Annotated in this window: 113 protein-coding genes, 3 tRNA genes, 3 pseudogenes and 1 riboswitch (2 of these 120 running past the window's edge); of the genes and pseudogenes, 58 read left to right on the top strand and 61 right to left on the bottom strand. The window is 70.7% G+C overall.

All coding sequences use genetic code 11. The features are described from left to right. Positions 1–1,255, top strand: the 3' portion of a protein-coding gene (locus tag ACIBQ8_RS24760; protein WP_352357559.1) for a GTP cyclohydrolase IIa. Its footprint begins 35 nt before the window's first position; 1,255 of the gene's 1,290 nt are visible here — the last part of the coding sequence; its start codon lies beyond the left edge, outside the window; the stop codon is at positions 1,253–1,255. A gap of 340 nt (positions 1,256–1,595) precedes the next feature. On the opposite strand, the gene ACIBQ8_RS24755 is transcribed toward ACIBQ8_RS24760, so the two are convergent. Further along, complete coding sequence (locus ACIBQ8_RS24755) at positions 1,596–2,054, bottom strand: rhodanese-like domain-containing protein (RefSeq protein WP_397172684.1); 459 nt, start codon at positions 2,052–2,054, stop codon at positions 1,596–1,598. Positions 2,055–2,209: 155 nt separating this feature from the next. Between ACIBQ8_RS24755 and ACIBQ8_RS24750 the strand changes: the two genes are divergently transcribed. Beyond that, positions 2,210–3,148: an EamA family transporter gene (locus ACIBQ8_RS24750; protein ID WP_397193065.1), complete on the top strand. Its 939-nt coding sequence runs from the start codon at positions 2,210–2,212 to the stop codon at positions 3,146–3,148. Here ACIBQ8_RS24750 and hisC read toward each other — a convergent pair. The 7 genes from hisC to ACIBQ8_RS24715 form a co-directional block, all read right to left on the bottom strand. Further along, positions 3,145–4,203: a histidinol-phosphate transaminase gene (gene hisC, locus ACIBQ8_RS24745; RefSeq protein WP_397172680.1), complete on the bottom strand. Its 1,059-nt coding sequence runs from the start codon at positions 4,201–4,203 to the stop codon at positions 3,145–3,147. The genes ACIBQ8_RS24750 and hisC overlap by 4 nt on opposite strands. Before the next feature lie 62 nt (positions 4,204–4,265). After that, on the bottom strand, positions 4,266–4,763 hold the full coding sequence (locus ACIBQ8_RS24740) for a GNAT family N-acetyltransferase (RefSeq protein ID WP_397172679.1): 498 nt from the start codon (positions 4,761–4,763) through the stop codon (positions 4,266–4,268). Between the two features lie 11 nt (positions 4,764–4,774). After that, entirely contained in the window at positions 4,775–5,431 is a 657-nt protein-coding gene (locus ACIBQ8_RS24735) for an NUDIX hydrolase (RefSeq protein WP_397172678.1), read from the bottom strand. A gap of 31 nt (positions 5,432–5,462) precedes the next feature. Beyond that, on the bottom strand, positions 5,463–7,259 hold the full coding sequence (locus tag ACIBQ8_RS24730; RefSeq protein ID WP_397193064.1) for a DUF4434 domain-containing protein: 1,797 nt from the start codon (positions 7,257–7,259) through the stop codon (positions 5,463–5,465). A gap of 43 nt (positions 7,260–7,302) precedes the next feature. After that, a complete protein-coding gene (locus ACIBQ8_RS24725; protein WP_397172674.1) occupies positions 7,303–8,391 on the bottom strand; it encodes a glycosyltransferase in 1,089 nt (362 codons plus the stop codon). 19 nt (positions 8,392–8,410) lie between these two features. Continuing rightward, the gene (locus ACIBQ8_RS24720; RefSeq protein WP_397172673.1) at positions 8,411–9,673 is read right to left on the bottom strand and encodes a nucleotide sugar dehydrogenase; all 1,263 of its coding nucleotides are present in this window, start codon (positions 9,671–9,673) and stop codon (positions 8,411–8,413) included. A gap of 115 nt (positions 9,674–9,788) precedes the next feature. Then, complete coding sequence (locus ACIBQ8_RS24715) at positions 9,789–11,462, bottom strand: glycosyltransferase family 4 protein (RefSeq protein ID WP_397172671.1); 1,674 nt, start codon at positions 11,460–11,462, stop codon at positions 9,789–9,791. A 56-nt stretch (positions 11,463–11,518) separates the two neighbouring features. Between ACIBQ8_RS24715 and wecB the strand changes: the two genes are divergently transcribed. Further along, the gene (wecB, locus tag ACIBQ8_RS24710) at positions 11,519–12,649 is read left to right on the top strand and encodes a non-hydrolyzing UDP-N-acetylglucosamine 2-epimerase (protein WP_358290661.1); all 1,131 of its coding nucleotides are present in this window, start codon (positions 11,519–11,521) and stop codon (positions 12,647–12,649) included. Between the two features lie 54 nt (positions 12,650–12,703). Next, entirely contained in the window at positions 12,704–14,740 is a 2,037-nt protein-coding gene (locus ACIBQ8_RS24705) for a glycosyltransferase (RefSeq protein ID WP_397193063.1), read from the top strand. Positions 14,741–14,743: 3 nt separating this feature from the next. On the opposite strand, the gene ACIBQ8_RS24700 is transcribed toward ACIBQ8_RS24705, so the two are convergent. The 4 genes from ACIBQ8_RS24700 to ACIBQ8_RS24685 form a co-directional block, all read right to left on the bottom strand. Beyond that, entirely contained in the window at positions 14,744–15,391 is a 648-nt protein-coding gene (locus tag ACIBQ8_RS24700; protein WP_397172667.1) for a hypothetical protein, read from the bottom strand. Positions 15,392–15,498: 107 nt separating this feature from the next. Next, the gene (locus ACIBQ8_RS24695; protein ID WP_397193220.1) at positions 15,499–15,840 is read right to left on the bottom strand and encodes a flotillin domain-containing protein; all 342 of its coding nucleotides are present in this window, start codon (positions 15,838–15,840) and stop codon (positions 15,499–15,501) included. Positions 15,841–16,029: 189 nt separating this feature from the next. After that, positions 16,030–16,986 carry an SPFH domain-containing protein gene (locus ACIBQ8_RS24690; RefSeq protein ID WP_397193062.1) on the bottom strand — a complete coding sequence of 319 codons (957 nt, stop codon included), beginning with the start codon at positions 16,984–16,986 and terminating at the stop codon, positions 16,030–16,032. Between the two features lie 10 nt (positions 16,987–16,996). Next, complete coding sequence (locus ACIBQ8_RS24685) at positions 16,997–17,197, bottom strand: hypothetical protein (RefSeq protein WP_397172665.1); 201 nt, start codon at positions 17,195–17,197, stop codon at positions 16,997–16,999. A 206-nt stretch (positions 17,198–17,403) separates the two neighbouring features. Between ACIBQ8_RS24685 and ACIBQ8_RS24680 the strand changes: the two genes are divergently transcribed. The 6 genes from ACIBQ8_RS24680 to ACIBQ8_RS24655 all read left to right on the top strand — a co-directional run bounded on the left by ACIBQ8_RS24680 (position 17,404) and on the right by ACIBQ8_RS24655 (position 23,238). Continuing rightward, on the top strand, positions 17,404–18,792 hold the full coding sequence (locus ACIBQ8_RS24680; protein ID WP_397193061.1) for a hypothetical protein: 1,389 nt from the start codon (positions 17,404–17,406) through the stop codon (positions 18,790–18,792). Next, positions 18,789–19,646 (top strand): PrsW family intramembrane metalloprotease, encoded by an 858-nt coding sequence (locus ACIBQ8_RS24675; RefSeq protein ID WP_397172662.1) that lies wholly within the window; start codon positions 18,789–18,791, stop codon positions 19,644–19,646. Before ACIBQ8_RS24680 ends, ACIBQ8_RS24675 begins: the two co-directional genes overlap by 4 nt. Before the next feature lie 164 nt (positions 19,647–19,810). After that, the gene (locus ACIBQ8_RS24670) at positions 19,811–21,922 is read left to right on the top strand and encodes a nitrate- and nitrite sensing domain-containing protein (RefSeq protein WP_397193060.1); all 2,112 of its coding nucleotides are present in this window, start codon (positions 19,811–19,813) and stop codon (positions 21,920–21,922) included. Next, a complete protein-coding gene (locus ACIBQ8_RS24665; protein WP_352318060.1) occupies positions 21,919–22,326 on the top strand; it encodes a roadblock/LC7 domain-containing protein in 408 nt (135 codons plus the stop codon). Before ACIBQ8_RS24670 ends, ACIBQ8_RS24665 begins: the two co-directional genes overlap by 4 nt. Continuing rightward, entirely contained in the window at positions 22,323–22,685 is a 363-nt protein-coding gene (locus tag ACIBQ8_RS24660; RefSeq protein WP_352357593.1) for a DUF742 domain-containing protein, read from the top strand. The genes ACIBQ8_RS24665 and ACIBQ8_RS24660 overlap by 4 nt, the downstream gene beginning before the upstream one ends. Then, complete coding sequence (locus tag ACIBQ8_RS24655; protein ID WP_352318064.1) at positions 22,666–23,238, top strand: ATP/GTP-binding protein; 573 nt, start codon at positions 22,666–22,668, stop codon at positions 23,236–23,238. Before ACIBQ8_RS24660 ends, ACIBQ8_RS24655 begins: the two co-directional genes overlap by 20 nt. A gap of 48 nt (positions 23,239–23,286) precedes the next feature. On the opposite strand, the gene ACIBQ8_RS24650 is transcribed toward ACIBQ8_RS24655, so the two are convergent. The 6 genes from ACIBQ8_RS24650 to ACIBQ8_RS24625 all read right to left on the bottom strand — a co-directional run bounded on the left by ACIBQ8_RS24650 (position 23,287) and on the right by ACIBQ8_RS24625 (position 29,253). Continuing rightward, positions 23,287–23,661 (bottom strand): DUF742 domain-containing protein, encoded by a 375-nt coding sequence (locus ACIBQ8_RS24650; RefSeq protein ID WP_358290686.1) that lies wholly within the window; start codon positions 23,659–23,661, stop codon positions 23,287–23,289. After that, positions 23,658–25,892, bottom strand: a complete 2,235-nt coding sequence (locus ACIBQ8_RS24645) for a nitrate- and nitrite sensing domain-containing protein (protein ID WP_397172659.1) — start codon at positions 25,890–25,892, stop codon at positions 23,658–23,660. Before ACIBQ8_RS24645 ends, ACIBQ8_RS24650 begins: the two co-directional genes overlap by 4 nt. A gap of 56 nt (positions 25,893–25,948) precedes the next feature. Further along, positions 25,949–26,632: a DUF998 domain-containing protein gene (locus ACIBQ8_RS24640; RefSeq protein ID WP_397172658.1), complete on the bottom strand. Its 684-nt coding sequence runs from the start codon at positions 26,630–26,632 to the stop codon at positions 25,949–25,951. A 365-nt stretch (positions 26,633–26,997) separates the two neighbouring features. Continuing rightward, positions 26,998–28,434 (bottom strand): xylulokinase, encoded by a 1,437-nt coding sequence (locus ACIBQ8_RS24635; RefSeq protein WP_397193059.1) that lies wholly within the window; start codon positions 28,432–28,434, stop codon positions 26,998–27,000. Positions 28,435–28,519: 85 nt separating this feature from the next. Continuing rightward, positions 28,520–28,708: a hypothetical protein gene (locus ACIBQ8_RS24630; protein WP_352318071.1), complete on the bottom strand. Its 189-nt coding sequence runs from the start codon at positions 28,706–28,708 to the stop codon at positions 28,520–28,522. A gap of 95 nt (positions 28,709–28,803) precedes the next feature. Beyond that, positions 28,804–29,253, bottom strand: coding sequence for a MarR family winged helix-turn-helix transcriptional regulator (locus tag ACIBQ8_RS24625; RefSeq protein ID WP_397172655.1), 450 nt, complete (start codon positions 29,251–29,253; stop codon positions 28,804–28,806). Between the two features lie 63 nt (positions 29,254–29,316). Between ACIBQ8_RS24625 and ACIBQ8_RS24620 the strand changes: the two genes are divergently transcribed. Together ACIBQ8_RS24620 and ACIBQ8_RS24615 are read left to right on the top strand one after the other, a co-directional pair. Continuing rightward, positions 29,317–29,826: a VOC family protein gene (locus ACIBQ8_RS24620; protein ID WP_397172654.1), complete on the top strand. Its 510-nt coding sequence runs from the start codon at positions 29,317–29,319 to the stop codon at positions 29,824–29,826. Between the two features lie 44 nt (positions 29,827–29,870). Further along, positions 29,871–30,101 carry a hypothetical protein gene (locus ACIBQ8_RS24615; RefSeq protein ID WP_397172653.1) on the top strand — a complete coding sequence of 77 codons (231 nt, stop codon included), beginning with the start codon at positions 29,871–29,873 and terminating at the stop codon, positions 30,099–30,101. 85 nt (positions 30,102–30,186) lie between these two features. On the opposite strand, the gene ACIBQ8_RS24610 is transcribed toward ACIBQ8_RS24615, so the two are convergent. Beyond that, positions 30,187–31,467, bottom strand: coding sequence for a TIGR04013 family B12-binding domain/radical SAM domain-containing protein (locus ACIBQ8_RS24610; RefSeq protein WP_397172652.1), 1,281 nt, complete (start codon positions 31,465–31,467; stop codon positions 30,187–30,189). 15 nt (positions 31,468–31,482) lie between these two features. Beyond that, the gene (locus ACIBQ8_RS24605; RefSeq protein ID WP_397172651.1) at positions 31,483–32,061 is read right to left on the bottom strand and encodes an NADPH-dependent FMN reductase; all 579 of its coding nucleotides are present in this window, start codon (positions 32,059–32,061) and stop codon (positions 31,483–31,485) included. A gap of 79 nt (positions 32,062–32,140) precedes the next feature. Here ACIBQ8_RS24605 and ACIBQ8_RS24600 point away from each other — a divergent pair, with 79 nt between their 5' ends. Continuing rightward, positions 32,141–32,479, top strand: a complete 339-nt coding sequence (locus ACIBQ8_RS24600) for a winged helix-turn-helix transcriptional regulator (protein WP_397193058.1) — start codon at positions 32,141–32,143, stop codon at positions 32,477–32,479. Positions 32,480–32,640: 161 nt separating this feature from the next. Further along, positions 32,641–33,849 (top strand): MFS transporter, encoded by a 1,209-nt coding sequence (locus ACIBQ8_RS24595; RefSeq protein WP_397193057.1) that lies wholly within the window; start codon positions 32,641–32,643, stop codon positions 33,847–33,849. On the opposite strand, the gene ACIBQ8_RS24590 is transcribed toward ACIBQ8_RS24595, so the two are convergent. Further along, positions 33,806–34,345, bottom strand: a complete 540-nt coding sequence (locus ACIBQ8_RS24590; RefSeq protein ID WP_397172647.1) for a hypothetical protein — start codon at positions 34,343–34,345, stop codon at positions 33,806–33,808. The genes ACIBQ8_RS24595 and ACIBQ8_RS24590 overlap by 44 nt on opposite strands. A 164-nt stretch (positions 34,346–34,509) precedes the next feature. Between ACIBQ8_RS24590 and ACIBQ8_RS24585 the strand changes: the two genes are divergently transcribed. The 5 genes and pseudogenes from ACIBQ8_RS24585 to ACIBQ8_RS24565 all read left to right on the top strand — a co-directional run. Next, on the top strand, positions 34,510–35,580 hold the full coding sequence (locus tag ACIBQ8_RS24585) for a S1 family peptidase (protein ID WP_397193056.1): 1,071 nt from the start codon (positions 34,510–34,512) through the stop codon (positions 35,578–35,580). A 130-nt stretch (positions 35,581–35,710) separates the two neighbouring features. Further along, positions 35,711–36,088: a VOC family protein gene (locus tag ACIBQ8_RS24580; RefSeq protein ID WP_358290716.1), complete on the top strand. Its 378-nt coding sequence runs from the start codon at positions 35,711–35,713 to the stop codon at positions 36,086–36,088. Between the two features lie 2 nt (positions 36,089–36,090). Continuing rightward, positions 36,091–36,459 carry a VOC family protein gene (locus tag ACIBQ8_RS24575; protein WP_397172644.1) on the top strand — a complete coding sequence of 123 codons (369 nt, stop codon included), beginning with the start codon at positions 36,091–36,093 and terminating at the stop codon, positions 36,457–36,459. 333 nt (positions 36,460–36,792) lie between these two features. Then, a complete protein-coding gene (locus ACIBQ8_RS24570; protein WP_397172642.1) occupies positions 36,793–37,353 on the top strand; it encodes a DoxX family protein in 561 nt (186 codons plus the stop codon). Positions 37,354–38,074: 721 nt separating this feature from the next. After that, positions 38,075–38,203 (top strand): annotated as a pseudogene (locus tag ACIBQ8_RS24565) (tyrosine-type recombinase/integrase); the annotation flags it as partial. Positions 38,204–38,345: 142 nt separating this feature from the next. Here the strand turns inward: ACIBQ8_RS24565 and ACIBQ8_RS24560 are convergent. Further along, a tRNA-Ser gene (locus tag ACIBQ8_RS24560) sits at positions 38,346–38,437 on the bottom strand. Between the two features lie 164 nt (positions 38,438–38,601). Next, positions 38,602–39,162: a YceI family protein gene (locus tag ACIBQ8_RS24555; protein WP_352318104.1), complete on the bottom strand. Its 561-nt coding sequence runs from the start codon at positions 39,160–39,162 to the stop codon at positions 38,602–38,604. A 94-nt stretch (positions 39,163–39,256) separates the two neighbouring features. Between ACIBQ8_RS24555 and ACIBQ8_RS24550 the strand changes: the two genes are divergently transcribed. Further along, positions 39,257–39,748 carry a MarR family winged helix-turn-helix transcriptional regulator gene (locus tag ACIBQ8_RS24550; RefSeq protein ID WP_397172641.1) on the top strand — a complete coding sequence of 164 codons (492 nt, stop codon included), beginning with the start codon at positions 39,257–39,259 and terminating at the stop codon, positions 39,746–39,748. Between the two features lie 14 nt (positions 39,749–39,762). On the opposite strand, the gene ACIBQ8_RS24545 is transcribed toward ACIBQ8_RS24550, so the two are convergent. Continuing rightward, a complete protein-coding gene (locus ACIBQ8_RS24545; RefSeq protein WP_397172639.1) occupies positions 39,763–40,293 on the bottom strand; it encodes a SigE family RNA polymerase sigma factor in 531 nt (176 codons plus the stop codon). Positions 40,294–40,508: 215 nt separating this feature from the next. Here ACIBQ8_RS24545 and ACIBQ8_RS24540 point away from each other — a divergent pair, with 215 nt between their 5' ends. Together ACIBQ8_RS24540 and ACIBQ8_RS24535 are read left to right on the top strand one after the other, a co-directional pair. Beyond that, on the top strand, positions 40,509–41,456 hold the full coding sequence (locus tag ACIBQ8_RS24540) for a hypothetical protein (protein WP_397172637.1): 948 nt from the start codon (positions 40,509–40,511) through the stop codon (positions 41,454–41,456). A gap of 5 nt (positions 41,457–41,461) precedes the next feature. Continuing rightward, on the top strand, positions 41,462–42,268 hold the full coding sequence (locus tag ACIBQ8_RS24535; protein ID WP_397193055.1) for a MauE/DoxX family redox-associated membrane protein: 807 nt from the start codon (positions 41,462–41,464) through the stop codon (positions 42,266–42,268). Positions 42,269–42,371: 103 nt separating this feature from the next. Here ACIBQ8_RS24535 and ACIBQ8_RS24530 read toward each other — a convergent pair whose 3' ends face one another. Beyond that, complete coding sequence (locus tag ACIBQ8_RS24530; protein ID WP_397172635.1) at positions 42,372–43,553, bottom strand: AAA family ATPase; 1,182 nt, start codon at positions 43,551–43,553, stop codon at positions 42,372–42,374. A gap of 169 nt (positions 43,554–43,722) precedes the next feature. Between ACIBQ8_RS24530 and ACIBQ8_RS24525 the strand changes: the two are divergent. The 3 genes and pseudogenes from ACIBQ8_RS24525 to ACIBQ8_RS24515 form a co-directional block, all read left to right on the top strand. After that, positions 43,723–44,157: pseudogene (locus ACIBQ8_RS24525) on the top strand (SigE family RNA polymerase sigma factor); the annotation flags it as partial. A gap of 52 nt (positions 44,158–44,209) precedes the next feature. After that, positions 44,210–45,268 (top strand): TolB family protein, encoded by a 1,059-nt coding sequence (locus ACIBQ8_RS24520; RefSeq protein ID WP_397193224.1) that lies wholly within the window; start codon positions 44,210–44,212, stop codon positions 45,266–45,268. Between the two features lie 11 nt (positions 45,269–45,279). Continuing rightward, complete coding sequence (locus ACIBQ8_RS24515) at positions 45,280–45,738, top strand: MaoC family dehydratase (RefSeq protein ID WP_397172633.1); 459 nt, start codon at positions 45,280–45,282, stop codon at positions 45,736–45,738. Here the strand turns inward: ACIBQ8_RS24515 and ACIBQ8_RS24510 are convergent, their stop codons facing one another. The 7 genes from ACIBQ8_RS24510 to ACIBQ8_RS24480 form a co-directional block, all read right to left on the bottom strand. Continuing rightward, entirely contained in the window at positions 45,739–45,948 is a 210-nt protein-coding gene (locus ACIBQ8_RS24510; RefSeq protein WP_397172632.1) for a hypothetical protein, read from the bottom strand. It abuts the gene before it with no gap. Positions 45,949–45,980: 32 nt separating this feature from the next. Next, a complete protein-coding gene (locus tag ACIBQ8_RS24505; RefSeq protein ID WP_397193054.1) occupies positions 45,981–47,438 on the bottom strand; it encodes a radical SAM protein in 1,458 nt (485 codons plus the stop codon). A gap of 77 nt (positions 47,439–47,515) precedes the next feature. Next, positions 47,516–48,247, bottom strand: coding sequence for a prolipoprotein diacylglyceryl transferase (locus ACIBQ8_RS24500; RefSeq protein WP_397193053.1), 732 nt, complete (start codon positions 48,245–48,247; stop codon positions 47,516–47,518). 3 nt (positions 48,248–48,250) lie between these two features. Continuing rightward, positions 48,251–48,472, bottom strand: coding sequence for a hypothetical protein (locus tag ACIBQ8_RS24495; protein ID WP_397193052.1), 222 nt, complete (start codon positions 48,470–48,472; stop codon positions 48,251–48,253). 409 nt (positions 48,473–48,881) lie between these two features. Beyond that, positions 48,882–49,112, bottom strand: a complete 231-nt coding sequence (locus ACIBQ8_RS24490) for a hypothetical protein (RefSeq protein WP_397193051.1) — start codon at positions 49,110–49,112, stop codon at positions 48,882–48,884. Positions 49,113–49,652: 540 nt separating this feature from the next. Then, entirely contained in the window at positions 49,653–50,279 is a 627-nt protein-coding gene (locus ACIBQ8_RS24485; protein WP_397172623.1) for a response regulator, read from the bottom strand. Next, positions 50,276–51,766 carry a histidine kinase gene (locus tag ACIBQ8_RS24480; protein ID WP_397193050.1) on the bottom strand — a complete coding sequence of 497 codons (1,491 nt, stop codon included), beginning with the start codon at positions 51,764–51,766 and terminating at the stop codon, positions 50,276–50,278. The genes ACIBQ8_RS24485 and ACIBQ8_RS24480 overlap by 4 nt, the downstream gene beginning before the upstream one ends. 458 nt (positions 51,767–52,224) lie before the next feature. Between ACIBQ8_RS24480 and ACIBQ8_RS24475 the strand changes: the two genes are divergently transcribed. The 3 genes from ACIBQ8_RS24475 (at position 52,225) to ACIBQ8_RS24465 (ending at position 52,899) form a co-directional block, all read left to right on the top strand. Then, positions 52,225–52,581 carry a hypothetical protein gene (locus tag ACIBQ8_RS24475; RefSeq protein WP_397193049.1) on the top strand — a complete coding sequence of 119 codons (357 nt, stop codon included), beginning with the start codon at positions 52,225–52,227 and terminating at the stop codon, positions 52,579–52,581. A 56-nt stretch (positions 52,582–52,637) separates the two neighbouring features. Further along, positions 52,638–52,769 (top strand): hypothetical protein, encoded by a 132-nt coding sequence (locus tag ACIBQ8_RS24470; RefSeq protein ID WP_397193048.1) that lies wholly within the window; start codon positions 52,638–52,640, stop codon positions 52,767–52,769. A gap of 57 nt (positions 52,770–52,826) precedes the next feature. Then, positions 52,827–52,899, top strand: a tRNA-Arg gene (locus tag ACIBQ8_RS24465). A gap of 291 nt (positions 52,900–53,190) precedes the next feature. Here ACIBQ8_RS24465 and ACIBQ8_RS24460 read toward each other — a convergent pair. Beyond that, on the bottom strand, positions 53,191–54,363 hold the full coding sequence (locus ACIBQ8_RS24460) for a WD40 repeat domain-containing protein (protein WP_397193047.1): 1,173 nt from the start codon (positions 54,361–54,363) through the stop codon (positions 53,191–53,193). Between the two features lie 175 nt (positions 54,364–54,538). On the opposite strand from ACIBQ8_RS24460, the gene ACIBQ8_RS24455 reads away from it, so the two are divergent. Together ACIBQ8_RS24455 and ACIBQ8_RS24450 are read left to right on the top strand one after the other, a co-directional pair. Beyond that, positions 54,539–54,946 (top strand): hypothetical protein, encoded by a 408-nt coding sequence (locus tag ACIBQ8_RS24455; RefSeq protein WP_397193046.1) that lies wholly within the window; start codon positions 54,539–54,541, stop codon positions 54,944–54,946. A gap of 746 nt (positions 54,947–55,692) precedes the next feature. Then, positions 55,693–56,199 carry a hypothetical protein gene (locus tag ACIBQ8_RS24450; RefSeq protein ID WP_397193045.1) on the top strand — a complete coding sequence of 169 codons (507 nt, stop codon included), beginning with the start codon at positions 55,693–55,695 and terminating at the stop codon, positions 56,197–56,199. A 773-nt stretch (positions 56,200–56,972) separates the two neighbouring features. Here the strand turns inward: ACIBQ8_RS24450 and ACIBQ8_RS24445 are convergent. Next, positions 56,973–57,662 carry a hypothetical protein gene (locus tag ACIBQ8_RS24445; protein WP_397193044.1) on the bottom strand — a complete coding sequence of 230 codons (690 nt, stop codon included), beginning with the start codon at positions 57,660–57,662 and terminating at the stop codon, positions 56,973–56,975. Positions 57,663–58,253: 591 nt separating this feature from the next. Here ACIBQ8_RS24445 and ACIBQ8_RS24440 point away from each other — a divergent pair. After that, positions 58,254–58,970 (top strand): hypothetical protein, encoded by a 717-nt coding sequence (locus ACIBQ8_RS24440; RefSeq protein ID WP_397193043.1) that lies wholly within the window; start codon positions 58,254–58,256, stop codon positions 58,968–58,970. A gap of 845 nt (positions 58,971–59,815) precedes the next feature. Here the strand turns inward: ACIBQ8_RS24440 and ACIBQ8_RS24435 are convergent. After that, positions 59,816–60,085: a hypothetical protein gene (locus tag ACIBQ8_RS24435; RefSeq protein WP_397193042.1), complete on the bottom strand. Its 270-nt coding sequence runs from the start codon at positions 60,083–60,085 to the stop codon at positions 59,816–59,818. A 172-nt stretch (positions 60,086–60,257) separates the two neighbouring features. Between ACIBQ8_RS24435 and ACIBQ8_RS24430 the strand changes: the two genes are divergently transcribed. Next, positions 60,258–60,662 carry a hypothetical protein gene (locus ACIBQ8_RS24430; protein WP_397193040.1) on the top strand — a complete coding sequence of 135 codons (405 nt, stop codon included), beginning with the start codon at positions 60,258–60,260 and terminating at the stop codon, positions 60,660–60,662. Between the two features lie 477 nt (positions 60,663–61,139). Continuing rightward, entirely contained in the window at positions 61,140–61,985 is an 846-nt protein-coding gene (locus ACIBQ8_RS24425) for a hypothetical protein (protein ID WP_397193039.1), read from the top strand. A 394-nt stretch (positions 61,986–62,379) separates the two neighbouring features. On the opposite strand, the gene ACIBQ8_RS24420 is transcribed toward ACIBQ8_RS24425, so the two are convergent. Next, positions 62,380–63,192, bottom strand: a complete 813-nt coding sequence (locus tag ACIBQ8_RS24420) for a TetR/AcrR family transcriptional regulator (protein WP_397193038.1) — start codon at positions 63,190–63,192, stop codon at positions 62,380–62,382. Between the two features lie 70 nt (positions 63,193–63,262). Here ACIBQ8_RS24420 and ACIBQ8_RS24415 point away from each other — a divergent pair, with 70 nt between their 5' ends. Continuing rightward, complete coding sequence (locus ACIBQ8_RS24415) at positions 63,263–63,973, top strand: hypothetical protein (protein WP_397179952.1); 711 nt, start codon at positions 63,263–63,265, stop codon at positions 63,971–63,973. 277 nt (positions 63,974–64,250) lie between these two features. Next, positions 64,251–64,871, top strand: a complete 621-nt coding sequence (locus ACIBQ8_RS24410) for a DedA family protein (RefSeq protein ID WP_397179953.1) — start codon at positions 64,251–64,253, stop codon at positions 64,869–64,871. Positions 64,872–64,904: 33 nt separating this feature from the next. On the opposite strand, the gene ACIBQ8_RS24405 is transcribed toward ACIBQ8_RS24410, so the two are convergent. Next, positions 64,905–66,590, bottom strand: a complete 1,686-nt coding sequence (locus tag ACIBQ8_RS24405; protein ID WP_397193037.1) for an FAD-dependent monooxygenase — start codon at positions 66,588–66,590, stop codon at positions 64,905–64,907. A gap of 65 nt (positions 66,591–66,655) precedes the next feature. Here ACIBQ8_RS24405 and ACIBQ8_RS24400 point away from each other — a divergent pair, with 65 nt between their 5' ends. Both ACIBQ8_RS24400 and ACIBQ8_RS24395 read left to right on the top strand, forming a co-directional pair. After that, positions 66,656–67,015 (top strand): bacterial transcriptional activator domain-containing protein, encoded by a 360-nt coding sequence (locus ACIBQ8_RS24400; protein ID WP_397193036.1) that lies wholly within the window; start codon positions 66,656–66,658, stop codon positions 67,013–67,015. 147 nt (positions 67,016–67,162) lie between these two features. After that, a pseudogene (locus ACIBQ8_RS24395) lies at positions 67,163–68,629 on the top strand (BTAD domain-containing putative transcriptional regulator); the annotation flags it as partial. A 1,680-nt stretch (positions 68,630–70,309) separates the two neighbouring features. Here the strand turns inward: ACIBQ8_RS24395 and ACIBQ8_RS24390 are convergent. Together ACIBQ8_RS24390 and ACIBQ8_RS24385 are read right to left on the bottom strand one after the other, a co-directional pair. Continuing rightward, on the bottom strand, positions 70,310–71,146 hold the full coding sequence (locus ACIBQ8_RS24390) for an ABC transporter permease (protein WP_397193035.1): 837 nt from the start codon (positions 71,144–71,146) through the stop codon (positions 70,310–70,312). Continuing rightward, complete coding sequence (locus tag ACIBQ8_RS24385; protein ID WP_397193034.1) at positions 71,143–72,168, bottom strand: ATP-binding cassette domain-containing protein; 1,026 nt, start codon at positions 72,166–72,168, stop codon at positions 71,143–71,145. The genes ACIBQ8_RS24390 and ACIBQ8_RS24385 overlap by 4 nt, the downstream gene beginning before the upstream one ends. Before the next feature lie 74 nt (positions 72,169–72,242). Here ACIBQ8_RS24385 and ACIBQ8_RS24380 point away from each other — a divergent pair, with 74 nt between their 5' ends. From ACIBQ8_RS24380 to ACIBQ8_RS24370, 3 genes are all read left to right on the top strand, one after another. Further along, complete coding sequence (locus ACIBQ8_RS24380; protein ID WP_397179959.1) at positions 72,243–72,821, top strand: shikimate kinase; 579 nt, start codon at positions 72,243–72,245, stop codon at positions 72,819–72,821. A 266-nt stretch (positions 72,822–73,087) separates the two neighbouring features. After that, positions 73,088–73,795, top strand: coding sequence for a PAS domain S-box protein (locus ACIBQ8_RS24375; RefSeq protein WP_397180044.1), 708 nt, complete (start codon positions 73,088–73,090; stop codon positions 73,793–73,795). Beyond that, the gene (locus ACIBQ8_RS24370) at positions 73,779–74,237 is read left to right on the top strand and encodes a hypothetical protein (protein ID WP_358290937.1); all 459 of its coding nucleotides are present in this window, start codon (positions 73,779–73,781) and stop codon (positions 74,235–74,237) included. Before ACIBQ8_RS24375 ends, ACIBQ8_RS24370 begins: the two co-directional genes overlap by 17 nt. Here ACIBQ8_RS24370 and ACIBQ8_RS24365 read toward each other — a convergent pair. The 3 genes from ACIBQ8_RS24365 to ACIBQ8_RS24355 all read right to left on the bottom strand — a co-directional run bounded on the left by ACIBQ8_RS24365 (position 74,234) and on the right by ACIBQ8_RS24355 (position 77,411). Next, a complete protein-coding gene (locus ACIBQ8_RS24365; RefSeq protein ID WP_397193033.1) occupies positions 74,234–75,229 on the bottom strand; it encodes an LLM class flavin-dependent oxidoreductase in 996 nt (331 codons plus the stop codon). The genes ACIBQ8_RS24370 and ACIBQ8_RS24365 overlap by 4 nt on opposite strands. Before the next feature lie 131 nt (positions 75,230–75,360). Next, a complete protein-coding gene (locus ACIBQ8_RS24360; protein ID WP_397193032.1) occupies positions 75,361–76,695 on the bottom strand; it encodes a glycoside hydrolase family 6 protein in 1,335 nt (444 codons plus the stop codon). 155 nt (positions 76,696–76,850) lie between these two features. After that, a complete protein-coding gene (locus ACIBQ8_RS24355) occupies positions 76,851–77,411 on the bottom strand; it encodes a TetR family transcriptional regulator (RefSeq protein WP_387672102.1) in 561 nt (186 codons plus the stop codon). A 99-nt stretch (positions 77,412–77,510) separates the two neighbouring features. Between ACIBQ8_RS24355 and ACIBQ8_RS24350 the strand changes: the two genes are divergently transcribed. The 6 genes from ACIBQ8_RS24350 to ACIBQ8_RS24325 are packed head-to-tail and all read left to right on the top strand — an operon-like array spanning position 77,511 to position 82,106. Then, complete coding sequence (locus tag ACIBQ8_RS24350) at positions 77,511–79,310, top strand: MDR family MFS transporter (protein ID WP_397179962.1); 1,800 nt, start codon at positions 77,511–77,513, stop codon at positions 79,308–79,310. Then, entirely contained in the window at positions 79,307–79,732 is a 426-nt protein-coding gene (locus tag ACIBQ8_RS24345; protein ID WP_397179963.1) for a hypothetical protein, read from the top strand. The genes ACIBQ8_RS24350 and ACIBQ8_RS24345 overlap by 4 nt, the downstream gene beginning before the upstream one ends. Continuing rightward, positions 79,729–79,965 carry a hypothetical protein gene (locus tag ACIBQ8_RS24340; RefSeq protein ID WP_397179964.1) on the top strand — a complete coding sequence of 79 codons (237 nt, stop codon included), beginning with the start codon at positions 79,729–79,731 and terminating at the stop codon, positions 79,963–79,965. Before ACIBQ8_RS24345 ends, ACIBQ8_RS24340 begins: the two co-directional genes overlap by 4 nt. A gap of 13 nt (positions 79,966–79,978) precedes the next feature. Continuing rightward, positions 79,979–80,464, top strand: coding sequence for a universal stress protein (locus ACIBQ8_RS24335; RefSeq protein WP_397179965.1), 486 nt, complete (start codon positions 79,979–79,981; stop codon positions 80,462–80,464). Between the two features lie 29 nt (positions 80,465–80,493). Next, a complete protein-coding gene (locus ACIBQ8_RS24330) occupies positions 80,494–81,240 on the top strand; it encodes a M15 family metallopeptidase (RefSeq protein ID WP_397193031.1) in 747 nt (248 codons plus the stop codon). Between the two features lie 11 nt (positions 81,241–81,251). Then, entirely contained in the window at positions 81,252–82,106 is an 855-nt protein-coding gene (locus tag ACIBQ8_RS24325) for an NUDIX hydrolase (RefSeq protein ID WP_397193030.1), read from the top strand. On the opposite strand, the gene ACIBQ8_RS24320 is transcribed toward ACIBQ8_RS24325, so the two are convergent. Then, positions 82,103–82,438, bottom strand: a complete 336-nt coding sequence (locus ACIBQ8_RS24320) for an STAS domain-containing protein (protein WP_397179968.1) — start codon at positions 82,436–82,438, stop codon at positions 82,103–82,105. The genes ACIBQ8_RS24325 and ACIBQ8_RS24320 overlap by 4 nt on opposite strands. A gap of 36 nt (positions 82,439–82,474) precedes the next feature. On the opposite strand from ACIBQ8_RS24320, the gene ACIBQ8_RS24315 reads away from it, so the two are divergent. Then, positions 82,475–82,561, top strand: a tRNA-Ser gene (locus ACIBQ8_RS24315). A 1-nt stretch (position 82,562) separates the two neighbouring features. Here the strand turns inward: ACIBQ8_RS24315 and ACIBQ8_RS24310 are convergent. Further along, the gene (locus ACIBQ8_RS24310; RefSeq protein WP_397193029.1) at positions 82,563–84,722 is read right to left on the bottom strand and encodes an AAA family ATPase; all 2,160 of its coding nucleotides are present in this window, start codon (positions 84,720–84,722) and stop codon (positions 82,563–82,565) included. 114 nt (positions 84,723–84,836) lie between these two features. Between ACIBQ8_RS24310 and ACIBQ8_RS24305 the strand changes: the two genes are divergently transcribed. Both ACIBQ8_RS24305 and ACIBQ8_RS24300 read left to right on the top strand, forming a co-directional pair. Further along, positions 84,837–85,793: an NAD(P)H-quinone oxidoreductase gene (locus ACIBQ8_RS24305; RefSeq protein ID WP_397179970.1), complete on the top strand. Its 957-nt coding sequence runs from the start codon at positions 84,837–84,839 to the stop codon at positions 85,791–85,793. A 5-nt stretch (positions 85,794–85,798) separates the two neighbouring features. Next, positions 85,799–86,311, top strand: coding sequence for a bacterial proteasome activator family protein (locus ACIBQ8_RS24300; protein WP_352318235.1), 513 nt, complete (start codon positions 85,799–85,801; stop codon positions 86,309–86,311). Here ACIBQ8_RS24300 and ACIBQ8_RS24295 read toward each other — a convergent pair. After that, positions 86,302–87,081 (bottom strand): HAD family hydrolase, encoded by a 780-nt coding sequence (locus ACIBQ8_RS24295; RefSeq protein ID WP_397179971.1) that lies wholly within the window; start codon positions 87,079–87,081, stop codon positions 86,302–86,304. The genes ACIBQ8_RS24300 and ACIBQ8_RS24295 overlap by 10 nt on opposite strands. A 250-nt stretch (positions 87,082–87,331) precedes the next feature. Here ACIBQ8_RS24295 and ACIBQ8_RS24290 point away from each other — a divergent pair, with 250 nt between their 5' ends. Continuing rightward, entirely contained in the window at positions 87,332–87,535 is a 204-nt protein-coding gene (locus ACIBQ8_RS24290) for a cold-shock protein (RefSeq protein WP_080043977.1), read from the top strand. A 377-nt stretch (positions 87,536–87,912) separates the two neighbouring features. After that, positions 87,913–89,280, top strand: a complete 1,368-nt coding sequence (locus ACIBQ8_RS24285; RefSeq protein ID WP_397193028.1) for a hypothetical protein — start codon at positions 87,913–87,915, stop codon at positions 89,278–89,280. Here ACIBQ8_RS24285 and serS read toward each other — a convergent pair. From serS to ACIBQ8_RS24265, 4 genes are all read right to left on the bottom strand, one after another. Then, positions 89,244–90,506, bottom strand: coding sequence for a serine--tRNA ligase (gene serS, locus ACIBQ8_RS24280; RefSeq protein ID WP_358290963.1), 1,263 nt, complete (start codon positions 90,504–90,506; stop codon positions 89,244–89,246). The genes ACIBQ8_RS24285 and serS overlap by 37 nt on opposite strands. A gap of 130 nt (positions 90,507–90,636) precedes the next feature. Further along, positions 90,637–91,557, bottom strand: coding sequence for a prephenate dehydratase (pheA, locus tag ACIBQ8_RS24275; RefSeq protein ID WP_397179973.1), 921 nt, complete (start codon positions 91,555–91,557; stop codon positions 90,637–90,639). Positions 91,558–91,630: 73 nt separating this feature from the next. Then, the gene (locus tag ACIBQ8_RS24270; RefSeq protein ID WP_364416540.1) at positions 91,631–92,053 is read right to left on the bottom strand and encodes a DUF4446 family protein; all 423 of its coding nucleotides are present in this window, start codon (positions 92,051–92,053) and stop codon (positions 91,631–91,633) included. A 22-nt stretch (positions 92,054–92,075) separates the two neighbouring features. Continuing rightward, positions 92,076–93,266 carry a glycosyltransferase 87 family protein gene (locus tag ACIBQ8_RS24265; protein WP_397179975.1) on the bottom strand — a complete coding sequence of 397 codons (1,191 nt, stop codon included), beginning with the start codon at positions 93,264–93,266 and terminating at the stop codon, positions 92,076–92,078. Between the two features lie 204 nt (positions 93,267–93,470). Here ACIBQ8_RS24265 and ACIBQ8_RS24260 point away from each other — a divergent pair, with 204 nt between their 5' ends. Beyond that, entirely contained in the window at positions 93,471–95,840 is a 2,370-nt protein-coding gene (locus tag ACIBQ8_RS24260; RefSeq protein ID WP_397193027.1) for a hypothetical protein, read from the top strand. Here ACIBQ8_RS24260 and mptB read toward each other — a convergent pair. The 3 genes from mptB to ACIBQ8_RS24245 form a co-directional block, all read right to left on the bottom strand. After that, positions 95,725–97,251, bottom strand: coding sequence for a polyprenol phosphomannose-dependent alpha 1,6 mannosyltransferase MptB (gene mptB / locus ACIBQ8_RS24255; RefSeq protein WP_397193026.1), 1,527 nt, complete (start codon positions 97,249–97,251; stop codon positions 95,725–95,727). The two genes, ACIBQ8_RS24260 and mptB, sit on opposite strands and share 116 nt — an antisense overlap. Positions 97,252–97,463: 212 nt before the next feature. After that, positions 97,464–98,195 (bottom strand): glycosyltransferase family 2 protein, encoded by a 732-nt coding sequence (locus tag ACIBQ8_RS24250; protein WP_397179978.1) that lies wholly within the window; start codon positions 98,193–98,195, stop codon positions 97,464–97,466. After that, positions 98,192–98,539, bottom strand: coding sequence for an STAS domain-containing protein (locus ACIBQ8_RS24245; RefSeq protein WP_352318253.1), 348 nt, complete (start codon positions 98,537–98,539; stop codon positions 98,192–98,194). Before ACIBQ8_RS24245 ends, ACIBQ8_RS24250 begins: the two co-directional genes overlap by 4 nt. Positions 98,540–98,699: 160 nt before the next feature. On the opposite strand from ACIBQ8_RS24245, the gene ACIBQ8_RS24240 reads away from it, so the two are divergent. Continuing rightward, the gene (locus ACIBQ8_RS24240; protein ID WP_352318255.1) at positions 98,700–99,125 is read left to right on the top strand and encodes a hypothetical protein; all 426 of its coding nucleotides are present in this window, start codon (positions 98,700–98,702) and stop codon (positions 99,123–99,125) included. An 83-nt stretch (positions 99,126–99,208) separates the two neighbouring features. On the opposite strand, the gene ACIBQ8_RS24235 is transcribed toward ACIBQ8_RS24240, so the two are convergent. Both ACIBQ8_RS24235 and ACIBQ8_RS24230 read right to left on the bottom strand, forming a co-directional pair. Then, a complete protein-coding gene (locus tag ACIBQ8_RS24235; RefSeq protein ID WP_397179979.1) occupies positions 99,209–100,333 on the bottom strand; it encodes a sensor histidine kinase in 1,125 nt (374 codons plus the stop codon). Further along, positions 100,330–101,028 (bottom strand): response regulator transcription factor, encoded by a 699-nt coding sequence (locus ACIBQ8_RS24230; RefSeq protein WP_397179980.1) that lies wholly within the window; start codon positions 101,026–101,028, stop codon positions 100,330–100,332. The genes ACIBQ8_RS24235 and ACIBQ8_RS24230 overlap by 4 nt, the downstream gene beginning before the upstream one ends. A gap of 106 nt (positions 101,029–101,134) precedes the next feature. Between ACIBQ8_RS24230 and ACIBQ8_RS24225 the strand changes: the two genes are divergently transcribed. From ACIBQ8_RS24225 to ACIBQ8_RS24215, 3 genes are all read left to right on the top strand, one after another. Beyond that, positions 101,135–101,308 (top strand): hypothetical protein, encoded by a 174-nt coding sequence (locus ACIBQ8_RS24225; RefSeq protein ID WP_352363275.1) that lies wholly within the window; start codon positions 101,135–101,137, stop codon positions 101,306–101,308. Beyond that, a complete protein-coding gene (locus tag ACIBQ8_RS24220; RefSeq protein WP_397179981.1) occupies positions 101,305–101,505 on the top strand; it encodes a DUF6412 domain-containing protein in 201 nt (66 codons plus the stop codon). Before ACIBQ8_RS24225 ends, ACIBQ8_RS24220 begins: the two co-directional genes overlap by 4 nt. Before the next feature lie 76 nt (positions 101,506–101,581). Then, complete coding sequence (locus ACIBQ8_RS24215) at positions 101,582–102,223, top strand: YidC/Oxa1 family membrane protein insertase (RefSeq protein WP_397193025.1); 642 nt, start codon at positions 101,582–101,584, stop codon at positions 102,221–102,223. Here ACIBQ8_RS24215 and ACIBQ8_RS24210 read toward each other — a convergent pair. After that, the gene (locus ACIBQ8_RS24210; RefSeq protein ID WP_397179983.1) at positions 102,220–102,645 is read right to left on the bottom strand and encodes an ATP-binding protein; all 426 of its coding nucleotides are present in this window, start codon (positions 102,643–102,645) and stop codon (positions 102,220–102,222) included. The two genes, ACIBQ8_RS24215 and ACIBQ8_RS24210, sit on opposite strands and share 4 nt — an antisense overlap. A 151-nt stretch (positions 102,646–102,796) precedes the next feature. Further along, complete coding sequence (locus tag ACIBQ8_RS24205; RefSeq protein WP_397193024.1) at positions 102,797–104,665, bottom strand: ATP-binding protein; 1,869 nt, start codon at positions 104,663–104,665, stop codon at positions 102,797–102,799. Between the two features lie 95 nt (positions 104,666–104,760). On the opposite strand from ACIBQ8_RS24205, the gene ACIBQ8_RS24200 reads away from it, so the two are divergent. Then, a complete protein-coding gene (locus tag ACIBQ8_RS24200; protein ID WP_397179985.1) occupies positions 104,761–105,333 on the top strand; it encodes a methylated-DNA--[protein]-cysteine S-methyltransferase in 573 nt (190 codons plus the stop codon). Here ACIBQ8_RS24200 and ACIBQ8_RS24195 read toward each other — a convergent pair. From ACIBQ8_RS24195 to ACIBQ8_RS24180, 4 genes are all read right to left on the bottom strand, one after another. Beyond that, the gene (locus tag ACIBQ8_RS24195; RefSeq protein WP_397193023.1) at positions 105,319–106,656 is read right to left on the bottom strand and encodes a purine-cytosine permease family protein; all 1,338 of its coding nucleotides are present in this window, start codon (positions 106,654–106,656) and stop codon (positions 105,319–105,321) included. The two genes, ACIBQ8_RS24200 and ACIBQ8_RS24195, sit on opposite strands and share 15 nt — an antisense overlap. Then, positions 106,647–106,760: riboswitch (TPP riboswitch) on the bottom strand. It overlaps the preceding gene by 10 nt. Before the next feature lie 86 nt (positions 106,761–106,846). Beyond that, positions 106,847–107,170, bottom strand: coding sequence for a rhodanese-like domain-containing protein (locus tag ACIBQ8_RS24190; RefSeq protein ID WP_352363287.1), 324 nt, complete (start codon positions 107,168–107,170; stop codon positions 106,847–106,849). Positions 107,171–107,196: 26 nt separating this feature from the next. Then, the gene (locus ACIBQ8_RS24185) at positions 107,197–108,075 is read right to left on the bottom strand and encodes an Fpg/Nei family DNA glycosylase (RefSeq protein ID WP_397179987.1); all 879 of its coding nucleotides are present in this window, start codon (positions 108,073–108,075) and stop codon (positions 107,197–107,199) included. Positions 108,076–108,112: 37 nt separating this feature from the next. Beyond that, entirely contained in the window at positions 108,113–108,718 is a 606-nt protein-coding gene (locus ACIBQ8_RS24180) for a TenA family protein (RefSeq protein ID WP_397179988.1), read from the bottom strand. Between the two features lie 22 nt (positions 108,719–108,740). On the opposite strand from ACIBQ8_RS24180, the gene ACIBQ8_RS24175 reads away from it, so the two are divergent. Then, positions 108,741–109,391 carry a GPP34 family phosphoprotein gene (locus ACIBQ8_RS24175; protein WP_397179989.1) on the top strand — a complete coding sequence of 217 codons (651 nt, stop codon included), beginning with the start codon at positions 108,741–108,743 and terminating at the stop codon, positions 109,389–109,391. Positions 109,392–109,438: 47 nt separating this feature from the next. Here the strand turns inward: ACIBQ8_RS24175 and ACIBQ8_RS24170 are convergent, their stop codons facing one another. After that, positions 109,439–109,710 carry the final stretch of an LCP family protein gene (locus tag ACIBQ8_RS24170; protein WP_397193022.1) on the bottom strand. It continues 991 nt past the right edge of the window, so the window shows 272 of its 1,263 coding nt (coding positions 992–1,263); the start codon falls outside the window, past its right edge; the stop codon is at positions 109,439–109,441.

The raw sequence follows: 109,710 nt of genomic DNA, 5'->3' as shown, positions 1-109,710 counted from the left end.
CCACGACCTGGTCGAGCGAGTCATGCTGATGGGTCACGCCGCGGCACCGCTGCCGTGTCGCCTGGTCGCGGCCGCTTACCGCGATGAGCAGGAGGCGCCCGACAAGGTGACGCGGCTCGGTCCCGGTGTCGACGCGTGCCTGTTCGCCAGCCCGGTCCCTTACGACCTGGCCCGGCGATCAGGCGTGCTGACGATGCCCGCGACCTACGTGCAACTCGGCGGAGCGGCATTGGTGGCGGCGCTGGCGAAGGCCGCACTTGACACTCGGATGGACCCGCAACGGGTCAGCGTGGACGTGGTCAGCAGGGCGGACGTCGAGGAGGCGTACACCGACCTCGGCATACCGGCCACGGACGTGCACAGCCGCGACGAGCCCGGAGCCACGGGCACGATCGCGGCCTACCACGAACGGCTGGCCCGCCAGGGCGCCACCTCGGGGGCACTGACGTGCCTGCCCGCGGTGGCCGAACGCCTGCACGCCGCGGGCGTGCCAGTCATCAGGATCAGGCCGACCTCGGCCGCGGTCCGGACGGCGCTGCACACCGCGGCGCTGCTCGGGGCGCATCACCGGCTGGAGGAGTCGCAGCTCACCGTGGTGCTGGTGGAGGTGCCGACGCTGCGCGAGCCCGTGCGGCGCGCGGCGCCGCGCTACTGGCGCGACGAGCTGCGGCTGTCGCTGCACCGGTTACTGGTCCAGGAGGCGAACCGGATCAACGCGACGGTCTGGCCGATCGACGATCACAGTTACCTGGTCACCGCGACCAGGGGCTCGATCGCCGCGGCCACCGACGGGTTCAGGGTGCTGCCCTTCGCGGCACGGATCCGGGACGAGCTGGGGCTGGCGGTCGAGGTGGGCGTCGGGATGGGACGGACGACGCACGACGCGGAGTCGCACGCGCGGGCCGCGCTGGCCCGTACCCAGGCGGGCAAGCAGGCGCAGGGGTTCGCGGTGGACCGCGAGGGCCGGGCCCTCATCCCGGCCCCCCGGATGCCACCCTCCGGGTCGACCGCGCTCAAGCCGAAGGGCGTGGAGGTGCTGGCCAGGCTGGCGGCCAAGCTCGAAGGCGGCGACACGGTGGTCGACGCCGAGGGCGCGGGCAAGATGCTCGGGGTGACGCCGCGCACGGCTCGGCGGTTGCTGCGCACGCTGGTTGACGAGGGACTCGCGTGGCCGCTTCCGCCGAACCGCACGCCGCAGCCGGGGCGTCCGCGCCAGCTCTACCGGCTCATCGTGGAGAAGCTCGGACCGCGGTGACCGTACGGGGCCCGTCGTCCCATTTCAGGGGCGACGGGTGCCCGGTTCTTGACCTGGGGAGTCAAAGGTACAGACAATCCGCTTGACTCTTGTGGTCTTATTGGTTGACCCGAGTAGATGCGGGTATGTTCTCCCACGCCCCCGATCGACGGGATTCGGACGGGGGCGCCAAACTTTCCCGCGCAGCCCCTTCGTCGCCGTCCTTTTTACGGAAGGCGTCCGGACGGGGCTGTGAGGCCGTTTGGGGGCACTGCCGGACCGGCGGGCATGTCCGGATATAGCCGGTCACCACAACCCGCCGGGGACGCTTCAGCAGGCGCACACGATTCCCGCACCGCGTTCAGCAGGCGCACGCGATCCCCGACACCGGCGCGGTCAGGGCGTCGACCGGTCGCCGGCTCACTCCCGAGGCGGTCTCGACCGGAAAGCCCTCCCTGGCCCAGTACTCGAAACCGCCTAGCATCTCCTTGACCGCGTAGCCGAGCCTGGCGAACTCCAGCGCGGCCCGCGTGGCGCCGTTGCAGCCGGGACCCCAGCAGTAGGTGACGACGGTGACGTCCCGGGGGATCAGCGCGGCGGCCCCGGCGGCGATCTCGGCCGTCGGCAGGTGCACCGCCCCCTGGACGTGCCCCTGCTCCCAGCTCTCCCGGCTGCGCGAGTCCACGACCACGACGCCCGGCGCGCCGGCGGCCAGGTCGGCGGCCACGTCGGAGACGTCGGTCTCGAAGGCCAGGCGGGCGGCGAAGTGGGCGAGGGCGGCGGCGTTGGAGGCGGCCGGGGTGGAGGTGACGGCTGACACGACATTTCCCTTCATCGCTGGTCAGTCCCGATCGTCTCAACCGGCCCGCCCGCTCAACAGTGGCACGAAAGCCGCCTGTCGCTAATATCGCGCCAAATTGCGAAGTCCGAGACCCGCAGGCGCTTTGTCGGAGTTGCCCGATACAGTCATGACCCATGAGTATGAACACCACTGACAGCCGGGCTCCCGTCCTCGTCTGGAGCGCCCTGGCGATCGTGTACGTGGTGTGGGGCTCGACCTACCTCGGCATCAGGATCGCCATCGAGACCATGCCCCCCATGCTGAGCGGCGCGCTGCGTTTCGTGACGGCCGCGCTGCTGCTCGGCGGCTTCCTGCTGGTCAGGAAGGGCCTGGAGCCGTTCCGGGTGTCATGGCGGCAGTTCTGCGGGGCCGGGCTGGTCGGCCTGCTCCTGCTGACCAGCGGCAACGGCATGGTCGCCGTGGCCGAGCAGCACATCTCCAGCGGCCTGGCCGCGCTGCTGGTGGCCTCGGTGCCGCTCTGGCTGGTCGTGTTCCGGATCCTGGTCAGGGACCGGCCCGCCGTGCTGACGCTGGCCGGCGTGCTCGTCGGGTTCGCCGGCGTCGCGGCGCTGTCGCTGACCGGCGGCCAGTCGGTGGACACCACCGGGATCGTGGTGATCCTGGTGGCCTCGTTCTCGTGGTCGGTCGGCTCGTTCCTGTCGGCGCGCATCCCCATGCCCGCCAACCCCTTCGCGGCCAGCTCGATCGAGATGCTGGTCGGCGGCGCCGGCCTGGCCGTGACCGGCACGATCCTCGGCGAACGGCTCGACCTCGCGGCCGTCTCCGGACGTTCCTGGGCGGCGCTGGCCTACCTGGTGCTGGTCGGCTCGCTGGTCGGCTTCACCGCCTACACCTGGCTGCTGGGGAACGCGCCGATCTCGCTGGTCTCCACGTACGCCTACGTCAACCCGGTCGTCGCGGTGATCCTCGGCGTGCTGGTCGTGAACGAGCACGTGACCCCGCAGATCATCGCCGGCGGGGCGGTGATCCTGGTGGGCGTCGCCCTGGTGGTCTCCACCGAACGACGCGCCAGGACCAGGACCGCGGCCCTCGCCGAAGAGGTCAGCGCCTAACCGCGGAACTGCTTGGCCGCGGCGAGGAAGGCGTCGTTGGCCTCGGGGTCGCCGATGGACACCCGGGCCCCCTCGCCCGCGAACGGCCGTACGGCCACGCCCTCCACCGCGCAGGCGGCGGCGAAGTCGAGGGTGCGCTCGCCGAGCCGCAGCCAGACGAAGTTCGCCTCGGTCGGCGGGACCGTCCAGCCCTGCTCGATCAGCGACTCGCGGACCCGGCCGCGCTCCTTGACCACCCGCTCGACCCGCTCCAGCAGCTCGTCCTCGGCCTTGAGCGAGGCGACGGCGGCGACCTGCGCGAGGTGGTTGACGGCGAACGGGATGATCGTCTTGCGGACGGCCGCCGCCACGGGCTCGTGCCCGATCAGGTAGCCGACCCGCAGGCCCGCCAGCCCGTACGCCTTGGAGAAGGTGCGCAGCACGCAGACGTTCGGCCGGTCGCGGTAGAGCGTCAGGCCGTCGGGGACGTCCTCGTCGCGGACGTACTCGCGGTAGGCCTCGTCCAGCACCACGAGCACGTTCTCCGGCACGCGGTCGAGGAAGGACACCAGGGCGTCGCGGCGGATCGCGGTGCCGGTGGGGTTGTTGGGGTTGCACACGAAGACCATGCGGGTGCGGTCGGTGATCGCCTCCGCCATGGCGTCCAGGTCGTGGTCCTCGCCCGCCAGCGGCACCTGGACGGACGTGACCCCCGACAGGTCCGCCAGCAACGGGTACGCCTCGAACGACCGCCACGCGTAGACGACCTCGACGCCGGGCTCGCCGACCGTCTCGAACAGCTGCTGGGCCACCGTGACCGAGCCCGCGCCCAGCGCGATGTGCTCGAACGGCACGTCGTACCGCTCGGCGATGGCCTCGGTCAGCCCGACGGCGCCGGGGTCGGGGTAGCGGTTGATCTGCCGGGCGCCCTCGGCGACGGCCTCGACCACGGAGGGCAGCGGGTCGTAGGGGGATTCGTTCGAGGAGAGCTTGTACGACCGGCCGTCGGCGGAGACCACGGCCTTGCCCGGCTTGTAGGGGGGCATGGTGTCCAGGATGTGGCGGAAACGAGGCATAGAACTACCTTAAAAGGCCACGCCCGATGAAGCATCCGCCAGCCCCCGCACGTCGAGAGGGCTCACGGCCGGACGCGTTCCCAGCGGATCTCGCCGTCGTGCACGAGATCGGTGGGGTGCAGGCCGGCGTGGGCGGCGACCGCGGCGGAGGCCGCGTGGCCGGGGTGGATGTGGGCGACGACCGTGCCGACGTCGCGGGCGTCGCACCAGGAGACCAGGGCGCGGGCGGCCTCGGCGGCCAGGCCGCGGCCCTGCCAGGGCACGCCGACCACCCAGGCGATCTCGGCCGTGCCCGCCTCGACGGTCGCCTGCACGTAGCCGGTCAGCCGGCCGTCGGCGCGCAGGCGGAGCACCCAGTTGCGCCAGCCGATCGGGCCGGCGACCAGGCGTTCGTAGCGGGCGCGCAGCTCCTCCCCCGTGGCGGGAGCGCCGCCGGTGAACTCGTGCAGGCGCGGGTCGGCGAGCACCGCGGCCATCTCCGCGGCGTGCTCGACCCGCAGGGGCACGAGCGACAGGCGAGGGGTCTCGATGACGTCCATGGAGTCGTTCGGCGTGTTCACGGGCGGGATGGTCACTCCTGGAGCATGGGCGGGTGGAGGAGCTCGGCGGGGCCGCGGCGGTAGAGCTTGGCGGGACGGCCGCCGTCCCGGGTGGTGGTGGCGCCCGTCTCCACCAGGAAGCCCTCCGCCTTGGTGACCTTCCGGTGGAAGTTCCGGGGATCGAGGGGACGCCCCCAGACGATCTCGTACACCCGGCGCAGATCGGCGACGGTGAACTCGGGCGGGCAGAAGGCCGCCCCCAGGGACGTGTACTCCAGCTTGGCCCGGGCGCGCTCGACGCCGTCGAGCATGATGCGGCGGTGGTCGAAGGCCATGACGGAGAGCGCCTCGACGGGCTGCCAGCTCATGTGCGCCTGCTCCGAGGCCGGCAGGTCGGGGGCCAGGCCCAGGTAGGCGACGCTCAGCACGCGCTGGCGCGGGTCGCGGTCGGGATATCCGTACGTCTGGAGCTGCTCCAGGTGCACCGGGGCGCCCGGGAGCCCGGCCCGCTCGGCCAGCACGCGGTGGGCGGCGGCCGGCAGGTCCTCGTCGAGCTGGATGAAGCCGCCCGGCAGCGACCAGCGGCGCAGGAACGGCGGGTTGTCGCGCCGCCACACCAGGGCGCTCAGGGCGTGGTTGCGCACGGTGAGCACGACCAGGTCGACGCTGACCGGGATGCTCGGGACCATGGACGGCACGTTACACGGAGTCCCGTCTGCCCTATGCGGATATGCGTACGTGGAGCGGCGTCGTGGCCTCCTTGCCGGACGCCCCCTTGATCCCTATCTTGACCCATTCCCCGGGCGGCACCTGGTTCCAGTCGAACGGCACCCAGGCCGTCGCCATCCGGGCCGGGTGCTCGTCCAGCGGGTCCTTGTCCAGCCAGCCGACGGCCGAGACCACCAGTTCCTTGGTGCCGCCGGACCATTCGACGAGCACGGTGCTGCCGTCGAGGTTGTAGCCGCGCACCTCGACGCCGTCCTGGGGGTCGCGGGCCCGCCTGATGGCGTCCACGGCGATCGGGCGCTGCCAGTCGCCGGCGATCTCGTCCTGGAGCGAGGGGTCGCCGCAGGTCATGAAGTCGCTCCACATGTAGGAGACGATCTTCTGGACGTACCGGCCGGCCATCGTGACGGCCTGGTCGAGGCGCTTCTTGTCCGTCTGGCCGCGGGTGCCCTGCGGGGCGCACGGCTGCTTGCCGGACGGCTCGAACGCCTCCACGTTCGCCCACAGCTCCACCTCGTGACCGGCCTGGAGCATCTCGTCGCGGGCCTTGGCCATCTCCCGGTAGTAGTCGCGGGTCGAGCCGTGGTACGCGGTGCCGTACGTGGCCTCGCCCACCACCGGACGCAGCCGGTCGTCCACCTCGGTGTCGCGCTCGTCCGGCCAGAACAGGCCGACCTTGCCGGTCCCCCGGCTGTCCTGCGGGGCGATGATGCCGACGCCGGTCCGGGCCAGCGCCTTGAACGCCTCGGCCACCTGCGCCGGCGTCTGGCCGAAGCCGACCCGCTTGCGCGCGTCCAGGTACGGGCTGATCAGGATCGGCTTGCCCAGTTCCTGTTCCACGATCCGGTGCTGGTCGGCGTACACCTCAAGGGTGGGGTTGGTGGCCAGCGTGGCCCCCATCTGGACCTCGAACGGCTGGTAGACCCCGCCCAGGGCCTGCCGGTCGGCGAAGCGCACGCCGTAGTCCTGCAGGATGCGCCGGGTCAGCGTAGTGAGAGTGCCGATGTGCCGCTTGTTCGCCCTGGTCGGCGTCTCGGAGTCGCGCGGGGCCAGCGGCAGCGCGGGGAAGACCCGCATGCTGAACTGGTCGGCCAGGTCGAGCAGCTCGTTCAGGCTGTCCTTGGCCGAGCCGGCCACCAGGATCAGGTCGTAGGACGTGGCCTTCTTGGTGAAGTCGCAGGTGGCGTCGTCGGAGCCGTCCGGAGGGGCGACCATGCGGTAGTAGATGCGGTCGCCGGCCTTGACGGCGTGTTCCATCTTGGGGCAGCGGAACAGGCCGCCGCCGAACGCCTCGTCGGTGCGGTAGACGTACGTGCGGCCGATCCGGTTGCCCGGGTTGGCCTTGCGCAGGTCCTGCTCGGCCGCGTCGTGGCAGCTCAGGCCGTCCTCTTCGCACGCCTTGTACAGCGGGTCGAGCGTCCCGTCCTTCGACAGGATCTCGCCGGCGTCGGAGACGCCGCGGAACTGCAGGCCGTACCCGATCCTGATGATCGTGTCGCCGCCGGCGCGGTGGATCTCCTGGAGCTGGTGACGCCAGGTGCACGGGTTCGACCTCGGCGTGATCCAGTAGCCGGTGACGGCGTAGAAGTTCTTGGTCGTGGTGTCGAACGTGCCACAGGGGTCGGTGAACTCCTTGACCTTCGGCGGCGGCGGCGTCGAGACGGTCCTGGACGGCTTCGGCGTGCTCGACGAGGACGCGACCGGCCGCCCGGACGACGACGGGAAGAGGATGATCGCCACCGCGACCACCGCCAGGACGGCTGCGCCCACGAGCAGGAAGAGCCATCGCACGTTCAGGAACCTACCGCTCTCGTGGTCTGCCGGAGATAAACCGCTATCGCGTGATCCCGGCCCATGCCTCAAGCTGGGTCACGAAGCGCTTGGCCGAGTTCGGCCAGTGGTGGTTCGCCCGGGCCGCGGCGTACCCGCGAGCGCCCTGCGCCCGCCGCTCGCGCACGTCGTCCCGCAGCGTCAGCACCGCCTGCGCGACGGCCTTCGGGTCCTCCCAGGGCACGACGACGCCGCTGTCGTACCGCTCCACCAGCTCGACCGCGCGCGGCGACGGCGTCGTGATGACCGGGATGCCGTGCGCCATGTACTCCACGATCTTGGTGGGCATCGAGTGCCGGTAGTTGGGCTCGTCGTGCAGCAGCGACAGCCCGGCCAGCGCCCCGTCGAGCCGCTTGAGCGCCTCGTCGTTGGGCATGAAGTCACGCCACTCCAGCAGGCCGTCGGCGACGGCCTGGTTGAGCATCGGACGGCTCTGCGGATCGGCGTACCCGATCAGCTCCACCGTCACCCGGTACGGCTGCAGCAGCTTGGCCACCTCGACGGCCTCGAACACCCCGCGCGCCCGCGACAGCCACCCGAGGTAGACCACGCGGTCCTCGCCAGGAGGCGTCACCGAGTCCGGCACCCAGGTCTCGTTCGGCACGATCAGATGGGCGTGCTTGAACCGGCCCGCGTAGGCGGTCTCGGCCAGCAGCAGGTGCATGTGCCGCTCGGCCGTGCCCTCCAGCATGCGGGCGAAGAAGCGCACCGGCGGGCGCAGGAACGAGGGCAGCCACGGCTTGAGCGACAACGTCGCCGGGGTGTCCTCGTGGACGTCCCAGACCACCGGCGGCCGGTTGCGCACGCCCCAGACCGCGAACAGCAGCTCAGGGTCGTGGATCAGGACCAGGTCGACCTTGTTCCGCATGCGCTTGAACAGCCGCCGGGCGGCCCAGACGGCCGCCACGCGTTTGCGCTGGGCGGCCCTGGGAAGATCGACGCCGTTGACCCATGGACGCGGTACGACCCCGTGCGCCGAGAAGGAGGCGGCATACGTGACCTCATGACCGGCATCCACGAGGGCACGGATCTGCCGATGCAGAATTCTCGCGTCCTCGGGGTTATGCACCACCGTCATGACGAGCACGTGCACTGCGCGCAGCCCTCCGTCGCTACAGCCGCTCGACGCGTTCACCCTCGGTGAGCACACCGCGGGTGTCCAGCACGAGCTTGGCCTTCGCCTCGACCATGGCCAGATCGAACGCGGCGTGCTGCTGAAGCAGCAGCGACACGTCGGCGTTGACCACGGCCTCGGTCAGATCCTCTTCCCGTGGCACCGGAGTGCCGTCGACCGACCACTCCTTGACGTACGGATCGGCGAACGAGAGGTCGGCCCCCAGCTCCAGCAGCGCACGCGCCACAGGCAGAGCCGGAGTTTCCCGTTCGTCGGCGATATCCGGTTTGTACGTGACGCCGAGCATAACCACTCGGGCGCCGTTCACGGGCTTCTTGTGCCGGTTCAGCAGTCGCTGGACGCGCGCCACCACGTAGGACGGCATGCGCTCGTTGATCTCCTGGGCCAGCTCCACGAACCTGAACGGGTACCCGAGCTTGCGCACGGTGTAGGACAGGTACGAGGGGTCCACGGGGATGCAGTGACCGCCGACGCCCGGCCCCGGCAGGAACTTCTGGAAGCCGAACGGCTTGGTGGCCGCGGCCTCGATCGACTCCCACAGGTTGATGCCGAGCTCGTCGCAGAAGATCGCCATCTCGTTGACGAGGGCGATGTTGACGTGCCGGTAGGTGTTCTCCAGCAGCTTGGCCATCTCGGCCTCGCGGGTGCCGCTGACCGGCACCACCTGCTCGATGAACTGCTTGTAGAACGCCGTCGCCCGGTCGCGGCAGACCGGCGTGTAGCCGCCCACGACCTTCGGGGTGTTCTTGAGCCCGAACTTCGGGTTGCCCGGGTCGATGCGCTCGGGCGAGAAGGCCAGGTGGAAGTCCACGCCGGCGGCCAGGCCCGACTGCTCCAGCAGCGGGCGGGCCACCTCGTCGGTGGTGCCGGGCCAGGTGGTGGATTCGAGCACGACGAGCGTGCCCTTGCTGAGGTTGCGGGCGACGGCCTTGGTCGCGCCCTCGACCGCTGACAGGTCGGGACGGTGGTCCTCGTCCAGCGGGGTGGGAACGCAGATGACGATCGTGTTGCTTCTGGCCAGCACGGACTCGTCCAGCGTCGCGCTGAATCCGTTCGCCAGCATGTGATCGAGGTCAGCGTCGGTCAGGTCATCGATGTAGGACTGCCCGGCGTTGAGCGCGTCGACCTTCCGGGGGTCGACGTCCACGCCGACGACCCGCAGCCCGGCGGCAACCGCTTCCTTCGCAAGCGGCATACCGACGTAGCCCAGGCCGATGACAGCCAAGTCGATTTCTGTCACAGCAGTGCCTTCGAGAGCCGGAAACAACACTTCATGGTCGCAAAGGTTATCTCAAGTCCACCTAGCTCACGCCTAATGCGACCGAACCCGTCACAACGTACAGGCAACGTGGAGGTCATCTTTCGGCAAGCGATCGGTATAGAGCTTGATAAGTCTCGGCAACGCGGCTCCAGGTCCGCTTCGCGGCGACTTCGGCGCGTCCGGCCTCACCCATCTCCGACCGCCTGGCCGGGTCCTCGCGCAGGCCGGCGATCGCCTTGGCCAGCTCGGCAGGGTCGCCGGGAGGCACCAGCAGGCCGGCCCCGTCGGAGCCGACGAGCTCGGAGAGCGCGGGCAGATCGCTGAGCACCACCGGCTTGCCGAGCGCCATCGCCTCGACCGGCTTCAACGGCGTGACGAGCCGGCAGACCCGCAGGTCCTCACGCGGGCAGGCGAAGATGTCGATGGCGTCCTGGGCCTGCAGCGCCTCGTCGGGGCCGACCCGGCCGGGCAGGACGGCGTCGCGCAGCCCCAGCTCCTCGACCAGGGCGAGCAGGTTCTCCCGCTCGGCGCCGTCGCCCACGATGAGCACCCGCACCGGCGTGCGGTCGTCGCGCAGCAGCGCGGCGGCGCGCAGCAGGGTCGCGAAGCCCTCGTAGGCCACGATGCTGGACACCGAGCCGACCACGATCTCGCCGGGGGCGATGCCGTACGCCTCGCGGAACGAGGCGCCGTCGTAGTGGGCCGACAGCAGGGTGTCGTCGACGGCGTTGGGCGCCAGGTGGATGCGTTCCCTGGGCACGCCGCGCTCGACGATCTCGGTGGCCATCGTCTCGGCCAGCGTGACGACCGCGTCGGCCTCCCGCATGAGGAACGCCTCGCGCTCGCGCTGGAGCACGTGCCGCTGGCTGCCGACCCGGATCGGGTCGCGGGAGGCCCACGTCTCCTCCAGGAAGCCGCGCACCTCGTAGACGAACGGGGTGCCCGTCCGGTCGCGCACGGCGTGGGCGACCGAGCCGTTGCGGTGGTCGGTGGCGGCGTGCAGGATCTGCGGGCGCAGCTGCTCGACCAGCCGGGTGACGCCCTCGGCGCCCTTGACCATGCGCCCGCGCATCTCGAACGGCACCTCGCCGTGCCCGTCGGGCAGCATGCGGTAGTAGGGGATGCCGTCGATCTCCTCCTGGGCGGGCGCGTCGGCGTGCCCCTGGAGCATGGGCCAGCCCCAGCTCGTCACGACGTGCGGGTCGAGCCCGGCCGCCTTCTGGGAGGTGACGATCCTGTGGGTGCGCACGGTGTAACCGGCCTGCGTGTACGGCAGCGCGTTGGTGACCAGGTGCAGCACGCGGCCCTCGACGCGCCCGGCGATGGCGACCTTCGGCGCCGGCGGGATCGGGTCGGGGCTGATGGCGGCCAGCTCACCGCGGTAGTAGGCGGCCCGGCGCTTGACGAAGGGGTATTTGGTGTGCGCGTCGAGCACTTCGGCGGCCTGCGAGACCCGCCCGGCGTCCCAGTGGGCCTTCGCCTCGTTCCACGGCGCCTTGATCACGCGCATGCCGATCTTGCGCACCATGCGGCGGGCGCGGCGGGCGGCGGGCCATGCCACGCTGCCGACGAGCGGGCGCAGCTTGGGCGGGAGCGCGTCGGCGGCGGCCTGCGCCACGCGGACGGGGTCGGACTTGACCTTGGTCACGACGACGCGGGAGACGATGACGGGGTGCTGGACGAAGCCTTTGAGAAGTCCCCCGACGCCGGCCCGGGCGGACTTCGCGGAAACCTTGGAGGAGTCTTGACGACTGGCGTCGGATGCCACGCTGGGACCGTACCATAGGCAGCGTTTTTTCCCTTCCGCTATGAAAGGCGAGGTCAATGAGGGAGAACCCCCTGGTCCTGCACGTTTTGGGTGCTCGTCCCAATTTCGTGAAAGCGGCCCCGGTGGTGCGTGCACTCGGTGAACTCGGCGTGCGGCAGGGCATCATCCACACCGGTCAGCACTACGACGCGCTGATGTCGGACGTCTTCTTCGCCGACCTCGGCCTGCCCGAGCCGGTGGCCAACCTGGCGGTGGGCTCCGGCACGCACGCCAGGCAGACCGCGGCCCTGCTCGTGGGCCTGGAGGACGTCTTCGTCGCCCAGGAGCCCGACCTCGTCGTGGTCTACGGCGACGTGAACTCGACGCTGGCCGCGATCCTGGTCGCCGCCAAGCTCGGCATCAGGACGGCGCACGTCGAGGCCGGGCTGCGCTCGTTCGACCGGGGCATGCCCGAGGAGGTCAACCGGGTCGTCACCGACGCGCTGGCCGACCTGCTGTTCGTCACCTCGCCCGAGGCCCTCGCCTATCTGGCCTCGGAGGGCGTGCCGCCCGCAAAGGTGCACCTGGTGGGCAACCCGATGATCGACAGCCTGTTCGCCGCGCTGCCCTCGCTGGACCCGGCGCCGGTGGTGGCGCGGCTCGGCCTGCCGGCCCGCTACGCCGTGGCGACCCTGCACCGCCCGGCCAACGTGGACACCGCCGAGGCCGCCAGGGAGCTGGTCGAGGCGGTGCTGGAGGTGTCGCGGCGGACGCCGGTCGTGGTGCCGGTGCACCCGCGCGGCAAGGCGCGGCTGGCCGAGGCGGGCCTGGTGGACGGCGACACGATCAAGGTCATCGAGCCGCTGGGTTATGTGGACTTCCTCTCACTCGTCCGGGGCGCGGCGCTGGTCGTCACCGACTCCGGCGGCGTGCAGGAGGAGACGACCATGCTGGGCGTCCCCTGCCTGACGCTGCGGCCCAACACCGAGCGGCCGATCACGATCACGCACGGCACGAACCGCCTGGTCACGCCCGCGCTGCTGCCCGCCGCGGCGGAGAAGGCGCTCGCCGACGGCGCCGCCACGCCGGCCGGCGAGCTGCCGGTGCTGTGGGACGGCAAGGCGGGTCCGCGCATCGCGACGGTGATCGCGGCGTGGCTGAAGGGCGACAACCTGGCCCCCGCTTCCCAGGCCAAACGCCCCGAATAGCGGCTGAATCCGCCGTACTATGACATACCTCCGCTGAGCGATAGGCGTATCACCATGGCCGAAACCCCTGAGCCCCCCGCGTTCCAGCGACTGGGACCCGTCAACTGGCTGCCCGAGGAGCGCAAGCTCGTCGAGCGGTACGAGGCAGAGGTCAGGGAGCTGCGGCGGCGGCTGGAGATCGCCGAGGCCAAGGCCGCGTACGCGGGCTGGAAGCTGGAGGCCACCCAGGCCAAGCGCACGTTCAAGCTGGGTGAGGCCCTGGGCTCGAAGAGCCCGGGGCGGATCGTCGAGGCGGTCAGGTCGAAGGACAAGGCGCCCAAGCCGCCCATGCCGGTCACCGAGGCGGTCGAGCTCGCCAACCACCGGCCCCCGCTGGTCGAGGTGCCGGCGGCGAAGTGGCCGCTCGGCCCGGTCAACCGGCCCGACCTCAAGGTGGCGGTCATCCTGGACGACTTCTCCAGGATGGCCTTCAGGTACGAGTGGGACCAGATCGAGTTCGGCCTCAAGGACTGGCCGGAGATCTTCGCCGACAAGCGCCCCGACCTGCTGTTCTGCGAGTCGGCCTGGCACGGCAACCAGGGCCGCTGGCGCTACCAGATGACCGGCACGAACGCCCCCAAGGAGCCGCTGCGCGACCTGGTCGCCTGGTGCCGCGCCGAGGGCATCCCCACGGTCTTCTGGAACAAGGAGGACCCGCCGAACTTCGACTTCTTCATCGACACGGCCAAGCTGTTCGACCACGTGTTCACCTGCGACGGCGACATGGTGCCGAAGTACCGCGAGGTGCTCGGCCACGACCGGGTAGACGTGCTGCAGTTCGCCGCCCAGCCGCGGGTGCACAACCCGATCCAGCAGAAGCAGGGCCGGCTGCACGACGTGGTGTTCGCCGGCATGTACTTCCGCGACAAGCACCCCGAGCGCCGCGAGCAGATGGAGGTCGTCCTCGACCCGGTGCGCGAGCTGGGCCTGCACATCTTCGCCCGCAACGGCGAGGTGGACGAGAAGTACGCCTGGCCGGAGAAGTACCGTCCGCACATCGTGGGCGAGCTGCCCTACGACCAGATGCTGGCCGCGTACCGGATGTACAAGGTCTTCCTCAACGTCAACTCGGTGCTCGACTCGCCGACCATGTGCGCCCGCCGCGTCTTCGAGCTGTCGGCGTGCGCGACCCCGGTGGTGTCGGGCTGGTCGCGGGCCATCGAGGAGACGTTCGGCGGGCTGGTGCCGATCGCGCGCGAGCCGGTCGAGTCGTACAACCAGGTGCTGCACCTGATCAACAGCCCCGAGCTGCGGGCCAGGATGGGCCACCTGGCGATGCGGGAGGTCTTCGACAAGCACCTGTTCTCGCACCGCGTGGACCAGATCCTGCAGAACCTCGGCCACGCCACCGCGCCCCGGTCCCGCTCGATCTCGGTCGTGCTGCCGACCAACCGGGCCGCGCAGATCGAGCACGCGATCTCGTCGGTGGCCCGGCAGCTCCACCGGCCGCTGCAGCTCGTCATGGTCCTGCACGGGCTGGACATCGACCCGGTGGTGGTCGCCGACAAGGCGCGGATGGCCGGCATCACGGACGTCGTCGTCCTGCCCGCCGCCCCGGAGCTGACGCTCGGCGCCTGCATGAACCTGGGCATCGCCGCCGCCGAGGGCGACCTGATCGCCAAGATGGACGACGACAACCTCTACGGCGAGCACTACCTGTCGGACCTGGTGCGCGCGTTCGACTACTCCGACGCCGAGCTGGTCGGCAAGGGGGCGCACTACGCGTACTTCGAGGGCAGCAACACCACCATGCTCCGGCTGCCCGGCCTGGAGCACCGGTACTCCTTCCTCGTCCAGGGCGGCACGTTCCTCGGCAAGGCGGACATGTTCCGCTCGTACGGCTTCGCCGACATCACGCGGGGGGAGGACACCCAGCTGGTACGCCGGCTGAAGGAGGACTCCGTCAAGATCTACTCGGCCGACCGGTTCAACTTCGTCTACTGGCGCAGCGCCGACGCCTCGATGCACACCTGGCAGGCCGACCACATCAAGCTGACCCGCAACGCGCAGTTCTCCTTCGTCGGCCGCCCGGACGACCACGTGCTCATCTGAGCCTCAGCGGGTGACGCGGGCCAGGTTCTGGTCGGCCAGGCGGGCCAGCTCGTACAGGCCGGCCGCCTTCACCTTCTCGCCGACGACGAGCATGCTCATGATCAGGTGGGCCCGCCTGATCACGACCGACCCGATCTGGGCCCGCTTGTCGCCGCCGGAGGCCGTCGTCAGGTAGGCCCGCGACTCGTCGCCCCTGGCCGGCATGGCCAGCGTGGCGGTGCGGTAGGTCACGTCCGCGCCCTCGACGGTGGCCTTGTACAGGGCGCACTGCGGCGGCAGCGGCGCGGGCATGGCCGCCGACGGCATCGACACGACGGCCTGCGTGATCGAGCCGCGCGCGGCGGAGAAGGCGATGACGGCGGCGGGCGCCTGAGCGACCTCCGGCTTGGCCGCGTCGAGCTGGGCGGCCCCGGCGCACTCCGGACGTTCCAGCTTGGCCTGCTGGATGGCGGCCAGCCCCTCCTGGGTGGACTTGAGCGAGCCGAACGCCCCCATCTCCGGCCCGTACGCGATGCGCATGCCCTTGGGCACGGGCAGCAGGGCGGCGCGCAGCCGGGCCGCCTCCACCGCGGAGGAGGACGCGGCGGGCTGCGCCGACCCGGCGGCCTGATCACCGGCCTCGCCGGCGGAACATCCGGCGACGACCATCATGCTCAGACATACCCCCGAAATAGCCTTAAGCACGAATTCTCCCCTTGCTCTAGCGGCTTTTTCGAAAACGCTAGAGGAAGGGCCTAGTAAGGAGCCGAGTAACGTCGCTATTCACGGAATTCGGCGGGTTCACGAGGAATTTGAGGTTCGCGAGAGGTTTTGGGTTCGCGCAGGACTTCAGGTTCGGCGCCGTTCCGGCTCCCGCCGTCGAGCAGCGCCCTGGCCAGGCCGATCCCGGTGCCGCCGAGCGTGAGCGCCTTGGCCAGCAGCTCCTCCACGCCCTGGGCGCCGTTCAGCACCACCATGTGGTCCACGTTCCCGAACGCCTTCGCGCCCGCCTCGACGACCTCCGGCCAGCGCTCGGCGAGCTGCTGGGCGATGACCGCCTCCTGGTTCTCCTTCAGCGCCTCGGCCCGCGCCCTGATCGCCTCGGCCTCGGCCAGGCCCAGCGCCCTGGCCGCCTGCGCCTCGGCCAGCCCGCGCGCCTGGGCGGCCTGGGCCTCCGCCTCACCCGCGATCTTGGTGGCCGCGCCGGCCGCCTCACCGCGCAGCCGTACGGACTCGGCCTCGGCGGCGGCGGCCAGCTTGACCTGGCTCGCCTGGGCCCCGGCGCGCAGCTCGGTCTCCTCGGCCTCGGCCTAGGCCTGGGCGATGCGGGCGTCCCGGTCGGCCTGCGCGAGCGTGACGGTCTCGTACGCCTTGGCGTCGGCGGGCTTGCGCACCTGCGACTGGAGCCGCTGCTCGGCGAGCTGGGCCTCCAGCTCGGCCGCCCTGGTCTCCTGGACGACGACCTCCTGCCGGGCGCTGGCCTCCGACAGCGGCCCCGCCTGCCGGGCCGTGGCCTGCGCCCGGTCGATCTCGGCCTGGTAGGCGGCCCGCTTGATCTGCGCGTCGCGCTGGGCGGCGGCCTTGTTGGCCTCGGCGATCTGCTCGGCCTCCGTGGCCTCCTGGTCGCGCTGGGCCTGGGCGATGCGGGCGACGGCGGCGATCCTGGCGGCGTGCGGCTTGCCGAGGTTGGCGATGTAGCCGGTCTCGTCGTCGATCTCCTGGATCTGCAGCGAGTCGACGATCAGCCCGAGCTTGCTCATCTCGTCGGCCGCCGAGGCCCTGGTCTCGCTGGTCAGGCGCTCGCGGTTGAGTATCAGGTCCTCGATGGTGAGGTTGCCGATGATCGAGCGCAGGTGCCCGGTGAACAGCTCGTGGATCGCGCTGGTCATGAAGTCCTGCTGGTCGAGGAAGCGGCGGGCGGCGTTGGCGATCGAGGACAGGTCGTCGCCGACCTTGTAGATGACCACGCCGCGGATGTGCACGGGGATGCCCTGCTGGGTGACGCAGGAGACCTGGAGATTGGCCGCCCTGGTGTCCAGGCGCAGCCGCCGGGCGGCCTGGAAGCCGGGCAGCACGGCCGTGCCCTTGCCTGTGATGATCTTGAAGCCCAGGCTGTCGACGCCCTCGCCCCGGCGGCGCGCCCCCAGGCCGGAGATGATCAGCGCCTCGTTGGGCTCGGCGACCCGCCAGACGGCTTTGAACAGCAGAATCACGATGACGACCGCGACGACCGCGGCTCCGGCGACGATGAAGACCTCGGGGGACATCCGGCCCTCCCTAGACGAGTGCTCTGGCCACGTAAACCGTCCGCGGGGGGAAGTAGTCCACCACGACCACGATGGTTCCGAGGCCGAACTCCTCGTCGGGCACGCTGGGGTGGGCGTAGAAGGCCTCCACCCCGCCCCTGACCGGGATCATGACCTCGCCGACGAGCCCTGGGCCGATCCTTCCGGTGACCCTGCCCTGCTTGCCGACCACCCTGCTCCCCCCGCTCGCATGCATTCCGGACGCTACTCCAAACGGGCATTCGCGGTAATAGGCCACGCAAAATGTTTCTCGAACCGCTGCGCGCCCCTGTGGGGCTTTTGGCGCAAGTGCTGATGATCGCCCTCATGAGCAGGAATCCGCGCGACCTCGGGATGGATGTGCCCATTTCCCGCCGTGACTTGTTCGACGGGATTGCGGTGAGCGCTCTGGGCTGCTCGGCGGCGAAGGCCGTTGTCAATGCCGCGGAACCGGCCGGAGGGCTGCGCGGGGACACCGCGCAGGCGGTCGCCGTGCCGCACGCGCTGCGCGACGGCCGCTTCTGGCGGCACGCGGGCCCGCCCGAGCCCACCGGCGAGAGCTACGACCTCGTGGTGGTGGGCGGCGGTCGCAGCGGCCTCAGCGCGGCGGCGGAGTGGCTGCGCCGGGAGCCGAGGGCCCGCGTGCTCGTGCTGGACAACCGCGACCCCGGCGAGCACGGCGGCCCGGCGGGGTTCGGCGCGGGCCAGGCCGTACGCGTGATGTGCGACAGGGAGAGCTTCGGCGCCGACACGCTGGTCACGGCCGGCCGGCTGGAGGGGCTGCCGCTCGCCGCGCGGGCCGTCGATGACCTGCGCATGCTGCGCGACGACCCGCCCGACTGGTTCCCCGGGCTGTCGCAGGAGGACAAGCAGGAGCGCCTGGCCGGGCTGACCTACTCCGGGTTCCTGCTGGAGGTCTGCGGCGTGCATCCCGACGCGGAACGCTTCTGCCGGACGCTGCCGTGCGCCGAACGGGCCTACGACGGCCGGGCGCTCGGCGCGGTGGACGCCTGGGCCGCGGGCTACCCGGGGTTCGGCGGCCTGGGCCTCGACAAGCCCTCGCGCTACGCCTCGGCGGCCGGGCCCGCGACCGCTGGCCCGCCCGGGGCCGCGCGGGCGGTGCTGCGGCCGTCCAGCCCGGTGGTCTCGGTGCGGCACGGGGACGCGTCCGTGGTGGTCGCGTACTTCGACGGGCATCGGGTCAGGAGGGTCGGCGCGGAGTCGGTGATCATGGCCTGCTGGAGCGCGGTCGTGCCGGACCTGGTGCCCGACCTGCCCGAGCAGCAGCGGCGGGCGCTGCGCCAGGCGGCCCGGCTGCCGGTCCTGGAGGCCGATGTGCGGCTGCGCGGGGGCCGGGCGCGGATCGGGCGCACCCGCTGGACGGGCGCGTTCTGGTGCCTGAGCGAGCCCGCGCCCGAGGGGTTGCGCCTGCTGGCCACGCCGTGCCGGTCGGAGCTGGGGCCCGTGGCGGGGGCGGCGGCGGGCCGGCGGGAGATGATGGCGACGCCGTACGACCGGCTGGCGGACGGCGTGCGCGACCAGGTGGCCCGGCTGCTGGGCCCCCGGGCCGGCGTCGAGGCGGTCACCGTCCACCGCTGGGGGCACGGGCTGCCGGTGGCGTACTGCAGGCCCTGGCACCCCTTCTACCCCGACGGCCCCTTCCCCGCCGACGTCGCCCGCAGGAGGTTCGGCCGCATCGCCATCGCCGGGTCGGACACCGAACCGGCGGCCGGCGGCGACGCGGCCGTGGTGGCCGCGCACCGGGCCGTGCGCGAGCTCACCGCATGAGGCCCTGGCTGCGGGTCTTCCTCGGCGGGCTGGTCCTGTGGCTGGCCACGGTCGCCGTCACGGCCTGGACGGCCAACTCCAACCTGGTGCCGACCGTCGTGCTGTTCGGCAGCTTCCTGATCCCGGTGACGTTCGTGGTGTGGGCGCACGGGCGCGACCGCTCGCCGGTGGTCACGGTCGAGCTGCAGTTCCGGGCGTTCGTGGTGGGCGGCGTGCTGGGGGTGCTCGGCGCGTCGCTGCTGGAGAGCTGGCTGATCCGGCCCTCGCTCCTCATGTACGCGCTGGTCGGCCTGATCGAGGAGGGCGTGAAGCTGGCCGCGCTGATGTACGTCACCCGGCACGCGGTCCGGCGCTCGTCCAGGGACGGCGTGGTGCTCGGCGCGACGGTCGGCTTCGGCTTCGCCGCCTTCGAGAGCTCCGGCTACGCCTTCAACGCCCTGTTCACCGCCGACGGCCTGTCGCTGGCGCAGCTCGTCGAGACCGAGATCCTGCGCGGCATCCTGGCGCCGGTGGGCCACGGCCTGTGGACCGCGATACTCGGCGGCGTGCTGTTCGCCGCCCACGGACGCCTCACCGGGCACGTCGTGTGGTGCTACCTCGGTGTCTCGCTGCTGCACGCGCTGTGGGACTCGATGAGCGCCATCGCCATCGCGATCACGCTGGTCCTGACCGGGCGGTCGTGGCAGTTCGAGCTGCTGCGGATCGGCCGGGTGCCGAACGTGACCGAAGGGCAGGTGCACGTGTACACGCTGGTGAACTGGGCCGGACTCATCGTGATCTCGCTGGTCGCGCTGGGGTGGCTCTGGCGGGTGCTGCGCGCGGCCCGCCGGGAGACCGAGATCATGCCCCAATAATCACGGTAATCATCCTGTTCCTCCCACTGCGCCGGAACCATAAACGATGCTAGTCTCCTGTGCGATCTTCCGGAGGTGTATTTACACAAGGTGTGGAAATGCCCCCGACTCGAGGTTGGGACATGGGCTCGCGAAACCGGTCAATTCGGTTCAAGATCTTTTTATTGCTGCTGCTACCCCTCCTGTCTCTCAGCGCGCTGTGGGGTTTCGTCCTCAACCTGACCATGGGCGACGCACAGTCACTCCTCCGGGCCGACACGCTCTACGAAACCCTCGGGGTCACCTCCACCGAGCTGGGCGTACAGCTCCAGGCCGAGCGGGTGCGCTCCGCCGAGGCGCTCACCACCCGTGAACTCACCGAGGTCCTGGGCGCGCAGCGGGCCCGTACGGACAAGGCGGCGGCCGACTTCGAGCACGCCGTCACCGAGGCGGGCGACGCGGTCGGCGACGACCTGCGGATGCCGCTCGACGCCCTCACCGCCCACCTCGACCGGCTCGGCTCCATCCGCGCCGACATCGACGGCGGCATCAGCTCCCGCCTGGCCGGCGTGGACGCCTACAACCAGGTGCTCGACGCCGTCTTCGCCCTCTACGACCACCTGATCTCCGTCTCCGACCTGACCGTCTTCCAGCAGGCCACCTCCCTGCACGCCATGGGCAGCGCCCGGGAGTACATCGCCAGGGAGCACGCCCTCATCGTCGGCGCGCTGGTGGACAAGCGGCTGACCGAGCCCGAGCGGGCCGCCTTCACCGAGTACGCGGCCTCCAGGAAGTTCCTGCACGCCCGCGGGCTGGCCGGGCTCGACGTGCCGCTGCGCAGACCGTTCGAGCAGGTTTTCGCGTCCCAGCCGTTCCTGACCTTCTCCGCGCTGGAGTCCAGGATCGTCAAGACCGGCTCGCCGCCCGCCGACGCCGAGGCGTGGAAGAGCGCGGTGGACCGGCTCACCACCGAACTGGACCGCGACAGCGCCGCCGCGGCCAAGGCGCTGGCCGGCCGGACCGCGCGGGCCGCGACCGGCACGGTCGTCGAGATCTCCGTCGCGGGCGGCCTCGGGTTGATAGCCGTGCTCACGTCGATCATCATCTCTGTACGCTTCGGTCGCCGTCTGGCGGGCGAGCTGTACGGGCTGCGTACCGCCGCGATCGAGCTGGCGGAGGTGCGCCTGCCCGACGTCGTGGACAGGCTGCGCAAGGGCGAGGACGTTGACGTGCGGAAGGAGGCCAGGGCCATCAGGGTGAGCGGATCGGCGGAGATCACCGACGTCGGCCGGGCCTTCGCGTCCGTGCAGCGCACGGCGGTGACGGCGGCCGTCGGCCAGGCCGCGCTGCGCCGCGGGGTCGGACAGGTCTTCCTCAACCTCGCCAGGCGCAAGCAGGGCCTGCTGCACCGGCAGCTCGGGCTGCTCGACGGCATGCAGCGCCGCACGCACGATCCCGACCGGCTGGAGGAGCTCTTCCGCCTCGACCACCTGACCACCCGCATGCGGCGGCACGCCGAGAGCCTGATGATCCTGTCGGGCGCGCCCCCGGCGCGGGCCTGGCGCAGGCCGGTGCCGGTGATCGACATCGTCCGGGCCGCGGTCGCCGAGGTCGAGGACTACACGCGGGTCAACGTCGAGGCCATGCCGGTCAGCGCGGTCGACGGCGGGTCCGCGGCCGACCTCACGCACCTCGTGGCCGAGCTGATCGAGAACGCCACCATCTATTCACCGCCGGACACCGTGGTCCAGATCCGCGGCGACGTGGTCAGCAACGGCTACGCCGTCGAGATCGAGGACAAGGGGCTCGGCCTGTCGGCCGTCGAGTACGCCGCGATCAACAAGCTGCTGGCCGCGCCGCCCGAGTTCGACCTGGCCGACAGCGACCGGCTGGGCCTGTTCGTGGTGGCCAGGCTGGCCGAGCGCCACGGCGTCAAGGTCCAGCTCCGCCGCTCGCCCTACGGCGGCACCGCGGCCATCGTGCTCGTGCCGCGCTCGCTGGTCGCCGACCAGGCCGCGCTGACCGCCGGCGACGACGACGGCCGGCCGGCGGAGCTGCCGAGCCGTACGAAGAAGGCCCTCGCGGTGGTCACCTCGGGCACCCACGCCGGACTGCCCAGGCGCGTGCGCCAGGCGAACCTGGCGCCGCAGCTCAAGGAAGAACCGCCGGAGCCGGAGCCGCAGGCCGAACGCTCTCCCGACGAGGTACGCGATCTGTTCTCCGCGTTCCAGCGGGGAACCCAACGTGCCCGAGAAGAAGCCTCCGAGGAGGAGCCCATGAGCAAGGGGGACGCATGACTGCGCAAACCACCAACACCGGTGAGCTGAACTGGCTGCTCGACGACCTGGCAGGCAGGGTCGCCGCCGTCCGCCAGGCGGTCATCCTTTCCACCGACGGCCTGGCCGTCGGGTACTCCAAGGGATTGACCCGCGAGGACGCCGAGCACCTGTCGGCCGTGGCCGCCGGCTTCCAGAGCCTGGCCCGCGGCACCGGGCGCCATTTCGGCGGCGGCGACGTGCGCCAGACCATCGTGGAGATGGAGAGCGCGTTCCTGTTCGTCACCGCGGCCGGCCAGGGCACCTGCCTGGCCGTGATCGCCGAGGCGAACGTCGACGTCGGGCACATCGCGTACGAGATGGCGATGCTGGTCAAGCGGGTGGGCCAGCACATCACCACCAACCCGCGCGCGGGAACGGCATGACCGACGCCCCCCGCTGGTACGACGAGGAGGCCGGGCCAGTCGTCCGGCCCTTCGCCCTCATCCGAGGCCGGACGCGCTCGTCGGGAGACGCCTTCGACCTCGTCGCGTCCGTGCGCGCGCTCGCCGACCAGGCGGACGACCTCGGTCCGGAACAGCAGCTCATCCTGCGGGCGGCGCGGAGCCCGATCTCGGTGGCCGACCTGGCCGTCGAGCTCGACCTGCCCGTAGGCGTCGTCCGGGTGCTGCTCGGCGACATGCGTGACCACGGCCTCATCTCGGTGACGTCGCCCTCGGCAACGGGGTCGCGTTCGAATGAGCGCATTCTCAAGGAAGTGATCAATGGACTCCGTGCTCTCTGAGGACCCCGTCGCGCTGAAGATCCTCATCGCGGGCGGGTTCGGCGTCGGCAAGACCACCCTGGTCGGGTCGATCAGCGAGATCAAACCGCTGCGCACGGAAGAGGTGCTCTCCGACCGCGGGATCGGGGTCGACGACCTCGACGGCGTGGAGGCCAAGACGACCACCACCGTGGCGATGGACTTCGGCCGCATCACGATCCGCGACGGACTGGTCGTCTACCTGTTCGGCACCCCCGGCCAGGAACGGTTCTGGTTCATGTGGGACGAGCTGTCCTACGGCGCGCTGGGCGCGGTCGTGATCGCCGACACCCGGCGGCTGACCGACTGCTTCCCGTCGGTGGACTACTTCGAGCAGCGCGGCACGCCGTTCGTGGTGGCCGTCAACTGCTTCGACGGCGCGTCCCAGCACAGCGTGGACGACGTGCGCATCGCGCTCGACCTCGACGACGACGTCCCCGTGATGCTGTGCGACGTGCGGCGCAGGGCCTCGGCCAAGGAAGTGATGATCACCCTGGTCGAGCACTCCCTGCGGACGCTCACCGCCGCCAACTAGGACGCGCGGCCCGCCGCCGCGAACCGGCGCGCGCGGCCCGCCGCCGGGCTAGAGCGCGCGCAGCCCGTTGATCACCTCGCGGAGCAGGCTCTCCGTCGGGGTGGCGGTCTTGTCGCGCGGCGGGCGCACGTCGATCAGGTCGTACTCCAGCAGGTCGCCGAGCAGCACCCGGATCACGCCCACGGGCAGCCCGAGCTCCGAGGCGACCTCGGCGACGGGCCTGGAGTGACCGGACAGGCAGCTCATCAGCCGCCGGTGCTGGCCGCTCAGCTCGGCCTTGGCCGGCGCGGGCCGTCCCGTCGAGACGACGGTCGCCAGCAGATCGAGGGCCGGGGACGAGGGCCTGGTGCGCCCCCGCGCCACGGCGTACGGCCGGACGACGGGCCCGGCCTCCTCGTCAACCCACTCGTGCTCGCCGCTCACGCTCGGGAACCCCCATCCTGGTCGCTTTCCTGCCGCCCCCGCTGCCATCCGGACTGGAGTGAGGAGAGCAGCGCCCTGGTCTCCTCAGGAGAACGCTCGTCGGCCACGGGCGTCACGGGCGCCGGTGGCGTCGGCGCGGCCAAGGGCGCCTGCCGGAGCCGCTGCCGCTGCGGCAGGCCCGTCGGCCGGTCGCGGCGCGGCAGATCCTGCCCCTCGCCCGGCGCGGGCCCCGCGCGCTTGCTCGTGCGCACCCGGCGCGGCAGCTCGCCCGGCCCGGTCGCCTCCCCCGCGTCGAGCGGCCGCTCGGACCGGACGACGGAGACGGACACGGGCTCGAACTCCATCGGCCGCACCGGCGTCGCCATGGGCTCGACCAGCGATCCCGGCACGAGCACGATGGCGGTCGTGCCGCCGTACGGGGACAGCTTCAGCGTCACCTTGATGCCGTGCCGGGCGGCCAGCATGCCGACCACCGCGAACCCCAGTCGCTCGGTCTGCGCGGGGTCGAACTCGGGCGGGCTGGCCAGGCGGTCGTTGATGGCCTTGCGGGTCTCCTCGTCCATGCCGAGGCCGCGGTCCTCGATCTCGACCGCGAAGCCCCTGCCGACCATCTCGCCGCGCACCGAGACCTCGTTGGCGGGCGAGGAGAACGACGTCGCGTTCTCGATCAGCTCGGCGAACAGGTGCATGAGGTCGGCCACGGCCGAGCCGGACACGCCGCACTCGGGCATCGGGTAGACCCGGACCCGGGTGTACTCCTCGACCTGGGCGGCGGCGCCGCTCAGCACGTCCTCGACCGGGATGACGCCGCGCCACCTGCGGCCCGCCGTGCCGCCCGAGAGCAGCACCAGGCCCTCGGCGTGGCGGCGCATGCGGGTGGTCAGGTGGTCGAGCCGGAACAGGCGCTCCAGGGCCTCGGGCTCCTCGGTCTGGCGCTGCATCTCGTCCAGCATCCTGAGCTGGCGCTGGAGCAGCGACTGGCTGCGCCTGGCCAGGTTCCGCAGCGCCTCTGACACGCCCTCGCGCAGCCTGGCCTGCTCGACGGCGGCGTCCACGGCGGTGCTCTGCACGCTGTCGAAGGCCGCGGCGAGGTCGGCGACCTCGCTGGTGGCGTTGTCACCGACCTTGATGGGCGGGGCCTCGGCCTCGATGTCCACCCGTTCGCCGGTACGCAGCTTCGACACCACGTCCGGCAGCCTGACCTCGGCCAGGTCCAGCGCCGTACGGCGGAGGGTGGCCAGCTCCCGGGTGATCCGGCGGCCCACCCGGACGGAGATGAAGATCGAGAAGGCCACCGCGATGAGCCCCAGCGCGCCCGCGATCGCGGCCCTGACCACGATGACGACGCCGGCCGGCTGCATCCGGCCCAGCAGCTTGTCCCCGGTGTCCCAGACGGCCTCGCTGTACTCCTTGAGCACCTGGTCGGCGATGCCGCGCCACAGGTCCATGTCGGCCGGCTGGCCGGCCACGAAGCTCCTCAGGAGGCTCTCCATGGTGATGTACCTGGAGGAGTAGAACAGCTTCTCGAACGGCGCCCGCAGCTCGGTGTCGAGGTTGGCCAGCGCCTTCGGGAACAGGAACGTGCGGGTGCCGTCGATGCCGGCCAGCAGGTGCACGTCGTGCATCGAGGGGCGGCCGTTGGAGGCGACGACCAGGGCGTTCTCGCGGCTGAGCAGCTCGCGCACCTCGTCGGCCGCGATCAGGCCGTGGGCCTGGAGGGACAGCTGGAGGTCGGTGCTGACGGTCAGCCTGGAGTACAGCAGGTGGACCTCGTCGGAGACCTTGGCGTACTCGGTGACCAGGGCGCCGGGGGTGAGCCTGCGGTCGTCGACCTTGCGCCTGACCTCAGGGAGCCGGTCCACGGTGTCCAGCACGACCTGGAACTGCTTCTTCATGTCGTCGGTCATCGCCGACTGGGCGTCCTCCGACAGGGCCTGCTCGCGCAGGTTCTTCCTGCTGGCGTCCACCTTGGCGCGGGCCTTGGCCAGGGCTCCGGCCTCGGTCGCCGTGCCGGCGAGGCGTTCGGCGGAGGCCAGGCGTTCGACCTGGAGGTTGGAGACCAGGCCGTCGGCGTTGTTGATCACTCCCGACCAGATGGCGTCGACCTTGAAGAGGTTCAGCGCCTCACCCGTGGTCGTGCTCGCGGCGAAGCCCCAGAGCGCGATCAGGGAGATCAAGGGGATGACGAGCAGCGTCGAGATCTTGAATCGGATGGATCTGCCCGATGCCATGACACCTGCTCCCGCATAGAAGATCGCGGGAGAGAATAGCATCGAAACAGACGAGATTAAGATCGACTAGCGATAAATCTGTGATATGTCGGGAAATTTGCGTCTACTGGGTGCTTCGAGGCGCGGAGCGGCGACCACGTCAGCCACAGCGCCCAGGCCGCCAGCAGGCCGAGCAACGACACCTCGGCGCCCAGCAGCAGCCGCTCGACCAGGCCGATCATGACCCGCTCCCCCGGCAGGGCCACGTACGTGATCGCCAGCAGCCCGAACCCGCCCGCCAGCGCCACCCACTCCACGGCCCGCGCGACGGGCTTCCAGAGGGCGTCCGCGGTCAGCCTGGGCACCAGCAGGGCCCCGGCGGCCGGCAGGCTCACGAACGCCGCGATCGAGACGTACCGGTGCACCTGGGCCGCGAGATCGAGATCGAGACCGAGGGGGACGGTCGGGATGACCGCCACCACGACCAGCGCCGCCGACCACAGCATGAGCAGCTTCTCCGGCAGCCCCCGGATCGGCGCCCCCATCCTCCTCAGCGCGGCCAGCAACGCCAGCGACCCGATCCCGAGCACCGCCATCGCGATCTCCGTGACGCCCCCGCGGTCGGTCACGGCGTACTCGCTGATGGTCACGTTCATGGGGTCGAGGTAGGGGTCGGGCCCGAAGTGGCCGACCAGGATCGCGACCACCGAGAACACGATCGACGCGCAGGCGATCAGGGGGTAGGTCCTCCCCGGGGTCATGAGGGCCCTCAGGTTCGCGCTCCAGGGCGCTCTCGCGACTCTCACTCTGCTGTTCGGCACTGCGGTCATGTGCCCAACTCTCGCGCTCCCAGGCGTGCCGGCACATCCGGTGGCAGCCCCGAGCCGTCCCTGAGTCCACCCCTGAGTCCCGCCGACGGAGGACCGGCCGGAGGGGGGCGCCGCTGTGACCGGATGCGGTGCGCGTCTCATCGCCGGTTTCCCTCTCGCAGGACAGACACCCGTGGTCGCGGATGTCACACTGATCGCAGCATCGCTCCGCACGGCCGCGATCAGTACGTCCGACACGCATCCGGACTTCTAAGGAATTGTCAACTGCGAGGCTTTTTCACCCGATACCAGAGCCCTCAGTCGAGCACGTGGGCCGTGGCCCTGGCGTAGCGGGCGCGGATCTCCGGGACGGCCGGGGCGTCGTAGGTCTCGGTGTCCTCGGTCCGCCAGTCGGGGGTCGTGAGGAGGGTGGCGGCCTGGCGGGCGGCGCCGTCGGCGACGTACTCGCCGGGCGGCGGCACCGCGATCGGCACGCCGAAGACGGTCGGCGCGACGCGGCGTACGGCCTCCGAGCGGGCCGCGCCGCCGATCAGCAGCACCCGCTCCGGACGGGGGCCGAGCGCGTCGAGGGCGTCGGCCAGACCGCACAGCATGCCCTCGACGGCCGCGCGGGCCAGGTGGGCCGGGGTCGAGGTGGCCAGCGTGAGCCCGAGGACCGAGCCGGTCGCGGTGGGCCGGTTGGGGGTGCGCTCGCCCTCCAGGTACGGCACCAGCGTCAGCCCGCCGGCCCCCGCCGGAGCCCGGAGCGCGAGGTCGCTCAACTCGTCGAGGCCCACCCCGGCCAGCCCGGCGGCGGCGTCGAGGACCCGGGCGGCGTTCAGCGTGCACACCAGCGGCAGGAAACGCCCGGTGGCGTCGGCGAACCCGGCGACCGCGCCGGTGGGGTCGGCGCTGGGCGTCTCCGCGACCGCGAACACCGTCCCGGACGTGCCGAGCGAGACCACCACGTCACCCGGGCCGGCCCCGACGCCGAGGGCTGCCGCCATGTTGTCGCCGGTGCCCGGCGCGAGCAGCGGCCCGGCCGACGCGGGGTCGCCCGCGCGGTCGGCGGGCCCCAGCACCCGGGGCAGCAGCGGGACGGCGCCGAAGGCGGCCTTGAGCAGGTCGGTGCGGTAGGCGCCGGTCGCCGGGGACCAGTAGCCGGTGCCCGAGGCGTCGCCCCGGTCGGTGGTGAGCAGGTCGAGCGACGGCGAGGGCGCGTCGTGCCAGGCCGCGAGATCGGACCCCGCCCCGGAGCCGCCGCCCAGGGCGAGCGCGCCCGCCAGTCGCCAGGTCAGCCAGTCGTGCGGCAGGCAGACCGCCGCCGTGCGGCGGGCGTTGTCCGGCTCGTGCTCGGCCAGCCACCGCAGCTTGGCCACGGTGAACGCGGCCACGGGCACCGAGCCGACCGCGTCGGCCCAGGCCCCCGGCCCGCCCAGCTCCGCCACCAGGTCGGCGGCGGCTCGGGCGGAACGGGTGTCGTTCCAGAGCAGGGCGTCGCGCACGACCTCGCCCGCCTCGTCGAGGCAGACCATGCCGTGCTGCTGCCCGGCCACGCTGACGGCGGCGACGTCGGCGAGCCCGCCGGCCTCCTCGACGGCCCGCAGCAGCGCGGTCCACCAGTGGGAGGGGTGGGTCTCGGTGCCGGCCGGATGGGCGGCGCGGCCCTGCCTGACCAGCGCGCCCGTCTCGGCCTCGCGAATGACGACCTTGCAGCTCTGCGTGGAGGAATCAACCCCAGCGACCAGCGTCACCCGAACTCCTAATGCGTGCTCCCGCGCGAGATGGTTGAGATGGTATCCCCGCTCGGGAGCGACGTTCAGGGGCAATTGGGGTGAATCACAACCCGGAGGGGTCGCGGCCGACGCTGATCTCCTCCGCGATCTTGCGGATCTCCGTCACCTCGAGACCTGGAGCCTTGGGCAGGTGGCGCAGCAACGCCTCCATCACGACGGGCACGGGCTGGCCCGCCATCAGCCCGGCGATGCCGTGGACCGTCCGGAACAGTGCCTCTTCGGTGTCGTGCATCGGCAATCCCCTCGTTCGGCTACCGGGAGAGGCTACGGCCTGGGCACGACAGTTCGCTCGCTACCGCTCCAGCGTGTCCCGCACGGCCCGGCGTTCTACCGTTCCAGCGTGTCCCGCACGGCCGAGCAGATCGCGCCGAGCTCGCGGACCTGCTCGGGGGTGAGGACGTCGAACAGGCTCCTGCGCACCTCCTCGACGTGGCCGGGGGCGGCGGCGGCCAGCGTGGCGAAGCCCTCGTCCGTCAGGACGGCGAGGCTGCCCCTGCCGTCGGCCGGGCAGCGCTCACGGCGCACCCAGCCGCGCTCCTCCAGGCGGGCGACGGCGTGCGACAGGCGGCTCTGGGAGCTCTGGGCCCTGGCGGCCAGCTCGCTCATGCGCATCGACCGGCCCGGCGCCTCCGACAGCGCCACCAGGATCATGTAGTACGTGTGCGGCATGCCCGCCTCGCGCTGGAGCTGCCGGTCCAGCGCCTCGTTGATGAGCTGACCGGCGGCCAGGAAGTCACGCCAGGTCTGCTGCTCGTCCGGATCCAGCCATCGCGTCACCCTCTCATTTTAGTTGAACTCTCATATACTCTGACCGGGAGAAACAGGTGAAAGGGGACGACCATGCCGGTCCACAGGCTCAATCACGCGGTCCTCTACGTCCGTGACGTGGAGCGCAGCGTGGCCTTCTACCGGGAGGCGCTCGGATTCGAGGTGGTCATGGGCATGCGCGGCGCCGCGTTCCTCCAGGCCCCGGGCTCCAGCAACGACCACGACCTCGGGCTGTTCGAGATCGGCGCGGGCGCCGGCCCCTCGCCCGCCGGGCGCACCGCCGTCGGGCTCTACCATCTGGCGTGGGAGGTCGACACGCTCGACGAGCTGGAGCGCATCGCGGTCACCCTGAGCGAGCTCGGCTCCCTCGTCGGCGCCTCCGACCACGGGACGACCAAGGCGCTGTACGCCAAGGACCCCGACGGGCTGGAGTTCGAGGTCTCCTGGCTCGTGCCCGCCTCGCTGATCACGGACGAGACCCTGGCCGCCCGGTCCGCCATCCGCCCGCTCGACCTGGCCGCCGACAAGGAGCGGTACGGGGCCCGGACGCGGGGCGGGGTAGGGGTGTCGATCCCGGCCTGAAGGTACCGTGGCAGGTATCCGACCGATTTGTTCCGGAGAGGGTCATGCCAAACGATCCGGATCACGTCCTCGACGCCATCGACGGCGTCGTGGACGAATGGGAGACGCTGAGCGCGGACGCCATGCGCTGGGCGCCTCCCGAGCACAAGTCGCCCGACCTGCTGGACGAGGCGACGGAGATCCTCAGACCGCTGGCCGAGGCGCTCTCCGAGGTTCTGCGGCCGCTCGGCGACTCCATCAACCGCGCGCTCGAACGACTCAGCGACGACGACTGACCGGCCCGTTCCGGCGCGCAGCAGCGTCTCGTGACTCTGGCCGCAGCAGCGTCTCGTGGCTCTGGCGCGCAGCGTCTCGTGGCCGTCAGTCCGTCCTGCGGCGGCGGGTGCGGCGCGGATAGGCCTTGGCCGTCTCCGCCAGCCGGGCCGAGTGCTCGGCCTGCCGGCGCCAGTGGCCGTACGCGTCGCCGCGCTGGGCCAGCCGGTCGAGCTCCCGCATGGTCGTGAGCGGGATGAACGCGGGCTCGGCGTCCCGCCAGGGCGTGCCGGGCAGCGGCATGAACGTGTGCGTGTGGATGCGGGCGCCCAGCTCGGCCAGGTCGCCGGCCAGCGCGAGCGACTGGCGCTGGTCCTCCTCCGACTCCCCCGGCATGCCGAAGATGAAGTCGACGTTCGGTCTGAAGCCGTGCTCGACGGCGATCCGGACGGCGTCGCGCACCGGCGAGGTGCCGTGCCCGCGGCCCGAGGCGGCCAGCACCCGGTCGGACCCCGACTGGGCGCCGATGATCAGGTTGTCGTTGGCGACGTACCGCTTGAGCAGCCGCATGGCCTCGGGCGTGACGTGCTCGGGCCGCACCTCCGAGGGGAAGCTGCCGAAGAACACCCGGCCGTGCGGCGGCAGCTCCTCCTTGACCCCCGCCAGCAGCTCCTCCACCGCGCCGAGGTCGGGGTCGGGCCCCGGCGAGCCGTAGGAGAGCGAGGTCGGCGTGATGAACCGCACGTCCCGCAGGCCCTGCTCGACCATGCCCTTGACGTGCTCGCGCACGCCGGCCACCGACCGGTGGCGGAACTGGCCGCCGAACATGAACGGCGTCTGGCAGAACCGGCACGTGTACCGGCATCCCCGGGTGATCTCGATCGGCCCCTTGCGCCCCAGGAACGACGGGAACGCGTCGAGCGGGAGCTGCGGGGCCGGGCGCGTCCTGAGCGCGACGCCGTCGCCGTCCTTGACCGCGAGGCCCGGGACGGTCGTCAGCGGCTCGTCCCGCCGCAGCGCCTCGACCAGGGCGATGATCGTGGACTCGCCCTCGCCGATCGCGGCCAGGTCCCAGCCGGCGTCGAGGACCTGCTGCGGCTCGGCGGTGGCGTGCACGCCGCCGGCGATGTGCAGCCCCCGGCCGTCGCTGAGCGACCTGACGGCGGCCAGCTCGGCGGCCATGGCCTCGGCGTCGGGCGAGTAGAACGACCAGAGCACGAGCACCCGGTCGGCCCGGCTCGCCGCGACGTGGGCCGCCGTCTCCTCCGGGGTGGCGCCCAGTAGCTGCCGGTGCTCCACGCCCGAGGTCTCCAGGGCGGCGAGCACCGCGTGCACGCCGTACGTCACGGCCTTGCGGTAACGGACCACCACATCCACTGCCAGCGCCACGACCGGCAGCGTAGCTCAGGCGGAGGCCAGCCGCATGGGACGCAGCGCGCCGGTGAGCTTGGCCAGCTCGGCGAGCATGGCGTCGGCGGCGGCGATCATGATGTCGTTGGCCGCCACGGTGCCGTCCTCGGCGATGAACTGCTGGTAGAAGGGGATGTTGACGGCCTCGACCACGGGGATCATCTTCAGCGTGCTGACGACCTGGCGCAGGCCGTTCACCGCCCGGGTGCCGCCGGAGATCCCGCCGTAGCTGACGAAGCCCGCCGCCTTGTGCTGCCACTCGTGGTGCAGGTAGTCCAGGGCGTTCTTCAGCACGGCCGTGAAGCTGTGGTTGTACTCGGGGGTCACGAACACGAAGGCGTCGCCCCGGTCGACGGTGGCGCTCCACTCCTTGGTGTGGGCGTTCACGTACTGCTTGAGCTTGGGGTGGTTCGGCTCGTCGAGGAACGGCAGGCCCACCTCGGCGAGGTCGACCAGCTCGACGTCGAAGTGGCCGGCGGCGACGGCCCGGCTCCTGAACCACTCGGCGACCTCGCGCCCGGCGCGGCCGGGGCGGGTGCTGGCGACGATGATCTGCAGGACCGGCTTGTCCATGGGGTTCCTCCTCAGGTAGTTGATACCTCAACATTATTGAGTAACTAAACATTTCTTAGCAAATGTTAGGATCATCCCCGTGAGCCCCCATTCCGTCTGCGTCCGGTTCCACGTCGCCCTCGAACTGATCGGCGCCCGGTGGTCGGGAGCCGTGATCCACATGATCTTCAAGGGCGCCCATCGTTACGCCGACCTCAAGGCGGCCATCCCGGGCATCAACGACACGATGCTGGCCCGCCGGCTGCGCGAGCTGGAGACGGCCGGGCTCGTCGAGCGGCGCGTGCTGGCCACGTCGCCGGTACGGGTCGAATACCACCTGACGGAGATGGGCCAGGAGCTGCGCCCGGTGCTCGACGAGCTGGTCACCTGGGCGCACAAGTGGATCCCGCGGCCCGAGGAGCCGGCCAGATCCGCCTAGCGCGTACGGGCGAGCGCGGGCAGGCGGGCCGGGGTTAGACTCCGGGCATGCACTGGCGACATTGATGAACCACCAGCGGCCGACGCGGCAGGAGCGCGCGCGGGCCTCCGAGGTGCCGAGCACCAGACGGAGTCCCTGTCCGCCCCTTCCGAGAGGGCCGCATGTTCGTCCCCAAGCTTTACGTCTACACGTTCCTCGGCGAGTTCGTCCTGCTCTACCCGGTGTACACGCTGCTGTTCACCGATTCCGGGCTCTCGGTGGCCGAGACGTCCTCGCTGTTCGTCATCTGGTCCGTGACCGGCATGGTGCTGGAGGTCCCCTCCGGCGCCTGGGCCGACGCGGTGTCCCGCCGTCTGCTGTTGTTCCTGGGCCCGCTGCTGGCCGGCGCCGGCTTCGCGTTGTGGGTGCTGTTCCCGTCCTACTGGGCCTTCGCGCTGGGCTTCGTGTTGTGGGGGGCCGAGGGCGCGCTCGTCTCGGGCGCCTTCGAGGCGCTCGCGTACGAGGAGCTCGAACGCCGGGGCCTCCAGAGCCGGTACGCCGCCATCATGGGCCGGGCCCACTCGATCGGCATCGCCGCCGCCGCGTCGGCGATCGCCCTCGCCACGCCCGTCTTCGCGGTCGGCGGCTATCCGGCGGTGGGGGTGGCCAGCGTGGCGGCCTGCCTGTTGTGCGCCGCCACCGCTCTGACGCTGCCCGAGCGGCGTCCCGGTGTCATCGGGTCGTCCACCGAGTCGTCCACCGAGTCGTCCGACGAGTCGTCCGACGAGTCGTCCGGTGATTCGGGTGGGCGGTATCTCGCGGTTCTGCGGGCCGGTGTGGCGGAGGCCCGTACGGATCGGAACGTGCTCGAAGCGATCGTGCTGATCTCCGTCGTGACGGCGATCTGGGGCGCTCTGGAGGAGTACGTGCCCTTCCTGGCCGCCGAGACCGGCGCGCCCAGGACGGCCGTTCCGCTGCTCGTGCTGGCCGTCTGGGTCGGGGCGGCGGCGGGCGGCCTGCTGGCGGGGCCTGCCCGCCGCCTGAGCGAGCGGTCGTTCGCGCTGGTCCTGGCGCTGGCCGCGCTGGCCATGGCGGCGGGCGCGCTGGTTCCGCATCCGGCCGGGTTCCTGCTGGTCGCCGGGTCCTTCGGGGCGTTCCAGATGGCCGGCGTGGTGGCCGACACGCGGCTGCAGGAACGGGTCTCGGGCGGTCAGCGGGCCACCGTGACGTCGATGGCCGGGCTCGGGACGAACGTGGTCACCCTGGCCGTCTACACGGCCTACGGCGCGGGATCGCCGTTCCTGTCCCACGGCACGACGTTCGCCCTCCTGGTCCTGCCCTACGTGGTCATCGCCCTGTGGCTGGCCCGGGAGCGGGTCGCGCCGATGTGATCCGCTTCGACGCGAACGGGACGCGCTTGGGCAGCGGCGGCGGCTCCTCCCCCTCCTTCTCCGGAGCCGGCCCCCCGCCCCGGCGCGCCCGCCAGCGGGACGGGAACACCGAAGCGGTGAGCAGAATGCCGCCGACCACCAATGACCAGGTATTCAGCAACGCCGCGTACGCGTCCAGATAATCGGCGGGAACCAGGTCGAATCCCATTCTCCGGTCGCCTCCCGCGGCGGCCCGCGCGACCGTCGCCCCGGCCAGGGCCGTGAAAGCCAGGCCGGGCAGCAGCGAGGCGACCGGAGAAATCCGGGAACCGGCCAGGATTCCGATGAGGACCGCGGTCCCGGCCAGCGCCGCCGTCGCCGTCCAGTCGGGGACGGACGTGGTCGCGCGGGGTCCGTACAGGAGACCGGCCGCGATCAACGGGATCGCGGCGACCCCCGCCGCGGCCCCGGCGAAATGACGAACACCATTACCCATAGGGAACACCTCCAGGCCCAATACGATACCGACATACCACTAGTTACAACTTTAGGTCGAAAAATCTCCATTTGTGGCCGGTGGCCGGAAAGACGGGCATATCGCCTTAATAGGAAATACTTGGTATCTCCTCATTTGTCTGTCAGCCGTTACCGTGACAGAACCCCCCATCGAGGAGCGGCGGCATGTTTCGCTGTGCAGTGGCAGGCGTCACCCTCGTGGCCGCCTGCCTGGCCACCCCCGCCCACGCGGCGTCCGACCCCGTGATCGAGGCGCTCTCGCGCGACCTCGGCCTCTCGGAACCCGCAGTGGTCGCCCGGCTGGCGGACGAGCGGCGTGCCGCCGCCCTGGAGGCCGAACTGGCCACCTCCCTGGGCGACTCCTACGGCGGGTCGTGGCTGACCGAGGACGCCTCCGCCCTCGTCGTCGCCACCACCGACCCCGCTCGGACCGCCGCGATCTCGGCCCGGGGGGCGCGCCCTGTCGTCGTGCGGCACTCGCTGGCGGAGCTGGACGCCGTCGTCCGCCGCCTGGACCGGGCCGCCCGCCGCATCCGGACGGGTCCCGCCCTCTGGTACGCCGACGTCCGCGCGAACCGGGTCGTCCTCCAGGCGCCCTCCCCGGCTGCGGCCCTGGTGGCGGCGGCGGGAAGTGCGGCCGTCGTGGTGGCGCCGGCCGCCGAGCTGCCCCGCACGTACGCCGACATCATCGGCGGCGACCCCTTCTACATCGGCTCGATGCGCTGCACGATCGGCTTCTCGGTCACCAAGGGCAGCATTCCGGGCTTCGTCACGGCGGGACACTGCGGGCACACCGGCGACCTGGTCAAGTCGCCGGCCGGGACCGTCCAGGGCTCGTCCTTCCCGGGCAACGACTACGCGTGGGTCGCCACCCCCGGGTACACCGCGCAGCCGTACGTCCGCGGTCCCGGCGGGACGCTGGTGACCGTACGCGGCTCGGTCCAGGCGACGGTGGGCGCGTCCGTCTGCCGCGCGGGCCCGACCACCGGCTGGCACTGCGGCACCGTCCGGCAGCACAACGCCACCGTCACCTACGCCCAGGGCACCGTGTACGGCCTCACCCGCACCAACGTGTGCGCCGAACCCGGCGACTCCGGCGGACCGTTCATCTCGGGCGGCCAGGCCCAGGGCGTCACCTCGGGCGGCTCCGGCAACTGCAGCACGGGCGGCACGACGTACTACCAGCCGGTCAACGAGATCCTGAGCGCGTACGGCCTGACCCTCCGCACCGCCTGACCCCCTCCTCCAGGACGCCCGCCCCCCTCTGGAAATCCGTTCGCGCGCCACCGATGAGTTCTCCGGCCCGGCCGAGTCTGCCCTCCCGACAGCGGATCCCCTCCGCCGCACCGACCATCGGGAGGCAACGATGACGCGCCCCAACCTGAACAGCCTGCTCCTGGCCAGCACCGACCCGGCCCGGCTACGCGCCTGGTACGCCGCCGTGCTCGACCCCGAGTCCGACACCGACGTCACCCATTACGGCGTGCTGACGTTCGGCGACTTCCACCTGATCATCGACACCCGGGCCGACGTTGCGGACAAGAATCCCGAGCCCGGACGGGTGATACTCAACTTCGACGTCCCCGACGCGCGCGCGATCGTCGCCCGGATGGAGGAGGCGGGCGTGTCCTGGCTGGCCGAGCTCGAAGACCGCGAGGGCAGCCTGTTCGCCACGGCGATCGACCCCGACGGCAACTATGTCCAGATCATCCAGCTCAGCGAGGACCACCGGAAGGCGATGTGACGATGTTCGGCAAGACGAAGGCGTTCAGCGGATTCTCCGTCGACGATCTGGCCGCCGCGAAGGCGTTCTACGGCGACACCCTGGGGTTGGAGGTGTCGGAGTCGAACGGCCTGCTCACCCTGCACATCGCCGGCGGCACCGACATCCTGGTCTACCCCAAACCCGACCACGTCCCCGCGACCTTCACCATCCTCAACTTCCCGGTCGAGGACATCGAGCAGGCCGTCGACGCCCTGACGGCCCGCGGCGTGCGCTTCCAGCGCTACGACCAACTGCAGACCGACGAGAAGGGCATCTTCCGCGGCGGCGGCCCGCTGATCGCCTGGTTCACCGACCCGGCGGGAAACGTCCTGTCGGTCCTCCAGGGCTGACGCCCGGGAGCAGCCGGGCCGCGGGTCGGCGCCGCAGGAACACCTTCCCCACCCTGCGGCGCCCGCCGAGCGGTGCATCCACAAGCTCGCTCCGCGACGCCGCGCTGCCCGGCCGCGCGGGCACCGTCCCATCCCGCGGTCACGACCCAATTCACGTTTCCGCAGGCAGAACGCCTACCACGTGTCCCACCCTGTCCCACGGACGATGCGCACGACCTCGCTCCCGTGCTCCTATAGGCCCCGTCAGCACGTACCGATCACCACGTACTGACGAAGGCCCGAAGCACCGGCGAGATCCCCCGCGAATCCGATCAGAAAAGGCAGTGACAGGACATGAGCCACCACGTCAGCATCACGGACATCGAGCAGCAGCCCCGGACGCGCAGTATGCGGTTCACCCTCAACGGCGCACTCTGGTCACTCCAGGCGCTGTGGGGCTTCTTCTTCGCCGGCAGCGGCTTCGGCAAGGTGCTGCTGTACGACGACGCCCTGTTCGCGACGGCGCCCCGGGCGGTGGCCTGGTACGCGGCGGTGCCGCAGTCCCTGATCGTCTTCATCGGGATCGTCGAGGTGCTCGGCGGCGTCGGCCTGATCCTGCCGGCGATGACCCGGTTCAAGCCGATGCTGACGCCGCTCGCCGCCGCCGGCCTGACGCTGACCATGATCCTCGCGGCCGGTTTCCACATCCTGCGCGGCGAGTACGAACTGGTCCCCGCCAACATCGTCCTGGGCGGTGTCGCCGCCTTCCTCACGGCCGGACGCTGGAAGCAACGCCCCCTCTCCCCCGCGCCCCTCACCACTTCCCGCGTACTGACCGCACTCGCCGTCCTGGTCGCCATGGTTTTGCTCACGTTCGCCCCGACCTGGTACACGATGACCAACGTCCAGTTCTGACCCCTACGCCGACGGACCGAGGACGCCGCCCACAAAACGCCACACCGACAGACGCAGAAGTCGCCGATGCACTTGAGGACATCGTTGAGCAAAGAGCCTCGGATGCACAACGCGGGGGACGCGCAGCCGCTGCAACACCATCCGAAAGACCGCAAGGCCCTCCCCCGGAGTCGGGAAGAGGGCCTTTCGCCTGCGGGGACCGGGGATTTGCCCCCCCCGGATGGTGTTGCCACCGAACCGCATCAGCAGCTCGGAGGCGCGTTCAACACCGACCGATGCGGTGGAACGAACGCCCCGAAACAAGGTGGCACGGTGCGGAGCTGCAACCCGAGATGATGCCGTCGGCGCCATTGCGGTAGGCGCGTCGGCGGCCGTACTTGGATCAGTTGGTGGCTTCAGAGGCATGCCGGAGCGGCTCGTCGGTCGGATCTTTGACGTGCTGCGCGATTGCCGCGATCCGCTCCGCTCCGGCTTGAGGAGTCGAGCCGCATCGTTCTGCGACGTGGCGGCTTCTGGGCGCCGGGCTTGTCGACGACCTTGGCGGTCATCTGTGCGGTCCACACCAGAGGGGTGCCCGCCTTGACTGTGCGAGTCGCGCCGCCCGGAAGGTCGAAGGTGCGCTCGGCGACGCTCTCGCATACGTCCCCAGGAACCGGTGATTCTGCGTGCTCATGATGATCCCGTGGCGCTCCCAGGCTCCCGTGTAGGCTAACGCGGCCCCGTGGCGGCCGGCTGCGTCGCTCGCGCTCACGATGCCCGCCACACCGCTGCGACGTTGTTGACAGAGCAGGGCGTCCACATCGGCGTCGCCCAAGAAATCCTCGGCCACACGCGGGTGACCACCACTGAGCGGTACACCCGTCGCCACCTCCCAAGGACGCGAGCGACCGCATGGGCTCGGCCCTCTGGGGCTGACGGGCCAACTGCAACCCACAGGGCCCCCAGAGATCGAAAAAGGCCCTCCCCCGAAGATCGGGGAAGGGCCTTCTACCTGGCGGAGGATCGGGGATTTGAACCCCGGATGGTGTTGCCACCAAACCGCATTAGCAGTGCGGCGCCATAGACCTGACTAGGCGAATCCTCCTGGAAGCCATCGCGGCTCAGCACAGCGTACCGGCCTTCTGCCGAGGCGGCAAAGCGGTTGCGCGTCGTGCCTTCACCAAGAGTTATCAACAGCCTGTGGGTAACCACCTGTGGATGAAGCCCGCCCCATGTCAGGGCGGGCTTCCGGGGTGTGGATAACCCAGGTCAGGCGGGGTTGGCCTCGCCCTCGATCTCGATCTTGACCTTCTTGCCCACGAGCACACCGCCGGCCTCCAGGGTCTGGTTCCAGGTCAGGCCGAACTCCTCGCGGTCGAACTCGGTGTTGATGGAGAAGCCCCAGACCGAGTTGCCCCAGGGGTTGGTGCCGGCGCCGCCGTACTCGACCGTGAGCTCGACCTCCTTGGTGACGTCGCGGATGGTCAGGTCGCCGACGACGGTGAACTCGTCGCCGGAGTGGCCGACCACGCGGGTGCTGCGGAAGGTGATCTCGGGGAACTTGTCCACGGCGAGGAAGTCGTCGCTGCGCAGGTGGCCGTCGCGGTCGCCGACGCCGGTGTCGATGCTGGCGGTCTTGATCGTCAGCTCGGCCGTGGACTCCAGCGGGTTCTCCGCGATCGTCACGGTGCCGCTGAAGTCGCCGAAGCGGCCGCGGACCTTGCTCACCATCATGTGCTTGACCACGAACCCGATGCGGGTGTGGGCCACGTCGAGGTTGTACGTGCCGGCGGCGGGGATGGTCAGGGACTCCCAGGTGCGGGTGCTCATCGGGTTCTCCTTGGGAACGTTGCTGTGCGGATGTCTGCGGCAACAAATGTCTACACGAGGAATATTCCGCAAGTCAACTAACGTCGGTTAAGGTATGGACGTGAAGCACATCGATGACCCCAGGCTGACGGCGATGGGCCTGCTCGCCGAGGTTCACGCAGGTCTGACGGCCCGGATGCAGCCCGTCTTCAGCACGGCGGGGCTGTCGGGCATCGACTTCGAGACCGTCATCCGCCTGGCGCGATCACCGCGGCAGGCGCTGCGGATGACCGACCTGGCCGCCCAGACGGGCCTGTCCACCAGCGGCGTGACCCGGGTCGTCGACCGGCTCGAACGCGAGGGCCTGGTCACCAGGCAGGCGTGCGCCACCGACCGCAGGGCCTCCTACGCCGCGCTCACGGACGAGGGGCGCGACCGGCTGGCGAGCGTCCTGCCCCAACACCTTCAGGACATCGAGGACACCTTCACCGGCCTCCTGAGCCCGGACGAGCTCGCCGCGTTCCTGCGGACGCTCCGCAAGATCAGAGACGTCGTACGCCCCTGCGCGACCGCCGGCGCCGAGGAGACCACCCCCTCGCTCAACTGATCCTTGGAGCGATCCTACGAGGACGTCTCCGGCATCCCCGGGCCGCCCGCCTCCGCGGAGATCCCCAGGGCGCTCCTGAGCTTGCCCATCGCCCGTGACACCGTGCTCTTGACCGTGCCGACGCTGATCCCGAGCGTCCTGGCGATCTCCGGCTCGGTCATGTCCTCGTAGTACCGCAGCACGATCGCGGCCCGCATGCGCTCGGGCAGCCCCTCCAGCGCCTGTTCCAGCAGCTCGTGCACCTCCCCGCAGGCCGGCGGGTCGGCCGTGGCCACCTCGGGCAGCTCGTCCGACGGGTACTCCTCCAGCTTGCGCCGCCGCCACTGCGAGATGTTGATGTTGACCATCGCCCGGCGGACGTACCCGTCCAGCGCCCCCCGGTCCTCGATCTTGTCCCACGCCAGGTACGTCTTGGCCAGGGCGCTCTGCAACAGGTCCTCCGCGTCCAGCGGATGCCCGGTGAGCTGACGGGCGGCGCGCAGCAGCGCGGGACCGCGGGCCATGACGTACTCGCGGAACTCCTCTTCCCACCCGGTGGTCTGCATCGTGGCCAGAATCGCAGCCTGATGCCCTTTTGCGACTGAGCCACAATTCAGGTTTCGGCCCGACGAAGACAAAGGTCAGTCAAGGTCGGTGGCAGATTGTTCGAAGGCGGGTGTCAGCTACCTTCCCCAGGGATGCGTATTTTGCTCCCATCTGTTCGCCGCGGCACGAGCCGCTCCCGAGTCATGTGAACCTAGTACCTGACGAGGGAGGGCGGATGGGCTATCCGAACGTCGAGCGCCGCAGACTGCTCGCGGCCGCCGCGCTGGGCCGCGCCCCGGGCATCGCCGGCCCCGACCCGGCCGGCGGCGCGCCTTTATGCGCCGTCACCGGCGAGATCCTTGACGTGAGCCCGCATCTCATCGCCATCGAGACCCCCGAAGGCGCCGAGGAGCGGCTGGTGATCGCCCCCTGGGCCACGGCCTGGCACGGCGCGGAGATCGCGCCCGCCGACCTCCCGGTGGGCTCCATGGTGCTCATGCGCACGTTGCGCGAAGGCCGCGTGGTCGAGCGGATCTGGGCCGACACCACCCGCCTCACCGGCACGATCGTCTCGATCGAGGGGCGCAGGGAGCTGACGGTCGAGCTCGACTGCGGCCCCCACCGCGGCCCCCGCACGATCGTCATCCCCTACCCGGCCACCGGACGGCTGCAGGTGCGGCATCCGAAGTTCGAGCCGGGCTACCTGTTCGACGCGATCGGGATCAGGCGCGACGGCTCCGCCCTGGCGCTGCTGCCGGCGACCTCGCAGCCCGCCCACCGGTCGGGCAGCGTCCCGGCCCCGCCGCCGGTCTACGCCGGGGCGCAGGCGCGCATCTCCGGCACCGCCACCTGGTCCGACGCGTTCGACGAGGAGGAGCGCGGCGCGGCGTACCCGATGCTGGAGCGCGTGGACACCGGCTGCCCCGACGCCGGGCTGTCCTGCGCCGGCCTGCCCTACCTGGCCATCGGCTCGCTGCTGCAGATCAGGAACACGTGCGCCGACCGCGCGGCCAACCTGCCGGTGGTCGCCTGCGGCTGCCTGGCCGGGCGGTTCTGCGACCGCTGCGTCGAGTGCGAGACCTCGCCGCGCGGCCGCGTGGCCGAGCTGTCGCCGGCCTCGTTCGTCGAGCTGGGCGGCGAGTTGATCAAGGGGTGCTTCAACGCTCAGATCGGATTGGGGTGACGGGCGTGCTGGAGACGGGCGTGCTGGAATCGCAGCTGCCGTTCCTGATCGTGCTGCTGGTCATGGGCACCGGCGCGAAGGTGATCACGGTCCGCGGGGGCGGGGAGCCGGGCGCCGTGTCCAGGCTAGGCCCGGCCGTGCTCATGCCCGGCCGGCTGCAGGCGCCCTCGCTGCTGGTCTGCGCGGCGGGCGAGTTGGTGCTCGCCGTAGGGCTGCTGGTCACCACCGCGCCGATCTTCAGGTGGGGGACGGTCTGCTTCTTCGCTCTGTCCACGTACGTGCTGATCGAGCTGCGCAGGCGTCGTCCGGACGCGGGCTGCGGCTGCTTCGGCGAGGTCAGCTCGGCGCCGGTCGGCATGCGCTCGATCGGCCGGACCGTCGCGCTGACCGGGATGTCGGCGTTGTCGGTCGCCTCCCCGGCGTCGGGCTGGGCGGCGATGACCCATCCGACCTGGTTTACGGCCGCGGGGGTGGCGGTGATCGCGCTGCTCTCCCCTGAGATCGAGGAGCTGATCGATCGCGTACGGTACCGCGCCCCCTGCGAGCAGCGCCCCGGCCCCGCCGAGCAGGTGATGCTCTCCAGGCTCAGGTCGAGCGGCGCGTGGCGGACGTACCGGGAGGCGCTGGCCTCGCCCGAACCGTACGACAGCTGGCGCGAGCTGTGCTGGCGCTTCTTCGTCTTCACCGGCCACGACCGCGACGACGTGGTCTTCGCGGTCTACCTGAGCGGACGGCGTCCGGCGGTGCGCGTGGCGGTCGTGAGCAGCGACGACAGCGACTCTCTGCCGGAATATACGTCAGTATCGGCGTGACGCTAGAGAGCCCTAGATTTCTCTATCCGGGCATGGCGATACAGCTCTATTGGGCTGTCTAGCTTCCCCACTAGACAGCCCAATAGAGGTCTAGGGGCGGCGCTCAAATGGGTTGAGACCGCAGGAACCTACCGAAGTGCGGCACCGTGAACGCGATCAGACCGCGTTCGGCGCTGTAGATGAGCCCTTTCTTGATCAGACTGTCGCGGGCGGGCGAGAGACTGGACGGCTTCCGCCCGAGGGCGTCGGCCACGTCGGCGGTGGCGACCGGCTCGTCGCCGATCTGGGCCATGGCGTGCATGTAGTCGCGCTCGGCGGGGGTGGCCCGCTCGTAGCGGCTGCCGAAGAAGCCCACGGCGAGCTCCTCCTCGGCCTCGGGCGCGGAGACCTTGACGTCGTCGAGCGTGATCGGGCTGCGCAGCGCGAGGTCCCAGGCGACCTTGCCGTACGCCTGGACGAAGTAGGGATAGCCGTCGGCGGCCTCGTAGAGCGCGTCGAGGGCCTCTTGGGTGAACTCGACCTTCTCCTCCCGCGCGGGCAGGATCAGCGCCAGGTCGGCCGCCTCACGGTCGAGCTTGTCGATGCGCGCGTAGCGGAAGAGCCGTTCGGAATAGCTCTTGCTGGCCGACAGCACGCTCGGCAGGTGCGGCAGCCCCGCGCCCACCACGATCAGCGGCCCGCCCGACTGGGACAGCTCGTGGCAGGCGGCGCAGAGCGCGGAGACGTCGGCGGGCTGCACGTCCTGCATCTCGTCGATGAACAGCGCGATGCCCACGCCGAGGTCGGTCGCCACGCCGGCGGCGTCGACGAACAGCTCGGTGAGGTCGATCTCCAGGTCGCCCGAGTCGGCGCGCCCGCGGCTGGCGGGCACCTCGATGCCGGGCGACCAGTGGGAGGTGCCCTTGGCCGCGGACGGGTCGCGCATCGCGAACGCCTTCAGCACGCCGAGGAACTCCTCGATGCGCTCGGGCGCGCGGTGGCGCGGAGCCAGCTCGCGGATGGCCATGTGCAGGGCGGCCGCCACGGGACGCCGGATCGACTGGTCGGGCCGGGCCTCGATCTTGCCCGTGCCCCACAGCCGCTGCATGGCCATGGACTTGAACGTGTTGAGCAGGACGGTCTTGCCGACGCCGCGCAGGCCGGTGACGACCATGCTGCGCTCGGGGCGGCCTCGGGCGACCCGCTCCAGCACCACTTCGAACTGCTGCAGCTCACGGTCGCGCCCGGCCAGCTCCGGCGGACGCTGCCCGGCGCCGGGGGCGTAGGGATTGCGCACAGGGTCCACGCTCTCGGACTTTATTGCCGGATATAGCGGCCGTCTTAGATTTGGGAAGAAAGTGCTACGGCGTGTCCGAGCAGGGGCCGTGGCGAGCATCGTCATCGGACACACCCCCTCTCACCAGGCCGAACCCTTGTTCGATTTCGATACCCAGAACTGTAGCGCGGACTCGAACATGCATGCGATGGTTTCGAGTAAAAGATCTTTGCAACAGTCCGGGACGCCCGTGCGTCTGGGTGTTGTGGAGTTCGAGGAGTTCGTGCAAGCGCGTGGCGCCGCCCTGCTCCGGTACGGATACGTGCTCACCGGCAACCCCGACGACGCCGCCGACCTCGTCCAGGAGGCGCTGCTCAAGCTCGGCGACACCTGGCGCAAGGTGCGCAACAAGGACGACCCGGAGTCCTGCGTACGCGCGATCATGACCCGGCAGCACGTGAGCTGGTGGCGCCGGCGGCGCAGGGAGCAGCTCACGGGCGAGGTGCCCGAGGGGGCGTACACCGACAGCCACTCCTCCGGCGAGCTGTGGCGGGAGCTGGCGACGCTGCCGCGCAGGCAGCGGGTGGTCCTGGTGCTGCGGTACTACGAGGACCTGTCGGACCAGGAGATCGCCGACATCCTCGGCGGGGCGGCGACGGCGCAGGCGGAGGCGGCGTACCCGAGGATTGGCCGTCGCGACGGCGGTGGCGGCCGTGCTCGCGGCCGGCACGGTCATGGCCGCGAACGGACGGCAGGCGGCCGCGCCGTCCCCGGCGGCGCGGCCCCTCCCGCGGGCGGTGGCCGTGCCCCTGGAGCGGGCGTGGCCGCAGGCCGTCGTCACGATGCCCGGCATGCGCGCAGACGGCCTGTTCCGCTTCCCGGTCACCGCGCTCGACGCCACCCGGATCCTGGTCGTCGCCGGGCCTGGGATGGCGACGATCCGCGCGATCGAGGTCTACGACACCACCACCCGGACGTTCCGCGAGATCACCGGCATCTCGGTGCCGCCCGGCATGCGGACCTACCGCCCCCAGCCGCCGGCGCTGGACGGGCCGAACCTCGCCTGGCACGTGAACGCCGTACGGAAGGACGGCACGCAGGTGCGCGAGATCTGGACGGTCCCGCTCGCCGGCGGCCCGCCCCGGCTGGTCGCCGCGATGACGGGAGAGCACCTGCGGATCGAGCGGATCGCCCTGGACGGTGACCGCATCATCTGGTCCGAACGGACCGGCGGCGTGTGGTGGATGCCGATCGCGGGCGGCGCCCCGACGCGCTTCCCGGGCAGCGACGGCCTGCACCTCGTCGCATGGCCGTGGGCGAGCGACGTCGCCGACGGCGAGGACCGGAACCAGACCAGGCTCGTGAACCTGGCGATCGGCCGCCCCTCCACCAAGGACGTCGTCGCGCCCCTGGACGTCCTGAGGCTGCGCTGCGGCCCGTCCTGGTGCCAGGGCGTGCGGGGCGGGCGCACGTACCTGCAGCGCCCGGACGGCGGCGGCGCGGCCGAACCCCGGGGGCTCGGCCTCGTCCCCAAGCTCGGCGACTACCCGGCCCTCGACCGCTTCGTGGTGACCGGCCGCGCGGTGTACGACGTCCGGACCGGCACACTGGCCGCGTCGGACCGGCCGGGCATCTGGTGGGGGAACGAATGGTCCGCCGAACCGGCCGCGATCGTGTATTGGTGCGAAAGCCTGCGCGACGGGTACCGGGTGCTCAACTTGGCAGCCGTCCCGCCCGCGCAATAGCGTTCGTGGCCATGCGGACCTTCGCGAACGTACAGGAACTCAAGGCGGCCGTGGGCGAGACGTTCGGCCCGACCGAGTGGCGCACCGTCACCCAGGAGCAGGTCGGCCTCTTCGCCGATGCCACCGACGACCACCAGTGGATCCACGTGGACGTGGAGCGCGCCAAGGAGGGGCCCTTCGGCGGCACGATCGCCCACGGCTTCCTGACCCTGTCGCTGCTGCCGACGTTCATGTTCGAGATGGTGCGCGTCGAGGGCATCGCGATGGGCGTCAACTACGGGCTGAACAAGGTCCGCTTCCCGCGGCCGGTGCCCGTGGGCGGGCGGGTCAGGGCCGTGGGCGAGCTCACCGACGTCAAGGGCACCCCGGCCGGTTACCTGGCCAACCTGAAGGTGACGATCGAGATCGAGGGCGAGCGCCGGCCCGCCTGCATCGCCGAGTCGCTCATCCTGTACGTCCCCGCGAGCTGATCACCGCAGCGACACGACGATTCCCACCACCGCGGCGATCCCGATCAGCCCGAGATAGGCCAGTACGAGCCGGGTGTCCCTGAGCAGGCATTTGCTCCGGGTCAACCCGGCCCGCCGCGCCTTCCAGTAGCCCGCGAACCCCAGCGCCGCGAAGCCGAGCACCGCCCAAGGCCCGAGCAGCCAGGCCAGCAGCGCCACGGTGGCGTACACGCACAACCGGAGCGGATCGTACGGCTGGCCTTTCAGAGGATCACCAGCCCCGGCTCGGCGGCCACCGCGGACAGCCGCTGCCGCGACAGCTGCGGCCAGGCCTGCACGGCGCAGAACGGCGCGCACTGGTCCTGCTCGGCACGCGTGCCGACGTGCACGCAGCACTGCGTGAGCCGCTCCTCGATCATGGTCGAGATGTCCATGAACGGCTTGATCGTGATCCGCACCACCCGCTCGCCCAGCATTCTGCGCAGCTTCTTCCGCCGGCCCGGCAGCGCCGAGGAGGCGAGGGTGAGCAGCGTGGCGACGCCGAGGTCGCAGTTCTCGCAGATGTCCCGCCACAGGTCGCCGATCTGCGGGTGGGACAGCGACGACTGCTCCGACAGCAGCCCGAGCAGCGACTCCTGGACGGCCATCCGCAGCTCGCGCGGCAGTTCGGTGTCGGCGATGCGGTTGGAGACCAGGCCCAGGTTCTCCTTGAGGCGGTCGTGGCCGATCAGGGCGACCAGCGAGCGCCACTGCTGGGCGTCGTCGCGGATCAGGTAGCCGACCGAGCAGCAGTGGGGGTGCGAGCAGGGCAGGGCGGTCAGGTCGCGCCAGGTCACCAGGCCGCCGGTCTGCGGGCCGAGCCGCTTGAGCACGCCGGTGTGGGTGAGCCGGTCGGACGGGTCGATGACGCCCGATCGGCCCGAGCCGAACTGCGGTTGCAGCGACACGCCGCCGACGAACGGCGTGTCGAGCGCGAGGCGCACGACGTCGCCGATCTCGCCGTCGTTGACGCCCAGGGCCGCGGTCATGACCAGGGTCGTGAAGATCTCCCGCTCCGACAGCCGCCGTACGGCCTCCGCCTTGATCCGGCGCAGGTCGCCGCCGCGGTGGTGCCTGGACGCCTCGGCCGACGAGCCGTCGTACTGGAGGTAGACCTCCACCCGGTCGCGGTGCTCGGTGAGCAGGTCGAGCAGGGCGTCGTCCCTGGCGACGAGCACGCCGTTGGTGTTGATCAGGATGCGGGTGACCGGCCGGCTCACCAGCTCGGCGAGGAGGGTCTTCAGCTCGGGGTGGAGCGTGGGCTCGCCGCCGCTCAGCATCAGGACGTCGAGCTTGCCGTTCTCCCTGGCCAGACGCTGGTCGACGTTCGCCAGCACGTCGGCCACCGGGACGACGCCGGTCAGGTCGGGCGAGCTGTCGGCGAAGCAGGTGGGGCAGCGCAGGTTGCACGCCTCGGCGATGTCCTCCAGCAGGATGCAGGTGTGCTGGGTCTGCATCTCGGGCAGGCCGTTGAGGTACGCGCCGGGGATCGGGGCGAAGTTTCCGGACACGTCGGGGATGTGCTGCTTGGTGGGAGCGGTCCACTCCTCCAGGTAGGAGAGGATCTCCGGGTCCTCGTCGTACAGCGTGCGGATCAGGCCGTGTTCCCGGCAGCCGCGTTCCAGCCACACCCTGCCGTCGCGTTCGGCCAGCCGGCCGCTCAGCCGTTCGACCTGGTCCAAGTCCTGACCGTGGCACTTCGGGCAGAACGCGTTGACGTACCGGAGGATGCGGTCTCCCCGTAGCCCCATCCCTGCACTCATGTCGTGACCTTCCGTCCGAAAAGGGCATCGTAGTGGCCTCGACGCCAGCCGTACGCGAGCCTGAGCGCGAGCAACGTCAGGCCGGGGACCAGGAACCATTGCGGCCCGGTGAGGTCGAGCCACAACGTCTCGTTCGCCCTGGTGAACTCGACCAGGAACCGGAAGACCGCGTATCCGGCGAGGTAGAGCGTGAACAGTTCCCCGGGCTCGGTCAGCCGCTTGCCCGCCCACCGCAGCGCGACGAACGCGGCGAGCTGAAAGATGACCTCGTACACGAACGACGGATGCATGGCCTGACCCGTCAGACATCCCGGACATTCCGGGGTGGACGGCGGCGCGTGCACCCCCCAGGGCAGGTCCGTGGGCCTGCCGGGGGCCTCGGTCAGGTGACAGCCGATGCGGCCGATCGCCATGCCGAGCGCCACCGCCGGGGCGAACAGGTCACCGGTACGCTCCTTGTAGCCGATGACCTTCTTGGCGACCAGCACGCCGACGTATGCGCCGGTCAGGCCGCCGAGTATGCTGCGGGAGCCGTAGAGCCAGAGGTCGGCGAGGTCGAGCGTGTCCAGCCAGCCCGCCAGCCGCATGCCGATCGCGCCTCCGACCAGGGCTCCGGTGACGGCGACCAGTGACTGCTCGTTGAGCGCGCCCCTGGCCCTGGCCTCACGGACGAAGACCACCGAGGCCACCAGGACGCCCAAGCCGACGAATATCTCGTGGTAGGGCATGGCTCAGCCGTACCGGCTGGGGTTGAGGGCGGTACGGCTTCCGGCCGTCAGCATCGACCACGGTGTCCAGCCGATCGCGCGCGTTGGCCCTGGCCCCCGCAACCCCGACTTACGGACCAGACCGGCCCCCAGGCCGGCGAGGGCCAGCAATTCCGCGGCGACGAGCATGCTTCCCTTGTACGTGCTGTTGACGGCGGTGTAGGTGACCACGCCCACGACCAGCATCGCGCCGAGAAGGCTCGTGGAGCCGCGACTGCTGCTGGATGGTGGTGACTGTGGATGCCTTGACGGCGACGGTCGTTGCGATGGCGGCGGCATCGATCCCGGCTGCCACGGGGGCAGTGACAACGTCCCCAGCTGAGATGACGGCAGAGGCAACGATCCCGCCTGCGACACGGGCAACGGCAACGCCCCCATCTGAGACCACTGCATAGGCAACGATCCCGGCTGTGACACGGGCAGTGGCAGCGGCTCCGGCTGTGACGACGGTGGCGACATCGATCCCAGCTGTGACGGCGACAGTGGCGGTGGCCAGTTCTGGTGCGGCCGCGGCGAACCCTGTGGCGGTGGTGTCGTCATCCCGCTACCTCTGGCCGGCTGGGGACGCTACGTGCTGAACGATCAATGCCGTCACCTATGCGTACAGGCTGGGGTTCAGCCCCGTGCAATATCCGGCCGAGACGATCGACGCCAACGACCACCCGATCATCAACCCGAGCCCCAGCCCGAACGACCACGGCTTGCGCAGGACGACCAGCACGATGCCCACCCCGAGCCCCAGGAGCAAGAGGAACCCCGCCGCGACACCGATCGCCGCCAAGGACTCCAAGCTCAACGCGAGCAGCCCCACCACCAGGTTGATCACCAGGTAAGCGAAACTCCCGGCGAACGCCAACGCCACGGTCAGCCCAGCCTGCCGCCTCGGCTGCGACGGCCCCACCGGAGGCCCGGTCGGCGGCCCGAACGGCGGCTGCCCGGGAGGAGGAGGCCCAGGCGGACGCTGCCCAGCCGAAAACTGCCCAGGCCCCCCGAACGAAGGCTGCCCATGAGGCGGCTGCCCAACTGGCCCGGACACAGGCTGCCCGAACGACGGCTGCCCAGACGCCCCAGAGGGACGCTGCCCAGACGGCGGCTGTCCCGGAACCCCGGACGAGGGCTGCCCAGACGACGGTTGCCCAGACGAGGGCTGCCCGGCGGAGGGCTGCCCAGAAGGCGGCTGTCCAGGCGAAGGCTGCCCGGACGCAGGCTGCCCGGACGCAGGCTGCCCGGACGCAGGCTGGCTGCCGGGCGGCCCGAGCGGACGCTGCCCGGACGGAGGCCGCTCGGAGGGCGACGGAGGCCGCTCGGAGGGCGGCTCCCCGGCTGGAGGGGGCGGCGGCATGGTCACGGCGTTCACCCTACGGGGCTAAAGCGACTCTGAGTAGTAAATCGCCGCCTGCACACGGCTCTTCAGCCCCAGTTTGTTCAGCAGCCGACTGACATGCGTCTTCGTGGTGGCCTCCGCCATGTCGAGCTCCTTGGCGATCTCGGCGTTGGACAGGCCCCGACCGATGCAGGCCAGCACCTCACGCTCGCGCGGGGTCAGGGCCTCCGGCTCGGGCGCCTCACGGCGGGGCGGCTGGTCGGCGAAGGCGGCGATCAACCGTCTGGTGACGCCCGGCGCGATCATCCCCTCACCACCCGCCACCAGCCTCACGGCCTCCACCAGGGCGTCGGCCTCGGTGTTCTTGAGCAGGAAACCGGCCGCCCCCGCCCGGAGAGCACCGAAGACGTACTCATCGACGTCGAACGTCGTGAGGATCAGGACGTCACTCACCCCCGCCAGCTCCCTGGTGGCGGAGATGCCGTCGAGACGAGGCATGCGGATGTCCATGAGGACGACGTCAGGGCGCAGATCGCGAGCCAACCGAACCGCCTGCTCACCATCGGCGGCCTCACCCACGACCTCGACGTCGTCGGCGCCGTCCAGAATCATCACGATCCCGGCCCGTACGGCCGCATGATCGTCAGCCACCAACACCCTGATGCTCATGCCACGCCCGTTCCGCCATCGCCATTCCTGGACCACTCCCCCTCCCCGGGACGTTCACCACCACCATCCCCGAGATGTTCACCGTCATCACCAGCGCACTCCTCCACCGGCGCCAACGCCGCCCCTCCAACCGCCCGCCACCGCACCCCCCGCCCATCCACAACCCCAGCCTCCGGCACCGACACCGGCACCGGCACCCCCGCACCCCGCCCGCTCGAAGCCCGCTCCCCAGAACCACGCCCCTCCCCGGGACGGTCACCCGAGACACGACCGCCCAAAGCGCCATCACCCGGGGCGCTCCCACCCACAGACCGGCCACCTGACGCGCGACCGTCCGACAGGCTGGCGTCAAGCGACTGTGTTCCCGGGTTGAGCGACGTCGGAAAGGCCGCCGCGATGCGCCACCCCTCCCCTGACCGCCCAGCCTCGAAGAACCCTCCGACCAGCGAAGCCCGTTCGCGCATGCCGATCAGCCCCGCCCCCGAACCTGGCAGCCGAGCCCCCCGCCGCCCGACCCGGTTCTCGACCGTCAGAAGAACCTCCCGAGGTTCGTACGTCAGCGAGACGACGACCGGCGCCTCACCATGCTTGAGCGCGTTCGTCAGCCCTTCCTGAAGGATGCGATATCCGGCCAGATCCACCGAAGCCGGAACCTCACGCACCTCCCCGTCGACCCGCAGCTCGACCTCCATCCCAACCCGCCGCGTACGCTCGACCAGGCTCTCCGCGTCGGCCAGCCGAGGCCGGGTGGCCTCAAGCTCCGGCCCGTCCCCCTCGCGCCCGCCGTTGGCGTCCCGCAGCAGCCCGATCATGTCCCGCATCTCGGCCATGCCCTTGACGCTGTTCTCCCGTACGGACTCCATGACCTTGCGAACCGTCTCCCGATCCAGGTCCTTACGGGACAGAGCAGCCGTCGACTGGATGGCGATGGCACTGAAATGGTTCGCGATCATGTCATGCAGCTCACGAGCCATCCGCGTACGCTCGGCCGCGATCGCGGCCTGCCGATCGAGCTCGGCCAGATGCGCGACCTGCTCGGCCCGCGCGCGTTCCGCGGCCGCCCGGTCGCGCTGCTCCCGCAGCACCCAGGCCGTGGTGACCGGCGTGACCAGCACCAGCCCCGCCTGGATCCCCATGACGGCCAGCAACCGCCAGTCCGCCGCGATGAACGCCGCCACCGCCCCGCCCACCACGGCCAGCACGGTCGTGATCCCGAGCAGCCACCGAGCGAGCCGCACCGGCCCGTAGAGCGCCGCGGCGTAAAGATTGTCGGTGAACACCAGCACGGTCGCCAGCGACGGCCCCACCAGCGCGTCGATCGTGACGGCCGCCACCCCCAGCGCCAGCGACCACAACGGGGCGCGCTGCCGCAGCAACACGGCCGAACAGGTGATCGCCAACGGCACCAGCAACACCCACACCGGCACGCCACGGCGCAGGTATCCACCGGCCAGAATCAGCAACGCCCCCAGGACGAAGGCTCCCACGGCCGCCACCCCAGGCGGCACCCTGCCCTTCTCCTGACCCCCACCCCCGGAGGCCCGTCGCGCCTCGAACCGCCTCAACCACCGCGAACCCACCGGCGCCCCGGCCCGCCACGGCAGCGGCACCGACCGCCACCAGGCCGACACCGACCGCGTCAAGGCCGGCGGCCGGTCAGCGCCCCTACGCACCCGGACCACCCGGCCTGCTCCGGCCCCGCCCACACCCAGAACCACCGAAGCCGGCCCCAAGCGGCGCCCCGGACAGTGTCGCCCGACCCGCCACCGCCCGCGCCCCGGCGCCACAGCCCCTCACCGCCGCTCGTGTCATGTCCTCATCTCACCACTCCCGGCCGCCGCCGCCGTCCTCCGAGGGTCAGCCTGTGGATACACCTTTCGATGTATCCACAGGCTCGTTTTCGCCGACGATGTGCCGGGCCGCGAATCGCCGCAAGCTGGTACACGTGATTGTCGCCATCCTCATCGGCTGCGAAATCGGCTTCTGGCTCCTCCTGGGCCTCGGCCTGGCCTGCCGCTACCTCTGGAAGCGCCGACGGCTGAGCACAGCCCTGCTGCTCTGCGTCCCGCTCCTCGACGTGGTCCTCCTGGCCGCGGCGGTCATCGACATGCGCGGCGGCGCCACAGCAGACCTGCGCCACGGCCTGGCTGCGGCCTACCTGGCCTACTCGATCGTCTTCGGCCACCGGACGATGCGCTGGGCCGACGCCCGCTTCCACCACCGCTTCGCCGGCGGCCCCCGCCCTGGAAGCCGCCAGCAGGCGGACCCGCCCGGACACGCTACGAGTGGGCGTTCTGGCTGAAAATGCTCCTGGCGTACGGAATCTCATGCCTGATCCTCTTCGGCCTCATCTGGCTCGTGAACGACCCCTCCCGCACAAAAGCCCTGGTGGACTTCATGCTCAACCTCCTCAAGGTCCCCCTGATCGCCCTGATCTGGCCGGTGAGTTACACGCTCTGGCCCAAGAAGGACGAGCCGGCTCGCCAGTGATCGCGGTATTCGGTTCGATGCACTGCACAGAACCCGCTATGCTTGCTTACGCAGCGAGCGGCCGTAGCTCAATGGATAGAGCATCTGACTACGGATCAGAAGGTTGGGGTTTCGAGTACCTCCGGCCGCACAGCAGGTCAAAGGCCCTCCGGGATGATCCCGGAGGGCCTTTTTCGTATCCGTCCAGTGGCTGCGTACAGCAACCTCGTCGACATCACGTTTGGGCTGTGTCGGGGGTCGTGCACACGGATGCGCGGGACGCCCGCTCGTCCACTGGGCTGCCATCGCCGGCGTGACCCGTCGCATCTCCCGCGGGGGACCCGTTCGACGTCAGCCAGTCTGTGACTGAGGCTGCTCGCCCATCTCAAGCACGCACTCAGAAACGGATCTTCCCAAGAAGTAGGCGTCAGTGATGGGTTGCTCAGGCGAGACTCCACAGCCGGATCGTGCTGTCGAAGCTGCCGGAGACGACTACGGGGGTGCCGTCCTCACGTGTGCCCACAGCCAGAGCGCTGATGTTGTCGGTGTGGCCGGTGAAGGGGCCGCCAAGCGGTAGGCCGGTGTCGAGGTCGCGCACCACCACGTTACGGTCGTCGCCACCTGAGACGATGACAGGGGTGCCGTCACCGTCCTTGATTGTCACGACGAAGGGGTGGTGGGCGTTTCCTTCATGCGTCAGGGGCTCCCCAAGAGGCCGGCCCGACTCCAGGCTCCAAATCCGCAGCGCCGCTGGCGGGCTTCCCTCGTCCAAAGGAAAGTTCGGGACCTCTGCCGAGATCACGACACGCTGTCCATCGCTGCGCTCCGCGATCGCCATCCCGTACACCATGCAGGTGACGCAGGTGTTGAGAGGCTTGCCGATGGGCTTACGCGTGTCGAGATTCCAGATTCGCATCCTTGAGTCGGTGCTGCCGGTCACAAAGACGGGCTTTCCATCGGCGCGCTTGGTGACCTCGATGTCCATGACGCCGGAATAGTGACCCCACCATGGCTTGCCGATGAGCTTGCCGGTGTTCAGGTTCCACATGTGGAGCGCGGCCATTTTGCGCCCCTCGCCGTTGGAGATGATGACCGGCGTGCCGTCACTGCGCTTCCCTATGGCGACCGCGTGGACGAGCGCGTGCCCGGTTCTGAGTGGTTTGCCCAAGGGCATGCCGGTGTCGAGGTTCCACATCCGTACGGTGCCGTCCTCACCGCCGGAGACGATGACAGGGGTGCCATCGCTGCGCTTCCCGATCGCCACGTCGTAGGCCGGCCGGGTGTGGCCGGTGATGGGCTTGCCGAGCGGCTTGCCCGTGTCGAGGCTCCACACCCGCAACGTCTTGTCGAAGCCGGCAGAGACAATGACCCGGGTGCCGTCACTGCGCTCGCCGATCGCGAGCGCGCTGATGCCGCGTGTGTGGCCCTTCAACGGTCCGCGCAGCTCACTTCCGAAGGGGGGAGCCCCGGCGGGGATGGCGGGCCAGGCACGATGGCCTGTGAGAGCGGCCGGCGTCGCCATCACCGCGGGCGTATACCAGCACGTGCCTGCCACCAGGAGACCCAGCGCGACCACCAGCGTTCCGGCACCCGTCCTTACTGCACGTAGCGCCATCTCCTTGTCCTTCCAGGCGTTCTGCCCCCGGGATCGTGATCGCGATCACGGCAGGCGTCACTGTAGCGACTGGGATCCTTGTCCCGGAAGAGCACGAATAGCTTGGAAGCCGGGCAAGTACGGAAGCGCTGACGACGTCTGGATTTCCGAACCCCCACTACGTGCCGAGGTGAACATGCGCGACCTCGAATTGGTCAGCTTGGCGGACGAATCCCTTCTGCCATGCCAGGTGACAACGCAGACCGATGGCGAGACGTACGAGCTCCGGCTGACTCGCGCAAGCGCTTCGCCGATCAGGGTTCGATCATCGATCGACTTCGAAGACGCCTTGCGACAGCTGAGAACAGAGCTGGAACAGCAGAACCTGCTGTTGCTCTGCAACAGGTACCGCCGCGATGCGTTCGTCTCCTCGATGTCACGTCAGATGAGTGAGGGCCTGTCGTGCTACGTAGTCGTCGCTGGGCAACCTGTATCGCCAGAATTGCTTGTCGACAGCCTCGCATCGGCCCCCAGGAGCGATGTCGTCACAGCCGAGGAGGCGTCGAAGTTCATCAATGAATGGATCGCCGGCTTCGACGACTGACGAGTCTCTTCGGACAGGCCCTCGGCTCCTGGATGCGCGGGCTGTACAGCAGCACGTACAGGAACGCTGTCTTACGCGATCACCCCGACCAGCGTCCATCCGCCGCGTGAGCAGGCCGAGCAGCCCCTGACGTGCGATCTGTCGTTCCCTACGGATCAGAAGGTAACGGGTTCAACTCCTGTCCGTCGCGCACAGCAGGAAGGCCCGCAGCCAGGGACGGACCTTTGTGTTTGTCAGGACCGGCTCGGTACCTTGCCAACGCGTGGCTCCCGCTACTCGCCCATCGCCTGAGCGCACCGGAGTAGCGCGGCGCTACGCCTTTCCGTGCTCCTACAACACCCGCCAAAGCACCTGGCCTCAGGCGTCGACATCGTCGGTGTCGCCCTCGTAGAAGCCCAGGCATCACAGCCAGGACACTCGGCCCTGACGCTGGTGGACTCATCGAGTCCGTCTGGGACATTTACGGTCCCCGTGCCCTCGCAGTTTTCGCACTCGAACTATTACTCGTCCGGATCGGCGACGTTGACGCGCTTGGCCACTGATTCTCCTCGGAATCTCGATCTGAGTCGAGCGCCTGACAGCGAAGGCGCACCTACCCGATCCCGCCATGACCCGATCTCGTTCGCTTTGGTCAAGCACCGCCATGCGCCCGCTCGAACAGGTGCAGAAGCGTGCGCCGTGACAACGGCCCGCTGGTTGAAACTGTTGGGTTTCTCTCCAGGATGGGAGCCTGCAATGATCAGCCGATGGAGTTCGTGCTCGACCCGCCGCACGGGATCGGTCCGCTGCGGCTCGGGATGACGCCAGACGAGGCACGAGCGGCGCTCGAAACGTTGGGTCCGCTGGAGCCGACCGCCTACGGCGAGCTGGCCGTGCACCTGACGAGCGGGCTTGGGTTCAGCGTGCATTTCGGGGCGGGGCCGACGCGGGACCGGGTCAATGCGATCGAGGTGTGGCGTCCGCACGAGCGCGACGTGGTGCGCTACCGCGACGTCGACATCTTTGGCCTGCCCGCGCTGGAGGTCGTGGAGCGGCTCCGAAGCCACATCGACCTCATGCCGAACGAAGACGATGACGGGTTCACCGCGCGAGCGTCATACCTCGCGTTGTGGCGACCGTTCGCAGCCGATGATGACCCAGATGAGGCGCAGGGGCACTTCTTCCAATCGGTGCTCGTGGCCCGGCCGGGCTACGACGACACTCCCGCCGAGGCAGCGGCCCGGCTGGCCTCCGGAGGCGAACCCGGCTACTGATCCCAGGACTGTGCGTTTGCCTCGCTCCGCCCTTCCGACGTCCTCGCCGCGGCCTATATGGCGCACGCTCATCGGCAGAAGAGGACGGCAGCGCGGGTCCGAACCCTGCCAGCATTGGGCTGCGAACACACAAATCCGTGAGACGAACGTCAAAGCGTACTTACGATCGTGTCGCTGGACCTCGCATTGTTTCGGTCCCCGACATGCTCAACTCCAGTGACGTCTCCTGCTCATGGCGAGCGATAGATCACACATTTGACGAGGTGAGCGTTGGCCGGCGTGGGATAGCGGTGAGATGGTGGCGGCCACCTTGGTGCAGTTCCCGAAGCCCCTACATTGCAGGTCCCCGACGATCGCCGGCATGAGAATGCGGCGTTCATCGCGCACGCACGGTCCGATGTCCTGCGTTTGCTGGAACGAGGTTCGTCGCCTGCACGCTCTACTGGGGAACCCTCATCACGATGACGCCGATGGTGGCCGGTCCAGTTAACAACGTTGCTCACAACGTCCCTGGATACCGATGGACGCTCGTTGCAGCGATCACAACGAGAGCGTCGGTGAGCAGGCATTTCTAGAACCGGTAGACGCTGGTGGACGGTCCCGAACTGGCTACGGATCAGAAGTTGGGGCTTAGAGTACCTCCGGCCGCACAGCAGGTAAAAGGCCCGCCGGGATCATCCCAGAGGGCCCTTTTCGTGGGCGTACAACAGCGCAGCCCGACACAGCCGGTCCCATGCGTACAACTCCTGCCGACGGGACGCTGGCCGCTCTACTCAGGCACCGCTGAGGCCCTCTCGTAGACGCTGGACCCAATCCGCGGGGAAGACCTGCTCAAGCCGCTCCCTGCTGGTCTCCAACAGCCCCTCCTTCGCCAGGGGAAGAAGGGCGCCGTCCTGGACGGCCTTGTGATCCTCGGGTGCCGGGCAGATCAGGACGGCGAGGATCCGGCATGATCGTTGCAGCTCCTCGATCCCCGTCGTGTGGATCACGCTTTTGATGGGTTCCCACGCCGTCCGTACGGCATGACGCACCAGCGCATCGTGGAGAACGCTGTGGCCCTGGGCCTTGCGGGACTGCAGGATGACCGTCGTCACGTACTCCGGGATTCGGTCCATGGCTTTCGAGAATTTTTCTATGGCCTCAGCCACCGTGACGAGAAGATCGCACCAGAAATGATCGGTGAGTTTCCTTCTGGCTTCTCGAGGCTTGCTCCCGCCGAACCTCTTGTCCAGCTCGTGGATGACGGGACCGGCCAGGATGTCTCCGATTTCCTGGATGCGGTCGATGGTGTCGGGGTTTTCGGATAGCCAGTCAACGAGATCGACCGTGGCGCTGTCGGTGGCTGCTGCCTGTCTGTCCTTGGATGGCTTTCGTCGCCCTACGGGAGGCCGAGTTGCGGTCCAGGCGACATCGCTGCGACCTCTTGCCTCTTGACGAGCAACGGGAGAGGGGTCTCGGGCCAACAAGAGAGCGTTGGTCCAGCCGTGCTGCGCCCCACCGCACGCGGAACATCCACAGTAATGCCCTTTTGCCCGCTCGCAGACCACAGGATGCGTCATTCGCCCTCCGCTACGTCCGAAAGGAAGTGGACTGGCGCCTCACTGGAAGCCCTATTCTTTTGAACCACAAGCAGCGGAAAGCGAAATGGCCACCGTAGCCAGTCCGACATATCCCTTCGGTTATGGCTAGATCCTCTGCACACACATAGGTCCTCTGGGATACCCCCAGAGGACCTATGTGTAGTACCGCGAGATTAGTTATGTCTCGCTTGAACGGTCGTGACTCTGATCCAGCCGGCCAAGCACCTTACGAGTTTTGAGGCTGGGATTTGAGCGCAAATGTCCATGGTCATCGAGATCTGCGAGTGGCGCAGGATGAGCATTGCCACGCGCGGGTTAACGTCGAGGCGAACCGAAGCGAGGCACAAGTATGACAAGGAGCCGGCAGCCGACTCTCGTGAGCTGGTGAGAGATTATGAGCGCTGTTCTGGTAATCCGCCGCAGCGACGAGGACAATTGCGCCTAACTGACCAGGGTTGAACGTTGGAGAGACCGTTGACGACAGGTGAGAATGGAACGGCCGCCAAGGACACAGTGGGTGCGAAGCAGATGTTCATGGCGCTGCCAGCGCGAACGGATGACGGCATGGCGTCGTTCCGACAATGCTTGGTGGCCGTGGTTGACCTGCTGGGGATCGAGGTGGTGCCCGAGCCGGATTCCGGCGATCAGCGGCGCTGGGTTCAGCGGGCGCGGGCGGCACTCCGGAAAGCCTGCCGTGATGGCCTGACATTGTCTGATGCGTCCTTCGATGTACTCATCCAGGCGGCCGTCCACGACCCGGATCCGAGCTTCAACCGTCAGTTCATCGAGCCAGCTTTGAACGCATTCGGACGTTGGCGCGTCCGAGCGGCGCTGCTCGACCGTCTGCTGACGGGCACCGACGAGGAGCGGGCCGGCGCTGCGCGAGCGTGGTACTGGTCGGCTCTACCGCTTCAGCTCCACCAAGTGCGAGCAGAGACTCCGACCGCTGAGGGGCAGACAGAGCCGGATGACCCATCGCTCCTGACTCAGGACTGGCACCAGGCAGCACTTAAAGAGTTCGTGAGTAATGAGCACTTGAACGTGCGGCGATGCCTCATCCCCGGACTACCACTCTGGCGATCCGCGTACCCACCGGAGCTGCATGACCTTGTGGACGCGGCGGTGTCGATCGCCCGCTCGCATCCAGACGAGTACATCCGTCATCGCGTGGAACACCAGGTGCGCGGTTGACCGATCCCGATGGTCTTCGAGACCTGATCTCCTGTATACCGCGGCTCGCGGAACCTGTACGCCAGCACGGTCCCAGCCCAATCGGCTGCGGAGAGCGGAGATCACGACGCCTGTGAGTATGCAGGCACCGCTACCTCCAAGCGGCCGGCCTGCACATCGGTTGAGGACCGAGACCATCGGCATGGTTTTGGCCCGGCACGATGGGCGATCCGACATGTCCGCAGATCAAGGCTGTGATCGCTGAGTGGATGAGGACTTTCTCCACGACTGCAAGGGCGGGGCGCCTGCGGCGACCCGCCGCCCGTGGGCGGTCGCCGGCCGCGCTGCGGATCTTCGGTCGGTCGGGCCCAGCGTCACCCACCCGCCTTCGATCATCCGACGACAGAACTTGTGACACAAGGAAGTCCTTTCCCGACGTCGTCGTGGTGGTGGCCCTGACGATCGCTCACTTCGGCGCTGGCGGTAGCCGGTTGTGGTGATCGGCACGGTGCCACGGGGGCGGGTGTCGTCACGCGAGAAATGGTGGCAGGCCGTACCGACAATCAGTCGAGATCGGCGGCCGCCCCGGCCACCGGTTTACAGGGTCACTCTCCGCCGACTCGCATTTGTCATTGGGGCTGGCAAGAGGCCGTTGATGAGGCGTCCGCGTTTGCCTATGGCTCAGGTGTCGTACAGGCCGTCCCAGGGTTCGTAGAAGCCGATGTTGTTCGGGTAGAACTCGGCGTGTTCTTCGCCTTCGAAGGTTTCGATGACGAGGCCGAACAGTACTCCGTCGAACGTGTGCTGGAAGGGTCGGATGGCGATGTCGTCGAAGCGGAGGCCCGTGAGATTGTCGAGCCAGTGTTTCAGTCGCTCTTCGGCGAGGGCGACGGCCGAGTGGTGGTCTTCGTCGGTTCCGGTGTGTTCGATGCGGAGCCGAGGTGGTGGCCGGCGGCATCGAAGGTGTGCAGAACGGCGTACCAGCGCTTGTGCTTCTGCCAGTCGTCGGTGTGGGTGTAGTCCCCCTGGAAGGCGGCTGTGACGGAACCGAAGAACTGGCCGCCTTCCCAATGGCCGATCGTGTCGGTGTGGTAGCCGGGTTCGTGAACGATGGGGATGATCTCGGGGACTGCCATGCGGTGGACAGTAGGCGTTGGGACTGACAACGGGGGTCGAGGGCCGCCGGCCGCATCCATGTGAAGGGCCCGCACTGGTTGGTCGCCGTTCTCATTACCTGGCGCGTAATCGCGGTCCTTACGTCGCGCTGCCATTGTTCAGGTGTCGAAACGAGCACTTGAAGGAGCAGAGATGACCGCCCTCACCATCACCGCCGACCGGACCAAGTTCCTGCGCCTCGCTCTTGTTGCGGACGCCGTCGTCACCGGCGTCAATGGGCTGATGTACCTGGGCCTGGCAGGCCCTGTGAGCGACCTGCTCGGGCCGGGCGCGGGGCTGCTGCGCGAGATCGGGATTTTCCTTCTCGTGTACGGCGCCGCCGTCGGCCTGGTGGCCGCGCGTCCCACGATCAGCCAGAACGCGGTCAGGGCCGTCATCGCGTTGAACATCGTCTGGACCCTGGGCAGTGTGGCCGCGGTCGTGACGGGCGGGCTTGAGTTCAGCACGCTCGGGGCCGTCTGGGGCATCGCGCAGGCCCTGGTCGTGGGGCTGTTCGCCGAGCTGCAGATCACCGGGCTGCGCAAAGCCCGTCGCTGAACCCCCGGACGGCCTCGTCTCCGAAGGCATCGCCGACCGTCCCGCCGCAGCCGCCGCGCCTTGGCGTGGCGCGCAGCCGGGCCGCGCTCAATGGCGTGGCGGTTTCAGGGGCGGGGGTGGGCTTCTCCCCAGGATCCCAGTCCGGGAGCCGTTCTTGGCTGCGTGGCGGGCGTCGCCTCGGTACGACGGCTGGTCATGTGGTTCGTGTGCACCACCGGCTCGCCGGTGACGTGCTGCGATATGGAGATCGGCCCCATAGTGGGCTCCAGGACGGCGCAGGCATTGGCTGGAATTTATTTCAGGCGCGATTCCGCTATGCGATCAATAAGGTTGTCTCCCATGCGACGCCGGAAGACAGACGTTGTGAGGCTGCGCCGTCACGCTGACTTGGCACCGCCATCCCGGGGCGCGGAGATGGTGACTACGGCGGCAGGTCCCGAGGGAGAACTCGTCGTCGTGTGGGCCGCGCAGGAGAACATGGATGCGCTGACCGCCCGGACTGTCGCCTCCGATGGGGCTTCTTTTCCCTGTTCACGTACGGCTGCGCCAGTCCCGCTACATGTCGCCACCTATTGCCCCCATCTGGCGGGGTCGGTTTCCATCGCCCGGCACTCACAGGCGCACAACCACGTCCAGCCGCTGCCGGACGGGGCCGTGCTCCTGGTGGGGGCGCGGTGCCGTTTGCGCGACGGAGCGGCCGAATCCAATGCCGCCGTCTACGATGCCGATGGAAAACTCCTGCGAAGGGGCGTGCTGGGAGACGGAATCGCCGACGTCCAGACGACGGTTTCCGGTGACATATGGGTGAGCTATTTCGACGAAGGCGTGTTCGGCAACTTCGGCTGGGGAGAAAATGGCAGTCCTGCGCCCATCGGCTCCCCCGGGCTGATCCGTTTCGGGGCCGACCTGGCTCCCGCGTGGCGATATCCGTACGACGGCGAGTTCGGCGCGATCTCCGACTGCTACGCGCTGAACGTGTCGGGAAATGACGCGTGGGCCTACTACTACACCGAGTTTCCGCTTGTGCGGGTTCGAGGCGGCGCGGTCGCCGGCTGGTCCACGCCGGTCAGGGGCGCCTATGCGCTCGTCGTCGCCGGCGACCGGGTGGCGTTTGTCGGCGGCTATGCAGATCATCGGCGCCGGGTGGTCGCTGGGAGCATCAAGGGAGAAGGCTTGTCGGTGGATCGTCCCACCCGGCTGGTGATGCCCGACGGACGGCCTGTTCCCAGGACGGCGGCCGTGCTGGGGCGAGGCGGTGAGTTGCACGTCGTCGTGGGGGCTGCTTGGTTGAAGGTGGGGTTCGAGGACCTGGCGTCAGGGTGAGCGAGCGAACGGCGCGTGCGGCGTCTGTGTCAGTCGAGTGGCCATAGTTTGCGGCCTTTGGCGAGGACGTGGCCGAGGATCGATCGGGCCTGGACGACATTGCCGTCGACGTCGCCGACCACGCTGTTGCGGTCGCCGATCTGGACCCCGCCGGCTCGCGCGTCAGGGGACGGGCCCTACAGGCATGGCGAGCCCAGGCCGTGGCCTCGCCATGAGCCGAGCGGCCGCCATTCCGGCCCATGGCAGCGTGACGGCTCGCGGGTCGCGCACTCCAGGCGACCAGCTCGGCCGTCACAGCCCGCGCCGTCGGCCTTCGTCCGGCGGGCCGGCTGTTGCGGCGGGCCGGCTGTTGCGGCAGGCCGGCTGGTACGGCGTCCCTGCTGCTGCGGTGTTCCTACGGCTGGACGTACGCCTCGATGCCGTCGAGGATTCTGGCGAGGCCGAATTCGAAGCCGTCGAGTGGAGTTTCGTCGGCGAGGAACATCGGGTCCTGGATCGCGTCCGCGACGGCGTTCAGGTTGCGGGAGCGGAGCTGGTCGTCCAGAAAGACGCGGACCGCGCGGACCGCCCGTTGCTGGTCGGGGTTCGCGCGGCGCAACGCGGCCGGTGTCGGGGTGTTGCGTCGCAGGTTGGCGCCGTACCGGGCGTGGCTGTCGAGGAGGTACGCGCAGTTCAGCATCAGCTGCGACTCCATGCCGGTCGGCCCGAGGGCGGTGATCAGGGCGTCCAGCCAGGCCGCGTTGTGCGGGGTCAGGGAGACGGTGGTCGGCACGTCCAGCAGCCACGGACGGGAGAGGAAACGCTCGAACAGCCGGCGTGACCACAGCGCGGCCGCCTCCCGCCAGTCGTCGTCGGGCAGCTCGGGCGGGTCGCCCCAGGCACGATCGGCCAGGAGGACGATGAGCTCCTCCTTGGAGCTGACGTAGCGGTACAGGGCGTTGGCGGTCACGCCGATCCGGGCGGCCACCTTCGGCAGGGAGGCGGCGGCGATGCCCTCCTCGTCGGCCAGTTCGGTCGCGACCGCGATGATCTTCTCGACGCTGTGCGCCGGCTTGGGGCCGCGCCGCCCGCCGGTGTCGACGACGCCCCAGGCGGCGGCCAGGCCCGGCGGCAGCGCATTCAGGTCGGCGTGGGCGGCGGGCGCGGGATCCGGCGCGGGCTCGCGGTCTCGCGTGAGGTCGCGTCCGGAGCTGTTGCGTGGGGTCATGCCGGCATCCTCTCGAAAGATCTGAAGGAAATAGTAGACGGCTTACACAGTTGTTGCTACTGTGCATGCCATGAACACTTCATTGCTTACACAGATTCAGCTCCCGCACACGGCTCGCCGCTGGATCGGCGTGGCCGCGATCCTCGGCGCCGTCTTCGCGATGGCCGAGCTCCCCCTCTACTTCGTCGTGCCCGCGTGTGACCCTCCGGCCTGCAGCGTCGAGACCGGCGCCCTCATGCCGGACTGGCTGATCCTCACCCGCACGCTGTTCAACTTCTGCGCGCTGACGCTGTTCCTGGTGTTCATGAGCGGCGTCCGGTCGCTCATCACGCGGGCCGACGCCCGCTACGAATGGTTCGGGGCGGTCGCCGGCACCGCCGGGGTGGCGTGGACGATCATCGACATGGTCGCCAAGGGCATCGAGGGCAGCAGCGCCATCAAGGCCGTCGAGGAGATCGACCCGACCCGCACCGTGCCCACCTACCTGCTCTACGGCTCCATGAGCCACCTGATGCTGGTCGTCTTCGGTGTCGCCTTCGGGTACGCGGTGCTGCGCACCGGCGCCCTGTCCCGGTGGGTCGGCTGGTCGTCGTTCGGCATCGCCGCACTGCACCTGGCCGGGGTGCCGTCGATGTTCTTCGGCTTCAACTCCTCGGAGTTCTACGCCTCGAACGGCTGGGGCGCGGTCGCGATGTTCAACGGCATCGCCGCCATCTGGGTGGCGGCCGTCGGCGTCGCGGCGCTGAGGAAGAGGGTCATGCCGACGGCGAGGTTCGTCTGACGGCGGCGACGCACGGGGCACGTACGCGCGACGAGTTCAGCGGGTCGGCTCCCACTGAAGCGGGTCGGATACCGCCGAAACCGGTCGGATAGCGCTGAAGCGGGTCGGATGCCGGTTGCAGCAGGTCCGCTGACCTCCCGCGCGCCGAACTCGCGCGGAGAGTGGCGCACCGGTGATCAGCCCCCATGAGGAAAGCGGAGGGGTGTGGTTTCCCGCACCCCTGAACGGCCACCCGCCTCATGGTGGCCGCCCCCCGATCGTTCCTAGTCTCTGACGCATGACGGAATGGCTGATCAACCTGATGGAGCTGCTGGGCGCGCCGGGAGCGGGGATCGCGATCGCGCTGGAGAACCTCTTCCCGCCCCTCCCCAGCGAGGTGATCCTGCCGCTGGCCGGCTTCACCGCCTCCCAGGGGACCATGAACCTGGCCGCCGTGCTGCTGTGGACCACGGCCGGCTCGGTGATCGGGGCGCTGGCGCTGTACTGGGTGGGCGCGGTGCTCGGCCGCGAGCGCACGCTGGCCCTGGCCGCCCGGCTCCCGCTGCTGAAGGTCTCCGACATCGCGCGGACCGAGGCGTGGTTTCTCAGGCACGGGCGCAAAACGGTGTTCTTCGGCCGGATGATCCCGATCTTCCGCAGCCTGATCTCCGTTCCCGCCGGGGTGGAACGCATGCCGCTGGGCGTCTTCACGCTCCTGACCACGGCCGGGAGCCTGCTCTGGAACACCGCGTTCGTGCTGGCCGGCTGGACGCTCGGCGAGAACTGGTCGCTGGTGGAGTCCTACGTCGGGCTGGGCACCAACGCGGTCATCGCCGCGGTGCTGCTGGCCGTGCTGGTCTTCGTGGGCGTCCGGCTGGGCGAGCGGCGCAAGGGACGGCATGCGGCGCAGGCGGGATGACGGCGCAGGCGGGATGACGGCGCGGGCCGGTCGTCACGGAGGGGTTGCGCGACGGACCGCTCGGGTGTCCAGCCCGGTCAACGCGGTGAGGGCGTCGAGGAGGGTGGAGGCGGCCGGGGGCGGGCCGGGCCAGCGCGCGGCGACGTGCCCGTCGGGCCGGACGAGCACCGCCCCGTACGCGCTGAGCCCGCAGGACGCGGCGTGTTCCGCGGGAAGGCGCTCGACGCGCAGCGGCCACGGCGTCGCCTGCGGCGCCCAGGCGGCGGGGTCCGGGGTGAGCACAGTGAACCATTCGCCGAACGCGTCCAGGGTCGAGCGGTCGCGGGCGAGCCAGAGGTGCGGCATCCGGCGGCCTGGCTCCGCGCTGGGCGCGTAGTCCGCGCCCGGCGGCTCCGGCGCGGGTCCCTCGTCCGCGAGGACGGCGCCGGAGCGGTACGTGACGCCGAGCACCAGGCCGAGCTGCGCGAAGTACCGCTCCGACCAGGGCAGCTCGACGTGGTCCGGCGCCGCCCGGCCGGCCCGGAGCTGGGCGCGGCGCCGGTTCTGCACGTCGAGCATGAGCTCGGTGTTGGCCACCGCCTGGCGCAGCGTCCGGCAGGCGACGGGCCGCCGCTCCTCCTCGTACGTCTCCAGCAGGCCGGGAGCGGCCCACCCGCGCAGGACGCCCGCCAGTTTCCAGCACAGGTTGTGCACGTCGGCGATGCCGGTGTTCATGCCCAGCCCGCCGACGATGGGCATGGCGTGCGCCGCGTCGCCGGCCAGCAGGATCCGTCCGTGCTGGAAGCGCTCGGCGACGAACGCGTCGCTCTCCCAGTGCTGGACCCGTACGACGTCGGCCGGAACGTCGCCGAGGGCGCGCGAGAGAAGGGCGGGCCAGTCGGCGTGCGGGCCGTCGTCCGGGGTGGGGACGAACCAGGCCCAGCCTCCTTCCGGATACAGCGGCGCGAACAGGCCGTGCGCGGTGAAGTAGACCCCGGCGGGCTGGTGGGCGCACCAGCGGCGGAGGTCGGCGTCGAACACGACGGTGGTGAAGCCGCCCATGCTGCCGGGGCCGGTGACGCCGATGCCCAGCAGGCGCCGGACGGTGGAGTTCGCGCCGTCGGCGGCGAGGACGTGGCGGGCCCGGAGCCGGGTGCGCTCGCCGCGCCCGGGGCCGTGGAGCACGACGGCCACGCCGCCGTCCGCCTCCTCGCTCAGACCGGCGAGCACCAGGTCACCGAGCGCCAGGTCACCGAGGGGCGGGCCGACGAGGGGCAGACCGGCGAGGGGCAGATCACCGATGGACAGCCCGGCGAGTGCGACGCCGAAGCGGACCGGCGACCTCGCCCCGGCGAGCAGGACGGGTTCCAGGCGGTCCTGCGAGGTGACCACGCCGGTCACCGGGCTCTCGGCCACCGGCGCGTCGATGCCGGTCATCGCCGCCGTGGCGAAGTCGCGGCTGCGCATGGTGTCGCGGAAGCGGATGCGGCCGTACTCGGGGGCGAACGCGCGGGCGGTGATCCCGGCGGCGAGCCCGAGCCCGCGGTAGATCTCCATCGACCGCACGTTGACCAGCCGGGCCCGCGGGAAGGGCGACGGCTCGCGGTGCCGTTCGACCAGCAGGACCCGCACGCCCCAGCGTTCCAGCAGCGCCCGCGCGGTGAGCCCGACCGGCCCGCCGCCGACGATCAGCACCTCCACCTCGCCCTCCGCCATGGGGACGCTCCGCAGCCGATCCACGCCTCATCGTAAGCAGGAGGTCGCTCGACGAGGCCCGTCATCGGCAGGAAGGCCGGGCGCGCGCGGTGGCCGGCCCGTTGTGCGGGTTCATGGACGACCGGGTCATCGACCTCCGTGACCGGCTGCGCACCCTCACCGCGCAGGCCCTGCAGAGCGCCGCCGCCCGGCTGCTGGCCCTCGGCCGGCCCGCCGAGGCGCTGCCGTACGGGCTGGCCGCCGTGCAGACCGAGCCGTGGTCGGAGAGCGCGAACCGCATCCTGCTGGAGATCCACGCGCGCCGCGGCGACCCCAGCAGCGCGCTGCGCCAGTACGAGAAGTTCAGCGGGATTTTGCTGCGGGAGCTTGGGGCGCCTCCGGCGGCGGACATCGTCGCGGTGATCCAGCAGCTCTCCCCCTTCGGCACCGGCCGGGTGAAGGCGGTCTGAGCGCGACCGGCCAAGGCGGTCTGAGCGCGACTGGCCAAGGCGCTCCAATCGTGAGGAAGGCCGCGGGAAAGCCGGTCGGCCGAAGCGTTGCGGCGGGGCGGGTGCGAGAGGCGGCGCGGGCCGGTGAATCGTCCGTAAGCTGAGCATGTGTCTCCCGCTCTGGTCCTCCTCGACGGCGTCCGCTGGCACGGCGCGCGCGTCGTGGGCGACCGCGCGCACACCCTGCTGGCCGTGCTCGCCCTGCACGGGCGCGCGGGCGTCGGCGACGAGCGGCTGGTCGAGGAGCTGTGGCCCGACGGCGCGCCGGCCAACCCGACCAAGGCGCTGCAGGTGGTCGTCTCCCGGACCAGGGCCGCGACCGGCCCCGACGTCGTCGTGCGCGTCCCGCGCGGCTACCGGCTCGGGCTGCCCGCGGACCAGGTCGACGTCCTGCTGCTGGGGACGCTGGTGGAGCAGGCGCGGTCCGCGCTGGGCCGGGACGACGCGGCGCTCGCCCGCCGCCGTGCCGAGGAGGCCCTGGACCTGGTCGTGGGCAGCGGCCCGGACGGCGCCTCGGGCGCGCCGGCCGACCTGCGTGCCGTCGCGGCGCGGCAGGCGGCCGAGGCCCGGCGGGTGGCGGCTATCGCGACCGCCCGCGGCGGCGCGCACGAGGCCGCGCTGCCGCTGCTGGAGGAGGCCGCGGCCGAACGGCCGCAGGACGAGGAGCTGCTGGCCTGCCTGCTGCGCAGCGAGGCCGCCGTGCGCGGCGCCGCCGCCGCGCTGGAGCGCTACGAACGCCACCGATCGGGCCTGATCGCCCGGCTCGGCACCGAACCCGGCCCCGAGCTGGCCCGCGTGTACGCCGAACTCCTTGCCGCGGACCAGCCGGTGCGCGTCGGCCTCCAGTTCGACGGCTCCTCGCTGCTCGGCCGCGAGGACGACATCCGCGCCGTCCACGCCCTGTTGCAGACCAACCGGGTGGTGTCCGTCGTCGGCCCCGGCGGCCTGGGCAAGACGCGGCTGGCCCATGTGGCGGGCCGGAACGCCGCGCAGCCCGTCGTGCACTTCATCGAGCTGGTCGGCGTCTCCTCGCCGGAGGGCGTGGTGGGCGAGGTGGGCTCGGCGCTCGGGGTCCGCGACTCGGTCAGCGGGCGCCGGATCCTGACCGCCGGGCAGCGCGCCGACGTGCGCGCCCGCATCGCCCAGCACCTCGACCAGGCTCCGGCGCTGCTCATCCTGGACAACTGCGAGCACGTGATCGAGGCCGTCGCCGACCTGGTGGCGTTCCTGACCGTGACGACCCGAGACCTGCGGGTGCTGACCACCTCGCGCGCCCCGCTGTCGATCCCCGCCGAACGCGTCTACCTGCTCGGCGAGCTGCTCGCCGAGGACGCGGCGGAGCTGTTCCGGCAGCGCGCCACCGCCGCCCGCCCGGGGGTGCGGATCGGTGAGGAGGCGGTCGCCGAGGTCGTCGCCCGCCTCGACGGGCTGCCGCTCGCGATCGAGCTGGCCGCGGCCAAGGTACGGGTGATGTCGGTCGAGGAGATCGCGCGGCGGCTGGCGGACCGGTTCGCCCTGCTGCGCGGCGGCAACCGGACGGCCCCCGACCGCCACCAGACGCTGCTCGCGGTGATCGACTGGTCGTGGAACCTGCTGGACGAGCCCGAACGGCGGGCCTGGCGCTGGTTGTCGCTGTTCGGCGACGGGTTCACGCTGACCGCCGCCGAGCACGTGCTCGGCCCGGACGCCCTGGCCGTCGTGGACGCGCTCACCGAGCAGTCGATCGTCGGCGTCCGCGAGACGGCGTACGGCCTGCGCTACCGGATGCTGGAGACCGTCAGGGAGTTCGGACGGCTGCGGCTGAAGGAGGCCGGCGAGGAGACGGCGGCCCGCGCCGCGCAGCGGAAGTGGGCGACGGCGTACGCCCTCCAGCACGCCTACATGCTCTTCGGCCCGGCCCAGTACGAGTCGGCCGACGCGCTGCACGCCGAGGAGGGCAACCTCGCCGACCTGCTCCGGCAGGCGCTCGGCGAGGCCGACCCGGCCGCGGCGGTCCAGTTGCTGGCCGGGGTGGGCTCGCTGTGGTCGATCCGCGGCGACCACACCCGGATCTTCGTCCACCGGGAGGCGATCGGCCAGGCGATCAAGGGCTGGGTGCCGCCGCCGCCGCTCGTCGAGGTGACCAGGGTCGCCCTGCTGATCACGCTGATGAACACCATCGCCGTCACCGACCGCGCCCACGATCCCCTGCGCCTGCTCCTGCAGGACCTGCCGGAGACCGGCGAGACCGACCCCCGCCTGGTGGCCATGACGGCGGTGGCGCTGGCATGGGACCGGGACGACGCCCACCGCACGCTCCTGGAGCTGCGCCGCAGCGCCGACCGCGACGTGGCGCTGGCCGCGGCGCAGGCGAGCATCCACGTGCTGGAGAACGTCGGGGAGGTGCACCAGGCGATCGAGGCCGCCGAGCAGGCCCTGTCGCTGCTCCGCGGCGGCGAGGGCCCGTGGATCGGCGCGGTCGCGCACGCCGTGCTGGCCCACCTGTTCATGCAGCTCGGCGACCGCGGGCGGGCGGTCGGCCACGCGCGGACCGCCCTGCCGGTCATGCGCCGGCTCGGCGCCGCCGACGACGAGGCCCAGCTCCGCTCGGTCCTGCTGATCTCGTCGCTGGCCGACGGCGATCTCGACGCCGCCGAGGCCGAGCTCGCCGGCATCAACGGGATCAGCAAGGGTGAGACCGTGCTCGGCAGCGCGGCGATCGACCTGCTGTGCGCGGCCGAGATCGCCCTCGCCCGCGGGGAGACGGCCGCGGCGCTGGTGCACTACCGCAGGGCGGTCGAGCGGGCGCGCGACCTGCGTCCGCCTGGGTTTCCGTACGAGGGGGCCACGGCCTGGTCGGTGGTCGCCGAGTCGACCGCGCTGACGGCGTACGCCCATCATGCCGGGCCGCGGGAGGCCCGGTACGGCGCGGAGCTGTTCGCCGCCGCGCAGAGCTACGACCTGCTGATCGTGACGAACCCGGTCCTCGACTTCCCGGTGTGCGGCTCGATGTTGTTCGCGCTCGGGACGTGGGGGCTGCTGCGGCAGGCCATGCGGGCGCGCGACGCGATCAGGCTGCTGGTGCTGGCCGAGCGGTTCGCGTACAACGGCACGATGCCGAGCATGCACTTCGAGCTGATCGAGCCGCACGCGGAACGGGCCGCGCCCGGCACGCTCGCGGCCATCCGGGCCGAGTACGGCGACCGGCGCGGCCCCGACCTGCTCGACGAGGCCCGGCGGCACGTCGAGCAGGTCTTCGGCCGGGACCGGCGGCGCTCACATGTGCCGCTTGTAGCTGCGCACCGACAGGGGCGCGAAGATCGCCATGACGACCGCGCACGCCAGCAGGGTCCAGGCCACCTCGCCGCTGACGAGGGCGTTGTTGGCGAGGTCCCGGGTGGCCGTGACCAGGTGTGAGACCGGATTGACCCGGACGAACGCGGCCAGCCACCCCGGCAGCGTCTCCACGGGGACGAACGCGTTGGACAGGAACGTCAGCGGGAACAGGATCATCATCGAGATGCCCTGCACGGCCTGGGCGCTGCGGGCGATCGTGCCGACCCAGGTGAAGATCCACGCCAGCGACCAGCCCGTGAAGATGGCCAGCAGGATCGCGGCCAGCACGCCGCCCACGCCGCCGCCCGGCCGGTAGCCCATCACCAGGCCCATGCCGAAGGTGAGCGTGGCCGCGATCGTGTAACGCAGCAGGTCGGCCACCATCGGGCCGGCGAGCGGCGCGATCCGGGCGATCGGCAACGACTTGAACCGGTCGAAGACGCCCTTCTCCATGTCCTCGCGGAGCTGCGTGCCCGTCGCCATGCACGTCGTCAGCACCGTCTGGGCGAGGATGCCGGGGATCATCAGCGGGAGGTAGCTCTGCACGTCGCCGGCGATGGCGCCGCCGAAGATGAAGGCGAACATCGCGGTGAACAGCAGGGGTTGCAGCGCCACGTCGAAAAACTGCTCCGGGTTGCGGCGCATCTTCTTCAGCGCCCGCCAGGCCATCGACAGGGTCTGGGCGACGGTCTCCGCCAGGGTCACGCGCCGCCGGGCGGCCTCCACGCGGTCGGCGGCCCGTACCGTCTCGCGGGTGGGGGCGATCATGGTGCTCATCGGTTCTCCTCCGTGCCGGTCGCGGCGTCGCCGTCCGTCCCGTGGCCGGTGAGGACGAGGAACACCTCGTCCAGGCTGGGCTTGGCCACGCTCACCGACGAGATCGACACCCCGGCGGTGCGCAGGGCGATCAGCACCTCGGCGGCCAGGTCCGCCTGGTCGAGCGCGACGTTGAGGCGGCCCTGCTCCGGGCTGAGCACCGGGTCGGAGCCGAGCACGCGCCGCACGACCTCGACGGCGGCCGGCACCTCGGCCGGGTCGGCGAGCAGCAACTGCAGGGTCGAGTTGCCGACCGCGCTCTTCAGCTGGTCGGGCGTGCCCTCGGCGACCTTGCGGCCGTGGTCGATGACGGCGATGCGGTCGGCGAGCTGGTCGGCCTCGTCCAGGTACTGGGTGGTCAGCAGCACGGTGCAGCCGTCGGAGACCAGGTCGCGGATGGCGTCCCACATCTGGCCGCGGGTACGGGGGTCGAGGCCGGTGGTGGGCTCGTCCAGGAAGATCAGCGGTGGTCTGGTGATCAGGCTGACCGCCAGGTCCAGGCGCCTGCGCATGCCGCCGGAGAACTGCGAGATCGGCTTGTCGGCCGCGTCCTCCAGGCCGAACTGGCCCAGCAGCTCGGTGGCGATGCGCCGGGCGCGCGGCTTGGCGATGCCCTGGAGGCGGCTGAACAGCCACAGGTTCTCGCGGGCGGTCAGGTTCTCGTCGACCGAGGCGTACTGGCCGGTGACGCCGACGAGCTGGCGGATCACGTGCGGGTTGGCGGCCACGTCGACCCCGAAGATCTCGGCGCGGCCGGCGTCGATCTTCAGGAGGGTGGCCAGCATGCGGAGGGTGGTGGTCTTGCCCGCGCCGTTGGGGCCGAGGACGCCGAAGATCTCGCCGGTGCGTACGTCCAGGTCGATCCCGTCCACGGCCCGGTGTGCGCCGAACGTCTTCACCAGCCCTTCGGCGCGTACGGCCGGCTCGGTGGCCGCTCTGGGGGGCGGGCCGACCCCGGTCTGCCCGAGTTCTGTGATGCTCATGTCTCCACTGTCGGGGACGCCGGTTTCATGACGCCCTCGACAAGGTTTCACCGGCTGCCGAGGAGAATGTACGGATGCGTGCAGCGCCGTGGATGATCCTCATCGGTCCCGCCGCAGCGGGCAAGAGCACCCTGGGCGAGGGCATGGCCGCGGCGACGGGCCGGCGCTTCGTCGACATCGACGCGATCGGCGCCGGCTACTACGCCGAGACGGGCTGGGACATGGACCGGCTGCGCGCCCGGATCCGGGCCGTCGGCCGGGTCGCGGCCGAACGGGAGTGGGAACCGGCCCGCGCCCATGCCGTGGAACGCGCGGTGGCCGACCATCCGGACGCGATCGTCGCCCTCGGGGCCGGCCACAGCCACTACACGCGGCCGGAGCTGTTCCTGCGCGTCCGGGCCGCCCTCGCCGCCGTCGAGCACGTGGTGCTGGTGCTGCCCTGCGCCGACGAGGAGCGATCCGTCGAAGTCCTGCGGCGGCGCAGCCTGGCCGCGAAGGGCACCGACTGGATCAGCGCCGACGGCCACGACTTCCTCGCGGAGTGGGTGCGCGCCCCGGGCAACCGCACCCTGGCCACCACCGTCCTGCACACCGCCGGACACACCCCCGCCGAAACTCTCACCCACCTCCTGACCACGTGCGGAACCAGCTAGCCCTCCAGGACGGCCTGCCGCTGGCGGTTCAGCAGGTTTCTCGGACGGGTCCAGGAACGGCATGGAACCGGTCACGGGGTTTCCCCGATGTTTCCCGTAAGGCCGCCACGCCGGGCCGACCAGCCAGATAATCTCATCGGACAATAACTAAATGCATTAATCTGACGACTGTGAGTAATGGACACGTTGTCGGTACGCCCCCGCTTCGCCGTACCCTCACCCGCGTCCTCCGCCGCGTCGGGAGGCGGGGCGCCTCCTTGACGTTCGTGGGCCTGCTGAGCCTGGCCATCGCGGCCTCGCTGGCGTTCGTGCCGGGCAACCAGCGCGGCACGCCCGGCTACGCGTCGCTGGCCGTCATCGCGCCGTTGCCCGCCTGGGCGGCGGTCTGGTGCGCCCTCGGCATGCTCTGCCTGGCGCAGGCGTTCATGCGGTCCGACCGGGTGGCCTTCGCCGCCGCGACCGCGCTGCTCCTCACGTACGGGCTGATCTATCTGATCTCGACCTTCACCGGCGACAACCCGCGCGGCTGGGTCGGCGGGGCGGTCTGGCTGGCCTTCGGCGGCTGGATCGCGCTGATCGCCACCTGGCCCGAGGCCGTCGTGCTGGGCCGCCTGCCGGGCGGCCGCGCGGCGTCCTCGACGGCCGTCATCGTGGCCGACGCCTCGGGCACGATCCAGTCGTGGAACCCGCAGGCCAAGGCCCTGTTCGGCTGGGACACCGACGAGGCGGTGGGCAGGTCGCTGACGATCCTGATGCCGCCGCGCTTCCGCGACCCGCACACCGACGGGCTCGCCCGGGTGCTCTCCGACGGCCACTCCGACCTGGCCGGCCGGATCATCCCGCTCGTCGGCCTGCATCGCGACGGCAGCGAGTTCCCGATCGCGCTGACGGTCAACGCCTGGCACAGCGACGACGGCGTCACCTACACAGGGGTGATCCGTCCATTGGGGGGCCGCCATGTCCGCTCTGAGTGACATCCTGGTCCAGCTCGGCGTCGGCATCGTGCCGCTCGGCGTGGCCTACCTCGCCTTCCGCTCGGCGACGGACGCCAGCAAGAAGTCCCAGCAGAGCGCGTTGCTCCAGGTCGAGCACCAGGCCGAGGTCGAACGCTCGAAGGTCGACGCCGAAGCCTTCATCCGCGCCAAGACGATCTACGAGGACGCCCTGGCGCAGATGGAGAAGCAGATGACCCGGATGCAGGGCCAGGCCAGCCAGCTCGGCGCGGAGCTGGTCAACGAGCAGAGCAGCTCGGTGGCGATGCGCGACCAGATCCGCCGGTTGCAGGCCCAGATCCGGGCCCTGGAACGCACGGTCCTCGCGTTGCGCTCCCAGCTCGTGGACGCGGGGCTGTCACCGGCGCCGCCGTCCGACCTGACCGGGCCGCATCTGCTGCGGCCGCAGCGCTCGGCCGACTAGGAGGCGTCGCGGGTCAGGCCGTGGGCGGCGGCCAGCAGCTCGACGGAGCGCAGCCACGCCTTCCTGTCGGGCGCGGAGGAGACGACGATCAGCTCGTCGGCCTGCGCGTGCGCGGCGAAGCGGGTGAGGTAGTCCTCCACCTCGGCGGGCGTGCCGACGGCCGAGTACTGCATCATCCGCAGGATCTGCTGCCCGCCCGGCGATTCGAGCACCATGTCGGCCTCCTCCGGAGTGAACGTGCGCCCGCGCCCGAGGAACCGGCTCACCCGGTACCGCTTGGCCGTCAGCAGCTGCTCCTGCGCCTCCTCGTCAGTGTCGGCGGCGATCACGTTCACCCCGGCGATCACGTACGGCTCGGCGAGCTGCTCGGACGGCTTGAACTCGCGCCGGTAGAGCGCCACGGCCTCCTCCAGCGCGTCGGGCGCGAAGTGCGAGGCGAACGCGTACGGCAGCCCGAGCGCGGCGGCGAGCTGGGCGCCGAACAGCGACGAGCCGAGGATGTACAGCGGCACGTTCGTGCCCTTGCCGGGCGTGGCGTCCACACCGGGGATGCGGGACTCGCCGGTGAGGAATCCCTGCAGTTCGAGGACGTCCTGGGGGAAGGTGTCGGCGGCGCCGGGGGTGCGCCGGAGGGCGCGCATGGTCGGCTGGTCGCTGCCGGGGGCGCGGCCGAGGCCGAGGTCGATGCGGCCGGGGTGAAGGGTCTCCAGGGTGCCGAACTGCTCGGCGATGGTCAGCGGGGAGTGGTTGGGCAGCATGATGCCGCCCGCTCCGAGGCGGATCGTCCTGGTGTGAGCGGCCACGTGGGCGATGAGCACGCTGGTGGCCGAGGAGGCGATGCTCGGCATGTTGTGGTGTTCGGCGTACCAGATGCGGTGGTATCCCAGTTCTTCGGCCCGCTGGGCCAGGCCCACGCTGGCGGCCAGACTCTCGCTCGCCGTCTCTCCGTCGCCGATGTGCGCCAGATCAAGGATGGAGAGTGGAACAGTCATGGGGAACGAGCCCTTTCGCCTGGACGGTGGCCATCGGGCAGTGCAACCGTAACGGCTCTCCGCTTATTTCCCGGGCTCATGGCCGGGCTCGTGGTCAGGGCGCCCCCCGTGCGGGGGGCGCCCTGGAGGCGTCAGGACGCGGTGCAGGTGAGGGCGGGCGGGGTGCTGGTCGCGGCGTCGCCGTTGGCGAGGAAGCCGAACGTGGTCGTCGCGCCGCCGGCCAGGGCGCCGTTCCAGCTCAGGTTCGTGACGGTGGCGTTGCCGGACAGGTTGCCGTTCCAGAGCTGGCTGATCGTCTGGCCGCCGGGGAACGTCCACTGGACCTTCCAGCCGGCGGTCGGCGCCGAGCCGGTGTTCTTCACGGTCACCTCGCCCTGGAAGCCGCCCTGCCACTGGCTGGTCACCTTGTAGGCGGCCGAGCAGCCGGCCGGGCCGGTGGTGGGGGTGACCGTTGGGGTCACCGTCGGGGTCACGGTGGGGGTCACGGTCGGGCTCGTCGTGGGTGAGGGCGCGGCCATGGCCAGGTCGTACGCCCGCTGCGGCACGAACTGCCCGGCCGCCGCGATGCAGCCGTCGGCCTCGCCCGGCGGCTTGACCCACAGATAGGCGTCGATCGCCGCGTCACCGGTGTTCGTGGTGCTCCAGATGCCCGTGGCCCGGCCGGCGGGGTCGCACCACTCGCTGCCCGCCGGGCCGTTGCCGTTGCGGCTGGTGTCGATGACCGCCTTCAGCCTGGACACGCCGGTCGCCGCGATGACGCTCTTGGCGTACGACACCAGTCCCGGCGTCGCCCGGTAGTTGGAGGTGTTGAGCGCGATGCCGTCGGCGCTGCCCCCGACGTCGGCGCCGTTGAGCCTGGACGCGGCCTCCGACGCCGACAACCAGGCGTCGTGACCGATGTCGAAGTACACCTTCACCTGCGACGACGTCGCCTTGAACTTCTTGCCGGCGTACGCCATGGACGCCTTCACCTCGGCCTGCTGCGCGGCGTTCATGCAGTTGGTCATGATGGCCAGCGCGTCCGGTTCGAGGACGACGGTCGCCGCCCGCCCGCCCAGACCGGCCGCGATCTGGTCGATCCACGCCCGGTAGGACGCGTGGTCGGGCGCGCCGCCCGCGCTCGCGCCGCCGCAGTCGCGGTTGGGCATGTCGTACACGACGACGATCGGGATCTTGCCCGCCGCGGCGGCGGCCCCCACGTAGGAGTCCACCTGGCCGCGCACGGTCGCGGGGTTGTAGCTGGCGAACCACCGGCCCTGCGGCACGGCGGCGATCCGGTCCCTGATCACCGGCGTACGGCTGTCGCCCGGGTTGGCGGCGACCCATTTGGCGGCGTTCGTCTGGGGATCGACGTAGAAAGCGGAGTCGGCGGCCTGGGCGGTGGACGAGGCGAGGACGACCGCCCCCGCCACGGCCATGGCGGTGGCGGCGAGCAGCGCCGCGAGCGCGGGCCTTCTGCGAGACATGAGGTTACTCCGTCCGTAGAGTGGGAGTGGGAGCGCTCCCACGGCTCTCTCCGGATGGTAGGTAGCCCGCCCGGCCGCAGAAAGACATCCGACCGTTGCGAACCGGCTTCCCTCCGGCTTTCCCCAGGCCAGCACCGGTCAGGGCGATGAAAGTTTCACTCCGCCAGGCACGCCTCGAACACCGCGGTCAGCCGGTCGACGTCGGCCGCCGTGGGCTGCTCCGGGCCCAGCCGGCGGCGCATCGCGCCGATGCCCAGGAAGACCGCCGTCGCCATCCTGGCCCGCGCCTGGACGTCGGGCCCGTCGAGCTGCGCGGCCAGCGGATCGAGGATGGACGTGCGCAGGCGCTCGCGCACGACGTCCTGGATCTCCGGATGGGCGGCCGAGCGTTCGAGGGTGCGCAGCACCGGGCTCTCGGGGTCGTGGTGCATGCGCTCGGCCGCGTACTCGGCCAGGCGCCGCGGCAGGCTCCCGTGATCGCCGGCCAGCAGGGCGACGAACGTGGGCTCGCCTTCGAGCACCGCGCCGAAGAGCCCGGCCTTGGAGCCGAAATAGCGGCCGACCAGGGCGATGTTGGCCTCCGCGGCCGCGGCGATCATGCGGACGGTGACCTGCTCGTATCCGTGCTCGCCGAACAGCACGCGTGCCGCGTCAAGGATGCGCTGCCGGGTGGCCTCGCGTCCGCGGGGCCGGGCGTCCGTCGTCGGGGCGTCCATGTTCCGAACTCTACTCAGGAATAAAGTCACTTGCCGCGCGGCTAGTAAACATGCGTATACTCAACATTGGACAAGTGCGTACGAAGGGGATGTGGTGTCTTGGTAGCCCAGGCACAGGCCGCGCCCCCCGCCCGAAGGCAGTACACCCACCGCGAGATCCTCGAAGTCATGTCCGGGCTCATGCTCGCCATGCTGACGTCGATGATCTCGACTTCCGTGGTGGGCACCGCGTTGCCGACGATCGTGGGGGAACTCGGCGGTCAGGACCAGTACTCGTGGGTGGCCAGCGCCACCATGCTGACGATGACGGTCTCGACACCGTTGTGGGGCAAGCTGTCCGACCTGTTCGGCCGGAAACTGCTCTTCCAGACCGCTCTCGGTCTGTTCGTGGCAGCTTCACTGGTGGCCGGTCTGTCGCAGAACATGGGTCAGCTCATCGCGGCACGTGCCGTGCAGGGCCTGGGCGTGGGTGGTTTGTCGGCACTTGCGCAGGTGATTCTGGGAGACATCGTCTCGCCGCGCGAGCGCGGCCGGTACTCCGGCTACATGGGCGCCGTCTTCGGGATCTCCACCGTCGCCGGGCCGCTGCTCGGCGGGTTCATCGTGGACACCGACTGGCTCGGCTGGCGCTGGTGCTTCTACGTCGTGGTGCCGTTCGCCATCGTCGCGTTCGCGGTGGTGCAGAAGGTGCTGCGGCTGCCCAAGGTCAAGCGGAACACCTCGATCGACATCTGGGGCGCGACCACCATCACGGCCAGCGCGGCCTCCCTGATGCTGCTGCTGACGCTGGGCGGCAACGAGTTCGAGTGGAACTCGTTCTGGACGTACTTCCTGGCCGCGTTCGCCGTGCTCATGCTGGCCCTGGCGGTGCTGGCCGAGCGTACGGCCCGCAACCCGATCCTGCCCCCGCGGCTGTTCAGGAACCGCACGTTCGTGCTCACCAGCGCGGCCTCGCTGTTCGTCGGCATGGCCATGTTCGGCGCGATGATCTACCTGCCGCAGTACCTGCAGATCGTCAAGGGCCTGAGCCCGACGAACTCGGGCCTGATGACGCTGCCCATGGTGGTGGCGCTGTTCCTGGCGGGCGTGATCTCCGGCAAGATCGTCACGAACACCGGCAAGTGGAAGATCTTCCCGGTCGCCGGGCTCGTGATCGTGGCCGTCGGCCTGTTCCTGCTCTCCCGGCTGCACGTCGACTCCAGCGAATGGCTCATCGGCCTCGACGTGGGCGTCCTGGGCATCGGCCTCGGCCTGTCCATGCAGATGCTCATCCTGGCCGCCCAGAACGGCTCCGAGCTGCGCGACATGGCCTCGACCACGGCCGGCGTCTCGTTCTTCCGCTCGCTCGGCGGCGCGATGGGCGTCGCGGGCTTCGGCGCGATCCTGACCAACCGGCAGGCGAGCGAGTTCGCCGACCTCGTCGCCCAGGCCCGCCTCCACCTGCCCGGCACCGGGCAGAAGCTGGGCAGCCCCGCCGCCATCCAGCGCCTGCCCGAGCCGATCAAGGGCATCATCCTGGAGTCCTTCACCCGGGCCCTGGAGACGGTGTTCCTGGTCGGCGTGCCGATCGCCCTGCTCGGGTTCCTCGCCGCCCTGTTCCTGAAGGAGCTGCCGCTGCGCGGCACCACGATGCCGGCCGGCCCCAAGCCCCTCGGCAAGGACGACCTCGTCCTGGCCGGGCTGCTCCTGGAGCTCATCGCCCAGCGCGTCGAGCGGTCGAACGGCCAGCCGTCCGCGCTGCTCTCCGCGGTCGCCAGGATGGCGCCGCCCGACGGCCGTCCCGAGCGCGAACGCGCCTGGACGGTCGCCCAGAACGTGCTCCGGCCCACCTCGCGCGCCCTCATCGCGCAGGCCACGCCGGCGCAGCAAGACCTCGTATCCGGAGGAGTCTCACAATGATTCGCAAGTTCGTGGGCGCCGTAGCGGCGGCCCTGGCGGTCATGGCCGGCCTGTGGCTGATGATCGCCCCCTTCGCCCTCGGCACGCAGCCCGAGAACGCCGACTGGACCGACCCCACCACGACCGAGTTCTTCTCGGGCCTGGGCGTGACCGTCTTCGGTCTCGTGGGCGTCGTCGGCTTCGTCCTGGCCATCTACGAAGAGCTCGTGATCCGTGGGCTGGTGACCGTCAAGCAGCGCGTGAAGCCGGAGCCCGAGCCCGAGCCCGTGCCCGCCGCGCCGCAGGCGTCCTCGGCCGAGCTGGCGAGCCTGCTGGCCCCGCTCGTGGAGGCGCTGCGCGAGGACATGCACAACCCGAGCCGCGGCGGCGAGCACCGTCAGAACGGCAAGGCCACCCTGGTGGGTCTGGAGGAGTCCCGATGAAGGCCAAGCTGGGCATTTCCGCCCTCGTCCTGCTGTTCCTGACCGGGTTGTGGCTGGTCGCCGCGCCGTTCGCGGTCGGCTACCAGCCCCGGGGCGCCGTGTACGCGGACGCGACCGTCAACGACCTTTGGGTCGGCGGCGGGCTCGCCGCGGTCTCGTTCGTCGCCCTGGTGATCTACGCCGCCGACTCCCTGCGCGAGCTGGCCCGCCGCGGCAAGCACGCGGACGTCTGACGCGAGTCGTGCCGTGTTCGGCGGTAGCACAGACCCCGGCTGGGAGCCACTGGAAGGCCGGCTCCCGGCGGGGCAGTTCGAGATCGGCAAGGACGGCGCCGGGCTGCTGGTCGTCGGCTTCGACGGGTCGGACCCCAGCCGCAACGCGCTCGCGTACGCGGCCGGCCTGGCCCGGCGGGACGCCGCCGCGCTGCTCGTCGTCTTCGTCGAGCCGATCAACAGCACCACGTTGTGGTTCTTCGCCGGCTCCCCGATCATCCCGGACAGCGCGGCCGACCTCACCGACGACCTCCGGGACGAGCTGAGGGGCGCCGGCGTGCCCTGGCAGTTCGTCAGCGCCCGCGGGGACACCGCCCGCGAGCTGGAGGCGCTCGCCGGTTCCTACCGGGCCGACGCCATCGTGGTCGGCAGGTCGCGCTCCTCCTGGCACGCCCTGGGCGGCTCGGTGGCCGTCGGCCTGGCGAAACGGGCTCGCCGTACCGTGCTGATAGTCCCCTGACCTGGCATGACGTCGCATATGGTGGCCAGATGAAACGTACAGCCGCCATCGCGTTCGTGGTGCTCACGTCCGTTTCGTGCGCAGGGCAGGCGCCCGTCGCCTCGTCCGGCGCCACGCCCACGCCCTCCGCGCCCGCAACCGGGACGACGACGTCGCCCACGACCTCGCCCACGACCTCGCCCACGAGCGAGCCGAGCCCGGCGGCTCCGCCGCCGTTCACCTCGAAGGTCACGAAGGTGTCGCGCGAGCGGCTGCCGTACTCGTGGCGGCCCGGTTGCCCGGTGTCCTACCAGGACCTGCGGCTGGTCACCATGTCGTTCTGGGGCTTCGACGACAAGCCGCACACCGGCGAGCTGGTCGTCCGCAAGACGGTCACCGACGACATCGAGACCGTCTTCCGCAAGCTGTACGACTGGCGCTGGCCCATCCGGCAGATGAAGCTCGTCGACGTCTTCAAAGGCGACGACTTCGCCTCCATCGAGGCCGACAACACCTCGGCATTCAACTGCCGTCGCGCGACCGGCTCCACCAATTGGTCGAACCACGCGTACGGCCAAGCGATTGACATCAATCCACGCGAGAACCCATATGTCACTGCAAGCGGTGGCACAGCGCACCAAAATGCCAAGAGGTACACCCAGCGCCCAATGAAGGGTAAAGGTGTGGTAAACCCTGGAGACAAGGTCGTAAGGGCCTTCGCCGACGTCGGATGGGAGTGGGGCGGCTACTGGACGGGCGCCAAGGACCTGCAGCATTTCAGTAAGGGCGGAGGCTGAGACAATCCCTCATGGCGGCTAAGGACGGCGACGGCTGGGCCGAATGCGGGCTCGGACACAGACATTGGGGCATCCACGGAGCGTCGGGCCTGCTGCTCGTCCACCATGACCCGCTCGGCGTGCCCCACGTGCTCATGCAGAAGCGCTCCTGGTGGAGCCATCACGGCGGCACCTGGGGGCTGCCCGGCGGCGCCCGCGACAGCCACGAGGACGCCGTCACCAGCGCGCTGCGCGAGGCCCATGAGGAGGCCGCGCTCGGCGGCGACGGGTTCCGCGTCCAGGGCGTCTACCTCGACGACCACGGCGGCTGGACCTTCGAGACGGTGATCGCCGAGTCCGCCGAGCTGATGCCGGCCAGGCCCGCCAACAGCGAGAGCACCGACCTGCGCTGGCTGCCGCTGCCCGAGGTGGCCGGCCGCAAGCTGCATCCCGGCTTCGCCGCGACCTGGGACCGCGTGCAGGCCGCCATCCGTCCCGAGACGATCGTGCTCGACGTCGCCAACATCATCGGCGCGCGGGCCGAGCACGGCTGGTGGAACGACCGGCTGGGCGCGGCCACCCGCCTGCTCACCGACGTGGCGGAGCTCAGGCTGTTCCATCCGGTGTTGTCGCAGTGGTTCCCGCGGGTGGTCGCGGTGGTGGAGGGCGCCGCCAGGAGCACCCCCGAGATCCCCGGGCTGCAGGTCGTCGCGGCCACGGGCAGCGGCGACGACGCGATCGTCGACGTCGTGGCCCGGGCCAAGCCGTGGGAGCGCGTGCTCGTCGTCACGGCCGACCGCGGGCTCCGGGAACGGGTCGCCGAACTGGGCGCCGAGACCGAGGGCCCCCGCTGGCTCCTGTCCCAGCTCGGCCCGAGCCGCCTCTAGACGGGCAGCACCTCGTCGAAGGCGGCCGTCAGGCCGGTCACGTCGAGCACCCGTCGCAGCACGCCGTGCACGCCGACCAGGCGTAACGAGCCGCCCTGCCCGGCGACCGCGCGCTGGTGCTCCACCAGCGTCCACAGGCCGCTGGAGTCGCAGAAGTCGAGGTGGTGGGCATCGATCGCGAGATCCACGAGCCCTTCGGCGGACAGCTCGGCCAGCCGCCGCCTCAGCAGGGGCGCCGTGACCTTGTCGAGGTCTCCGGCAAGGCGCACCGTCGCGTCGCCAGGACCGCGCTCCACCTCGATGCCGAGATCCGCCACCTCCTGAACGTACACCCCTGCCACCACAGCCGCTATCGTGGTGTCCGCACAGGAGGGTTCGCATAGTGGACGAGTGCAGCCGCCTTGAAAGCGGCCAGGTCAGCGATGGCCTCGTGGGTTCGAATCCCACACCCTCCGCTCACTCGCGCACCCCCGCGAACCCGTCGCCCACGCTGGCGGCGAGCTGCAGGTAGGCCTCCCTGGTCGCCTCCTGGAGCCGGTCGAGGTCGATCTCCGCGCCCTCCTCCAGGTGCGGGTCGTACGGCACCCTGATCACCGCGCGGCACCTGGCCGCGAAATGGGCCTCCAGCTTTCTGATGTCCACCGCCGACTTCGACCGCGGCCGGACGCTGCACAGCACCACGGTCGCGTTCTTCACCAGATCGGCGTAGTGGTGGGCCTCCAGCCAGTCGAGGGTGGCCGAGGCGGCCCTGGCGCCGTCCACGGAAGGGCTGCTGACCAGCACGATCTGGTCGGCGAGCCCGAGCACGCCGCCCATGGCGGAGTGGAGCAGGCCGGTGCCGCAGTCGGTGATGCAGATGGAGTAGAAGTTCTCCAGCACCTGGGAGACGGCCTGGTAGTCGGCGCCGCTGAACGCCTCCGACACCGAGGGGTCGCGGTCCGAGGCCAGCACCTCCAGCCGCGAGGGCGCCTGCGAGGTGAACGCCCTGATGTCCACGTACCGCTTGACCTGGTCGCGCTCGTTGAGCAGGTCGCGCACGGTGGCGGAGGTCTCCAGCACCAGCTTGTCGGACAGCGTGCCCCGGTCGGGGTTGGCGTCGACGGCGATGACGCGGTCGCCGCGCATCTGCGCGAGCGTCGCGCCGAGCCCGACCGTGGTCGTGGTCTTGCCCACGCCGCCCTTCAGGCTCAGCACGGCCACCCGGTGGTGGCCGGTGGTCACGGGGGTGCGCGCCCTGGTCACCAGCTCGCGGCGGCGGCGCACCTCCGGCGCCTCGCCCGGCTTGATCCAGCCGCCGGACGCCTTGTAGACCAGCCGCCGCCAGCCCTTGGAGGGCGCGTTGCGCCTGCCGCGCAGCAGCGACTCAGGGTCGAGGCTGTCGGCGGTCGGCCTGCCGGTGAGCGGCGGGCGCTGCGGCGCGGTGAACACGGGGATGGGCGCCGGACGCCGCCGGCGCTCGTGCGGCGGCGGGATCTCCCGCTCGGCCGGCCGCCACTCCTGGCGGTCGCTCCACTGCGGGCGCTCGTCCCGCGCGGCCTCCTGGGGGGCGGGCGCCTCGCCGTGCGAGAGGTCGGGCCGCTGCGGGCGGCCCTCGCGGAAGGAGGTGTCGGACCACTGCGGCCGCTCGTCCCAGCGGGGCCGCTCGTCGGCCGGCGGCTCCTCGCGTTCAGGTTCCCTGTGGACGGGCTCCTCCGCGCGTACGGGCTCCTCGAACCCGCGCGGCGGCTCGGCGGGAGCGGGCTCGGCGGCCTCGGCGGGCTCGACCGGGCCGGGCTCGGTACGGGCGGGCTCGTCGAACGCCCTGCGCGACTCGGTACGGGCCGGGATGTCGAACATCGTGGCCGGCTCGGTTCGGGCCGGCGCGTCGAACGCCTCGGGCAGCTCGGTGATCATCGGCTGCGTCTCGTTCGACTGCTCGGCGGGCCGCGACCAGTCGCCGAGCGACGGCCAGCCCGGCTCCTCGCCCTCGCGCTCCTGCTCGCCGCCCTGCTGCTGGAACGACTCCTCGCCCTGCTGCCGCCCCCGCTCCTGGAAGGGCTCCTCGCCCTGCTGCCGCCCCCGCTCCTGGAAGGGCTCCTCGCCCTGCTCCTGGCTCGGCTTCTCGCCCTGCTCCCGGGCCTGTTCGGCGTCCTTCTCCCCGCTCCCCGCCCGCTCGGGCGGCGTGAACGTCAAGGAGTAGCTGTCGGTGTCGTCAGGGCGCGGCAACGGCTTGAGGGGCGCCAGGAACGGGTCCTCCGACCGGCCGAGGCTCACCGGCGGCGCGGCCGGCTCACCGGCCGTGCTCTCCTGCCCTCTGCCGCCTTCCTGACCCCGGCCGCTCTCCTGCGTGGCGGCCCTGTCCAGCCACTCACCGGCCTCGCTCTCGGCCTCGGGCAGATCCTCGGCCGCCGCGTGGCCGTAAACGGAGTCGACGGCGGCGCGGAACAGCGGCGGCGTCGGCGTGTCGTGCGGCGTGGGCACGAGCAGCCACGGGTCCTTGGGGTACGGCGAAGCGACCGGCTCGTCCGCCGACGCGGACGAGGCTCCGACGGAGACGGGCGTCTCCTCCGTCTCCTTGATCGCGTCCAGCCAGGCCAGCTGTTCCTCGAGAGATTCTTCTCGATCGTGTCTTGCCACCGTGTTCCCCCTCGGGTGGGTCTAAAGGGGCAGCAAATACTTTGCAGGTTAACGCCACGCGTTCCCGCGCAGCCCGGCAACCCACAACTTCTTTGCCCGGCTACCGTGGATCGCATGCGAGCCATTGAGATCACCGAGCCGGGCGGACCAGAGGTCCTGGAATGGCGTGAGGTGCCCGATCCGGCCGTCGGACGCGGCGACGTGCTCATCGACGTGGCGGCCTCCGCGGTGAACCGCGCCGACGTCCACCAGCGGATGGGCTTCTACGACCCGCCTCCCGGCGCGCCCCTGTACCCCGGGCTGGAGGTCTCGGGCGTGGTGGCCGCGGTGGGGGCGGACGTCGAGCAGTTCAAGGCCGGCGACGAGGTGTGCGCGCTGCTGGCCGGCGGCGGTTACGCCGAGCGCGTGGCGGTGCCCTGGCAGCAGGTCATGCCGGCGCCGCAGGGCGTGCCGCTGGCCGAGGCGGCGGGGCTGCCCGAGGTGGCGTGCACGGTGTGGTCGAACGTGTTCATGGTCGGCCGGCTGCGGCGCGGCGAGACGCTGCTGGTGCACGGCGGGGCCAGCGGCATCGGCACTTTCGCGGTGCAGCTCGCCAAGGCGCTCGGCTCGCGGGTGGCGGCCACGGTCGGGTCCGAGGCGAAGGCCGAGCAGGTCAGGAAGCTGGGCGCGGACGAGGTCGTCAACTACCGCGAGGAGGACTTCGCCGACCGGGTGGAGGCCGACGTCATCCTCGACATCATGGGCGCCAAATACCTGGCGGCCAACGTACGGGCGCTGCGCACCGGCGGCCGGCTGGTGATCATCGGGCTTCAGGGCGGCGGGAGGGCCGAGCTCGATCTCGGCGCGCTGCTGACCAAGCGGGCCTCCGTCCATGGCACCACGCTGCGCGCCCGTCCGGTCGACGAGAAGGGCGTCATCGTCCGGAGCGTCGTGGACAACGTCTGGCCGCTGGTCGAGGCGGGTGCCGTACGTCCGGTGGTGTACGCGAGGGTGCCCATGGCGGAGGCAGCCGATGCACACCGAATGTTGGATTCGGGAGAGCACGTCGGCAAGATCCTGCTAGTACGGTGAGTGTTATGAATGCTGAGGACAACAACACCCCTCACATCGTGGTGGTGGGCCCCGACTTCCAAGGTCAGGGCGATAGCGGTGATGAAGAGCGCTCGGTCACCAACCTGGTCGAGCAGCCCGCCAAGGTGATGCGCATCGGCAGCATGATCAGGCAGCTCCTGGAGGAGGTGCGCGCCGCCCCCCTCGACGAGGCCAGCCGCAAGCGCTTGAAGGAGATCCACGAGTCCTCCATCAAGGAGCTTGAGGACGGTTTGGCGCCGGAGCTGGTCGACGAGCTGGAACGGCTGTCGCTCCCCTTCACCGACGACAACGGCACGCCCCCCAGCGAGGCCGAGCTGCGCATCGCGCACGCCCAGCTCGTGGGCTGGTTGGAGGGTTTGTTCCACGGTATCCAGACCACCCTGTTCGCCCAGCAGATGGCGGCGAGGGCCCAGTTGGAACAGATGCGCAGGGCGCTGCCCGGCGTGCCGGGTGACGAGGGCCACCGGCCGCCGAGCGGGTCGGGCCCCTACCTGTAGAGCCGCTCCAGCACCTGAGCGACGCCGTCCTCGTCGTTGGACGCGGTCACGTGATCGACCGCCGCCAGCACGTCGGGATGGGCGTTCGCGACGGCGTACGACGTGCCTGCCCAGCTCAGCATGGGCAGGTCGTTCGGCATGTCGCCGAAGGCGACCACCTCGGCCGGCTTGATCTCGTGCCGCCCGGCGAGCGTGGCCAGCGCCGTGGCCTTCGTCACGCCCTGGGCGCTCATCTCGACCAGGCCGCCGTGGCTGGAGTGGGTCGCGGTCACCAGGTGGCCCACCAGGTCGTGCACGGTCGCGTGCAGCTCGTCGGCGCCCATGTCGGGATGGAGGGCGAGCAATTTGACGCAGGGCCGGGCGGTCAGTGCGTCTCGGTCAATCCGGACAACTCCGACACCCTTGCGATCCAGGCCGCCGAGCCGGAAATCGGACTCGTGCGCAAACCCACCTTCATACTCGACCGAAAATGCGAGACCGGACACGTTCGCTCGTAGCTGAGCGACGACTTCCCCGAGTACGCGGGCGTCGATGAGGTGAGATTCCACTATCCGTTCGGTATGCAGATCGTAGATCAGTGCGCCGTTGGCGCATACGGCCAGGCCACGGTGCCGTACGGCGCCCGCGACCTCCCTCATCCACCTCGGCGGACGTCCGGTCACGAACACGAGCGCGGCCCCGGATTCCTCGACTTTCGCGAAGGCCGCAGCCGTCCGGGGAGACACGGTTCCGTCGGCGCGCAGGGCGGTGCCGTCGAGGTCGGTGGCCACTAGGCGCGGCGGTGCAAGGCTCTGCATAACAGGTTCCAGTTTGCCCGGTGATGCCGCCTGACAGAAATCTTCGTAGGGACGGGAACACCAACGCGCCAGAATGGTGTTAGATGTGATGGCGTTGTATTAGCTGATCCCGTAGTGAAAACCAGCATGACTTTGTCTGAGCCACCCCGGGTGCTTGCTGTACGACACACCGGGATCCACGAGGTGTGGGTCCCATAGATTCACATCCTGAGGGAGAGCTTTTATGGCTCAGGGAACCGTCAAGTGGTTCAACGCTGAGAAGGGCTTCGGCTTCATCGCCCCGGACGGCGGTGCGCCGGACGTGTTCGTGCACTTCTCCGAGATCGTCGGCAACGGCTACCGCAGCCTTGAAGACGGCCAGCGGGTCGAGTTCGAGATCACGCAGGGACAGAAGGGGCCGCAGGCCTCCCAGGTCCGTGCCCTCTGACCTGTAGTTCGTAGTTCGCAACTAAGGCCGGGGTCCGCATTCCAGCGGACTCCGGCCTTTGTGCTTCCCGCCGAAGCCCAGGCCAGCCTCCGGAGCCCTCAGCCCGACGCCCCAGAGCCTTTGCCGGCCGCTCGCCAGAGCCTCCAGGACGCCGTCACGGCCCTGGGAGGCCCTCCGTGGCCCCTTCTCATGTCCGGACATGTACTCGCGCGCCAGAGGCCGTCTGAAGCGCCCGCGCGGACTGCCGTCCACAGGCGGACGTCTTCCTGTGGACAAAGGGGAGGTTCACAAATCAGTCACGGCCTCGGGCGCGGCCCAACTTCCCTCCGTCTCCCGCCATCCACCCGTATATGAGGTACGCGTGGTTATGTCACCCCGTGACCATCACCGGGGTCATCCTGCTCCTGCTCAACGACCACCTCTTCAAGCCGCTCTGGCCCGGCCTGCTCACCGGCAAGCTCAGTGACCTGGCCGGACTCGTCGTCGCCCCCGCCCTGATGGCACTGCTCCTCGGACGCCGCGCCGACCTGGCGGCCACCGTCCTGACCGGTCTGCTGTTCACGTTCATGAAGACCACGGAGACGGGCGCCGATCTCGCCTCCCAGGGCTGGAGCCTCGTGGCCGGGCCCTCGCGCGTCCTGGCCGACCCCACGGACCTGATCGCCCTGCCTGCCCTCGCCCTGGCCTGGTGGGTACGGCAGCGCAGCGCCGACGCCGACTCCCCGCGCCGGCGGATCATGGTCACCGTGCCGCTGGCCGTCCTGGCCGTGACCGCCACGGCCGGGCCCGTCCCGGCATCGGCGGCCCTGTCCGTGGACGTGACCGAATCGGGCAAGATCGTCGTCGGGACGACCGGCACGGAACAGAGCTCCCGCCTCTCCGACGACGGCGGGACGACCTGGACCGACGCGACCGCTCCCGCCTCCCCCCGGACGTCGATCAGCGCCCAGTGCGTGCCCGGCCAGGCGACCCGCTGCTACCGCGTCCGCCAGAACCACCTCGGCGTGGACCAGTCGGACGACGGCGGCCTCACCTGGCGGCCCTCCTGGGAACCGTCCCCCGACACCCGCCTCCGGCTGGCCAGGAAGCACGGCGAGGACGAGAGCATGCTCATGTCCTACGACCTGGCGGTCCAGGCAAGGCCCGGAGGACACGTCGTGGTCGTCGCCAACGGCGTGGACGGCATCCTGGTCAGGGACGTCTCAGGCGCCTGGCGTCGCCTCGGCTGGTCCTACACGCTCGACGACGTCCAGGACGACGAGGTGGACCTCGGCCCCGAGCGGAACGTCGCGCTGTTCCTGGCGATGTGCATGCTGCTGGGCGGCGTCGGCGCCAGGATGCGCCGGTATCAGGGCGCGTTCGCGGCATCGGGGGCGATCGGGGCGCTGGCCATGTTCGTCGCGCTGGACAGCGAGAGCGGCGAGGCGGCGCTGGTCGACCTCACCGCCATGTTCAGCTGGGCGGTGGCCCTGGCGGCCGGGCTGGCGTGCCTCGTACTGGCCTGGGACGGGAAGCCGCAGCCGGTGAGCGCGCTGACCGGCGTGGTGGCCGCGCCACTGGTCTACGCGGCCGTCTACCTGCCCTTCCAGGGCTGGGCACACGGCACGCCCGAGACCCACGGGACCGCCGTCACGCTCGCGGCCCTGCTGACCGGCCTGATCGTGATCGCGGGCGTCGCCGTCATCGCGGTCGACGCCCGCCGCCACTCCTACTTGGACGGCTCCAGCACGTCGAGCCCCACGTAGGGACGCAGCGCCTTGGGAACCACCACCGAGCCGTCGGCCTGCTGGTGGTTCTCCAGGATCGCCACGATCCACCGGGTGGTGGCCAGCGTGCCGTTGAGCGTGGCCAGATGCTGCGGCTTGCCGTCTTTGTCGCGATAACGGACGGCGAGCCTGCGCGACTGGAACTCGGTGCAGTTGGAGGTCGAGGTCAGCTCGCGGTAGCGGCCCTGGGTCGGGATCCACGCCTCGCAGTCGAACTTGCGTGCCGCCGACATGCCGAGATCGCCCGCCGCCGTGTCGATGATCCGGTAGGGGACCTCGATCTTGGCCAGCATGTCCTTCTCCCAGGCCAGCAGCCGCTGGTGCTCCTCGTGCGCCTCCTCCGGACGGACGTAGGAGAACATCTCCACCTTGTCGAACTGGTGGACCCTGATGATGCCCCGGGTGTCCTTGCCGTACGAGCCGGCCTCGCGGCGGAAGCACGACGACCAGCCCGCGTAGCGCAGCGGCAGCTCGTCGCCGCTCACGATCTCGTTGGCGTGGTAGCCGGCCAGCGCCACCTCGGAGGTGCCGACGAGGTAGAGGTCGTCCTCCGGCAGGCGGTAGATCTCCTTGTCGTGGGCCACGTGGAAGCCGGTGCCCTGCATGGTCTCCGGCTTGACCAGCACCGGAGTGATCATCGGCGTGAACCCGGCCTCGATCGCCTGCTGCATCGCCATGTTGAGCAGGCCGAGCTGCAGGCGCGCGCCGACGCCCTTGAGGAAGAAGAACCGCGAGCCGGACACCTTGGCGCCGCGTTCCATGTCGATCGCGCCGAGCGCCTCGCCGAGCTCCAGGTGGTCCTTCGGCTCGAAGTCGAACTGGCGCGGCTCCCCGAACGTCTCCAGGACGACATAGTCGTCCTCGCCGCCCGGAGGGGCGCCTTCCTCGACGATGTTCGGCACCGTCTGCATGAGCTGGTCGAGCTCGGCGGCCAGCTTCTCCGCCTCGGCCTCGGCGGCCTTGACCTGGCTCGCGAGGTCTTTGGCCCGCTGGAGCAGCGCGGCCTTCTCCTCGCCCTGCGCCTTGGAGACCGACTTGCCCATGCTCTTTTGCTCAGCGCGCATCGACTCGAACGAGGTCAGCGCGGATCGGTGGCGCTCGTCGAGGTCGAGCAGCGTTGCGACGACGGAGTCGTCCTCACCGCGGGCACGCTGCGACGCCCGTAGCCGGTCGGGATCCTCACGAAGGGTACGCAGGTCAATCACAAGGAAAGGCTACCGGCGCCCACCCCCACCCCGCCCCCGCATTCCCCGCTCCGCTCGGTGGGCGGCCACGGCCGGACTCGCGCCGACGCCCCCCGGAGCGCTTAGGCCCATGTGAAGGGCCTCTCCGTGGTCAGAGCCGGCCGGATCTGATGCGGGTCAGCCAGTCGGCGGCTTCGGCGAACTGGGTGTCGGCCGTGCCTCTCTTGATCTGCGGGGCCACCCCGTCGGCGCGGGGGTAGCTGCCGAGGAAGCGCACCTCGCCGCAGATGCGGTGGAGCCCGGCGACGGCCTCGCCCACCCGCGCATCGGCGATGTGCCCCTCGAAGTCGAAGTGGAAGAAATAGCGCCCGATGCCGTCGCCCGTCGGCCGGGACTCGATGCGGGTCAGGTTGACCCCGCGCACGGAGAACTCGGTCAGCATCTCCAGCAGCGCGCCCGGGTGGTCGTCGGCCAGGAAGACGACCAGCGTGGTGCGGTCGGAGCCGGTCGCCTCCGGCAGCGGCCCCGGACGGCTCACCTTGACGAACCTGGTCACCGTGTCGGACCGGTCGCCGATGTCGCCGGCCAGCGCGACCAGCCCGTAGTGCTCGCCGGCGATGCGCGCGGCGATGGCCGCGTCGTACGGCGAGCCCGGCAGCGAGACCTCTTGGGCCGCGGCGGCCGTGGAAGGCGCGGCGACCACCACGGCGTCGGGCAGCTCGCGGGCGATGTAGGCGCGGCACTGCGTGATGGCCGCGGGATGGGTGTAGACCCGCTTGATGTGCGCGATCTCGGTGTCGGGCCTGGCCAGCAGCGAGAACTGGACCGGCAGCAGCAGCTCGGCCGTGATCGTCAACGGCTCGCCCCAGGCGAACTCGTCGAGCGTGGTGGTGATCGCGCCCTCGATGGAGTTCTCCAGCGGCACGACGGCGCCGTCGGCGTCACCGGAGCGGACGGCGTTGAGCGCCGCGCTCACCGTGGCGCAGGGCAGCCGCTCGGCGGCGGGATCAAGGAGCCTCAGGGCCTCTTCGGTGAAGGTCCCTTCCGGTCCGAGATAGGCGAGTCTGGGCATGCATCCAGAGTATCCGCAGGTGGTCGCAGCACGCCGCCCTTTCGCCGACCGCGTACGGCACCCGTACGGACACTCAGCGTGAACCCTTCAGGACCCGCGGCGGCACCAGCGGCCCCAGCCCGAGCCGGGCCGCCCGCACCGCCTGCTCCTCCTCCGGCGACAGCGGCTGCTGGCCCTTCCCGCCCACCACCGGACGCACGTACGTGCGGGTCTCGCTGGTGCCGTTGATCGAGGTCAGCACGATGCCGTCGCCCAGCCCGTTGATCATGGCCACCGAGAACGACAGCCTGCCGCTCATCTCGGCGAGCGCGTCGTAGCGGCACACGGCCACGTCTCTGATCGCCTTGAGGTCGCCCGCGCCCTCGCTGGTCTGCCTGGCCACCCTGCGCAGGCAGTCGTCGACGGCGGCCCTGGCCTGCCTGAGGCCCATGTAGCCGATGAACACGCCACTCACCCCGGCCACGAGGCCCACGACTACCCAAGCGGTAACGAGCACGCCACAGAGGGTAATACTTCGGTCAAGCCAGTTGCCGCCGTTTGGGCAACCAGGACGCCAGCAGCCAGACCAGGACCAGCGCCCCGAGCCCGAACCCGTCCTGCACGATCTTCCCCAGCACCAGGCTCACCCCCGGGATCCCGGCGGCGATCAGCGAGACCCCCCACCAGGGCACGGGCACCACGTAGAACAGCCAGACCCCCGCGGCCACCCGCAGCCTGACCGGGTCGCGCCCGTCGCCGACGATCGCCCCGAGCACCACGACCACCCAGGCCAGATGGTGGATCCAGGCGACCGGCGAGAGCAGCACCGCCATCAGCGACGTCAGTGCCACCGCCGTCAGTTCGTCCTTCGCCTGGTACGCCGCCCGCGCCGCCCGGAACCCGTACCAGGCCACGGCCGCCACGATCACGGCCCACATCACGAACGTCAGCGACTCCGGCATGTACAGCCGCAGCAGCATGCCCCGGATCGACTGGTTCGTCGTGGCGGTGTTCGCCCCCAGCCGCTCCGGATCGAGCAGCGCCGAGAACCAGAAGGCGGACGCGTCCTGCGGGATCACCACGAACGGCAGCACCGTCAGCACGGCCGCCACGAACGCCGCCATGAAGAACGTCCGCCACTGCCTGGTGACCAGGAAGTAGATCAGGAAGACGCCGGGAGTCAGCTTGACGGCCGTGGCCAGCCCGACCAGGAACCCCCGGGGCAGCCAGGGCCGCCGCGCCAGGCAGTCCACCAGGCACAGGGCGACCAGTAGGATGTCCACCTGCCCGAACCGCACCTGGTCCCGGATCGGCATCAGGTACGTGCAGGCCACCATGAGCAGCCCGAACACCCACGGCACGTAGGCCCGCAGCGCCTGGCGGAAGGCGAACCAGACGGTGACCGCCAGCGCCGCGAAGATGCCGGCCGTCCACACCCATTGGGCGGTGCCCCAGGACATCTCGGCCAGCGCCACGGCCAGCATCGCCGCGATGGGCGGATAGGTGAACGGCAGCAACTGGGGCGCCGGGGTGAAGAAGTCGTACACCGGACGGCCGTCGAGCAGCATCTGGCCGCCGGTACGGTAGACGTCGAGGTCGACGAGCCGCTGGTCGTCCGGGTTGGTCAGCCATGTGTGCACGAGAGGCGCGGCCGCCGCCGCGACGACGAGCGCCACCACCGCCCACGCCCACCACTGCCGCCGGATCACTCGCACCTCGCCTCTTGTCACGATGTGGCACGTTACCGTGGCTGTTGATCGAGGGCGCAGACACTGGGGGTTCCGTACATGCCTTACGCCACGCTCGGGGGCGGGCACCAAGCGCGTCGCGTACGCCCCGCGTCCCCGAGCGCCGTGACCGGCTCCCGCCTGCGGCACCTCCGGACAGCGGCGCCTCGGGCGCGCCGCCGGCTCGTCACGGTGCTCCTCGGCCTCATGCTCGCCGCTCTCCTCCTTCCCGCCTCCGCCGCGGCCGCCGCTTCCCAGGGCGGTGCCGCGATGATCCGCTCCGGCGCCATGACCGCGCCGGGCGCCGCGGCGGCCTCGGGCAGCGGCGTCCCGGGGCGGGGCGGCCCGAAAGGGCGGCGGGTCGTGGTGGTGGGCGTCCCAGGTCTGCAGTGGAGCGACTTCAGCGAGTCGGGCACGCCCACCCTGTGGAAGCTCGCCGCCCAGGGCAGCTCGGCGTCGCTGTCCACCCGCGCCGTCCCGCCCAAGGACCGCGGCCTCACCTGCCCGATGGCGGGCTGGCTGACCGTCTCCGCGGGCCAGCGCGCCGGCACGCCCGGACAGGGCTGCCCCGCCGCGACGCCTCCCCAGCCCGCCGGGGACGGCGCCACCGTCCCCGGGTGGCGGGAGCTGGTGGCCTTCCAGGCCGACACCGGCTACGCGGCGCAGATCGGCACGCTCGGCCAGTTGGTGGCGGACGGCGGGGGCAAGGTGGCGGCGATCGGCCCCGGCGCCGCCCTCGCCGCCGCCGACAAGACCGGAAAAATCACTAAATACGCCCCCACCCTCGACGCCCTGAACGACCTGACCCCCTACAACCTGATCGTCTTCGAAGCCGCCGACCTCACCACCGCCTGGGCCCGCGGCCCCCTCGACGACCACGGGATCCCGGTCTCCCTCCCGGCCGCCGAACGTCAAGCCGCCGCGACCAGGGCGGACCAGCAGATCGCCGCCCTGATCGGCAGAGTGCCCCCGAACACCACCGTCCTGCTCGCCGGCATCTCCGACCTCAGCCCGAACGCCCACCTCCACGCGGCCCTCGCCACCGGGCCGTCCCCGAGCGGGCAGCCGTACCCGCCGGGCGGCTCCCTCACCGCCTCCTCCACCCGCCAGGACGGCCTGGTCACCATCACCGACCTCACCGCCACCGCCATCCAGCTCCTGGGCCTGACCGCCCCCCGCGACGTGGTCGGCCGCGCCTGGCAGCCCGACGGCGACGCCACCGCGCCGGCCGCCGCCACGGTGACCCGGCTGGCCGACGGCGACCTGGCCAGCCAGGTGCTGCGGGACGTACGCGGGCCCTTCTTCACCGTCCTGGTGAGCGTCCAGCTGCTCTTCTACGCCCTGGCCGCCCTGGCGCTGCGCCGCCGCCGCTCCTCCCGCGTCCGGCAGGCCCCGCCCGCGTCCGGCGCCGCCGATGACCGCACGCCGCCGGCGGCCGCCGCCGTGACGGGCGCTGCCGAGGCGAACGGCCACCCCGCCCCTGCCACGGGCGGCGAACCGGCCGACGCCTCGAAGCTGCTGGCCGCCATCCAGGTGGTGGCGACCGTCAGCGGCGCGATCGCGGTCTCCACGTTCCTGGCCCAGCTCGTGCCGTGGTGGAGCCTGCCGATGCCGATGGTCTCGGTGATCGTGACGATCCTGGCCATCGCCGCCCTGATCACCGGCCTCGCGTTCGCCGGCCCGTGGCGCGCGCACGTGCTGGGCCCGCTCACCGTGGTCGCGGCCGTCACCTCGCTCGCCCTCCTCATCGACGTGATGACCGGCTCGGCCCTCCAGGTCAACGCCGTGACCGGCTACGAACCCGTCACCGGAGGACGTTTCTACGGCTTCAGCAACATCGCCTTCGCCGTCTACGCCACCGGCACGGTCCTCGGCCTGGCCGGGGTGGCCCACTGGCTGCTCGGCAGGGGCGTCTCCAGGACGGTGGTCGTGGCGCTGTGCGGCCTGTACGGCGCCTTCGCCGTCTTCGCGGACGGTTCGCCCTCGTGGGGCGCCGACTTCGGCGGTGTCCCGGCGTTCGTGATCGGGGTGGCGGTCTTCCTCATCCTGCTGTCCGGCAGGCGCGTGTCGGTGGTGAAACTCCTGGTCGTGGGGGTGGGCGCGGTCGCGCTGATCGCCGCCATCTCGGTCTTCGACTGGATGCGCCCGGCCGACAGGCGCACGCATCTCGGCGCGTTCGTGCAGCAGATCATCGACGGCCAGGCGTGGACCGTCGTCGGACGCAAGTTCGGGGCCATGATCGGGGTGAGCGTGGGCAACTGGCCGCTGACCCTGCTCTCGGTGGTCGCGCTGGCGTTCCTGTTCCTGGTGCTGGCCCGCCCGTCGAGGTGGGGCGCCTCGGCGCTGGGTCAGGCGTACGCGCTGGCCCCGCCGCTCAGGGCCGGCCTGTTCGGGACGCTCACCTGCGCCTTCATCGGCTTCCTGATGAACGACTCGGGCATCGCCATCCCGGCCATGGCGCTCACGGTGGCGGTGCCGCTGACGCTCGCGGCCTGCGTACGGGCCCTGCAGCTCGCCACGCCCACCCCACCAGCAGAACGGTCAACGCCAGCAGCGCCCACGCGATCTGAGGCCTGAGGACGCCACTGAGCCATTCGGCCCCTTGCGGCTGCCCGTCGACCCGGGCGGGCAGGTAGGCCAGGGACAGGATCAGCAGGTGGGCGACCATGAACCCGTCGACGGCCGAGGCGCCCACCAGGGCGAGCATGCCGAACGCCAGCCCGTCGTACCAGGGCAGGATGTACGGCGTGGCGAACAGGTAGGCCACGACAAGCGCCGCCGCCACGACCGGCGCCTCCAGCCCTCCGGAGGCCCCCTCGCGGAAGGCGGACCGCCGGGACGCCAGCCGCAGCAACGACCAGGCGACGACCGCGAGCACCACCAGCGCGCCCACCTGGATCTCGCCCCGGTACGCGCGCCCGGTGCCCACCAGCGCCCAGAGCCACCCCTGCACCAGCTTCCAGAACGAGGCGTGCGAGATCGCCTTGCTGGTGGTCGTCACCGGCGTGATCGCCTCGGGCCCGACGACCGCGTAGCCGACGACCACCACGGCCAGCGCGGCGGCCGCCATGACGGCGAGCCGCCCCGGACGGCGACGCAGCTCCCACGCGGGGCCCAAGGCCACCAGCCCCGCGTTGAGCTTCGTCGCCACCCCGAGCCCGAGCAGCACCCCGGACGCCGCCGGACGTGCCCTGGCCAGCAGCGCGGCCACCATGCAGGCGATGGCCAGGGTGTCGGCGTGCATGCCCGCGACCAGGTGGTAGAGCAGGAGCGGGTTGACCGCCCACAACAGCGCGGCCCGCAGCCGCCGGGCGGGGTCGTCCCTGGTGAAGCGGTCGATCAGCAGGGCCGTGACGACGAAGGCGGCGGCGTTGAACACCGCCAGCACGAAGATGGTCAGCCGGAGCGAGTCGCCCCCGATCCAGCTCGCCAATGCCTGGAGGGCGGTGGCGACGGGCCCGTAGACGCTGGGCTCCTCGCGCCACGGCCGCTCGACCGCGTCGGCGATGGGATCGCCCGGCAGGTCGACGGCGCCGTGCGTGTAGGGGTTGAGGCCGAGCGTGACCATCCGGCCGTACACGGCGTAGTTGAGATGGTCGCCGGAGCCCGAGGGAGGCAGGAACGCGAGCACCCCCGCGGCGAGGCACCCGAGCAGCACCAGCGGCCGCACCGGCAGCCCGGGACGCGGCCCGGCGGCCAGCGCCGCCAGCAGCCCGGCCCCGCCGATGAGCAAGGCCGCGGCGGCCAGGACGAGCACCGCATAAGGATCAGGACGGGCGTCCACCCAGTACGGCGGCTGCCACCCCGGCCCGCCCAGCGCGGGAACCATGGGAGAAGGCCCGAGCAACCCGATCGTGATCGTCAGGAGCACCGAGACGGCGATCATCACCAGCCCGGGAACCGCGAGCCGCGCCCGGACGGCCTCGGCGAGCCGCCCCGGCCGAGGCGCCGCCGCCCGCCCACCGGCCGCGGAGGCCCGGGCGAACACCGGCCGCGCACCCCACGCGGCGACCCCGCCGCCGCCCGCCGGGAACCGGCGCCGGTCAGCGGCAGACCACGGAAGCCGCAGCGATGCCACCCAGAAAGGTGGGGCTTGTGCCTGTTTGCGGCGTCTCTCCGAAGTCACCCGCAAATTCCAGCACACTCGTCACGGCCCCAGCCCCAGATCATCCACGCCTGTGGATAACCCGGAGGCCGAAATCACCGCTTAGGAAGGAGTTTGCCGAGATTTTCGACGACCACCGGCTCCCGGCTCGCCAGAGCCAGGGCGACGTCCCGCAACTGCCGGGCGCGGTGCAACTGGGCCCGCCAGTCGTTGCCGGTGGCCCGGTGGGACATCTCCACCTCGACCTCGACGACCCTGAACCCCTTGCGCAGCAGGTCGATCGTGAGCGCCGTCTCCACGCCGAACCCGTGCGCCAGCGGCCGGGCGGCCTCGAAGGCGGCCCTGGTCAGGCAACGCTGGCCGTTGAGCGGCTGGGCGGCCTCGAAGCCGGTGGCGCGGCGGATGCCGTCCTTGGACACGCGCACGACTAACCCATGGCCGCCGAGCTTCACCCGGGTGCCGAACAGCGCGATCGTCATGTCGGCCTTGCCCTCGCGCACGGGCTCCACCAGCGGCGCCGCGGCGCTCGCCGTGTCACCCAGGTCGGCGTCGAGGAAGAGCAGGTGGCGAGGGGCACGGTCCTCGTCGAGGAGGCGTACGGCCTCCGCGCCCGTCTCCATGGCCGCGGCCTTGCCGCGGTTGCGGCTGTGGCGGACCACCCGCGCGCCCGCCGCCCGCGCCACCTTGCCGGTGCGGTCAGTCGAGCCGTCGTCGACGACCACGACGAGATCGACGCCCGGCAGGCCGGCCGCCGCGGCGACGGTGGCGGCGATGCGGTCGCCCTCGTTCACCGCGGGAATGACGACAGCCGTGTCAGCCTGCGTCATGATCCCTCGGTGATGAGGAACTCCTGCGGCAGCTCGTCGTGCACGGTGAACACCGAGACGAGCCCCGTGACCTGCAGGATCTTGCGGACGGCCGGACGCGGCGCGGCCACCTCCAGCACACCTCCCCGCTCTTTCATGCGCTTGAGCGCCGAGAGCAGCACGTTCATCCCCGTGGAGTCGCAGAAATCCACGGCGGACATGTCGATGACCACCCGGCTGGGCTCGTCCTGCAGCAGCCGAGTGAACTCGGCCTGCAGGTGAGGCGCCGTATAGAGGTCGATTTCTCCGGTGATGGCAACGAGTGCGCACCCGGCATGTGATCGAGTCGAGACCTTGAGCTCCACATGGGCAGGCTAGCGGCGCGGAGGCTTCCGGTCACGTTGTCACGCCGAGAGGGGAACGACAGGTTTTTGTCCTCCGTTTGGGCTCCATCAAAACGGAGAGTACGCGAAGCTTGACAGCGTGACACCGGAACCGGCAACGCTTCACGGAGAAGGAGGGGCTGTGGCCCGCCCCATGGGCCTCGTATCGATGAATGCAGAGAAACCTGAAGATCCACAGCGTCAGGGGCTCCGGGAACGTCTGGAGACCATCCTCATCCGCACAGAAAAGGCCACCTCATGGCATGACGAAGCAGCGCGCCTGCGCGGTCTGCTGAACCACGAGGGCTACGTCCCGATCCGCACCAGGCTGGCGAGCGAAGACCTCGACTTCCTGGCCGGCTCCCGCGCCGACCTGCTCAGGTTCGCCGAGCTCGGGCTGCGGCTGCTCGACCTGCACCAGCCGCGCGACGCGGGTGGCATCACGAGCGACACCGCCAACCCGATCCTGCGGTGCCGGAGCTGCATGTGGCGCTGGCCCTGCCCGACGTTCCGGGCGATGTCGGAATCGTTCGGGCAACGCGACACCGCGCTCCCCGAACCCGCCTGACCCGGGCCCCCAGACCCGGGCGGCCCACGACCGAGGAAGCGAGACCACAGCGGAAGATCGAGGCAGGACACCGTGCGGGAACGTCAGCTTCCGGACACCAGGGGCAACCGGATCTCGAACCGGCACCCCGGTCCTTCGTTGACCACCCCGATCATCCCATCATGCGCCTCGACGATCCCCTGGGCGATCGCCAGCCCGAGCCCGGCGCCGCCGTCGGCGGTGGGCGTACGCGCGGCCTCCCCCCGGAACGCCACCTCGAACACCCGAGGCAGATCCTCCTCGGGAATCCCCCCGCAACCGTCGGCCACCGACAGACAGGCCATCCCCTGCTCGTCCACCCCGGCCCGCAGCACCACGGCCCGTTCCGAGGGCGTGTGCCGGATGGCGTTGACGACCAGGTTCCGCAGGGCCCGGCCCAGCGCGGCCGCGTCGGCCTCCACGGGCACGGCCCCCGCCGCCTCCGCCGTGAGCACCACCCCCTTGGCCCTGGCCAGCGGCTCGACCCCGGCCAGCGTGTCCGCGACGAGGTCGGCGAGCCCGATCCTGGCCCGCGAGAGCCGCAACGCGCCCGCGTGGATGCGCGACAGCTCGAACAGGTCGTCCACCATGGCCGAGAGGCGTTCGACCTCCAGCTTGATCTGGCCGTGGTAGCGGGCGACCGTCTCGCGGTCGGCCACCACGCCGTCCTCCAGGGCCTCGGCCATGGCCCGCAGGCCGGCGAGCGGCGTGCGCAGGTCGTGGCTCACCCAGGCGACCAGTTCCCGGCGCGCGCCTTCGAGCGCGCGTTCCCGCGCGTACGCCTCCTCAAGGGTGCTCGCGATCTCCTGGAGCTCGGCCGGCAACCCCAGCGGCGCCCTGAACGGCACGTCGCGCACGGCCGCCACCAGCCGCCTGCTCTCCCCCACCACCCGCCTGGCCAGCACGAACGCCACTCCGAGCCCCACCAGGCCGCCCACCGCGACCACGCTGAGCACGAAGTCCTTGACCGCCCCCTCGATGATCATCTTCATCGTGATGGCGACCACGCCCGCCAGCGTCGCCGCCACGGCGACCACCACCACGACGGCCAGCATCACCCCGATCGACCTGGTCCGCAGCCGTCCCATGGCCCATACGCCGGCGGCGGCGACCAGCAGCCCCAGCCCCGCCGAGACGGCCACGACCATGGGCAGCTCGCTCACCGACACCATGGGATCGGGAGGCGTCACCCCGCGCTCTCCATCGGCTCGTACCGGTAGCCGACGCCCCAGACCGTGACGATCCGCCGCGGTTCGGTCGGGTCCGCCTCGACCTTCTCCCGCAGCCGCCGCACGTGCACGGTCACGGTCGAGGAGTCGCCGAACGACCACCCCCACACCTGGTCGAGCAGCGCCGACCGGCTGAACGCCTGCCGCGGGTTGCGCATGAGGTAGGCCAGCAGGTCGAACTCCCTGGCCGTCAGCATCACCGGCGCGCCGCCGAGCCGCACCTCGTGGGCGCCGACGTCCACGACGAGGTCGCCGTCGCGCAGCACGCCGGTGCCGGCCGTGACGGACGCCCCCCGCGCCCGGCGCAGCACCGACTGCACGCGCAACGCCAGCTCCCGGGGGCTGAACGGCTTGGTCACGTAGTCGTCGGCCCCGGTCTCCAGGCCCACCACCCGGTCGATCTCCTCGCCGAGCGCGGTGAGCATGATCACCGGGACCGGCCACCGCTCCCTGAGCTTCCTGCACACCTGGAGCCCGTCGATCCTGGGCAGCATCAGGTCGAGCACCATGAGGTCGGGCGGGTCGGCCAGGGCCCTGCGCAGCGCCTCGGCGCCGTCGCCCACGCACTCCACCTCGTGCCCGTCGCGCTCCAGATAGCGGGCCACGACCTCGGACACGGTCGGGTCGTCGTCGACCACCAGGATGCGGGTGTTCACCGTCTCACCGTACGGCCGAGCCCCACGTGGCGGACATGGTGGCGGACATGTACGTCACAGGTTCGTAAGCCTCGCGGATCATGCTCGGAGGACGTACGGTGGCCTCATGAGTAGAGTCGTGATGCTCGTTTTAGGGACCCTTCTCGGTCTCTTCGTGCTGTTCAACTTCCTTCTGCCCCTGCTGGCAGGCCTGTTCAAGCTCGTCCTGATCGTCGGGGTCGTCGCCCTGATCGTCTTCATCGCGGTCACCGTCGTCGGTAAGTCCCGTTCGTCGCAGTGACGTCGCTTCTGTTCGATCCGTGGCTGGTGGGGATCACCATGATGGCGATCCTCCTGCTGGCCACGTGGGCGGCCACCTCGCTGCCCACCCCCGGCGGTGAGTCTCCCGGCTTCCCGCTGACCTACGCGCGCCGCACGGCCTTCCAGCGGATGCGCGATCCCGACGCGGCCGGACGCCCGCGTCCACGAGCGCCTTAGGCGAGCCCCGCTTCCGTCAAAGCGGGGCTCATCGTCATGTGATGAGCCCTGGTCCGTCGTCATGTCTGAAGGGCTCATGATCGATTCACTTGTCACGTTCGTCATCGGCGTGTCCGGGGGTCACGCCGCGCTCGCCATCGTGCTGTTCACCCTCGCCGTACGCCTGGTCCTGCTGCCGCTCAACGTCCGCCAGGCGCGGGCCGGGCAGGTCCGGCAGCGGCTCGCGCCGAAGCTCCAGGAACTGCGCGAGCGCCATGGGAGCGATCCCGAGCGGCTGTCCAAGGAGCTGACCGCTCTGTACGCCCGGGAGGGCACGTCACCGTTCGCGGGGATCTTGCCGATGCTGGCGCAATTGCCGTTCCTGTGGCTGATGTTCAGGGTGGCCACGCATCCGACGGCACTGGCCGGTCACACTCTGTTCGGGGCGCCGCTGGGACAGCAGCTCGCGGGTGTGGTGGCCCATTTCGGTCTGATCAGTTGGCCGGTTTCGGTCTTCGTCGTCGTCATCGCGGGGCTCGTGCTGCTGGCATGGCTGTCGGCACGCTCGATCAAGGTGCCGGAGGGGCAGCCGGAGTTGCTGCGCAAGGTCATGCCGCTGTTGCCGTACGGCTCCGCGCTGGCCGTGCTCGTGCTCCCCCTGGCGGCCGGCCTGTACCTCCTGGTCTCCACGGCGTGGGCCGTCACCGAACGGGCCGTACTGGCGGCCAGGACCGCCTAACCGGCCTCCTTCAGGGCCGCGACCTGCCCGTTCACCGCCGCCCCGTTGGGTGCGGGCAGGATGGCCCACACCGTCGTCGTGTCACCGTCGTGACGAACCCCCCAGCTCTCAGCCACGTATTCGACGATCCCCAGCCCCCGGCCCCCGAGCGAAGACAGGGTCGGGCGGCCCGCCCGCGGCTCTGTCGCCGCACCCCCGTCGCTGACCGCCACCTCTATGTGATCGTCGCTACGCATCCAGGCGACCCTCACCATGCCTGAAGGCAGCGGATGCGCGTGCCGCAGCGCGTTGCTCAGCAACTCGCTCACCACCAGCACCGCATCGTCGATCGCGGAGGTGTAGACCCCACAATCCTGCAGGTCAGTGCTCAGACGCTGGCGGGCGACGGCGACGCTGGACGGCGCGTACGGCAGCAGCACCACGCTTGACACACCCACCTCCCCGTTCCCTGTGCCCCCCGCGGGAACACTCCCCGGTACGACCGAAATGCCCCGTTAGCCAATCGCAGAAACCGCATCTCGATCACAGCTTGTACACATTGGACGATAGATCAGCTCAACTGTGACCACCTCGTTACCGCATCGGTGTGTCGGATCGGATAGTGGAAGCGCGCCTCAGGACCAACCGCATCCTCGTACCCCCTCCGGGCCTCGGTTGAGCACTCACTTCTCCCCCCTGTGCTCTGGCCAGACTGCGCACGATGTAGAGGCCGAGCCCCACTCCACCAAAGCGCCTCCGGTCCCCGCTGTCCACCTGGACGAAGCGCTCAAAGATCCGTTCGCGGTCAGGCGGTGAGATTCCGACCCCCTCGTCATCCACCACTACGACCACGCCGTCGTCTTCGGGCCAAGCTTCAACACAGATCAATCCACCCATTGGGGAATATTTAAACGCGTTCTCCAGCAATTGCCCCAGAACGATGTCGGTTGCCAGGGCGTCGCCCAGCACCGGCGGCAATCCGTCCGGGATGCGCACCTCGACGCGGTGGCGGTCGGACAGCACCGGCAGGCCGAGCGTGGCCGCGTGGATCCGGGCCGCGAGGTCGAACGCCTCGATCCGCACGGCCAGCTCGTCCGCGCCCGCCCTGGCCCCCAGCAGCAGGTGGTCCATGAGCTGGCCCAGCGATCCGGCCCGCTCGGCGATCGTGTGCACGGCCGAGCGGCGTTCGGCGTCGCTCATCTTGTCCCAGCGCGCGTCGAGCGTGCCGGCGAACCCGCGCACGATCGTGATCGGGGTGCGCAGCTCGTGGCTGGTGGTGGCCAGGAAGAGGTCCTTGGCCTCCTCCAGCTCCTTGGCCTGGGTGACGTCGCGGAAGTCGATGACGATCTCGCCGGTCTCCTCGATCCGGGCGCTCACCACGTCCAGCCAGCGCCCGTTCTCCATCTGGAACGTCAGCTTCTCGCCGGGGCTGGGCAGCGGGAACGGCGGCGGGCCGCCGATCACCGCGTCGGCGGGGAAGGCGGTCAGTTCGGCCGCGGCGGGGTTCCAGCGCACGACCCGGCCGGCGTCGTCCAGCACGGCGATGCCGTCGGCGCTGGCGTCGAAGACGGCCCGCTCGTGCGCCCGCTGCCGCACCGCCTCCTGGTAGGCCACCGCGTTGCCGACCGCGATGCCGGCGTGCCCGGCCAGCAGTTCGAGCAGCTCCAGCTCCAGGTGGCCGGGGGCGGGGCCGGCGAACAGCGCGTAGAGGGCGCCGTAGGGGCGTCCGCCGACGGCGGCCAGGCCGAGCGCGATCGTGTGCAGCCCGTTGAGCCTGGCCCACACCAGGTCGCCGAGCCCCTGGGACTCCAGCATGACGGTCTTGCCCGTGCGTAAGAGCTTGTCCACCAGGCTCGTCCGCAGGCCGGTGGTGGTGCCCCTGAGCGTCTCCGGCAGCCGGTACGTGCTGACCAGCCGCAGCCGCTCACCCTCGATGAGCACGAACCCGCCCGCGTCCGCGCCCGTCAGCTCGGTGAGGCTGGCCGAGATGCGGTCGAGCACGGCCGGCAGCTCCAGCTCGGAGTTGATGTCGCCGACCACGTCGGTGAGCCGGCGCACCAGCCGGGCCCGGCGTTCCATGCGCAGCCCGGCGACCTCGTCGGCCCGCGCGGGATGGTGGGCCAGCACGTAGCCGACCACGGAGTTGCCCATGCGCAGGGCGTTGATGTCCACCCGCAGGTCGAGCGACCTGCCGTCCTTGTGGACGCGCTTGGTGCGCAGCGACACCTGCCCACCGGTGCGCACGCGCTCCAGCACCGCGTTGTGCTCGGCGGCCAGCTCGTCGGGGACGATCGGCGCCCGGCGCCCCAGCATCTCGTCCGCCGTCCAGCCGAACAGGTGCTCGGCCGCCGCGTTCCAGACCAGCACGCTCTGGTCGCGGTCGAGCGCCACCACGGCGTTGGGGGACCCGGCGAGCACGGCGCGAGCGATCTCCTCGTCACTGCCGACCCATGCGTATCCCACACCTCCATAGTGCACGTGGCGTGGTGGGTCTGACGGGCGATCCGTCCGATACGCTGCGCTCACGAAGATTCCGGTGGCTGAAACGGGTGAGAGGCATGTCGAGCAGCGACCTCGATGCCCTGCTGAGAGTGACCTCCAGCACCTACAAGGGCGAGGGGCCGCCGCAGATCGCGTTCGGCACCTACGACGGCGCGGTGGGCAGGCTGGTGCTCGCGGTGACCGGTAAGGGGATCGCGGCCTGCAGTTTCGAGGCCGAGAACACCGTGTTCGAGCGGGTGGCCAAGGAGGTCGGCACGTTCATCGGGCCCGACGCCCGCCGCCTCGACCCGGTGCGCCGGGAGCTCGACGCCTACTTCTCCGGCCGGCTGCGCACCTTCGCCACGCCGGTCGACCTCGCGCTGGCCACGCCGTTCGCCCGTACCGTGCTGCAGAAGACCATGGCCGTGCCCTACGGCACGACCACGACGTACGAGGAGATCGGCGCGAGCATCGGACGGCCGCGCGCCCTTCGCGCGGTCGGCAACGCGGTCGGCGCCAACCCCGTGTGCGTGATCGTGCCCTGTCATCGGGTGGTCCGTGAGGACGGCGAGCTCGGCGACTACGCCGGAGGCGTGGCCGCCAAGCAGCACCTGCTCAACGTCGAACGCCGGGCCTCAGCGGGCCGCTGAGCGGCGCCGGCCGAGCACGCCGATGAGCAGCGTCACCAGGGCCGCGACCAGCGCGCCGCCGAGCGCGCCGTTCATCCACGGCTCCCGGGTGAAGCCGACGGCGTCGCGGGCGGAGGCCCAGAAGTCGTCCCAGCCGGCGACCGTGGGCGTCGAGGTGGTGAACCAGTAGGCGGCGAAGCCCAGCGCCCACGGCAGCAGCATCAGCCAGCGCGAGGGCGCGTCCTCGGCGGTGTTCCAGCGGGCGGCGCCGCCGAGCACGAAGTAGTCGACGGCCAGCACCGCGAACATCGGCACGAACACCGCGCCGATCACCCCGAGGAACGCGCCGTATGAGGTGACGTCCACGACCAGGGCGATCGCGGTGGTGAGCACGCCGATCGCCGTGGAGACGATCCGCCGGTCGACCTTCGGCATCAGGTTCTGCAGCGAGACGGTGGTGGAGTAGACGTTGGCGAAGGACTGGTCGGTCTCGCGCAGCACCAGGATGCCGAAGAACAGCGCGCCCAGCGGCGCCGCGACGAACGGCTGGAACACCACCATGCCGTCGGCCTGGACCGCCTGGGCGCCCGCGATGGCCACCGCGTACACGCCGAGGGCCAGGCAGGCGACCTGGGCGACGGTGTAGCCGCCGACGACGCCGGTGAAGGCGGCCCGGCTGGAGCGCGAGTGCCTGGCGAAGTCGGCGGCCATCGGCACCCACGACACCGACAGGGCGATGACGTAGTCGACGGCCGGGGCGAAGGCCGTCCACGACCCGCCCGTGTACGTCGGCGCCTCGCCCAGGAACGACACGGTGAACCAGATCAGCGACACGATCACGCCCGCGGTCACGTACCGGCGCAGCAGCCTGATCGACCCGAGCGGCCAGACGGCGAGCGCGGTGGTCAGCACCCCCGCCACCACCACCCACACCTGGTACGGGACGCTCCCGAAGATCGCGTTCGCGGCCTTGGCGATCACCCAGAGCTCGAAGGCCCCCCAACCGAGCATCTGCACGATGTTCAGCACGGACGGGACGTACGACATCTTCGCCCCGAACAGCCCGCGCAGCAGCACCATCGCCGGCCGCCCGGTCTGCGTGCCGGGGATGGCCGACAGGCCGACCATGGCCGTGCCGATGAGGCTGCCGACCACGGCGGCCGTGAGCGCGGCCACGAGGCTGAGCGGCGCGTTGCCCAGAGGATCGATCAGGACGAGCGCGCCGGAGAAGCCGAGGAGGCTGACACCGAGGTTGGCCCAGAGCGCGCCCTGGTCGAGGACGCCGAGGGTCTTGGGGGGCGCGCCGTCAAGGGTCAGCGGAACTTCGTCGACGACATGCGTCATCGCACACTCCCTACGCCGGCATTACCCGGACAGGTTCAGGCGGTCGGCAGCGGCTGTGTTGCTGCCCTCTCAGCCCGGCACCCCGAGCTCCCGCGACTATGCAGTTGGCGCCCTCATCATGCCTCAATGGCGGCGGAACCGCCACAGTGAGGCATTCGGGGGGCATTCAGACGGACATCCAGGCGGACATTCAGGCCACGAAGGGCTCCTGGCCGGTCTCGCTGACCATCGGACGGCGCGCGAACTCCCACGACTGCATGCCGCCGCCCACGTTGACGGCGTCGCGCCCGAGCTGGTTGAGCCACGCCGTGACCTGCATCGACCGGCCGCCGACCCGGCACACCACGTAGACCGTGCGGTCGGCGGGCACCTCCTCGACCCGGCCCTGGATCTGCGACATGGGGATGTGCACGGCCTCGGGGGCGTGGCCGGCCAGCCACTCGTCCTGCTCGCGGACGTCGAGCAGGTAGGCGTCGTCGGGAACGGCGGTGACGTCGATCTCTGGAACGGTCATGCCTCCATCATCCCGCGCCCGGGACCCTACTTGAGCAGGCGCGACATCCGCCGGTCGGCCAGCGGTTTGCCGCCCGTCTGGCAGGTGGGGCAGTACTGGAGGGCGGAGTCGGCGAAGGACACCTCGCGGATCGTGTCGCCGCACACGTCGCACGGCTGTCCGGCCCGGTTGTGCACGCGCAGCCCGGACTTCTTCTCCGCCTTGAGGTCTTTGGCGGCCAGCCCGTGCGCCCGTTCGACGGCGTCGCGCAACGTCGTCACGATGGCCTCGTGCAGGTCGGCGATCTGCGCGTCGGTCAGCGTCGCGGCGATCTTGAACGGCGACATCTTCGCCGCGTGCAGCACCTCGTCGGAGTAGGCGTTGCCGATGCCCGCGATCACCTTCTGGTCGCGCAGCAGCCCCTTGATCTGGGTGCGGTTGCCGCCCACGATGCGCTTGAGCGCCTCGACGGTGAAGGCGTCGTCGAGCGGGTCGGGGCCCAGGGCGGCGATGCCGGGCACGTCCTCCGGCTTGTCGGTGACGTAGACGGCCAGCCGTTTCTGCGTGCCGGCCTCGGTCAGCTCGAACCCGGGTGCCAGGCCGTCGTCGCCGGGCGCCAGCCGTACGCGGACGGCCAGCGGCCCCTTGCCCGGCCGCACCGGCCGCGCGCCGGTCAGGTCGTCGCGCCAGCGCAGCCAGCCGGCGCGGGCCAGATGGATGATCAGGTGCAGGCCGTCGCAGTCGAGGTCGAGGAACTTGCCGTGCCTCGACACGCCCGTGACGGTGAGCCCGCCGAGCGCCGTGACCGGCGGATCGAACGTCTTGAGCGCCTGGAAGCCGACGACGTCGACGCCCGCGATCGAACGGCCGACCGCCCGCTCGCGCAGGAAGTTGGTGAGCGACTCCACCTCGGGAAGTTCCGGCATGCCCCCAGGGTATGGCGAGCGCCGGGCCGGCACGCGACTACGGCACGTCCCAGAAGGCGAGCTCGTGTGCCATGCCCTCGGCGAACAGCGCCTCCGCCCGTACGGGGTCGGGGTCGGCCTCGTCGATCATCTGCCCGATCCGTACGGTCAGCGCCGCGAACGCCGGGTCGGCGTAGGTGTCCACCCAGGCCCGGTACCGCGGCTCGGCGGGCGGGTTCTCGGCGAGGATCTTCCCAAGACTCGAATATCCCCACATACACGGATAAAGCGCGGCCAACCCCTCCCCGTAGGACCCCGCCGCCTCCAGCAGGAACGTCGTGTACGCCACGCACGCCGGCCCCTTCACCGCATTGTCCAGATCGGCCCCGAACTCCGCCGACAACGACCGATGCAGACGCAGTTCGTCGTGGTACGTCGCGTACGCCAGATCCACCAGGTCCCCCAGATGCCCGTCCGGCGCCTGCCAGGCCAGTCTGGAGAACACCCGCACATAGTCGAGCAGGTACAGGTAGTCCTGCTCCAGCCAGGACCGGAAGACCGGCTCCGGCAGGTCGCCACGCCCGATGCCGGCCACCGTGGGATGGTCGAGCTGCGCCTGGAGCAGGGGCCGGCCGATCGCGTGAAGTCTTTCCGAAATGCTCATGCTGGGAGGTTAGTGTCGGGACATGACCGTGACGATTGCCGAAGAACTCCTCCTCCTCGCCCACGACGAGGAAGAAGGCAAACAGCTCATCGGGGGCGTCCAGCTCCACCCCGCGCTCGGTGGCGCGATCCTCGCCGAGCTGGCCGCCGCGGGCCGCGTCGAGCTGGCCGACGACAAGGTGACGGTGAAGGACCCCACCCCGCTGGGCGACGCGGAGCTCGACGCCGCCCTCGCCCGCATGGCCGAGGACGGCAAGGCCAGGAAGCCCGCGTGGTGGGTGCAGCGGCTGCAGTCGGACAAGCTGCGCAGGCGCCTGCTCACCAGGCTCGCCGAGGCGGGCGTGCTGACCGAGGAGCGCGGCCGGATCCTGGGGATCTTCCCGACCACGCGCTGGCCGGAGGCGGACCCCCAGGTGGAGGCCGACGTGCGCGAGCGCGTCACGGCCGTCCTCGCCGGCGCCGACCCCGACGAGCGCACCGCCACGCTGATCGCGATCATGCACGCGGCGAAGCTCGACCGCAAAGCCTTCCCCGGCGCCGACCGCGAGCGCGTCAAGGAGATCGCCGAGGGCGAGTGGGCCGGGCAGGCGGTCGCCAAGACCATCGCCGCCATCACCGCGGCCGTCGCCGTCACCGCCTCCACCGCCGCGGTCGTCGCCGCCACCACGACCTGAGCCGGGCACGGGCGCTGCCCCGCGAGGCTCGCGCCTCGCGGGGCAGGTCAGCCGGCGTCCACGATCTCCTTCGGCACGGGCTTGTCCGCCTTCAGCGCGTCGAAGAGGGCCAGCGCCTTGAGCCGGTCCCACTTGATCGCCGCACCGCCGCCGGCCACGATCTCGTTCCCGCCGAACGGCACCACGGTCGTGACCGGGCTGTCGCCCATCGCCAGCCCCAGCGAGAGCATGTCGAACGCGCCGGTGCCGGAGTCGACCTCGACCGCGTCGGTGGCGCTCATGGCCAGCGGGATCGAGGTGAACGGGTTGATCAGCACGC

Source organism: Nonomuraea sp. NPDC049646, from assembly GCF_044465525.1.
Lineage (GTDB): Bacteria > Actinomycetota > Actinomycetes > Streptosporangiales > Streptosporangiaceae > Nonomuraea.
Note: the sequence above shows the minus strand (reverse complement) of the source record. Positions and strands in the feature narration are given on the sequence as shown.

What these genes read in the sequence shown, in the direction of transcription:
- ACIBQ8_RS24750 (WP_397193065.1), top strand. Translation starts at nt 2,210, where the DNA reads ATGAGTATGAACACCACTGACAGCCGGGCTCCCGTCCTCGTCTGGAGC.
- hisC (WP_397172680.1), bottom strand. Translation starts at nt 4,203, where the DNA reads ATGCCTCGTTTCCGCCACATCCTGGACACCATGCCCCCCTACAAGCCG.
- ACIBQ8_RS24735 (WP_397172678.1), bottom strand. Translation starts at nt 5,431, where the DNA reads ATGGTCCCGAGCATCCCGGTCAGCGTCGACCTGGTCGTGCTCACCGTG.
- wecB (WP_358290661.1), top strand. Translation starts at nt 11,519, where the DNA reads ATGAGGGAGAACCCCCTGGTCCTGCACGTTTTGGGTGCTCGTCCCAAT.
- ACIBQ8_RS24705 (WP_397193063.1), top strand. Translation starts at nt 12,704, where the DNA reads ATGGCCGAAACCCCTGAGCCCCCCGCGTTCCAGCGACTGGGACCCGTC.
- ACIBQ8_RS24700 (WP_397172667.1), bottom strand. Translation starts at nt 15,391, where the DNA reads ATGATGGTCGTCGCCGGATGTTCCGCCGGCGAGGCCGGTGATCAGGCC.
- ACIBQ8_RS24690 (WP_397193062.1), bottom strand. Translation starts at nt 16,986, where the DNA reads ATGTCCCCCGAGGTCTTCATCGTCGCCGGAGCCGCGGTCGTCGCGGTC.
- ACIBQ8_RS24675 (WP_397172662.1), top strand. Translation starts at nt 18,789, where the DNA reads ATGAGGCCCTGGCTGCGGGTCTTCCTCGGCGGGCTGGTCCTGTGGCTG.
- ACIBQ8_RS24665 (WP_352318060.1), top strand. Translation starts at nt 21,919, where the DNA reads ATGACTGCGCAAACCACCAACACCGGTGAGCTGAACTGGCTGCTCGAC.
- ACIBQ8_RS24660 (WP_352357593.1), top strand. Translation starts at nt 22,323, where the DNA reads ATGACCGACGCCCCCCGCTGGTACGACGAGGAGGCCGGGCCAGTCGTC.
- ACIBQ8_RS24655 (WP_352318064.1), top strand. Translation starts at nt 22,666, where the DNA reads ATGGACTCCGTGCTCTCTGAGGACCCCGTCGCGCTGAAGATCCTCATC.
- ACIBQ8_RS24645 (WP_397172659.1), bottom strand. Translation starts at nt 25,892, where the DNA reads ATGGCATCGGGCAGATCCATCCGATTCAAGATCTCGACGCTGCTCGTC.
- ACIBQ8_RS24640 (WP_397172658.1), bottom strand. Translation starts at nt 26,632, where the DNA reads ATGACCCCGGGGAGGACCTACCCCCTGATCGCCTGCGCGTCGATCGTG.
- ACIBQ8_RS24630 (WP_352318071.1), bottom strand. Translation starts at nt 28,708, where the DNA reads ATGCACGACACCGAAGAGGCACTGTTCCGGACGGTCCACGGCATCGCC.
- ACIBQ8_RS24620 (WP_397172654.1), top strand. Translation starts at nt 29,317, where the DNA reads ATGCCGGTCCACAGGCTCAATCACGCGGTCCTCTACGTCCGTGACGTG.
- ACIBQ8_RS24615 (WP_397172653.1), top strand. Translation starts at nt 29,871, where the DNA reads ATGCCAAACGATCCGGATCACGTCCTCGACGCCATCGACGGCGTCGTG.
- ACIBQ8_RS24605 (WP_397172651.1), bottom strand. Translation starts at nt 32,061, where the DNA reads ATGGACAAGCCGGTCCTGCAGATCATCGTCGCCAGCACCCGCCCCGGC.
- ACIBQ8_RS24595 (WP_397193057.1), top strand. Translation starts at nt 32,641, where the DNA reads ATGTTCGTCCCCAAGCTTTACGTCTACACGTTCCTCGGCGAGTTCGTC.
- ACIBQ8_RS24585 (WP_397193056.1), top strand. Translation starts at nt 34,510, where the DNA reads ATGTTTCGCTGTGCAGTGGCAGGCGTCACCCTCGTGGCCGCCTGCCTG.
- ACIBQ8_RS24580 (WP_358290716.1), top strand. Translation starts at nt 35,711, where the DNA reads ATGACGCGCCCCAACCTGAACAGCCTGCTCCTGGCCAGCACCGACCCG.
- ACIBQ8_RS24575 (WP_397172644.1), top strand. Translation starts at nt 36,091, where the DNA reads ATGTTCGGCAAGACGAAGGCGTTCAGCGGATTCTCCGTCGACGATCTG.
- ACIBQ8_RS24570 (WP_397172642.1), top strand. Translation starts at nt 36,793, where the DNA reads ATGAGCCACCACGTCAGCATCACGGACATCGAGCAGCAGCCCCGGACG.
- ACIBQ8_RS24555 (WP_352318104.1), bottom strand. Translation starts at nt 39,162, where the DNA reads ATGAGCACCCGCACCTGGGAGTCCCTGACCATCCCCGCCGCCGGCACG.
- ACIBQ8_RS24550 (WP_397172641.1), top strand. Translation starts at nt 39,257, where the DNA reads ATGGACGTGAAGCACATCGATGACCCCAGGCTGACGGCGATGGGCCTG.
- ACIBQ8_RS24545 (WP_397172639.1), bottom strand. Translation starts at nt 40,293, where the DNA reads ATGCAGACCACCGGGTGGGAAGAGGAGTTCCGCGAGTACGTCATGGCC.
- ACIBQ8_RS24540 (WP_397172637.1), top strand. Translation starts at nt 40,509, where the DNA reads ATGGGCTATCCGAACGTCGAGCGCCGCAGACTGCTCGCGGCCGCCGCG.
- ACIBQ8_RS24515 (WP_397172633.1), top strand. Translation starts at nt 45,280, where the DNA reads ATGCGGACCTTCGCGAACGTACAGGAACTCAAGGCGGCCGTGGGCGAG.
- ACIBQ8_RS24500 (WP_397193053.1), bottom strand. Translation starts at nt 48,247, where the DNA reads ATGCCCTACCACGAGATATTCGTCGGCTTGGGCGTCCTGGTGGCCTCG.
- ACIBQ8_RS24495 (WP_397193052.1), bottom strand. Translation starts at nt 48,472, where the DNA reads ATGCTGGTCGTGGGCGTGGTCACCTACACCGCCGTCAACAGCACGTAC.
- ACIBQ8_RS24485 (WP_397172623.1), bottom strand. Translation starts at nt 50,279, where the DNA reads ATGAGCATCAGGGTGTTGGTGGCTGACGATCATGCGGCCGTACGGGCC.
- ACIBQ8_RS24460 (WP_397193047.1), bottom strand. Translation starts at nt 54,363, where the DNA reads ATGGCGCTACGTGCAGTAAGGACGGGTGCCGGAACGCTGGTGGTCGCG.
- ACIBQ8_RS24455 (WP_397193046.1), top strand. Translation starts at nt 54,539, where the DNA reads ATGCGCGACCTCGAATTGGTCAGCTTGGCGGACGAATCCCTTCTGCCA.
- ACIBQ8_RS24450 (WP_397193045.1), top strand. Translation starts at nt 55,693, where the DNA reads ATGGAGTTCGTGCTCGACCCGCCGCACGGGATCGGTCCGCTGCGGCTC.
- ACIBQ8_RS24435 (WP_397193042.1), bottom strand. Translation starts at nt 60,085, where the DNA reads ATGGCAGTCCCCGAGATCATCCCCATCGTTCACGAACCCGGCTACCAC.
- ACIBQ8_RS24430 (WP_397193040.1), top strand. Translation starts at nt 60,258, where the DNA reads ATGACCGCCCTCACCATCACCGCCGACCGGACCAAGTTCCTGCGCCTC.
- ACIBQ8_RS24425 (WP_397193039.1), top strand. Translation starts at nt 61,140, where the DNA reads ATGGATGCGCTGACCGCCCGGACTGTCGCCTCCGATGGGGCTTCTTTT.
- ACIBQ8_RS24420 (WP_397193038.1), bottom strand. Translation starts at nt 63,192, where the DNA reads ATGACCCCACGCAACAGCTCCGGACGCGACCTCACGCGAGACCGCGAG.
- ACIBQ8_RS24415 (WP_397179952.1), top strand. Translation starts at nt 63,263, where the DNA reads ATGAACACTTCATTGCTTACACAGATTCAGCTCCCGCACACGGCTCGC.
- ACIBQ8_RS24410 (WP_397179953.1), top strand. Translation starts at nt 64,251, where the DNA reads ATGACGGAATGGCTGATCAACCTGATGGAGCTGCTGGGCGCGCCGGGA.
- ACIBQ8_RS24390 (WP_397193035.1), bottom strand. Translation starts at nt 71,146, where the DNA reads ATGAGCACCATGATCGCCCCCACCCGCGAGACGGTACGGGCCGCCGAC.
- ACIBQ8_RS24385 (WP_397193034.1), bottom strand. Translation starts at nt 72,168, where the DNA reads ATGAGCATCACAGAACTCGGGCAGACCGGGGTCGGCCCGCCCCCCAGA.
- ACIBQ8_RS24380 (WP_397179959.1), top strand. Translation starts at nt 72,243, where the DNA reads ATGCGTGCAGCGCCGTGGATGATCCTCATCGGTCCCGCCGCAGCGGGC.
- ACIBQ8_RS24370 (WP_358290937.1), top strand. Translation starts at nt 73,779, where the DNA reads ATGTCCGCTCTGAGTGACATCCTGGTCCAGCTCGGCGTCGGCATCGTG.
- ACIBQ8_RS24365 (WP_397193033.1), bottom strand. Translation starts at nt 75,229, where the DNA reads ATGACTGTTCCACTCTCCATCCTTGATCTGGCGCACATCGGCGACGGA.
- ACIBQ8_RS24360 (WP_397193032.1), bottom strand. Translation starts at nt 76,695, where the DNA reads ATGTCTCGCAGAAGGCCCGCGCTCGCGGCGCTGCTCGCCGCCACCGCC.
- ACIBQ8_RS24355 (WP_387672102.1), bottom strand. Translation starts at nt 77,411, where the DNA reads ATGGACGCCCCGACGACGGACGCCCGGCCCCGCGGACGCGAGGCCACC.
- ACIBQ8_RS24345 (WP_397179963.1), top strand. Translation starts at nt 79,307, where the DNA reads ATGATTCGCAAGTTCGTGGGCGCCGTAGCGGCGGCCCTGGCGGTCATG.
- ACIBQ8_RS24340 (WP_397179964.1), top strand. Translation starts at nt 79,729, where the DNA reads ATGAAGGCCAAGCTGGGCATTTCCGCCCTCGTCCTGCTGTTCCTGACC.
- ACIBQ8_RS24330 (WP_397193031.1), top strand. Translation starts at nt 80,494, where the DNA reads ATGAAACGTACAGCCGCCATCGCGTTCGTGGTGCTCACGTCCGTTTCG.
- ACIBQ8_RS24325 (WP_397193030.1), top strand. Translation starts at nt 81,252, where the DNA reads ATGGCGGCTAAGGACGGCGACGGCTGGGCCGAATGCGGGCTCGGACAC.
- ACIBQ8_RS24305 (WP_397179970.1), top strand. Translation starts at nt 84,837, where the DNA reads ATGCGAGCCATTGAGATCACCGAGCCGGGCGGACCAGAGGTCCTGGAA.
- ACIBQ8_RS24300 (WP_352318235.1), top strand. Translation starts at nt 85,799, where the DNA reads ATGAATGCTGAGGACAACAACACCCCTCACATCGTGGTGGTGGGCCCC.
- ACIBQ8_RS24290 (WP_080043977.1), top strand. Translation starts at nt 87,332, where the DNA reads ATGGCTCAGGGAACCGTCAAGTGGTTCAACGCTGAGAAGGGCTTCGGC.
- pheA (WP_397179973.1), bottom strand. Translation starts at nt 91,557, where the DNA reads ATGCCCAGACTCGCCTATCTCGGACCGGAAGGGACCTTCACCGAAGAG.
- ACIBQ8_RS24260 (WP_397193027.1), top strand. Translation starts at nt 93,471, where the DNA reads ATGCTCGCCGCTCTCCTCCTTCCCGCCTCCGCCGCGGCCGCCGCTTCC.
- ACIBQ8_RS24250 (WP_397179978.1), bottom strand. Translation starts at nt 98,195, where the DNA reads ATGACGCAGGCTGACACGGCTGTCGTCATTCCCGCGGTGAACGAGGGC.
- ACIBQ8_RS24225 (WP_352363275.1), top strand. Translation starts at nt 101,135, where the DNA reads ATGAGTAGAGTCGTGATGCTCGTTTTAGGGACCCTTCTCGGTCTCTTC.
- ACIBQ8_RS24215 (WP_397193025.1), top strand. Translation starts at nt 101,582, where the DNA reads ATGATCGATTCACTTGTCACGTTCGTCATCGGCGTGTCCGGGGGTCAC.
- ACIBQ8_RS24200 (WP_397179985.1), top strand. Translation starts at nt 104,761, where the DNA reads ATGTCGAGCAGCGACCTCGATGCCCTGCTGAGAGTGACCTCCAGCACC.
- ACIBQ8_RS24195 (WP_397193023.1), bottom strand. Translation starts at nt 106,656, where the DNA reads ATGACGCATGTCGTCGACGAAGTTCCGCTGACCCTTGACGGCGCGCCC.
- ACIBQ8_RS24190 (WP_352363287.1), bottom strand. Translation starts at nt 107,170, where the DNA reads ATGACCGTTCCAGAGATCGACGTCACCGCCGTTCCCGACGACGCCTAC.
- ACIBQ8_RS24185 (WP_397179987.1), bottom strand. Translation starts at nt 108,075, where the DNA reads ATGCCGGAACTTCCCGAGGTGGAGTCGCTCACCAACTTCCTGCGCGAG.
- ACIBQ8_RS24180 (WP_397179988.1), bottom strand. Translation starts at nt 108,718, where the DNA reads ATGAGCATTTCGGAAAGACTTCACGCGATCGGCCGGCCCCTGCTCCAG.
- ACIBQ8_RS24175 (WP_397179989.1), top strand. Translation starts at nt 108,741, where the DNA reads ATGACCGTGACGATTGCCGAAGAACTCCTCCTCCTCGCCCACGACGAG.